Here is a 114,001-nt window from a genome sequence, read left to right on the forward strand (position 1 = left end):
GCTCCGGGTTCGGGCCCGTAGATGGTTCCGGCGTGGTGGCCGCGGATCGCTCCGGGTTCGGGCCCGTAGATGGTTCCGGCGTGGTGGCCGCGGATGGCTCCAGGGCGGTGGCCGTGGACGGCTCCGGGGTGGTGCGCGTCGGTGACTGCTGGGTGGTGCGCTGTGGTGTGTCGGTCGTCATCGCGATCCCTCCCCCTGCGAACGCGCCCCCGAATGCGCCCGCGGTGCTGGGCACGTTAGGCGCTTGCCGGGCGGGTGGGGCCAGGAGTCGCCCGATGTCACTCGAACGGGTGGGCGGGGGGTGATCGGGGAACCGGGCGTGCGCCCTTTTCCTGGTGGGCGTCGGCTGCGATGATCGGAGCGGCGAACTTGTTAACACGCGTTAACCGGAGGGTGTCATGAGTGAGGAACGGTTCGGGGAGTTCGTGCTGGTGCGGCGGCATGAGCAGGGGCATGTCGCGGAGCTCGTCCTCGACCGGCCCAAGGCCATGAACGCCGTCTCGACCGAGATGGCCCGGTCCGTCGCCGGGGCGTGCGCGGCGCTGGGGGCGGACCGGAGTGTGCGGGTGGTGGTGCTGACCTCGTCGCACGAGCGGGCGTTCTGCGTGGGCGCGGACCTGAAGGAGCGGAACTCGTTCAGCGACGCCGACCTGGTGCGTCAGCGGCCGGTGGCCCGTGCGGCGTACACCGGTGTGCTGGACCTGCCGGTGCCCACCGTCGCGGCCGTGCACGGCTTTGCCCTGGGTGGTGGCTTCGAGCTGGCGCTGTCCTGCGATGTGATCGTGGCGGACCGTACGGCCGTGGTGGGGCTGCCCGAGGTGTCCGTCGGCGTGATTCCCGGCGGCGGTGGCACCCAGCTGCTGCCCCGGCGGGTCGGTGCGGCCAGGGCGGCCGAGCTGATCTTCACGGCGCGGCGCGTGGAGGCCGCCGAGGCCCGGGAGCTGGGCCTGGTGGACCAGTTGGTGGAGGAGGGCAGGGACAGGGAGGAGGCCCTGGCCCTGGCCGCCCGCATGGCAGCCAACTCCCCGGTGGGCCTGCGCGCGGCCAAGCGTGCCCTCCGTCTCGGCCACGGCCTGGACCTGCCCGCCGGTCTCGAGGTCGAGGACGCGGCCTGGCGCTCGGTCGCGTTCTCGGGCGACCGGGCGGAGGGCGTGGCCGCCTTCAACGAGAAGCGAAAGCCCCAGTGGCCCGGCGAGTGACCCCCGGCTTCGTCCCTCCGCGGGCACCGGGCCCGACCCGGTCCTGCGCCGACCGCCCATAAGACCCTTTCGCTCCCCTTGAGTCCCTTTTCTTCCAGAACCTCCCTAGCCTGGAGGGATGGGTGAGGACAGCCGGCTGGCGGCCGTGGTGGCGCTGGCTCAGGGCATGGCCGCCGCGCAGAACGCGCGGGAGGCCTGGAGGGCGGCGGCCGGCGGGGCACGCAGGGCGCTCGGCGGGAGCTTCGCCGCGCTGTCGGTGTGGGAGCGGGACCTCGGACGGCTGCGGGTCCTGGTGAACGTGGGCGTGCTGGCCGAGGGGGAGGAGGAGTTCCCGGAGGACGAGTCCTATCCGGTGCATCAGTTCGCCGAGATCACCGAGTTCCTGCACGAGCGGTGGGCCGGTGGCGGTGAGCCGGACGCCTGGGTGGAGACGGCCGAGGGGGCGGCGGCGGGGCGGCCCGGGTACTGCCACCAGAGGGTGGCCGCCCTGCGGCGCCGGGGCCGCGGGTGCTGTGTCGTCGCCCCGATCGTGCTGCACGGGCGCGCCTGGGGCGAGCTGTATGTGGCCCGGCCGGTCGGCGCGCCCGTCTTCGGGCGCAGCGACGCCGATTTCGCGACCGTTCTGGCGGCCGTCGTCGCGGCCGGGATCGCGCAGACCGAGCGCTTGGAGGAGGCCCGGCGGCTGGCGTTCACCGACGCGCTGACCGGGCTGGCCAATCGGCGGGCGGTGGACGCGCGGCTGGACGAGGCGATCGAGCGGCATCGCCGGGACGGGGCGGTCGTCAGTCTCGTGGTGTGCGATCTCAACGGGCTGAAGCGGGTGAACGACACGCTGGGGCATTCCGTCGGCGACCGGCTTCTGGAGCGGTTCGGGACCGTGCTGTCGCTGTGCGGCGCCACCCTGCCGGGGGCGCTCGCGGCTCGGCTCGGCGGGGACGAGTTCTGCCTGCTGGCGGTGGGGCCGACGGCGGACGAGGTCGTCAAGGCCGCTGACCAGGTGTGCCGGCGGGCCGTCGACCTGGGGCTCGGTGACGGGGTGGCCTGCGGTGTGGCGTCCACCGGCGATCCGATCGGGCCGGTGCGGTCGGCGCGGCGGCTGTTCCGGCTGGCCGACGCGGCTCAGTACCGGGCCAAGGCCGAGCGGTCCGCCCATCCGGTCGTCGCCGGGCGGGAGGGCCCGGACGATCCCGTCGTACGGCTCGCGGACGAGCCCGCGCGGGAGCGGGACGGGGAGCGGCGGCGGTTCCGGGGGCGGCATGCGCCCTAGCGGCACGCCCCGCACCGTGCCCCGAGAGTCCTGTGACCGGATCGGTAAGGGGTGAACAGCACCCCCAGGGGTGACATCATCGAATTCACTGCGTACGCTCCTGAATATGGATATGCACACTGTGGTGGTGGGGACGTCCGGCGTGACCGCGTCCGACGTGCTCGCCGTGGCGCGCGGCGGGGCCCGCATCGAGTTGTCGGCACAGGCGGTGGCGGCCCTCGCCGCGTCCCGGGAGATCGTGGACGCGCTGGCCGCCAAGCCGGACCCCGTGTACGGGGTGAGTACCGGCTTCGGCGCCCTGGCGACCCGGCACATCAGCCCCGAGCTGCGCGCTCAGCTGCAGCGCAACATCGTCCGCTCGCACGCCGCGGGGATGGGCCCCCGGGTGGAGCGCGAGGTCGTGCGCGCGCTGATGTTCCTGCGGCTGAAGACCGTCTGCTCCGGGCACACCGGCGTCCGTCCCGAGGTCGCCCAGGCCATGGCCGACGTGCTGAACGCCGGGATCACCCCGGTCGTGCACGAGTACGGCTCCCTCGGCTGCTCCGGCGACCTCGCCCCGCTCTCGCACTGCGCCCTGACGCTGATGGGCGAGGGGGACGCCGAAGGGCCCGACGGGACCGTGCGGCCCGCGGGCGAGCTGCTTGCCGAGCACGGCATCCGGCCCGTCGAGCTGCGCGAGAAGGAGGGCCTGGCCCTCCTCAACGGCACCGACGGCATGCTCGGCATGCTGGTCATGGCCCTCGCCGACCTGGAGACCCTGTACAAGTCCGCCGACGTCACCGCCGCCCTCAGCCTCGAGGCGCTGCTCGGCACCGACAAGGTGCTCGCCCCCGAACTGCACGCCATCCGCCCGCACCCGGGTCAGGCCGCCAGCGCCGCCAACATGCTGGCCGTACTGAAGGGTTCGGGGCTGACGGGACATCACCAGGACGACGCACCGCGGGTGCAGGACGCCTACTCCGTGCGCTGCGCCCCGCAGGTCGCGGGCGCCGGGCGGGACACCATGGCGCACGCCCGCACGGTCGCCGAGCGCGAACTCGCCTCCGCCGTCGACAATCCGGTGGTGCTGCCCGACGGCCGTGTGGAGTCCAACGGCAACTTCCACGGAGCCCCGGTCGCCTACGTGCTGGACTTCCTCGCCATCGCCGCGGCCGACCTCGCCTCCATCGCCGAGCGCCGCACCGACCGGCTGCTGGACAAGAACCGCAGCCACGGGCTGCCGCCGTTCCTCGCGGACGACGCCGGCGTCGACTCCGGGCTGATGATCGCCCAGTACACGCAGGCGGCGCTGGTGAGCGAGCTGAAGCGGCTCGCCGTACCGGCGTCGGCGGACTCCATCCCGTCCTCCGCGATGCAGGAGGACCACGTGTCCATGGGCTGGTCGGCGGCGCGCAAGCTGCGCACGGCCGTCGACAACCTCACCCGCGTCATCGCCGTCGAGTTGTACGCGGCCACCCGCGCCGTGGAGTTGCGCGAGGGTCTGACTCCCGCGCCCGCGACGCAGGCCGTCATCGACGCCGTACGGGAGGCGGGGGTGGGCGGTCCCGGACCGGACCGATACCTCGCGCCCGACCTCGCCGCCGCGGACGCCTTCGTCCGCGAGGGACGCCTGATCGCGGCCGTGGAGGCGGTCACCGGGCCGCTGCGGTGAGAGACGCAGCCGGGGCCTCGCGGATTCGTCCGTGAGGCCCCGGGTGTTTCGTGAGACCAGTGGCCCGCCCCCGGGGGCGTCACGGGCCGAGGCGCTCCCGGCGTACCGAGTAGGTGACGAAGCCCGCGCCGAGCGCCAGACAGGCCGTGCCGGCGAGGATGTACGGGGTGCTGTCGAAGCTGCCCGTGTCGGCGAGGCGGACCTCCTCGCCTGTGCCGTCCAGGGACGCGGACGCGGCTCGTGCCTGCTCGGTGACCTGCGGGGACGGGGTGGCCGTGGCCGACTCTCTCGCCGCGGAGTCCGAGGTCGCGTTCGCGGACGGGACGAACCACAGGGCGCACAGCAGGGTGCCCGCGGCGGTGGCGGTCAGCAACGGACGGACAGCGGATGACACGGAATATCGATCCCCTTGTGGCGCTGGCGAATTGGCCGTGTGGGGCGATGTTAGTGAAAGGCGCGGGTCACAGGAAAGTCACGGGAGCCGCCGGCCGTACGCTCCGGGCATGAGTACTGCAAAGACATCAGGGTTTGTACGGATTCGCGTGGAAGTCGTCCTCGAGGTCGGCGACGAGGAGGCGGTGACCGAGGCCGCGCTGCGCAGGATCGGCGAGGACGACGCCATGCCCGACGCGGAGCGGGCGCACGCCGAGAGCGCTGTGACGGAGGACACGGCGGAGGCCCTCGCCTATCTCGTGGACCCGTTCGACCTGGTCGGCGAGGTGCCGGGGGTGGAGCTCCAGCAGGCCTCCTGGAGCAGTGAGCGGATCGACTACGACCCTGACTCGCCCGAGTGGGACCTCGGCGAGGATGATGGGGACGAGGACGACGATCGTGACGAGGCCGCAGCGGACGATGCGGACGCCGAGGACGACTCGGACGACGAGCGGGCGGTTGGCTGACGCGGCTTGGGGAAATCGTGACCCCGGGCGGCAACCGCCGTCCGGGGTCACGGCGTCTCAAGCGGCGCACGGACCGACATCCTCCCCGTCCGCCGCCGTGGACGTGGTGAGCCCCACATCCACGGACCATGGGGAACGGGATCAAACGGTCGTAGCGTTGAAAGTTATTGCGGGGTCTTCTCGGATCCGGGCCAGCTCCGGGCGGGAGGGCCCGCGGGGGACCTGGGGAATCGGCAACGATGGAGAAGCGTGTGATGACGGACGGTAAGCGGCGCAGGGGTCTGATGGCCGCGTCCGCTCTGCTCGGCGGAGTGCTGGTGCTCTCGGCCTGCTCCGGCGGCGACGACAAGGGCTCCGGCGACGGGGGGAACGACGACACCTCGCAGGCCCAGGTCGACGAGGCCGCCGCGAAGAAGACCTCCGAGGCGCAGATCAAGATCACGCCGAAGGACGGCTCGACCAACGCCTCCATCAACAACGCCGCCGCCGTGACCGTGACCAAGGGCACGCTCACCGAGGTGAAGATGACCACCGCCGACGGCACCGCCGTCGCCGGCGAGATATCCGCCGACAAGAAGAGCTGGAAGCCCAACGCCCAGCTGGAGCGCGCCACCACCTACAAGCTGTCGGCCACCGCCGAGGACTCCGAGGGCCGCGCCGCCCACGAGAACGCCTCGTTCACCACGGTCTCCCCGGCCAACAGCTTCATCGGCACCTTCACCCCGGACGACGGCACCACCGTCGGCGTGGGCATGCCGGTGTCGATCAACTTCGACAAGGCGATCACCAACAAGGCCGCCGTCCAGAAGGGGATCACGGTCTCCACCACCAGCGGCCAGGAAGTCGCCTGCCACTGGTTCAACGCCAACCGCATGGACTGCCGCCCCGAGACCTACTGGCAGGAGGGCTCCACCGTCACCCTCAAGCTGGCGCTCGACGGCGTCGAGGGCGCCGAGGGGGTCTACGGCGTCCAGCAGAAGACGGTCACCTTCAAGATCGGCCGCAACCAGGTCTCGTACGTCGACGCCAAGACCAAGCAGATGAAGGTCACGCAGGACGGCAAGACCGTCCGGACCATCCCGATCTCCGCCGGCTCGCCCGAGAACAAGACCTACGAGGGCCAGATGGTGATCTCCGAGAAGTTCAAGGAGACCCGGATGAACGGCGCGACCGTCGGCTTCACCGACGACGACGGCGAGGGCGAGTACGACATCAAGGACGTGCCGCACGCCATGCGCCTGAGCACCTCCGGCACTTTCATCCACGGCAACTACTGGGGCGCCAAGTCCATCTTCGGCAGCGTCAACACCAGCCACGGCTGCGTGGGCCTGCAGGACGTCAAGGGGGCGAACGACCCGAACATGCCGGGCGCCTGGTTCTACGACAACTCGCTCATCGGTGACGTGGTCGTCGTGCAGAACACCGGCGACAAGACCATCGCCCCGGACAACGGCCTCAACGGCTGGAACATGAGCTGGGAGCAGTGGAAGGCGGGCTCGGCGGTCTGACGCCCTCGCCCTTCGCCTGCGGTTGATGCCGCCGTCCGCCCGTGCAGGGCGGGCGGCGGCATCGGCGTTCTCATGGGTCTCTTATGGCGGGCTTACCTCTTCATCACGCGCCGTCCCTAGCTTGCCGCCATGTTCTTCACCTACCTCAGACGTGAGTTGCGCCGCCGCAGAAAGGCGGCCCTCGTCGTCGCCTCCGGCCTCGCACTCGGCATCGCGCTGGTCATCGTCGTCAACTCGGTGTCCTCCGGCATGGGCAAGGCCCAGGAGAAGGTCCTGCAGTCGCTGTACGGGCTCGGCACGGACATGACCGTCACTAAGGCCGCGGATGCCACGCAGACGGCCCAGCGGCCACGCTTCCGCTTCGACGCCGAGGAGGACGGCTCCGAGAAGGAGCAGAGCAGCGACCGGGTCATGGTGCAGGGCTTCCAGACCCTGGCGAGCTCCACCGTGGGCAAGGTGGCCGGGCAGGAGGGGGTCGCCGACGCCGTCGGCGGGCTGAGCCTCCAAGTGCTCAAGGTCAGTGGCGAGTTCACACGGGGTCAGGTCCAGCAGGGCCAGGGCGGCGAGGGCGGTCAGGGCGGCCCGGGTGCGGCCCAGCCCTCGCCGCAGGACCGGGTCCAGGGCGGTGGCGCCGACTTCGACGTCAACAGCTACTCCGTCTACGGCACGGACGTCACCGAGCCCGCCCTCGGACCGCTGACCTCCTCCGAGATCACCAGCGGCCGCACGTTCAAGGCGAGCGAGACCAACGCGAAGGTGGCCGTCGCCGACTCCGCGTACGCCAAGGAGAAGAAGCTCGAGGTCGGCTCCACGGTCACCATCAAGGGCACGAAGTACGAGGTCGTCGGCATAGCCACCGCCTCCAGCGGCGACGCGGCCGCCAACCTCTACGTCCCGCTGAGGCAGGCCCAGACCCTCGCCGACGCCGAGGACAAGGTCACCACCATCTACGTCAAGGCGACCGACTCCCAGCAGATCGGCTCCGTCAAGTCGGCCATCCAGAAGAACATCTCCGGTACGACGGTGACGACCTCCGCGGACCTGGCGGACACGGTGTCCGGCTCCCTTTCCACGGCCTCCTCGCTGGCCTCGAACGTCGGCAGGTGGCTGTCCGTCGTGGTGCTGGTGGCGGCGTTCCTGGTGGCCGGGCTGCTGACCGCGTCGGCCGTGTCCCGCCGGGTGCGCGAGTTCGGCACGCTCAAGGCGCTGGGCTGGAAGTCGGTCCGGGTGACCCGGCAGGTGGTCGGTGAGGCGATGGTCAACGGGCTGCTCGGCGGAGCGTTGGGTATCGGGCTCGGGCTGGCGGGGGCGTATGCGGTGACGGCCATCAGCCCGACGCTGGAGGCGCAGTTGGGTGGTGGTGGCGGCACCGGTGGCCCGGGCGGGGGCGGACCCGGTGGGGGCGCGCTGATGGGACCGGGCCGGGAAGCCGCCGCGAAGACCCTCGAGGTGGCTCTCACCGCACCGGTGAGCCTCACGACCGTGGCGCTGGCGGTGGGCCTCGCGGTGACCGGCGGCCTGATCGCGGGCGCGTTCGGAGGCTGGCGCGCATCACGACTGCGCCCGGCGGACGCACTGCGCCGGGTCGAGTAACTGAACGCCGGCCGCGGCTGGGCGCAGCCAGGGAGTGCTGCTGGGGGACGGGTGGGCGGGACCGCAACGCCCCAAGGGGCGCGGGGCTGTATCGATGTGCGGCTCCGCCGCGTGGGCGCGACCAGCCAGCCCCCACCCACCCGCAGCCGACCACGACAGCCGCACCACCCCGAACCTTCTCAGGAGCCACCATGTACGAACTCAGAGGCGTCACCCGCCGCTACACCCGAGGCAAGGAAACCGTCGACGCCCTGGCCGGTGTGGACCTGACCATCCCCGACGGCGACCGCCTGGTCATCCAGGGCCCCACCGGCGGTGGCAAGTCCACCCTCCTCCAGATGCTCGGCGGCCTGGACCGGCCGACCTCCGGCGAAGTCGTCCTGGACGGCACCGACCTGGCGCAACTCCCCGAGGCCCGGCTGACCAGGGTCCGCAGCGAGAGCATCGGCTTCGTCTTCCAGTCCTTCAACCTCATCCCCACCCTCACCGCCCAGGAGAACGTGGAGACCGCCCTGGTCCCCCTCGGCGTCAAGGCCAAGGAACGACGCGAGAAGGCGGCCGAGGCCCTCGCCTCCGTCGGCCTGGGTGAACGCCGCACCCACCTCCCCGGCGAGATGTCCGGCGGCCAGCAGCAACGCGTCGCGATAGCCCGCGCCCTGGTGAAGGAACCGAAGGTGCTGCTCGCCGACGAACCCACCGGAAACCTCGACGAGTCGATGCGCGACGAGATCATGGAGCTGCTGATCCGCCGATGGAAGGAACTCGGCCTGACCTTCGTCATGGTCACCCACGACTCGGCGATCGCCAAGCGCGCCCCGCGCGTGGCGACGATTCGCAAGGGTCGCATCACGGTGCAGGAGAACCAGAGCGAGAAAGGCTCCAACCCGGCGGTCCTGTAACGGAGTTCCGTCGAACGCATCACAGCCGTCCGTCGACTTGACCACGTTGTCCACAGCCCTTGAGGCGCTTGATCACCCCTCGGCATACTGCGTGATCCGGGGGGTGCGCGCATGCGTACGAGACCACCCCCGGCCGGGTGACGGGGACTTCGCCCGGCGACTTCGCTAGGGGGATACGTGCGCAGACAAGTGAGAAGAGCATGCGCGGCCACGGTCGCCACGGCCGCGGCCGTGGCGCTCGCGGCGGGCATGACGGGCCCGGCGTCGGCCGACGACGCGGCCGCCGCGCCGGCCGACGGGCAGCGGACAGCCGCCGCCGAGAAGCTGGGCACCAAGCACCGCATCACACTGATCACCGGTGACCGCGTCGCCGTCGACGCCAAGGGCCGTGTCGTCGGCCTGGAGCGCGCCGAGGGCCGGGACGGCATACCGGTCCGGATCCGCAAGGTCGACGGCCATACGTACGTCATGCCGGCCGACGTGGACCGCCTGGTCGCGACCGGCAAGCTCGACCAGCGGCTCTTCGACGTCACGGAGCTCGGCAAGGCCACGACCCGCGGCGCCCACAAGCGGGGCCTGAAGGTCATCGTCGGGTACAAGGGCAGCGCGAAGTCCGCCAAGGCCGACGTCCGGGACGCGGGCACGCTGCGCCGCAGCCTGAAGTCGCTCAACGCGGACGCCGTGCAGACCCCCCACGAGGACGCGCACGAGCTGTGGGACGCGGTCACCAACGGCGACCGCACCGCCTCCGGCATCGCCCACGTGTGGCTGGACGGGGTCCGCAAGGCCAGCCTCGACACGTCCGTCGCGCAGATCGGCACGCCCAAGGCATGGGCCGCCGGCTACGACGGCAAGGGCGTCAAGATCGCCGTACTCGACACCGGCGTGGACGCGACGCACCCCGACCTGAAGAACCAGGTGCTCGCCGCCAAGAACTTCACCTCCGCGCCCGACGCCGGCGACAAGGTCGGCCACGGCACGCACGTCGCCTCGATCGCGGCCGGCACCGGTGCCAAGTCCGGCGGGAAGTACAAGGGGGTGGCGCCCGGCGCGAAGATCCTCAACGGCAAGGTGCTCGACGACTCCGGCTTCGGTGACGACTCCGGCATCCTCGCCGGCATGGAGTGGGCGGCCGCGCAGGGCGCCGACGTCGTCAACATGAGCCTGGGCGGTGGAGACACGCCCGAGGTCGACCCGCTGGAGGCGGCGGTCAACAAGCTGTCCGCCGACAAGGGCGTGCTGTTCGCCATCGCGGCCGGCAACTCCGGCCCCGAGTCGATCGGTTCGCCGGGCAGCGCGGACGCCGCCCTCACGGTCGGCGCCGTCGACGGCAAGGACCGGCTCGCCGACTTCTCCTCGACCGGCCCGCGCCTCGGCGACGGCGCCATCAAGCCGGACGTCACCGCGCCGGGTGTGGACATCACGGCCGCCTCCGCGAAGGGCAACGACATCGCGAAGGAGGTCGGCGAGAAGCCGGCCGGCTACATGACCATCTCCGGTACGTCGATGGCGACCCCGCATGTGGCGGGCGCCGCGGCGATCCTCAAGCAGCAGCACCCGAAGTGGACGTACACGGAGCTGAAGTCCGCGCTCACCGCGTCCACCAAGGGCGGCACGTACACGCCGTTCGAGCAGGGGTCGGGCCGGATCCAGGTCGACAAGGCGATCAAGCAGACGGTGATCGCCGATCCGGTCTCCCTGAGCTTCGGCGTCCAGCAGTGGCCGCACATCGACGACAAGCCGGTCACCAAGCAGCTGACCTACCGCAACCTCGGCACGAAGGACGTCACCCTGAAGCTGACGTCGGCCGCCACCGACCCGAAGGGCAAGCCCGCCCCGTCCGGCTTCTTCACCCTGGGCGCGAAGACGCTGAAGGTCCCGGCCGGCGGCAAGGCCGCGGTCGACCTCACGGTGAACACGAAGCTCGGCGGCACGCTCGACGGCGCGTACTCGGCGTACGTGATCGCGACGGGCGGAGGGCAGAGCGTACGCACCGCCGCCGCTGTGCAGCGGGAGGTGGAGTCGTACGACGTCACGCTGACGTTCCTCGGCCGTGACGGCAAGGCGTCCGGCAACTACACCGCGAGCCTGAGCGGCACATCGGGCCTGGCCACCGACAAGTGGTACCAGCCCTTCGAGGCCGACGGCACCGTCACCGTCCGTGTGCCCAAGGGCGGGTACGTCCTGGACGCCGGGATCTTCGTCGGCTCCGACCCGGAGAAGTACGAGGGCGCCGACTGGCTGGCCCAGCCGCGGCTCAGCGTCACCAAGGACACGACGGTCACCCTGGACGCCCGCAAGGCCAAGGCGGTGAACATCACCGTGCCGGACCCGGCGGCCAAGTCCGCGTTCGCCTCGGCCGACTACACCGTGGCGTCGAAGAACGCCACCTATACCTTCGGCTGGTTCCTGGAGTCGTACGACGACTTCCGTTCCGCCCATCTCGGCCCGCAGATCACCGACGGCTCGCTGAGCCAGCAGTGGGACGGCCACTGGACCAAGGGCGGCAAGGAGCAGTACGACACCACCACCGCTGCCAAGGTCAAGCAGCTCGCCACCGGCTACACCCGGCAGTACAAGGCGGGCGAGCTGGCCACCGTGAAGGTGAACCTCGGGGCCGCGGCGAGCGGCAAGAAGGGCGCGGTCAGCGCGCTGGGGTGGCTGCCCGGCAGCAGCGGCGCCTCCTCGATCGGCATCCCGCAGACCATGCCCGGCACCCGCACCCTGCACCTGTCCACCTCGGGCGGCGTGAAGTGGGACCTCGACTTCGAGCAGCAGGGCGGTGTCGACGAGGAGGGCTGGCCGCTCACGGAGGCGGTCTACCTGGTCGGCACGGAGAAGACCTTCAAGGCGGGCAAGACCTACAAGGAGACGGTGAACACGGCCGTCTTCGGTCCCCGGCTGAACGCCGAGTTCGGTCTCTTCCGCGACGGCAACAGCATCTACGGCCTGCTGCCGCTGTTCGCCGACGGCAAGGGCCACGCCGGCTCCTCGGAGTTCACGTCGGTCACCACCAGCCTCTACCGCAACGGCAAGAAGGTCGGCTCCAACACCGATCCCCTGTTCGGTGACGGTGAGTTCAAGGTGCCGTCCGGTGACGCCGCCTACCGGCTGACGACGTCGGTGAAGCGCAGCGTCAAGGTCGCCGCCGCCTCCACCCGCATCGACGCGAGCTGGACCTTCCGCTCCAAGAAGACCGGCGACGTCGCCCACCTGCCCGCCTCCACCGTCCGGTTCGACGCCACGACGGGCCTGGACAGCAAGGTCACGGCCGGTGCGAAGACCACCTTCCCGGTCACCGTGGAGGGCGCCGCCAAGGGCAAGAACCTCAAGTCCCTCGCGGTGTACGTCTCCTACGACTACGGCAAGACCTGGAAGAAGGTCACGGTCACCAAGGGCAAGATCACCGTGAAGAACCCGGCGAAGGGGAAGGCCATCTCCTTCCACGCCAAGATCGCCGACAAGAAGGGCAACAAGTCGACGATCTCGATCTACAACGCGTACTACGGGAAGTAGCGACCGGATCGTCGGCCGAACGGCCCGCCCGCTTTCGCGGGCGGGCCGTTGTCGTGACTCACAGGGCGGCGTCCGGCTGCCTCTCGTCCGCCCCCCAGCTCCCCAGCAACCGCAGTGCCTCGGCCGCCGGCGAGCCCGGTTCCGCGTGGTAGGTGACCAGGGCCTGGTCCGGGTCGTCGGGGAGGTGGAACGTCTCGAAGGAGAGGGTGAGGTCGCCCACGAGCGGGTGGCGCATGCGCTTGACGCCGTGGCCCTTCTCCTTGACGTCGTGGGTGGCCCACAGACGGCGGAATTCCTCGCTCTTCATGGAGAGTTCGCCGACCAGCGTCGACAGCTGCGGGTCGTCCGGGTAGCGGCCCGCGTCCATGCGCAGGAAGCTGACGACGTCGGAGGCCTTCTGGTCCCAGTCGACGTAGCGCTCGCGGTACTCCGGGTTCAGGAAGACCAGCCGGGCCCAGTTCCGCTCCTGTGGCCGGAGCTCGCCCCAGTCGCCGAAGAGGGCCGCCGCCATGCGGTTCCAGGCGAGGATGTCCGTGCGCCGACCCGTCACGTACGCCGGTACCGTCTCGATCGAGTCGAGCAGCTGCAGCAGCGACGCCCGCACCTGCTGCGGTCGCGCCGTCGGCTTCTTCTTGCGCCGGGTCGGCTTCACCAGGTGCATCAGATGCGCGTGCTCGGCGTCGGACAGCCGCAGCGCGCGGGCGATCGAGTCGAGGACCTCCGTGGAGACGTTCCGTCCGTTGCCCTGCTCCAGGCGCGTGTAGTACGCCACGGACATCCCGGCGAGCTGCGCCAGCTCCTCGCGGCGCAGACCCGGCACGCGGCGGTGCCGCCCGTACGACGGCAGGCCCACGTCCTCCGGCTTGAGCCGGGCCCGCCGGCTGCGCAGGAACTCGCTCAGCTCGGTGCGCTGGTCCAGCTGTCCATCCATGCTCTCCAGTATCCCGGGTCGTACGCCCATGAGCCTGACCCCGCCAGTGGTAGGCACGGCGGGCGTAGGAAGAGCCGTGGTCTGGGTGGCCTTCGTGCGGGGCGGCAGGCTGGGGGACATCCCACTTCCCCTGCGAGAATCCGGAGAACCCGGCATGACCACCGTTGCCGCATACGCCGCACCCGCCGCCAAGGCTCCGCTGGAGCGCACCACTATCGAACGGCGCGAGGTCGGGACGTACGACGTTCTGATCGACATCAAGTTCGCCGGAATTTGTCATTCCGATATTCATCAGGCGCGCGAGGGCTGGGGCGAGGCGATCTTCCCGATGGTGCCCGGCCACGAGATCGCCGGCGTCGTCTCCGAGGTCGGCCCCGGTGTCACCAAGTTCGCCGTCGGCGACCGCGTGGGCGTCGGCTGCATGGTCGACTCCTGCCGGGAGTGCGAGAACTGCCGGGCCGGTGAGGAGCAGTACTGCACCGGATCCGGCATGGTCGGCACGTACAACGCCGTCGGCAAGGACGGCGAGCCCACCTACGGCGGCTACTCGCAGAAGATCGTCGTCGACGAGAACTACGTCCTGCGCATCCCGGACGGGCTCTCGCTGGACGTGGCCGCGCCCCTGCTGTGCGCCGGCATCACCACCTACGCGCCGCTGAAGCACTGGAACGCCGGCCCGGGCAAGAAGGTCGCCGTCCTCGGCATGGGCGGTCTCGGTCACATGGCCGTCAAGCTCGCGCACGCCCTCGGCGCGGAGGTGACCGTGCTGTCGCAGTCCCTGCGCAAGAAGGACGACGGGCTGAAGCTGGGCGCCGACCACTACTACGCCACCAGCGACCCGGCCACCTTCGAGCAGCTCGCGGGCACCTTCGACCTGATCGTCTCCACGGTGTCGGCCCCGCTCGACTTCGGAGCCTACCTGGGGCTGCTGCGAACCGACGGCGCGCTGGTGAACGTCGGCGCCCCCGAGGAGCCGATCTCCCTCAACCTGTTCTCACTGATCGGCGGCCGCAAGACCCTCGCCGGCTCCATGATCGGCGGCATCCGCCAGACCCAGGAGATGCTCGACTTCTGCGCCGCGCACGGCATCGGCGCCGAGATCGAACTCATCGGCGCGGCCGAGATCAACGAGGCGTACGAGCGGGTCCTGAACAGCGACGTCCGCTACCGCTTCGTGATCGACACGGCCACGATCTGAGACCGCCGCCCGGCCCGCCGCCTCCTGGTCACATCTGCCTGCTGCGTTCCGTCATACACGGTGCCGCATCTGGTCGGCGGGCCCGAGGGCGAGGGCGGGCAGCCCCGACGCGCTCAGGCCCCGCCCTGCTCCACCGACGACGCGATGTCGTCCAGGTCCTTGCCGATCGCCTTGCGCACCGCGCCCGCGCCCAGTCCGCCGAGGAGTCTGGCCAGCAGGCCCTGGCGGCCGGTCGGCCTGCCCGTGAAGGTCATGCGGACCGTCGTCGCACCGGGGCCGTCCGCGCGCAGGTCCCATTCGGAGACGTAGTGCATACCGTGCGACTCGGCCTCCACCACGTACCGCTCGGCCGGTGCGCAGGCGGTCACCCACATCTCCTCGGTGGCCTCCTTGCCGAACATGCGGCGGGTCTCCCGCCAGCGGGTGCCGACGTCGAAGGGCCCCTGGGTGAGCACCTCGACCTTCGTGACGCCCTTGAGCCTCCGCTCCATGCCCCGGAGGTCCGTCAGGGCGTCCCACACCCGGTCCCGGGGCGCGGCGATCCGCCGCTCCACGCCGACGCTGCTGCTGGTCATGGAACCCATGAAAGCACCGGCCACTGACAACGGCCCGCGCGGCGCATCCCGCGCGGGGCGGTGTCAGTGCGGCAGCGTCGCCGGGCTGCCGCCGTTCGCCTCGTAGCCCGCCACCGCCAGGGCCCGGTACACCGCGAACTCCGCGGCCGGGTCGGGGGACAGGGTCCACGGGAGGGCGCCGACATGGCCGTCGATGTGTATCAGCTGGCTCATCGCCTCGGCCCAGCGCTCGCCGCGCACCAGGAAGAAGACCAGCAGGTGCCGCACGTGCGCCAGCATCGGGTCGTCGGGGCGGGCCGAGTGCACCGCGTGCAGCGCGCCGTGGACCGCCTTGGTGACGACCTCGCTCTGATAGAAGCCGCTGACCAGGTTCACCTCGGGCAGGTGCTCGAACACCGCGAAGAGCGGCATCGCGGCCAGCAGCGAACCCTGCGGCGCCCGCGCGGCCGCGGCCTCCGCGAACGAGTACGCCAGCTCCCGCGAGCCGTGCCACTTCTCGCACCAGTAGTGCAGCGCCGCCAGATGCGCGCCCATGTGGTTCGGCGCGCGGTCGAGGATCTTCAGCCACAGCTGCTCGAAGTCCTTGTGGGAGTAGGCGAGTCCGCGGGCCACCGACAGTTCGACGATGTACGGGACGGGATCGCCCGGTGCCAGCAGCGCCGCCTCACCGCACGCCGCCTTCGCCTCCTCCATGATGATCCGGAACTCGTCCGTGCCCGGCGCCGCCGTACGCCACGCCTGCTGCACCAGGAACTCGGCGTGCACCGCGGCTCCGCCCGCGTCCTTGGGGGCCTCGGCCCGCCACACGCGCAGCCACTGCCCGCCCGGCGCGTCGCTCACCCCGCCCGGCCGCTGCTGCAGCTCCAGCGAGGCGGCACCGGCGAAGGCCTGCACGCGCTGCCAGCGCAGCTCGCCCTCCGCCTCCGTGCCCGCCAGCAGCTGCTGGGCCGCGCGATGGTCCTGGGTGCGCTGCACCACGTCCAGGACGTCCAGCAGGTCCTGGTCGGGCCCGGGCAGGCGGATGTCCAGCTCCTCGGTGGGCATGAAGCCGTAGTTCGCCGGGTCCGCCGCGTCCGGATGGTCCGGCGTGACCAGCCCGACCGCGCCGCGCCCGCGCCGCAGGACGGGAACCAGCACGAAGCCCAGCATGACCAGCGCGATCAGGACCCACAGAATCTCCATGCCTCAAGCGAACCAGACCGCGCCGACAATTGGCCAACCTGGGTACCGGACCTGTGGAAAACCCGGCCCGGGGACCGATCCGGGCACACGCCCCGCCGGCGCACTACCCTCGGGCTCATGAGCGACAGGCACATCAGTCAGCACTTCGAGACGCTCGCGATCCACGCGGGCAACACCGCCGACCCCCTGACGGGCGCGGTCGTCCCGCCGATCTACCAGGTGTCCACCTACAAGCAGGACGGCGTCGGCGGCCTGCGCGGCGGCTACGAGTACAGCCGCAGCGCCAACCCGACCAGGACCGCGCTGGAGGAGAACCTCGCCGCCCTGGAGGGCGGTCGCCGCGGCCTCGCGTTCGCGTCCGGACTGGCGGCCGAGGACTGCCTGTTGCGTACGCTGCTCAGCCCCGGCGATCACGTGGTGATCCCGAACGACGCGTACGGCGGCACGTTCCGGCTCTTCGCCAAGGTCGTCGCCCGCTGGGGCGTGGAGTGGTCGGTGGCCGACACGAGCGACCCCGCCGCCGTACGGGCCGCCATCACACCGAAGACCAAGGTCGTCTGGGTGGAGACCCCGTCCAACCCGCTGCTCGGCATCACCGACATCGCCGCCGTCGCCCAGGTCGCCCGGGACGCGGGCGCCCGGCTCGTCGTCGACAACACCTTCGCCACCCCGTATCTGCAGCAGCCCCTGTCGCTCGGCGCGGACGTCGTCGTGCACTCCCTGACCAAGTACATGGGCGGCCACTCCGACGTCGTCGGCGGGGCCCTGATCACGGCGGACGCGGAGCTGGGCGAGGAGCTGGCCTTCCACCAGAACGCCATGGGCGCGGTCGCCGGGCCCTTCGACTCCTGGCTGGTGCTGCGCGGCACCAAGACTCTCTCGGTGCGCATGGACCGGCACAGCGAGAACGCCACCAAGGTCGCCGACATGCTCACCCGGCACCCGCGCGTGACGAGCGTGCTGTACCCGGGGCTGCCGGACCACCCCGGTCACGAGGTCGCCGCCAAGCAGATGCGGTCCTTCGGCGGCATGGTCTCCTTCCGCGTGGCGGGCGGCGAGGAAGCGGCCGTCGAGGTGTGCAACCGGGCCCGGATCTTCACGCTCGGCGAGTCCCTGGGCGGGGTCGAGTCCCTGATCGAGCACCCCGGCCGGATGACGCACGCGTCCGCGGCGGGCTCGGCGCTCGAGGTCCCCGCCGACCTGGTGCGGCTGTCTGTGGGCATCGAGAACGTCGACGACCTGCTCGAAGACCTCCAGCAGGCGCTCGGGAACTGAGGACACCCCCTAGCGTCCTCACCAGCCCGTCAGGGGTGGAGTCGTCTCCGACGGCGGCTCCACCCAGGGCTGTGCGGTCAGCGCCCACACCGTGAACGCCACGGTCGCCGCGAGCAGCAGCAGCCACATCACCCGGCGGGCGAACCTCCGGCGGCGCAGCATACGGGCTCCGCGCCGCACGGCCTCCGCGTGCAGCTCGGGCGGCACGGGAGGCGGCGTCCGCTGCTCCAGCAGCCGCCGCACGGTCGCCTCACGGCTCACCCGGCTCACGTCCGCCTCCGTGACCTCATGACGGCACCGCCTTGACGCCCCGGACCGCCGCGGCCGGCTCCGGCGGCGGGCGCAGGACGGCGGTGACCGCGCGGAGGCAGATGGCCCGCACCCGGTCCGTGGACAGACCGAGCAGGGCAGCCGTCTGTTCCTCGGCGACTCCCTCGTAGAGCCGCAGGACCAGGACGAGGCGCTCCTGCGGACCGAGCCGGGCCAGCGGGCCGGCCGGACGGGGCCGGGAGCGGAGCAGGCCGCCGTGCTGGTGCCACGCCCCGTGCGCGAAGCGGGTGGCCAGGTACTGGCGGGCGCGGTCGTAGGGGTCCTCGCCGCGTAGCCGGTCCCAGCAGGCGTACGTCTGTGCCAGCGCGTGGGTGAGCAGGCGCCGCGCACGCGGGTTGTGGTCCGGTGCCTCCGCCGTGAGCAGTGTGGCGGCGTGCAGCAGCCGCCCACCCGCACCCGCGACGAACGCCTCGAACTCGCGGGCCCGGCGGGCGTCCTCGGACACATGCCCGTGTCGCAACCGCGCCTCCCGCACAAGGGGACCCGGTCTCATATGAGGCCACCCCGACCCCGGGGTCAAGAGCCGGGCACCGGCGGATGACACGGGGAGGGGCCGAGGGCGGAAGCCCGGCGGCGAGAGGGGCCCGGTTTGTCAGGAACCCTGCTGCGTCTCCGCCGCCGGAACCCCCTGCATCGACATCCGGGCGGACAGGGCGCTGTTGAAGCGGGTGAGGAGGGTGCAGAAGGACTCGCGTTCCTCCGGGGTCCAGTCGTGGGTGAGTTCGGCCATCAGCTGGCGGCGGGAGGAGCGCACCTCCTCCAGGCGGGCCTGGCCGCGCGGGGACAGCTGCAGGACGACCGCACGCCCGTCCTCGGGATGCGAGGTGCGCTTGACCAGACCGGTGTCCACCAGCGGGGCGACCTGGCGGGTGACCGTGGAGGAGTCGATGCCCATGCTCGCGGCGAGCGCCTTGACGCCCATGGGGCCTTCGTTGTCGAGGCGGTTGAGCAGGAGGTAGGCGGCACGGTCCATGGAGTTGCGCACCTGGCCGACCCCGCCGAGCCGGGTCTGTTCGGCACGGCGGGCGAACAACGCCACCTCGTGTTGCAGCGTGTCGAGAAGACCGGTGTCACCGACGCTCGTCATGTCCATCGACATTTCAGGTGTTGTGGGCATGGCCGGGGGCTCACTTCGTGGAGGGCTGCTAATTGGGGGACAGGGTACGCGGCCGGACGGCGGGCCGTACCGGCGCTGCGCAAAGCGGCGTCCGCAGGCTGGTCACACCGGTCGCCGCCGTTCGTGAACTGCGATGCTGGAGTCATGAGCTACGGCACGGCTGACTCCTTGCGGACCGTCACTCTCGACGACGTGCGCGGCGCCCAGAAGATGCTCTCGGGTGTGGCACGGGTGACCGCGCTGGAGGGCAGCAGGCACCTGTCCCAGCTGGTGGGCGCCCCGGTGCATCTGAAGTGCGAGAACCTCCAGCGCACCGGCTCGTTCAAGCTGCGCGGCGCCTACGTCCGGATCGCCGGGCTGCTGCCCGAGGAGCGCGCCGCCGGTGTCGTCGCGGCCAGCGCCGGCAATCACGCGCAGGGCGTGGCGCTGGCGTCCTCGCTGCTCGGCGTGCGCTCCACGGTGTTCATGCCGAAGGGCGCCCCGCTGCCGAAGATCAGCGCCACCCGGGAGTACGGCGCCGAGGTGCGCCTGCACGGCCAGGTGGTCGACGAGACGCTCGCCGCCGCGAAGGAGTACGCCTACGAGACGGGCGCGGTGTTCATCCACCCCTTCGACCACCCCGACATCGTCGCGGGCCAGGGCACGGTGGGGCTGGAGATCCTGGAGCAGTGCCCGGAGGTGCGCACGATCGTCGTGGGCATCGGCGGGGGCGGGCTGGTCGCCGGGATCGCGGTGGCCGTGAAGGCACTGCGGCCGGACGTGCGGATCATCGGGGTGCAGGCGGAGGGCGCGGCGGCGTACCCGCCCTCGCTGGCGGCAGGACATCCGGTGTCGGTGCGCAATCCGTCGACGATGGCCGACGGCATCAAGGTGGGGCGGCCGGGGGATGTTCCCTTCGGCATCGTCGGCGAGCTGGTGGACGAGGTCCGCACGGTCAGCGAGGACGAGCTGTCCGCCGCTCTGCTGCTGTGTCTGGAGCGGGCCAAGCTGGTGGTGGAGCCGGCCGGGGCGATCCCGGTCGCGGCGCTGCTGAGCCGGCCCGGCGCCTTCGAGGGGCCGGGCGTGGCGGTGCTGTCCGGGGGGAACGTGGACCCGGTGCTGATGGAGCGCGTGCTGCGCCACGGTATGGCCGCGCAGGGCCGCTACCTGGCCGTTCGGCTGCGGCTGACGGACCGGCCCGGTGCGCTCGCGACGCTTCTCGGGGTGTTGTCAGTGGTCGACGCTAACGTCCTCGATGTGAGCCACGTACGGACCGATCCACGGCTCGGGCTCACGGAGGCGGAGGTCGAGCTGCACCTGGAGACGAAGGGTCCGGCGCACTGCACCGAGGTCAACCAGGCCCTGCGCGAGGCGGGCTACACGGTCATCGACTGAGGACAGCGGACCAGGCGTCACTCGTTCGAGTAAACGCATTGTGAGACGCGATACATCGCGTTACGGTGTGGGTCGTGCCGCCTCTCGCACCGCCTGTCGCGCCGCCGGAAAATCCGCGGCGGAGCGAACCGCACCTACCTAGGCTTTCCGAAGAATCCCCGACGACGTGGAGACTCATATGCCAGGCGCCATCTATGCCGAAGGTCTGGTGAAGACCTTCGGAGACGTAAGGGCACTGGACGGCGTCGACCTCGATGTCCCCGAGGGCACCGTCCTGGGCCTGCTCGGGCCGAACGGCGCGGGCAAGACCACCACGGTCCGCTGCCTGACCACCCTGCTGCGGCCCGACAGCGGCAAGGCCGTCGTCGCCGGAATCGACGTGCTGAAGCAGCCCGACGCCGTCCGGCGCTCCATCGGCCTGTCCGGCCAGTTCGCGGCGGTCGACGAGTATCTGACCGGCCGCGAGAACCTGCAGATGGTCGGCCAGCTCTACCAGATGAGGGCGAAGGCCGCCCGCGCCCGCGCGGACGAGCTGCTGGAGCAGTTCAACCTCGCCGACGCCGCCGACCGCCCCGCCAAGACCTACTCCGGAGGCATGCGCCGCCGGCTCGACCTCGCCGCGGCCCTGGTGGTCTCGCCGCCGGTGATGTTCATGGACGAACCCACGACCGGCCTCGACCCGCGCAACCGCCAGCAGCTGTGGGAAGTGATCAAGCAGCTCGTCTCCGGCGGCACGACCCTGCTGCTGACCACGCAGTACCTGGAGGAGGCCGACCACCTCGCGCACGACATCGCTGTCGTCGACCACGGCAAGGTCATCGCCCAGGGCACCTCCGACCAGCTCAAGGCCCGCACCGGCGGCGAGCGCGTCGAGGTGGTGGTGCACGAGCGCGAGCACATCGCGACCGCCGCCGAACTGCTCGACAAGTACAGCCTGCGCGGCGTCGGCAAGGGCGACACCACCGTCGAGGATCACATGCGCAAGATCACCACCCCGGTGTCCGGCGGCGCGAAGCTGCTCGCCGAGATCATCCGCGATCTCGACTCCCGCGGCATCGAGATCGACGACATCGGCCTGCGCCGCCCCACCCTCGACGACGTCTTCCTGTCCCTCACCGGCCACGTCGCCGAGGTCACGGACGAGGACAACGGCGAGCAGGGCCCGCAGGACGCCAGAGGACACGGACAACGTCACAAGAAGGAGACCGCGAAGTGAGTGCCGTCACCGACGCCGTCCGGGTCACGGCACCGGGCAATCCGATCACCCAGTCGATCCGGGACTCCCTGGTCGTCGCCAAGCGCAATCTGATCCGCATGGCCCGGATCCCCGAGATGCTCATCTTCGGGCTGATCCAGCCGGTCATGTTCGTGGTGCTGTTCACCTATGTCTTCGGCGGCTCGATCCAGGTCGGCTCGTCCAGCTCCACACAGGCCTACCGAGAGTTCCTGATGGCGGGCATCTTCGCCCAGACCGTCACGTTCGCCACCGCGGGCGCGGGCGCCGGCATCGCCGACGACATGCACAAGGGCCTCATCGACCGCTTCCGCTCCCTGCCCATGGCCCGCGGTGCGGTGCTGACCGGGCGCACCCTCGCCGATCTCGTCCAGACGGCGCTGACCCTGCTCGTCCTCGCGATCGTCGCCCTCCTGGTCGGCTGGCGCACCCATGAGAACGTCGGCAAGGTGCTCGCCGGCTTCGGGCTGCTCCTGCTGCTCGGATACGCGTTCTCGTGGATCGGCGCCCTCATCGGCCTGTCCGTACGCACTCCGGAAGCGGCGACCTCGGGTGGCCTGATCTGGCTGTTTCCGCTGACCTTCATCTCGAACGCGTTCGTCGACGCGAACCAGATGCCGACGTTCCTGCGCCACATCGCCGAGTGGAACCCGTTCAGCGCCACCGTGCAGGCGTGCCGCGAGCTGTTCGGCAACCTGCCACCGGGCTTCCAGACGTCCGACGCCTGGCCCATGCAGCACCCGGTGCTGGCCTCGCTGATCTGGTCGGTCGCGATCCTGGTGTTCTTCAGAACGCTCGCGGTGCGCAAGTACCGTTCCGCGACCGCATGACGAGACCCCCGGCACCGCCGCGCACAGGCGCGGCACGCCGGGGGTCCGACAGAGGACCTCGAGACCGGGTCAGCCGTTGTACGGCTCGGCCTTGAGGATCTTCACGGTCGCCTTCTTCCCGTTCGGCAGCTCGTACTCGGCGTCCTCGCCGACCTTGTGGCCGATCACGCCGGTGCCGAGCGGCGACTGCGGCGAGTACGTCTCGATCTCCGCGCTCGCGTACTCACGGGAGGCGAGCAGGAAGGTCAGCGTGTCGTCCTCGTCGCCGTCGAAGGCGATCGTCACGACCATGCCGGGCGCCACCGCGCCGTCGGCCGCCGGCGGCTCGCCGACCTGGGCGTTCTCGAGAAGCTGGGTGAGCTGGCGCACACGGAGCTCCTGCTTGCCCTGCTCCTCCTTGGCCGCGTGGTACCCGCCGTTCTCACGCAGGTCGCCCTCCTCGCGCGCGGCGGCGATCTTGGCGGCGATCTCCGTGCGCGCGGGACCAGTAAGGTACTCAAGCTCGTCCTTGAGCTTGTTGTACGCCTCCTGGGTCAGCCAGGTGACGTTCTCGCTGGTCTGGGTCACAGGTGCTCCTCGTAGGTACTGGGAATACAAAGCATCGCCCTACCCAGAAGGATGTTCCTCCACGGATGGGCGAAACCACGAGCCTAACAATTCAGTTCCCCAAGGGGGAGGACATAAGCCACCGGACTCTTGTCGTCGCAGGTCAGAGGATGCGTAATCCTCGCGACACTCGGCGGCGATCAGTCCGCGTGGCAGCCGAGCAGCTCGGCCGTGGTGCCGGGGGAGGTGGTGCGCAGGGTGACGACCTTGTCGATGCGGGTGGCGTCCCCGTCGAAGCGGAAGTCGGCCCGGCCCACCTCGGCGCCGTTCTCCGCCTGGGAGCGCACCGTGCAGTACCCGGCGACACCGGCGTCCTTGCGGACCTCCAGATGCACCCGCACCGCGTCCTCGCCGGCGTCGAAACTGATCAACTCGGCGCTGATCTCGTTCTGGGCGACGTAGTGATAGCCGAACCAGCCCACCAGGCCCAGCAGCAGCGTCCCGAGCACGGCGCCGACGACCTTGAGCGTGCGGTCGGCGCGCTCGTCCGAGGAACGGCCGTAACGGCCCTCGGGCAGTCGCGTACGCACCGTACTCATGATCGTCTCCTTCGGGACCGGGCTCCGGAATTATTCCGCCCCCGATTCGGTCACTATAGAAGCCGCCGAAGGCGCCCCCGACACAGGGCGCCCACCGACGAATGCGCCACCGCACATCGGGCGCCTACCGACTTGAGGATTGAGTCTTGACTGACCAGCTGCGACTGATGGCCGTGCACGCCCACCCGGACGACGAGTCCAGCAAGGGCGCGGCCACCATGGCGAAGTACGTGTCCGAGGGGGTGGACGTGCTGGTCGTGACCTGCACGGGCGGGGAGCGCGGCTCCATCCTCAACCCCAAGCTCCAGGGCGACGCCTACATCGAGGAGCACATCCACGAGGTACGCAAGAAGGAGATGGACGAGGCCCGCGAGATCCTCGGCGTCAAGCAGGAGTGGCTCGGCTTCGTCGACTCGGGGCTGCCCGAGGGCGACCCGCTGCCGCCGCTGCCGGAGGGCTGCTTCGCCCTGGAGGACGTCGACAAGGCGGCCGGGGAACTGGTGCGCAAGATCCGCTCCTTCCGCCCCCAGGTGATCACCACCTACGACGAGAACGGCGGCTACCCGCACCCCGACCACATCATGACCCACAAGATCACGATGGTGGCGTTCGAGGGCGCGGCCGACACCGCGAAGTACCCGGAGGACGAGTACGGCCCGGCGTTCCAGCCGCTGAAGCTGTACTACAACCAGGGCTTCAACCGCCCCCGCACCGAGGCGCTGCACCAGGCGCTGCTGGACCGCGGCCTGGAGTCGCCCTACGGGGACTGGCTCAAGCGCTGGGACGAGTTCGAGCGCAAGGAGCGCACGCTCACCACCTACGTCCCCTGCGCCGACTTCTTCGAGATCCGCGACAAGGCACTGATCGCGCACGCCACGCAGATCGACCCCGACGGCGGCTGGTTCCGCGTGCCGATGGAGATCCAGAAGGAGGTCTGGCCGACGGAGGAGTACGAGCTCGCGAAGTCGCTCGTCGATACCTCCCTCCCCGAGGACGACCTCTTCGCGGGCATCCGGGACAATGCCTGACATGAGCGCAAGCGCAAGCCTGGCACTGACCCACCTGGTCCCCCTCGCCAAGGAGATCGACGAGGACAAGGTCACCCCCGGCGTCCTCGGCTTCATCGTGTTCGCGGTGATGGCCCTGGCGGTGTGGGGCCTGATGAAGTCCATGAACCGCCACATGAACCGGGTCGACTTCCTCGAGGCCCCGGACCCCGGGGCGGGCGAGGACGACACCAGGGCGACGGCCTCGGGCGGGACCGACAAGAAGCAGAGCTGAGCCGCACGGCCGCGTAGCCCTCCGGCCCCGGAGGGCTGCACCGGCGACCCCGCGCGAGGCTTGTGCCCCCGCGAGAGGCCTACGCCTTCGACCCGGCGGCCACCCCCATCACCTCCCGGGCGTGGCGGCTCGGCACCATGCCCAGCCGCCAGGCCTGCCAGCCCGCCTCCAGGCTCACGCCCCGCTCCAGCAGCAGCTGGTACGCCTCCACATAGTCGTCGAGCTTCTCGTCCCGCGCGGGATGCCCGGCCCGGCCCAGCTGCGCCAGCTCCTCCTGCGCCACCGCCGTACCGACCTCCACACCGCCCGGCGCCGCGTACGGCAGCAGCGTGCAGCGCAGGAAACGCGCCCAGTCCTCACCGCGCCGGTCGCCGTAGGAGACGAACAGCGTCACCGCCTCGTCGCACAGCGCCAGCGCCTGCTGCGTACGGGCATTGCCCGCGTCTACCACCGCCAGCTCCAGGCACGTCCACGCCTCCCCGTGGGCCACACCGATGCGCCGGAAGTCGGCCCGGGCGTCCACGAGGAGCTGCCGCGCGAAGCCCGAGTTGCGCAGCGAACCCGTCTGCGCCGCACGCTGGTCGCGGGTGACCCGTGCCGAGTGGTGCCGGGCACAGGCCAGGCCGTACACGTCCCGCATCCGGGAGAACATCGTGCGCGAGCGCTCCAGCTCGCGCACCGCGCGGTCCAGGTCCCCGGTCTCCTCCAGCGCCTGGCCGAGGTAGTACAGCGTCCACGCCTCGCCGCGGGCGTCCTCGTTGTCGCGGTGCCGGGCCGCCGCGCCCCGCAGCTCCTCCACCGCCTCCGAGGCATCCCCGTCCACCAGCCGGGCCCGGGCCAGCTGGGTCAGCGCCCACGCCTCGCCACGGGCGTCGCGGGTACGGCCGTACAGATCGAGCGCCGTCCGCAGCTCCGACTCGGCGCGCGGCACGTCGCCCATCCGCAGATGCAGCTGGCCCAGCTGGAAATGCGCCCACGCCTGACCGTGCAGCGACTCGCCCGCACGATGCAGCACCAGCGACTCGGTGAGCAGGTCCAGCGCCTCGCCCAGCCGGGCCCGGTCGCGCTCCACCGCCGCCAGCGCGTGCATCGTCCACGCCCGGTCCGTGGCCAGCTCGGGCGCGGCCTGCAGATCCAGCGCCTCGCGCAGCTTCGCCGACGCCTCCGCCAGATTCCCCTGGTGGTGCAGGGTGATCCCGAGCGAGGTCAGCGCGCGGGCCGCACCCGCGTCGTGGTGCGCCTCCCGGTACAGGTCCACCACCGACGTCAGCGTCGTGCGCGCCTTGTCCAGCTCACCCAGCTGGCGCGCCGCGATACCCGTGCGCCACTGCACCGACCGCACCAGCAGCCCCTCGTCCACCGCCTGCGCCAGCTCGCTGATCTCACCCAGCCGGTACAGGTCACCGCGCAGCAGGCAGTAGTCGCACAGCGCGCCGAGCAGATTGAGCACCGCCCCCTGGTCCACGCCCTCCGCGTGCCGCAGCGCCGCCGTGATGAAGCTCGACTCGTCGTCCAGCCAGCGCAGCGCCTCGTCCAGCGAGGTGAAGCCGTGCACGCCGAACCGGTCCGAACGCGTCGACACATTGCCGTCCACCAGCCGCAGCACCGAGTCGGCCAGCTCCGCGTAGTTCACGATCAGCCGCTCCTGCGCCGCCGTGCGCTCCGCCTGCTCCTCCTCGTCGAGCAGCCGGGCCAGCGCGAACGCCCGCACCAGGTCGTGCAGGCGGTAGCGGCCCTGCCGCACCGGCGCGAGCAGGCCCGCCCGCGACAGCGCCGCCAGATGCCGGGTCGCCTCCGCCTCGTCGGTCGCGAGCAGCGCCGCCGCGGCGGCCGCGCCCAGCGAGGCACGGCCCGCCAGCGCCAGCCGGCGCAGCAGCCGCCGTACCGTCTCCGACTGGTCGGTGTAGCGCAGCCACAGCGCCCGCTCCACCGGCTCGACCGGACCGTAGGCCGCGAGATCCGAGGCCAGGGCACGCGGGGAGCGCGGGCCCAGCGACGAGCCCGCGATCCGCAGCGCCAGCGGCAGCCCGCCGCACAACTCCCGGATCCGCTCCGCCGCGTCGGCGTCGTACGGCCCCGAGGAGTCCTCGGCGGCAGCGGCCAGCAGCTCCTCCGCGCCCGCCGCGTCCAGCGGCTCCACCGGCAGCTGGTACACCCGCGCCGGAAGATCGTCGGGCAGGCCGAGCGGCGCACGGGAGGTCACCAGCAGCAGACTGTCCGACCGCTCGGGCAGCAGCGTGCGCACCTGCTGCGGATCACAGGCGTCGTCGAGGACGATCGTCACCGGCATCCCCGTCAGATGCTGGTGGTACAGCTCGCTCAGCCGCCTGACCTGCTGGTCGGCGGAGGACCGCTCACGGAACAGCAACTGCTCGCGGGGCGCGCCGAGCCGGTTCAGCAGATGCAGCAGCGCGTCCCGGGTGGACAGCGGTGACTCGCCGGTGCTGTCACCGCGCAGATCGACCACGCAGGCGCCACGGAAGTAGTCCTTCAGCTCGTGCGTGGCGCGCAACGCCAGCGTCGTACGGCCGCTGCCGGGCGCCCCGTGCAGCACGACCACCGTCGGCTGCGTCTCCGTGGTCGCGCGGGCCGCCTGCACCCACTGCCGGATCCGCGCCACCTCCTCCCGCCGGCCCGCGAACGGGCCCACCGGCTCGGGCAGTTGCCCGAACGACTGCTCCAGCACACTGCGCCCGCGTGCCGCCGCGCTCTTGTCCGCGCCGCGCAGCCGCGGCCCCGCCTTCTTGGGGCTCGTGGACGCGGCCAGCACCCGCTGCTGGTCCAGGAACGGACGGATCCCCCGCACCTCCAGCGCCGTCAGCCACTGCAGCCGCAGCTGCTCAGGCCCGCCCGGCTGGTTCACCGCCCCCGCCCGGCGATGAGCGGCCGGCACATGCGCGCCCGCCACCTTCACCACGGTCGCCGCGGCACCGGCCACCCCGACCATCACCCCGGCGCCCAGCGCCGTCCCCGCGTCCGTGCCCAGCGCCATGTCCGCGACCACCGCGCTCACCCCGGCGACCCCCGCCACCAGCAGCGGCGTCCCGGCACCCTCCCGGGCGTACCGCTGCCGGAAGGTGAGCTGCCCGGCCTCCGCCTCGTCCAGAGCGCGGACGTACGCCTCGTACTCCTCGGCCGCGGTCTCCGCCATCGCGTCCAGCGCGCCGCGCGCCCGGGAGAGCAGCACCTTGCCGTCCGTACGCCCGCCCGACCGGCGCACCTCCTCCTCCACGGCCCGCGCCAACAGCCGCTCGGCATCAGCCCGATGACCGTCCCTCATGTCACGTCCCCCTCCGGCGGCAACTCCTTTGCCTACGAGTGTCCTTCGGACACGGCCGAGGCGCGAGGGGGCGACGATCATCCGTTGCGCGCCGGTTGCGCGGGCGGGTGCGGCAACGGACACGGCGCGAGCATGACAGGCTGGTGAGGGCGATCGGGCGATCCGGGACGCGCGTGCGTAAAGATGGGGGTATGCCGAACCGACTCGCGCAGGCCACGTCCCCCTATCTCCTCCAGCACGCGGACAACCCGGTCGACTGGTGGCCGTGGGAGCGCGCCGCCTTCGAGGAGGCCCGGCGGCGCGACGTCCCGGTCTTCCTGAGCGTCGGCTACAGCGCGTGCCACTGGTGTCACGTCATGGCGCACGAGTCCTTCGAGGACCAGGCCACCGCCGACTACCTCAACGCGCACTTCGTGTGTGTGAAGGTCGATCGGGAGGAGCGGCCCGATGTGGATGCTGTGTACATGGAGGCGGTGCAGGCCGCGACCGGGCAGGGTGGGTGGCCCATGTCCGTGTTCATGACGCCGGACGCGGAGCCGTTCTACTTCGGGACGTACTTTCCGCCGGCGCCGCGGCACGGGATGCCGTCCTTCCTGCAGGTGCTCCAGGGTGTGCACCAGGCGTGGGCGGAGCGGCGGGACGAGGTCGCCGATGTGGCCGGGAAGATCGTGCGGGATCTGGCCGGGCGGGAGCTGGCCTACGGTGACGCGCAGGTGCCCGGGGAGCAGGAGCTCGCGCAGGCGCTGCTCGGGCTGACCCGGGAGTACGACCCGCAGCGCGGCGGTTTCGGCGGGGCGCCGAAGTTCCCGCCGTCCATGGTGATCGAGTTCCTGCTGCGGCACCATGCGCGCACCGGTGCCGAGGGTGCGTTGCAGATGGCGCAGGACACCTGTGAGCGGATGGCGCGCGGCGGGATCTACGACCAGCTCGGGGGCGGGTTCGCCCGGTACTCGGTGGACCGGGACTGGGTCGTGCCCCATTTCGAGAAGATGCTGTACGACAACGCGCTCCTGTGCCGGGTGTACGCCCATCTGTGGCGCAGCACCGGCTCCGAGCTCGCCCGTCGGGTCGCGCTGGAGACCGCCGACTTCATGGTGCGCGAGCTGCGCACGGCCGAGGGCGGGTTCGCCTCCGCGCTGGACGCCGACAGTGACGACGGGACCGGGCGGCATGTCGAGGGTGCGTACTACGTGTGGACTCCCGCGCAGCTGAGGCAGGCGCTGGGGGAGGACGACGCCGAGCTCGCCGCGCGGTACTTCGGCGTCACCGAGGAGGGCACGTTCGAGGAGGGCGCCTCGGTGCTGCAACTGCCGCAGCAGGACGAGGTGTTCGACGCGCAGCGGGTCGAACGCGTCCGGGAGCGGCTGCTGGCCGCGCGGGCGGAGCGGTCGGCACCCGGCCGGGACGACAAGGTCGTCGCCGCCTGGAACGGGCTCGCGATCGCCGCGCTCGCGGAGACGGGCGCGTACTTCGAGCGTCCGGATCTGGTCGAGGCCGCCGTCGCCGCCGCCGATCTGCTGGTGCGGCTCCACATGGACGAGCTGGCGCGGATCGCGCGTACCAGCAAGGACGGCCGGGTCGGCGCGCACGCGGGCGTGCTGGAGGACTACGCCGACGTCGCCGAGGGGTTCCTGGCGCTGGCGTCGGTGACGGGTGAGGGGGTGTGGCTGGAGTTCGCCGGGCTGCTGCTGGACCATGTGCTGGCCCGCTTCACCGACCCGGAGTCGGGTGCGCTGTACGACACGGCCGCGGACGCCGAGCGGCTCATCCGGCGTCCTCAGGATCCGACCGACAACGCCGCCCCGTCCGGCTGGACCGCGGCCGCGGGTGCCCTGCTGAGCTATGCCGCCCACACCGGCTCGGAACCTCATCGCACCGCCGCCGAGCGGGCGCTGGGTGTGGTGAAGGCGCTCGGGCCGCGGGTGCCGCGGTTCATCGGGTGGGGTCTTGCAGTCGCCGAGGCGGTGCTGGACGGGCCGCGCGAGGTGGCGGTGGTGGGCCCGGCGCTCGACGACAAGGCCACGGTGGCCCTGCACCGTACGGCGCTGCTGGGTGCCGCTCCGGGTGCCGTGGTCGCCTTGGGGACTCCGGAGAGTGACGAGTTCCCGCTGCTCGCCGACCGTCCGTTGGTGGGCGGTGAACCGGCCGCCTATGTCTGCCGTAACTTCACATGTGACGCGCCGACGACCGATCCTGATCGGCTGCGGGTCGCGCTGGGCGGCTGAGAAGAGTTCGAGCAGCGGTCGTACCAGGCGTTTCGTGCTGCCCGGGTGTGGCGGAGCCGATGGCTTGATCCGGTCAACTCCGGGCTCTTTCGCACCCGTTCGCAACAGGCTCTTTAACGAAATGGACCCCGCCATTCACAACTTCCCCTTAATCTCTCCACGGTGATGTGACGGATGCACTGCGCACCGCCCGACTGCGGGTGACGCACCGTCACGTCCGGGGGAATTCGGGGATCTGGGGGGATCTTTTTGCTCACGTCTGTCTTCATTGCTGTCGTCTCGCTGGCCCTTTTCGGGATGGCGGCTTTCACCCTGTGGTGGCAGATGCACGCCTGGCGTACGCCGGAGGTGCTGGCCTCCACACGGTTCAGCAGCCCGGACGGCGGCGAGCATCTGTCGTTCTCCCTGCTGCTGCCGGCCCGGCACGAGCAGGCCGTGCTCGACCACACCATCCAGCGGCTGCTGGAGTCGAGCCACACCGACTTCGAGATCATCGTGATCGTCGGCCACGACGACCCGGAGACCACCGCGGTCGCCGAGTCGGCGGCCGCCCGCGACCCGCGGGTGCGCGTCGTCGTCGACACCCACGACAAGAAGAACAAGCCGAAGGCCATGAACACGGCCCTGCCGTACTGCCGCGGCGATGTGGTCGGGGTGTTCGACGCCGAGGACCAGGTCCACCCGGAGCTGCTCGCGCACGTCGACCACGCCTTCCGCTCCACGGGCGCGGACGTCGTGCAGGGCGGGGTGCAGCTGATCAACTTCCACTCCAGCTGGTACAGCCTGCGCAACTGCCTGGAGTACTTCTTCTGGTTCCGCTCCCGGCTCCATCTGCACGCGCAGAAGGGCTTCATCCCGCTCGGCGGCAACACCGTCTTCGTCCGCACCGACGTGCTGCGCGCGGCCGACGGCTGGGACCCGGACTGCCTCGCCGAGGACTGCGACCTCGGTGTCCGCCTGTCCAGCATCGGCAAGAAGGTCGTCGTCGCCTACGACTCCGACATGGTCACCCGCGAGGAGACCCCCGGCTCGCTGATCTCGCTGCTGAAGCAGCGCACCCGCTGGAACCAGGGTTTCCTCCAGGTGTACCGGAAGAAGGACTGGAAGCAACTGCCCACGTTCGGGCAGCGGATGCTGGCCCGCTACACCCTCGTCACGCCGTTCCTGCAGGCGTTCAGCGGCGTGATCATCCCGCTGAACGTGGCGATCGCGCTGTTCCTCGACGTGCCCGTCGGCATCGCCTTCATCACCTTCCTGCCGGCCGTCACCGCCCTGGTCACCTTCGTCTTCGAGATCGTCGGGCTGCACGACTTCGGCAAGCAGTACGGGCTGCGGGTGCGCTTCGCGCACTACCTCAAGCTCGTCGTGGGCGGCCCCTTCTACCAGCTGCTCCTCGCCGGTGCCGCGATCCGCGCCGTGTGGCGCGAGCAACGCGGGCGCAGCGACTGGGAGCTGACCACGCATGTCGGCGCCCATCTGGACGCGGCCGACGTGACGACCCGAGAGGACGTTCCCGCGTGACCTCCACCCTTCCCGCGGTGACCGCTCCGAAGGTCCCCGCGCAGCGCCGGCCCGCGCCTCCGGCCGGTTCGGCCGGCCGTACGACACCGCCGCGCCGGCTCCGCTCCTCCCGACCCGACCTGCTCCTGTGCGGCGCCCTGCTCGTGGCGATCCTCCTCGTCCAGGGCTGGAACATCGCCGACTACCCGACCCTCAGCGACGACGAGGGCACCTATCTCGCCCAGGCGTGGGCCGTCCAGGAGGGCAAGGGCCTCGCCCACTACACCTACTGGTACGACCACCCGCCGCTCGGCTGGGTCCAGCTCGCCGTCCTCACCTGGATCCCGGCGATGCTCAGCCCCGAGTCGATGACCGTCGGCACCATGCGCGCGGTGATGCTGCTGATCAGCGGCATCAGCGCGGTCCTCGTCTACGTCCTGGGCCGCCGCCTGGCCCTGCCCCGCTGGGCCGCCGGGCTCGGCATGGCGCTGTTCGGGCTCTCCCCGCTGTCGGTGGTGCTCCAGCGCGAGATCTTCCTCGACAACCTCGCGGTGATGTGGACGCTGCTCGCCTTCACCCTCGCCGCGTCCCCGAGCCGTCATCTGTGGCACCACTTCGGCGCGGGCATGGCCGCCGCCACGGCCGTGCTCACCAAGGAGACGATGCTCGTCGTCCTGCCCGCCCTGTTCGTCACCGCCTGGCGGCACAGCCACAAGGACACCCGCAAGTTCGCGCTGACCGGCGCCGTCACGGCCTGCGCGCTGATCGGCTTCTCCTACCCCCTGTTCGCCCTGCTGAAGGGGGAGCTGCTGCCGGGCAGCGGCCACGTGTCCCTGTGGGACGGCGTCAAGTACCAGATGACCAGGCCCGGTTCCGGTTTCATCCTGGACCAGGGCTCCGGCTCCTGGGGTGTGCTCCAGTCGTGGCTGTACTACGACCGCATCCTGCCGCTCGGCGGCCTCGCCGGCGCCCTGCTGCTGCTCGCCACCTGGCGCTGGTCCGTCACCGCCCGCGCGCTCGCCGGCCCGGCCCTCGCGGTCGCGATCCTCGCGGCGCTCGCCCTGCGCCCCAACGGCTACCTGCCCGCGATGTACGTCATCCAGGCGCTGCCCTTCCTCGCGCTGGTCCTCGCCGGCGGCACCGCGAGCGTCGCCCACGCCGTGCTGCGCCGGGGCCGCTCCGCCACCGAGAAGCGGGCGGCGATCCGCGCCCGCCACGCACTCGCCGCCGTCCTCGCGCTCGCCGCCTGCGCCTACGTCGTCCCCCGCTGGTACGACGGTGCCCGCACCGCCGTCACCACCGACGCCAACGCCCCGTACGAGGCCGCGTCGCGGTGGATGGCCGACGAGGTGCCGGACCCGGCCGGAACGCGCGTCCTGGTGGACGACGCGATGTGGCTGGACCTGGTGCACGCCGGGTACCGGCCGGGGCTCGGCGTCATCTGGTTCTACAAGGCGGACCTCGACCCGGCGGTGACCAGGACGATGCCGGACGGCTGGCGGGACATCGACTACGTGGTGGCCTCGCCGACGGTGCGGCGCGACGCCAAGGACCTGCCCAACGTGAAGGCCGCCATCGAGCACTCCGAGCCGGTCGCCGTGTTCGGCAAGGGCGAGGACCGTATCGAGATCCGCAAGGTCGAGACCGCCGGAGGCGACCGATGAGCCAGGAGTCCATCGTCCCCGGCGAGCTGGGCGATCCGGTCCTCGAACCGGTCGAGGTCCCGGAGCCGGGTGCCGTCACCGTCGTCGTCCCGACCTTCAACGAGTCGGCCAACGTACGGCAGTTGCTGCACCAGATCACCGAGTCCGTCCCGGCCCGGCTGCCCTGCAAGGTCGTCTTCGTGGACGACTCGACCGACGACACCCCCGAGGTCATCCGCGAGGCCGCGCAGGACTGCCCCTTCCCCGTGACCGTCATCCACCGGGAGGAGGCAACCGGCGGGCTCGGCGGCGCGGTCGTCGAGGGCATCAGGGCGGCCACCTCGGACTGGGTGGTCGTCATGGACGGCGACTGCCAGCATCCGCCCTCCCTGGTGCCGGAGCTGGTCGCCACCGGCGAGCGCGCGAACGCCGGGCTCGTCGTCGCCTCCCGCTACATCAAGGGCGGCAGCCGCGCCGGACTCGCCGGCAGCTACCGGGTGGCCGTCTCGCGCGGGGCGACCTGGCTGACCAAGTCGCTCTTCCCACGCCGGCTGCACGGCATCAGCGACCCGATGAGCGGCTTCTTCGCCATCCGCCGCACCACGGTCACCGCCGACGAGCTCAGGCCCCTCGGCTACAAGATCCTCCTCGAACTCGCCGTCCGCAGCCGCCCCCGCACGGTCACCGAGGTGCCGTTCGTCTTCCAGGACCGGTTCGCCGGGGAGTCCAAGTCGACGGCCAGGGAGGGCCTGCGCTTCCTGCGCCACCTCGCCGGGCTGCGCACCGAGTCGCCGCTGGCCCGCATGGTCGTCTTCGGGCTGATCGGACTCACCGGCTTCGTGCCGAATCTGGCCGCGCTGTGGGCGTTCACCGAGGCGGGACTGCACTACCTGCCCGCCGAGATCGTCGCCAACCAGTTCGGCGTCGCCTGGAACTTCCTGCTCATCGACGGGCTGCTGTTCCGCGAGCGGCGCCGGCACCGGCACTGGGCCGACCGCACGGCGCGGTTCGCGCTGCTCGCCAACGCCGACCTGGTGCTGCGGCTGCCCCTGATCGCGCTGCTGGTCGGCCAGTTCGGCATGACCGCCCTGCCGGCCACCGCCCTGGCCCTCGTCATCACGTTCGTCCTGCGCTTCGTGGGGACCGAGGCGCTGGTGTATCTCCCGCGCAGGAGCCGTACAGCGAGCCGCGAAGAGAGCCGCGACGAGAGCCAGGACGAGAGCCGCGACGAGAACGGTCCAGAGAGCCGCACAGCTAGGAGCACCGTATGAGAACAGCCCTGAGATCCGGACGTGGTACGGCACTCCTGGCCGTCGGCGCCCTCACCACCGGCCTCCTCCTCACCTCCCCGCAGCCCGCCTCCGCCGCCAACCTGATCAAGAACCCCGGCTTCGAGACGGCCGGCACCGGTGACATGCCGTACTGCTGGGAGAAGTCCGGCTGGGGCGACAACGACTTCACCTTCACCACCACCGCCGACGCCCACACCGGCGGCAAGGCGATGAAGGTCGAGCTGACCCGCCGTGTCGACGGCGACCGCAAGGCGCTGATCACCGAGTCCGCCGAGTGCGCCCCGGTGGTGACGCCGGGCAAGCAGTACGACCTGTCCCTCTGGTACAAGTCGACGACCCCCGACACGGCGATCACCCTCTTCCGGCACGACACCACCGCCGGCTGGCAGTACTGGACCGACCTCAAGACCCTGGACATGCGGGCCGCCTGGACCGAGGCCACCGTCCGCACCCCCGAGGTCCCGGCCGGCACCGACCGCATCTCCTGGGGCGTCTCCGTCTACGGCACCGGCTCGGCCACCACCGACGACTACACGATGGAGCAGGTCGCCGAGCCGGTCCCCGAGCCCGAGTGCACCGGGACGGCCGCGGAGTGCGCCGACGGCACGTGGGAGGTGCTGCCCACCCAGAACCCGGTCCGCTCCATGCACTCGGTCGTCCTGCCGGGCGGCAAGGTGCTGCTGATCGCCGGCTCGGGCAACGACCCGGAGATGTTCGAGGCGGGCACCTTCACCTCGGCGGTGTACGACCCCGAGAAGGGCACGTACAAGACGATCCCGACGCCGAAGGACATGTTCTGCGCGGGCCACGTGCAGCTCAAGGACGGCCGGGTGCTCGTCATGAGCGGCAACAAGGGCTATCCGTCCGCCGACGGCACGATCGGCTACCAGGGCTACAAGGACTCGTACATCTTCGACCCGGAGACCGAGTCGTACGTCAGGACCAACGACATGAACGACGGCCACTGGTACCCGTCGGCGACCATCCTCGGCAACGGTGACGTGATCAGCTTCGGCGGTCTGCGCGAGGACTCCACCGGCTCGGTGACGGCCGAGCGGTGGTCGGACGCCGAGCAGCAGTGGCTGCCGACGTGGAAGGTCAACCAGACCTGGTCGTACTGGGGCCTGTACCCGTCGATGATCCTGATGCAGGACGGCCGCCTCTTCTACTCGGGCAGCCATGTCTTCGGCAACAACATCCCCGGCACGGGCTCGGCGATCTACGACTACGACGCCAACACCATCACCCAGGTGCCCGGCCTCCAGCGCAAGGACGAGCGGGACCAGTCGGCGAGCGTGCTGCTGCCCCCGGCGCAGGACCAGAAGGTCCTCACGCTCGGCGGCGGCAACATCGACTCCAACCCGGACGCCAACCGCCTGACCGACATCATCGACCTCAAGCAGCCCGATCCCACGTACGTCGCCGGCCCGCCGATCCCGCAGGGCACCGTCGACCTGGGCAACGGCCCCGTCCCGCAGACCGGTGACCAGGGCAAGATGTACCTCTCCGCCGTGCTGCTGCCCGACGGCAAGGTCCTGGAGACCGGCGGCGCCCTCCACAACCGCGCCAACCCGGTGTTCGAGACGTCGATCTTCGATCCGCAGTCGGAGACCTTCGACCCGGTGGCCGTCGACCCCGAGGCGCGCGGCTACCACTCCTCGGCGTTCCTGCTGCCCGACGGCCGCGTGATGACGACCGGCGACAACCCGGGCAACGGCTCCTGGAACCACGACGTGTCGGTCTACAGCCCGCCGTACCTCTTCAAGGGCGAGCGGCCGACGATCACCTCGGTGATCGACACCGAGTGGACCTACGGCGACACCCAGCGCATCACCGTCGACCGGCCCATCGCCAAGGCCGAGCTGATCCGCCCGGCCGCGGTCACCCACTCCTCCGACCCGAACCAGCGGTTCGTGGACCTGCCGCTCTCCGTCGACGGCGACAACGTCGACCTGAACGTCACCAGCAACCCCAACCTGGCCCCGCCCGGCTGGTACATGCTGTTCGCGGTCGACGCCAACGGGGTTCCGTCGGTGGCCAAGTGGGTGCACCTGCAAGGACCGCAGGCGCTGACCGCCAAGGACGCCTCGGCGCACGTCCACGACTTCGCGGAGGCCCCGCAGGGCAAGGTCACGGGGCCCGGCAAGAAGCGCACGTCCCAAAAGGTCTCGCCGACCGTCTCCGGCTGCGACCGCCACTACGGCTCGGCCAACGTGTGCGTGCCGACAGCCTTCCCGGCCGAGGTCGAGCCGACCACGACGGCCCGCTGCACCTGGCTCGAGGAACACGACTACGGCCGCCTGAAGGTCAACGGCAAGGACGATCCCCTGAAGCTGGACAGAGACAGGGACGGCGTGGCGTGCGGTAAGGGGGATGTACGCAAGAAGAGTTAACGGTCTTCCCCGAAGCTGGTGAGGGCGCGTTCCACGATGGCTTCGAGCTGCTCGTGGTGCGCGCCCTTCCAGTACGCCCGCCCGCACTCGGCGCACTGCGCGAACACGTCGTACGTCCGGTGCGTCCCGCCCTTCAGCTGATCGGCGACCTCGTCCTTCGTAGCCTGCCGCAGCAGTCCGTTGCACGCGGTGCACCGCGTCCACGGCCGCAACTCGGGGCGGAACCGGTCGAGCACGTACCGCAGTTGCTCCTCAGGCCGCGTGCTGTACACGAACGCCCCCGCCCACAGCTCCCGGCGCCGCAGCAGCCCCCGGTCCCGGCTGAGCATCACCCGCCGCTCGGCCGCCGATCGCGCGGCGAGCGCCGGATCGCCGATGTCGGTCGCCTCGTACGCCGTGTCCACCCCGAGCAGCCGCAGCCGCCGGGCCAGCGTGCCCAGATGCACGTCGAGCAGGAACCGCAGCGGAGCGCCCGGGACCCGCTGCGGGTGGGTGACGGTGCGTACGGTCACCGACTCGCCCGCGGCCGGTACATGGGACACCGGCACCTCGCGGCCGTCCACGAGCAGCGCACCGACCTCCGTCAGCGGCACGCCGAGGGACTCGATGACGTGGCCGAGGCTGGAGACGCCGTCGGTGGCGGTCTTCAGCGAGCCGGCGGGCCGTGCCTGCGGCACGAAGAGCAGCAGCTCGGGAGCGAACGCGACGTGGATCTCGGGACCGTTCACCCGGTCAAGGATGTCATGGGGAGCGGTGCGGCAGATCCTTGAACGTGGCCAGCGTACGGTCGATCAGGTCGGGCAGGTTCTCGCGGCAGCCGCCCTCGCCCCAATAGATCATGGCCTCCAGCAGGGCCCCCATCAGCCCCATCGAGTAGACCCGCACCTCCAGATCCTGTTCCTGCCGTCCCGTCCGCTGGGCGATGGCCCGGCACAGCAGACGGCCCGTGACGGACATGCTCTCCATCATTCGCGAGCGCACCTGCGGAACCTCGACGGCCAGCCGGGCCCGCAGCACCATCTCGTCCCGCTCGTAGTCGGGGTTGTCGGCGAGGGCCATCGCCAGCGCCTGCCGGATGGCCCACCGCACCGACTCCAGTACCGGCTCGCCGGCCGGGCGCTCCCGCATCAGGTCCTCGATGAGCGGGTCGTACTCGTCCGTGAGGACGATGTCCTCCTTGGTGGGGAAGTAGCGGAAGACGGTGCTCGGCGAGACCTCGGCGCGGTCGGCGATCTGCTCGACGGTGGTGGCGTCGTACCCCTGTTCCTTGATCAGGGCGTAGGTGGCCGCCCTGATCGCCATGCGCGTCTTGATCTTCTTCCGTTCGCGCAGGCCCAGGTGGGGGGCGGCGCCGCGAACAGGGGTTCGTGCCATGGTCATGCCGTCATTGTCCGTCATGGGCCTTCGCCGGGGCCATGACCGGGGAGGAGTCCGTGCCGGCCGCGGCATCGTCCTGTCCGGCGGGCCGCGGGTTCGGCAGGAACAGGGCGGCCACGGCGGCCGTCACCAGCGCCGCCGCACCGCACACGACCAGCACGAGCGACATGCCGTCCAGATACGCCGCGTCGGCGGACGCGGCGAGCGCGGGCAGGTCCAGCTGTCCGGCGACGGCGTGGGCCCCGCTGAGCGACTCACGGGCGGCCTCGGCGGCGGGCGCGGGCAGGCCGGTGGTGTCGACGCGGTCGGCGTAGGTGTCGGCGACGAGGCTGCCGAGCAGGGCGATCCCGATGGCCCCGCCCACCTGGCGCAGTGTCATCAGCAGCCCGGAGCCGCTGCCGGCCTCGGCGGCGTCGATGCCGCCGAGCGCCGCGTCCATCGCCGGCACCATGGCGAAGGCGAAGCCGAGGCCCGCGATCGTCAGCCACAGCGCGGTGAAGCCGTAGCCGTCGCCCGGGTCGGTGCGCGAGCCGAGCAGCGCGGCGAAGCACAGCACCACCAGGCCCGCGGCGACCACCGGCCGCGGCCCCAGCCGACGCACGAGCGGCGTGCTGGCCCGCGCCGCGACCAGCAGGCCGCCCATCATCGGCAGCAGCCGCAGCCCGGTGCCGAAGGCGTCATGGCCGCCGATCTCCTGCAGATAGGTGGGCAGCAGGAACAGCAGACCGGAGAACACGAAGGTGCCGAGCGTCGCGGCCAGCGTGTTGAACAGGAACACGCGCCGCCCGAGCAGGGCCAGGTCGAGCATCGGCCGTACGGCCTGCCGTTCGCGCACCACCAGCGCGGCCAGCAGCAGCGCGGCCGACGCGAACGCGCCCAGCACCCAGCCGCTGGTCCAGCCGCGCCCGGGTCCCTCGATGATGCCGAAGACCAGGGCGCCGAGCCCGAGCGCGCTGTACGCGGTGGACAGGACGTCGACCCTCGGGGAGGAGGGGTCCCGTGACTCGGGCAGCAGGAACAGGCAGGCGGCGATGCCGAGGGCGGCCATCGGGAGGTTGATCAGGAAGATCGAGCCCCACCAGTAGTGGTCGAGCAGCAGTCCGCCGACGAGCGGGCCGAGCGGCATGCCCGCGGCCATGGAGGCGGTGACGGCGGCGACGGCCTTCCCGCGTTCCTCCTCGCCGAACATCGACGGCAGCACGGACAGCCCGAGCGGGATCACCAGCGCGGCCCCGAGCCCCATCACCGAGCGGGCCGCGATGACGAGTTCCGGGGTGTCCGTCAGGGCTCCGGCCAGGGACCCGGCGAGGAACACCCCCAGCCCGGCCACCAGCATCCGGCGCCGTCCGAAGCGGTCGCCGAGGAGACCGGCGGGGAGCATCAGCGCGGCGAACACCACGATGTACGCGTCCACGATCCACTGGAGCTCGTCGGTGCTCGCCTCCAGCTGCGCGGCCATGGTCGGCAGAGCCACGTTGAGGACCGTCAGATCGAAGCCGAGCGTGAGCATGCTCGCGACAAGGGCACCGAGCGCCCACCAGCGTCGGGGGTCGGGGGGTGCGGCGTGCTGTGAATCGACAGTGGCCATGAACTGAGAGTAACTCTCAAAAAGTAGGGGCTGTCAACGACCGCCACGCAAACGCGACGGCATGGGCGCATGAAAAAGGCCGCGGCATCGCTGCCGCGGCCGAACCTGCTCAGGGGCCTACGCGTGCTGGTACGCCACCAGCGAGATCCCCACGTAGTGGGCGATGAAGGCGGCCAGGGTGAAGGAGTGGAACACCTCGTGGAAGCCGAACCAGCGCGGTGACGGGTTGGGCTTCTTGATGCCGTAGATCACCCCGCCCGCGCTGTAGAGCAGGCCGCCGACGATCACCAGGACCAGGACGGCGATGCCGCCGGTGCGCATGAAGTCGGGCAGGTAGAAGACGGCCGCCCAGCCCATGGCGATGTAGCACGGTGTGTAGAGCCAGCGCGGGGCGCCGACCCAGAAGACGCGGAACGCGATCCCGGCGGCGGCCGCCGCCCAGATGCCCCACAGCAGCCACTGACCCTTGGAGTCGGGCAGCAGCAGGATGGTCAGCGGGGTGTAGGTGCCGGCGATGATCAGGAAGATGTTGGCGTGATCGAGGCGGCGCAGGACGCCGTCCATGCGCGGGCTCCAGTTGCCCCGGTGGTACAGCGCGCTGACCCCGAACAGCAGGGAGGCCGTCAGCGCGTAGACCCCGCAGGCGATGCGGCCCCGGGTGGAGTCGGCGAGGGCGGTGAGGACCAGGCCGGCGATCACCACGGCGGGGAACATGCCGAGGTGCAGCCAGCCCCGGAGCTTGGGTTTGACCGGATGCGGCAGGTGGGTCGCGACCGGACCGCGGCCGTCGGCCGGCGAGTCCGTGGGCGCGTCGGGGACGAACGCTGTCATGGTCCGCATGGTACCTACGGAACCGTAAGTTGCGGATCAGTGTGACGAATTGGGCACTGGTAAGTGGCCATCCTCTCACGAGGCCCTTCGGGTGATCACGCAAAGGAACGGTCAGGTGAACCCAACGTGCACGTAAAGCGGCACGAAAAACCGTGGCCATCGTCACGTTGCTCACCTGTGCGGCCCTCTGGACAGATGGGCGCGTTCGTCGGATGATCAAATGAGTGCGGTCGGCACCGGATGAGCGCCCAAGATCTCACCGTCAAGCATCCGGGTCGCAGCCCCCACGGGGCCTCCAAACAAAAAACCCCTCATTTAGGAGCAATCGTGGCGCGCGACATCGCGGCTCCCAGCGTCCCCACCACCCACCAGGGACTGATCTCCTGGGTCAACGAGATCGCAGACCTGACGCAGCCGGACAACGTGGTCTGGTGCGACGGCTCAGAGGCCGAGTACGAGCGCCTGTGCGAGGAGCTCGTCGCCAAGGGCACCTTCCGGAAACTGGACCCGATCAAGCGCCCGAACTCCTACTACGCGGCCTCCGACCCCACCGACGTCGCGCGCGTCGAGGACCGGACCTTCATCTGCTCCGCCAAGGAGGAGGACGCCGGCCCGACCAACCACTGGAAGGACCCCGCCGAGATGCGGGAGATCTTCGCCGGTGACAAGGGCCTGTTCCGCGGCTCCATGCGGGGCCGCACGATGTACGTGGTGCCCTTCTGCATGGGCCCGCTGGGCTCGCCGCTGTCCGCGATCGGCGTCGAGATCACCGACTCCGCGTACGTGGCCGTCGCCATGCGCACCATGACCCGGATGGGCCGCCCGGTCCTCGACGAGCTCGGCACCGACGGCTTCTTCGTCAAGGCCGTGCACTCCCTCGGCGCCCCGCTGGAGCCCGGCCAGGAGGACGTGCCGTGGCCCTGCAACCAGACCAAGTACATCTCGCACTTCCCCGAGGACCGCGAGATCTGGTCCTACGGCTCCGGCTACGGCGGCAACGCCCTGCTCGGCAAGAAGTGCTACGCCCTGCGCATCGCCTCCGTCATGGCCCGCGACGAGGGCTGGCTGGCCGAGCACATGCTCATCCTGAAGCTGACCCCGCCGCGCGGTGAGTCCAAGTACGTCGCCGCCGCCTTCCCGAGCGCCTGCGGCAAGACCAACCTCGCCATGCTGGAGCCGACCGTCCCCGGCTGGACGGTCGAGACGATCGGCGACGACATCGCGTGGATGCGCTTCGGCGAGGACGGCCGCCTGTACGCGATCAACCCCGAGGCGGGCTTCTTCGGCGTCGCTCCCGGCACCGGCGAGCACACCAACGCCAACGCGATGAAGACGCTGTGGGGCAACGCCGTCTTCACCAACGTCGCCCTCACCGACGACAACGACGTGTGGTGGGAGGGCATGACCGAGGAGCCGCCCGCCCACCTCACCGACTGGAAGGGCAACGACTGGACCCCGGAGTCGGAGACCCCGGCGGCCCACCCGAACGCCCGCTTCACCGTCCCCGCCGCCCAGTGCCCGATCATCGCGCCCGAGTGGGAGGACCCCAAGGGCGTGCCGATCTCGGCGATCCTCTTCGGCGGGCGCCGCGCCACCGCCGTACCGCTGGTGACCGAGTCCTTCGACTGGAACCACGGCGTCTTCCTCGGCGCCAACGTGGCCTCCGAGAAGACCGCCGCCGCCGAGGGCAAGGTCGGCGAGCTGCGCCGCGACCCGTTCGCCATGCTGCCGTTCTGCGGCTACAACATGGGCGACTACATGGCCCACTGGGTCGACGTGGCCAAGGACAAGGACCAGTCCAAGCTGCCGAAGATCTACTACGTCAACTGGTTCCGCAAGAACGACGAGGGCAAGTTCGTCTGGCCCGGCTTCGGTGAGAACAGCCGCGTCCTGAAGTGGATCGTGGAGCGCCTGGAGGGCAAGGCCGAGGGCGTCGAGACCCCGATCGGCGTGCTGCCGACGAAGGACGCGCTGGACACCGAGGGCCTGGAGCTGTCCGAGTCCGACCTGGAGTTCCTGCTCACCGTCGACAAGGAGGTGTGGCGCGAGGAGGCCGCCCTGGTCCCCGAGCACCTGAACACCTTCGGTGACCACACCCCGAAGGAGCTGTGGGACCAGTACCGCGCGCTCGTCGAGCGCCTGGGCTGAGCACGGCCCACTGAAGACTCCGCGGCCGGTCCGGATGCCCTGACCAGCGATCGTCACAGGCCGGCCGCGGGCCTGACCGGCGGGGCCCCGCACAACGGCGTGCGGGGTTCCGGGCCCGTCACCGCTCCCCGTCCGCCCCGACGGGACCCGGCGGCGACAGGCCCACCCCCGCCCACTTCGGCACGGCCCGCCCGCGGGCTCTCACGAACGTGCCGATGAGCGCCCCGGCCGGCGGACACCGCCGGCCGGGGCGCTCGGCTTTCCACCGGGCCCGGTCAGATCACCCGGAACAGGTCGGCGGCGCTGTGCACGTCGGTCAGGTCGTCGACGGTGCGCAGGTTGTCGCACAGCGACTCCAGGACCGAACCGGCCCCGGTGGCGTCCGGGGTGGCGACGGCGACGCCGAAGAGGCGGAAGCCCAGGCGGTGCTTGGCCTCGTTCCAGCCGCGCACCCACGTCTCCGTGACCTCGCACGCGTCGTCGGTGATCAGCACGATGTCGCCGCGCCCGCGCGCCGTGTCCTCGAACTCCTCCTCCAGCAGTGCGGCGGCCGTGCCGAGCGGCCGCTGGAAGTCGGTGCCGCCGCCGAGGAAGGTCTCCGCGAAGTCGAGGACGTCGGCGATGTCCGCGGGCCGGTCGCCCGGGAAGCGGAACACCCGGATCTTGTCGGCGGCGGAGAACAGGATCCCGACGAAGTCCCGTCCCGCGTGCCGGGCCTGGTCGAGCAGGGCCAGGGCGCACGCCTTGGACCAGGCCTCGCGGGTGATCCCGCCGGGGCCCTCCGCGTACATGGAGTGCGAGGTGTCCACGCACGCGATGACGGCACCCCGGCCGGTGCTCTGCTCGCCCCGGGTGTCGTACAGCATCAGCTCCCCCGCGGCGTAGCGCGCGGCGAACACCGCACGCAGCTCCGGTATGCCGAGGACCGCCAGCTCGGAGGGGATGACGCGCGACAGGTCGTCGCCGAGGGTGACGCCGACGAGCTCCCCCGTCGCGTTCTCCACCTTGCGGGCGCGCTCACCTGCGGCCATCTGCCGGAAGCGCCCGATCAGGTCGGCCCACCGCGCGAGCCGGCCGCCGCGCAGCCGCTCGGCGAGCCGGGCGCGCTCGTCGAACGGCATCCGCTCCAGCCGTCCCGCACCGACGCCCCACGCGCGCATCAGCGCGGCCTCCTGACGGACGGCCTCGGCCGCCGTCGCCGTCGCGTTCCGGGCGGCGGCACGGATGCCGGGGAGCGCCGCCGCGAGGGCCTGCGCGGCGGCGCCGGCCTCCTGCCGGGCAGCGGCCTCGGCGGCTTCGGCGGCTTCGGCGGCCTCGATCGCCCGGCGTACGGCATCGGCGGCCGGGGCCGGGACAGCGCCGTCCGCGCCGGCCTCCTCGGCCGCCTCGCGGAGCGCCTCACCGACACGGGCCGCCGCTGCCGCGGCCTCCTGCCGGGCCCCATCCGCCTGCTCCGCCCGGTCCCGGGCCTCCCGGGTGCGCTCCAGCAGCCCGCGCAGGGCCGGGGCCTGCGCGAGTACGGCCATGGCGGCGGCGTAGGCGTCGCCGGCCGTCTCCCGGTGCAGCTCGGCGAATCCGGCCGAGTGCGTCAGCGCGGCGACGACCTGGTGGTTGACCAGGTGGGACGGTGCCATCTCCGCGCGGTCGCGCAGACGCGGGGCGGCCTGACAGGCGGCCAGGAACACGTCCGTCAGGAGGTCGGCGGTGTGGTCGTGCCGCCGGCCCAGATCCGCGGCCAGGTCACGCAGCGCGGCCGACTGCTCGTACACATCACGCCACGCGACCCGGTCGAACGGGCCCGCCACCACGGCCGCGGTGTGCCGTGGGGCAGGAGCGGCGGACCGGGCCAGCCACGTCCCGGACCGGTGTGCCAGCTCGTCCAGCGCACTGCCGGCCTCACCCATCGCGCCGCCTCACAGCTGCCCCTGCACCATGCTCGCGTCCATCCCGAGGGCCTCGGTGAGGACACGGGCGCGCACGGCCCGCTGGCGTCCGGTGACCCGGTCGATCGCGGCGGTGGAGCGGCCGGCGTTCGCCGCCTCCTCGCGCAGTCGCTCCAGCCGCTTGCCCGCCATGGCGAGCTTGTTGTGGGCGTTCTTGATGACCCACTCGCTCAGTGCCTCGCGGGACTGCCCGGCCATGGCGTCGAGCTGGGCCTCCAGCTCCTCGATCACATCGGCCAGATCGAGCGCCTCCTTGGCGTCCGGGTTGACCAGGTGCAGCACCTCCCGCTCGACGATCGGGCGTTGGGCGGGGGAGTCCCACAGCACATGGGTCAGCACCGACAGATCGGTCTCGGCGACCCCCGTGCGTCCGTCGAGGTACGCGGACGCCTGGAGCAGCCCCACCGCCTGCCGCCAGCGGCGGTCGGAGGCGACGAGTTCCTTGCGGCGCAGGGCGGCCCGCAGGGTCACCACCGCGTCCACGATCGCGTCCGGGACGTCCACGGCCGGTACGGCCTCGGCGACGGCGTGCTGCAGCGCGGCCAGCTCGACGGTGGTCGGCGGCGCCGGTGCCGCGGGGCGGCCGACGGCGGAGCGGACCAGGGCGGCGAAGTTCGAGGGGTCCTCCAGATAGCCGACCTCGATCCGCACCAGCAGGCGGTCGTAGATCGCGGCGGAGTCCTCCCCGTCGGGCAGTTCGTTGCTCGCCGTGATGGCCCCGATCAGGGGGCAGCGGATCGGGGCGCCTCCGTTCTCGGGGTGGTAGATCCGCTCGTTGAGGAAGCCCAGCGTCTCGTTGAGCGCGGCCGTCGAGCACTTGAAGATCTCGTCGATGAACGCGACATGCGCGGTCGTGGCGCGCCCCTCGTACACCTGCCGGTACTCGCCCCGGGCCAGCGCGGCGACGTCGATGGGGCCGAACATCCGCGTCGGCGCGGTGAACTTCGACAGCAGGATCTCCCAGTACGACGCCCCCTCGATCCGGCCCGTGAGCTCCCGCGCCAGCTCCGACTTCGCCGTGCCGGGCGGACCGAGCACCAGCGAGTGCTGCCCGGCCAGCAGGGTCACCACCAGCGTCCGCACGACGTCCGCCCGCTCGTAGAAGCGCTCCGACAGCTCGTCGCAGATCGCCCGCAGCCTGAGCGCCGTGTCCCGCCCGTCGTCCATGCCCGCCTCTCCCCTTCCGCGTCCGGACCCCCGCCCGACTACAGGTCGCCCTCGAGGACGGTCCGGGTGATCAGGGGGCGGTCCCACAGGGCGAGGATCTCGTTCGCGAGGTCCAGCAGCGGCACCGGATGCTGTTCGCCCCGGACGTCGATCGAAGCCGCCGACAGGCTCCGGGGCACGGCCCCCGCGTCGAGCAGCACCCGCCACTCCTCGGGGCCGAGGCGCAGGTACTCCAGCGCCTTCAGCCCGGCGATCTCCAGTGGGTCGGCGAGCGTACCCGGGCAGGCGTCGAGGGTCCGCAGCCGGGGAAGACCGGCGGCCGGGGTGAGACTGACCGGCTCGCGGCTCCCCTCGCCGATGCCGAGCACCTCCAGATCGGGGTGGGCGGCGGCGGCCACGCTGTCCAGGGCGCCGCGAACCACGTGCGCCACCATGGGCGGGCGGTTGCGGGTGCGGGATGCGTACCAGTCGTTGCGGCGGTTCACCACCATGTCGGTGAGGGACTCGGCGCGCAGGTGCGCACCGACCTCCTCCTCGTGACTGATCATGATGATCTGCCCGAGGTGGCCGCGGGGGCCCGGCGTCAGGTCGAGCGCCACCCGGTCGCCGCCGCCGTTGTCCCCGAAGGCGATCCAGCCCGGCGAGCCGGCCAGGTCCTGCACGGCGTCGTCCGGCCCCGTGACGGCCACGTCCTTCGCCGCGTACTGCCAGGGACAGGGGCGGGAGCGCGCGTCCGCCACGTACAGCCCGTCCAGCGGAAAGAGCTCGCAACCGACCGCGTCCCTCACGCGTTCCTGCGCCGCGTAGTCGCCGCTCCAGTCCTGCCACCGGGCCCGGGTGACGCGGTAGAGCGCCTTGAGCTCGTCGGGCAGTGTGACACCGAGGCGTGCTTCCGCTCCGGCGATCTCCGCCTCGGTGGCCCCGACGGCGTCGGGCAGCCGCTCACGCAGGGTCCGCTCCAGCAACGCGGCGTCCGCCGACGGCGCGGGCCCCGCACCCGGCACGGTCTCGGGAAGACGCCGCCAGGGCTCGGGGACGGCGCCCTCGACGAGAACCAGGGCCCCTATGTAGGGACTGGTGATGCCGTACTCGACGGCGGGCCCGCCCTCGACGACATGCAGCAGCGTCTTCCCGCCGGGCCCCGTCTCACAGATGAACGACACGTTGTCCAAGCCATCGGCCCTGAGCGCCTGGTGCACCCCCTCGATCGCGCTGAACTCGTCCCGCCAGCCGGGCACGCTCCAGCCCCCGAGCCCGACCTGCCCCGTTACCCAACTCCCCGGCGCGGCAAGCCGTTCCCCCTGCGACCCCCGCACGATCCGCAGCAACGACTCCCAGACTGCGAAGTCATGGATGGCCCCCACAATCCCTCCCCCTCAGATCAACCAACTGGAGCCGATCGTAGGCGGACGGTACGACAACCCCCCAAGGGGCGCGGGGCTGTATCGATGTGCGGCTCCGCCGCGTGGGCGCGACCAGCCCCGGATCAGGGAAAGCCGCCCGACGACAGGCCACCCACGACGAGTAGGCGCCCCGGCCCAAGCCAACGCAGTGCTGTGGCACCCGGTCCGCGCGTCGCTGCGGGTGCACGCGGACCGGGGCCGTCAGAGGGAGCCCGAAGGGCTCAGTGGGACGCGAGCGCCCGCGGCTCCAGCGCCGCGGCATGCGCGTCCATCCGCTCGGCGGCCAGAATGGCGGCCGCCGTGTCGGCGCGGGAGGCGGCGACGACGAGCGCACGGCCCGCGAGGGTGTGCGCCCGCTCGTGCAGGGCCGCGGCGTCCGCCTCGCCCCCGGTGGTGCGCACCGACGCGCGGGCCGGCGTACGTCCTCCCCGCAGCCGGGTCACCTGTGCGGCGAGCCGCTCGGCCGCCGTGTCCAGGTCGGCCGAGGGTGCCGTCGCGCGCAGCTCGTCGGTGACGGCGAGCAGAGCGGCGAGGTGGCCCGCGAGCTGGATGTCCAGCTCCTCCTCGCGGGAACGGTGGGGGAAGTCGTGGGGGGTGCCGGCCATCGTGCGGTGGACCGACTTGGTGCGGATCGGTTCGTACATGGATGGCCTCCTGTGAGCTGTCAGGAAGCCATCCTAGCTTAGAATCGGTCTAAAGTTGAGCCGTCCATAAAATCGGGCCTCAGGGCTGGCCGTAGCCGTCCAGGAAGCGCCCGATACGGCCCACGGCGTCCCGCAGGTCCGCGACCGTGGGCAAGGTCACGACGCGGAAGTGATCCGGTTCCGGCCAGTTGAAGCCGGTGCCCTGCACCACCATGATCTTCTCGCGCCGGAGCAGGTCCAGGACCATCTGCCGGTCGTCCCTGATCTTGAAGACGTTCGGGTCCAGCCGCGGGAAGAGGTACAGCGCCCCCTTCGGCTTCACGCAGCTCACCCCCGGGATCTGGGTCAGCAGCTCGTACGCCACGTCCCGCTGCTCGCGCAGCCGCCCGCCCGGCAGCACCAGGTCGTTGATCGTCTGGCGTCCGCTGAGCGCGGCGACCACTCCGTGCTGGCCCGGCATGTTCGCGCACAGCCGCATGTTCGCCAGGATCGTCAGGCCCTCGATGTAGGAGTCCGCGTGGGCGCGCGGGCCGGAGATCGACATCCAGCCCACCCGGTAGCCGGCCACCCGGTACGCCTTCGACATGCCGTTGAAGGTGAGCGTGAGCAGATCGGGGGCGACGGCGGCGGTGGGGGTGTGGACGGCGTCGTCGTAGAGGATCTTGTCGTAGATCTCGTCCGAGCAGACCAGCAGGTTGTGACGGCGGGCGATGTCCGTCAGCCCCTTGACGACGGCCTCGTCGTAGACCGCGCCGGTGGGGTTGTTCGGGTTGATGATGACGAGCGCCTTGGTGCGGTCGGTGATCTTGCGCTCGACGTCGGCGAGGTCGGGCATCCAGTCGGACTGCTCGTCGCAGCGGTAGTGCACCGCAGTGCCGCCGGACAGGGAGACGGCCGCCGTCCACAGCGGGTAGTCCGGCGCCGGCACCAGCACCTCGTCGCCGTCGTCCAGCAGGCCCTGCATGGCCATCACGATCAGCTCGGAGACGCCGTTGCCGATGAAGACGTGCTCGACGTCGGTCTCGATGCCGAGCGTCTGGTTGTGCATCACGACCGCCCGGCGCGCCGCCAGCAGGCCCTTCGCGTCGCCGTAGCCGTGGGCCGACGACACGTTGCGGAGGATGTCCTCCAGGATCTCGGGCGGGCACTCGAAGCCGAACGCCGCCGGGTTGCCGGTGTTGAGCTTGAGGATCCGATGCCCGGCCGCCTCGAGCCGCATCGCCTCCTCGAGCACCGGGCCCCGGATCTCGTAACAGACGTTGGCGAGCTTGGTCGACTGGATCACCTGCATGCAGGGAGCTTACGGTCCCGAATCGCCCCTTGGGCCGTGTCTTCCGCCACGTGAGACGAGCGGTTCGGGCGCATATGTCCGCTCGCTGTCCCAGGGGCCCCTCGCGTCCCTACAATGTGCCGCCATGCCCAGGCACCCCCGCTACGCCGATCAGGGGAACGACGCTTCGGAACCCGTTGATCCCCCGAACGTGTACCTCCCGCAGCCGCCACCGCCCCCGGCCTACGACGCGTACGCCGACCCGGCGGCGGCGCACGGGTGGCAGAACGCGTACGACGAGACGGCCGAACTGCCGCCCGTGGCGGAGGGCGGCGCTGCTTCCGGGGCCGAACCCGCCCCGCACCGGCCCGGGGGTGGCGAGCACCGTTCGCACCGCGCTCCCGGCCGTCGCGCCCGGCGTTCCGGGGCCCGTCCCTCCCGCCGGGTCGCGATGACCGGCGGCGCGCTGGGTGCCGTGACCGTGGCGGCGCTGGTCGCCGGGTTCGCGTTCTCCGGGTCGTCCTCGGACGGCACCGGTGAGAAGGGGAAGCGCACGGGACCGGCGGCGGAGCCGGACACCGGTGAGTCCGCGCCGCCGGCCGCCACGGACGGTCCGACGGCCGGTGCGGGCCCCGGCACCCCGGCTCCCGGTGACGACGCCACGTCCGGTGCGGCGTCGTCCGCGCCCTCCGCCGGCGCCTCCACCACCTCCGCACCGACCCTCCCCACGGCGACCGCCCCCTCTGCCGGTGACCCGGGCCAGGCTGGTCCGGGCAACTCCGGTGACCGGCCGGGGCGGGGTCACGGCGCGACGAAGCGGCCCAAGTAGGAGCGCTGCCAGGCCGGGTGGGTCGGTACCGCCCGTCGGAAACGAACCCTTGTCCCCTCGCCGTCGCCATGATGACAATGCGCATGACAATTCTGTGGGCGGCCGGAGGATTCCGGTCGCCTCCGTCGCAAGAGGGGACCCCCACATGAGAAAACCTCTCGTCGTCGCGCTGTGCGCGCTGGCGATGGCCGGTGCCGGCGCGACGCCCGCGGTCGCCGCCGAGCCTTCCCCCACGGGCCCGGACATGAGCACGACCACGACCACGGGCACCACCGGCACGGTGATGGACACCGTCGACGACGTCCTCGGCACCCTGTCCGGCCTCACCGCGCCGAAGGCCGGCGCCGTGAACTTCGCCGGGACCGTCGCGCTCAGCAACTGCTCCGGCTCCGTCGTCCGCATGCCCGGCTCGGCGGACGACGACCCCGCGCTCGTCCTCACCAACGGCCACTGCCTGGAGAGCGGCTTCCCCGCGCCCGGCCAGGTCCTGGTCGACCGCGCGTCCAGCCGCACCTTCTCCCTGCTGAGCGCCTCCGGCTCCCGGGTCGCCACGCTGCGCGCCGACCGGCTCGTCTACGCGACGATGACCGACACGGACGCGGCGATCTACCGGCTGCGCACCACCTACGCGCAGATCAAGAGCGCGTACGGCATCGACGCGCTCGCCCTCGACGCGAACCGCCCGGCGGCCGGGACCTCCATCAGCGTGGTCTCCGGCTACTGGAGGAGGATCTACAACTGCTCGATCGACGGCTTCGCGTACCGCATGAAGGAGGGCGACTGGACCTGGAAGGACTCGGTGCGCTACACCCCCGAGTGCAACACCATCGGCGGCACCTCCGGCTCCCCGGTCGTCGACACCGCCACCGGCAAGGTCGTCGCCGTCAACAACACCGGCAACGAGGACGGCGAGCGCTGCACGGTCAACAACCCGTGCGAGATCGACGAGAACGGCACCGTCACCGTCCGCCAGGGCATCAACTACGCCCAGCAGACCTACCTGTTCCCCGCCTGCTTCGGCGTGGACAGCAAGCTCGACCTGAGCGCGAGCGGCTGCCTGATCCCCAAGCCGTGACCCGCACCTGACGGGCGGGCGGTCACCGGGGAGTCCGGCGCACCGCCCGCCCCGCCAGGACGTCGGTGCGCCGCCCGTCCTCGATCACGAACCGCCCGTCCACCAGCACGTACGGGATGCCCGTCGGCAGCGCCCTCGGCTCCTCGAAGGTCGAGCCCGCCGCCACCGTCTCCGGATCGAACAGCACCAGGTCGGCCCTGTACCCCTCGCGGACCAGCCCGCGGTCCGGCAGCCGCAGCCGCGCGGCCGGACGGGCGGTCAGATGAGCGACACACTCCTCCAGCGACAGCACCCCCAACTCCCGTACGTAGTGCCCGAGATACCGCGGGAACGTGCCGTAGGCGCGCGGATGGGGCTTCGCGCCCTGGAGGATGCCGTCCGAGCCGCCGGTGTGCACCCGGTGGCGCATGATCGCGCGCACGTTCTCCTCGTGGCCGACATGCTGCAGGATCGTCGGCGCCAGCCGGTCCCTCAGCAGCAGTTCACGCGCGACAGCCCAGGGACTCTCGCCGCGCACCCGCGCCGACTCCAGCACCGTACGGCCGACGTACTCGCCCAGCGCGGGGTCCCCGACCCCCGAGATCTCGATCGTCTCCCACTCCACGGGCACCCCGTGGCAGCCGTCCGAGCCGGTCACCTCCAGGTGATGCCGGATCCGCTCGGCCGTCTCCTCGTCCGCGAGCCGCTTCAGGACCGCCTCAGGGCCGCCCTCGCTCGCCCAGCTCGGCAGCAGCGCGACGAGGGTGGTGCAGCCCGGCGTGTACGGGTACGTGTCGAGGCTGATGTCGGCCCCGGCGTCCAGTGCCTCGTCCAGCAGCGCCAGCAGCTCGGGCGCCCGGCCCTTGTTCACGCCGAAGTTCATCGTCGCGTGCGCCAGGTGCAGCGGGCAGCCCGCCTCCCGGGTGAGCGCCACCATCTCCTCGTACGCCTCCAGCGCCCCGGCGCCGTACGAACGGTGGTGCGGGCAGTAGTAGCCGCCGTACGACGCCACCACCCGGCACAGCTCGGTGAGTTCGGCGTCCCCGGCGTACATGCCCGGTGTGTACGTCAGCCCCGACGACAGGCCCACCGCGCCCTGCTCCATGCCCTCGGCGACCAACTGCCGCATGCGGTCCATCTCTTCGGGCGTCGCCGCCCGGTCCTCCCAGCCGACGGCCAGCGCACGCACGGTGCCCTGCGGGATCAGATAGGCCGCGTTCACCGCGATCCCGCGATCGAGCCGGTCCAGATACTCGCCGACCGACCGCCAGTCGAAGTCGACGTCGTCACCGGGGCCGTTCCACCCGGCGATGGCCCGGCGCACCTCGCCGAGCGTGCGGTCGTCGACCGGCGCGTACGACAGCCCGTCCTGCCCGAGCACCTCGAGCGTCACGCCCTGCGCGGCCTTGGCACTGTGGTCGGGGTCGCGCAGCAGCGCCAGATCGCTGTGGGCGTGCATGTCGATGAACCCCGGGGACAGGACCAGCCCCTCGGCGTCCAGCTCACGGCGGGCCTTCGGCCGCTGGCAGCCCGCTGCCGCCGCCTCCTTCACGATGCACACGATCCGGCCGGCGTCGACGACCACGTCCGCCCGGTACGACGCCTCCCCGGACCCGTCCACGACGTCCGCGTCCCGTATGACGAGCTCTTCCACGACGGCCTCCTAGAAGAACGTACGGATGTAGTCGACCACCGTGCCGTCCGCCTCCGCCACGGGGATCAGCACCCATTTGTCGAACGACGTGCACGGGTGGGACAGCCCCAGGCCCACCCAGTCGCCCACCTGGAGATCGGCCTCCCCGGTGGTGCGCAGCCAGGCGTGCTGGTCGGACAGGGCGGTCACCGTGATCCCGGCCGCCGGGCGCTCGGCCCCGTCCCGGCGGACCACCTGGGCGAACGGCAGATCGAGGTCGTACGCCGCGTCCCGCTTGCCCGCGTTGAGGAACGCCTGCTCGGGGGAGGGACGGGAGACCACCTGGGCCCACAGCCGGAAGGCGGGCTCCAGGGCCCCCTCCTCCGGGACCCGGTTGAACGGGGTCAGCTTGCGGTAGTGCCCGTCGTCGTGCGAGACGTACGCGCCCGAGCGCAGCAACTTCAGCACGGGCGCCGACAGTTCGGGGATCTCCGCGAAGACGTCGGCGACCGCGTCGAACCAGGCGCTGCCGCCCGCGCTCACCACGATCTCGTCCAGCCCGGCGAACCGCCCGGCCTTGTCGAACTCCACGGCCAGCGCGACCAGCCTGCGCAGCCAGGCGTGCACCCGCTCCGGATCGGCCCCCGGCACCTCGCCCTCGTATCCGGCGACCCCGACCAGCCGCAGCCCGCGCGCACCGGCCACGGCGTCGGCGACGGCGGCGCACTCGGCCTCCGTCCGCACCCCGGTCCGGGCGCCCTCACCGGCGGCGAGCTCGATCACGACGTCCACGGGGCGCCGGGCGCCCCGGAGCGCGGCGTCCATCAGCTCGACGCCGCGCACCGAGTCGACGTAGCAGACGCAGCGGAAGTCGTCGTCGGCGTCCAGCTGCGCCGAGAGCCAGCGCAGGGCGGCGCCGTCGACCAGCTCGTTGGCGAGGAAGACGCGCTGGACGCCGAAGGCCCGCGCGACGCGAACCTGGTGCGGAACGGCCAGCGTGATGCCCCACGCGCCGTGCTCGATCTGCCGCTGGAACAGCTGCGGGGCCATGGAGGTCTTGCCGTGCGGGGCGAAGGCGAGGCCGTGCCGGGCCGCGTACGTCTCCATCAGCTTCAGGTTGTGCTCCAGGCGCTCGGCGGACAGGGCGAGCACGGGGGTGGTGAAGCCGTCGGTGAAGAGATTCAGGCGCCGGGCGGCCAGCTCCCCCACGGTGAGGGCCTCGGCGTCCGGCGGGAGGCCCCTGAAACGGTGGTCGACGCGTTCGTCGGCGAGGCGGGCGAGGGCGTCGGAGCCGGTGCCGGAGACCATGGGAAACCTCCCGATCAGGGTCGTTGCATTCTTTGCAACGTTCATTGCGTATATCGCTCACCGCTGTCTAACATCTCGGCCACGCGGGGTCAACGGACACCGCATCCCCCGCAGGCGACAAGGAGCCCCGCCATCGTGACCGTCACCGGACCCTCCCACGACCCCGGCGTCGTGGACGTCGTCGCGCTCGGCGAGTCCATGGTGACGTTCCTGCCGTCCACCCCGGGCCGCCTCGCCGACGTGCCGTCCTTCGACCGTGCGATCGGCGGCGCGGAGTCCAACACCGCGTGCATGCTGGCGGCGGCGGGCCACTCCGTGCGGTGGATCAGCCGGGTCGGCGCGGACCCCTTCGGCGATCACCTGGTCGAGACGATCGCCGGACACGGCGTCGACGTGTCGTCCGTGGACCGCGACCCCGGCCGCCCGACCGGCATCTACTTCCGCACGGCGGGCGACCGCGCGACGGACGCGCACGAGGTGGCGTACTACCGCGCGGGCTCGGCGGCCTCCGCGATGACCCCGGAGAACGTGGACATGGACGCGGCACTGACCGGCCGGGTCCTGCACCTGTCGGGCATCACGGCGGCCCTGTCGGACGGCTGCCTGCACCTGCTCCGCGAGCTGACCGCCCCCCGCCCTGGCCGCCCGCTGATCTCCTTCGACGTGAACCACAGGGCGGGCCTGTGGCGGAACGCAGCGGGCCCCCACGTCCTGCTCGACCTGGCCCGCCGGGCCGACATCGTCTTCGTGGGCGAGGACGAGGCGGAGGAGGCCTGGGGCCTCACGGGCGGCCCGACGGCAATCAGGCAAGCCCTGCCGGAGCCGCAGACGCTGGTGGTCAAGCAGGGAGCGAAGGGGGCGACCGCGTTCAGCGAGCCGACGCCATCCCGCGGGCGACGACACGACGACCTTCCGCCACCCGTCCCTCCCGTCCAGCCCGCGGGCAGTCGTGCCGCTGAGGCGATGGGGGTCCCCCCGCTCGACCGAAGCCGAGAGCGGGGGAGGGCGGGCGCGGACGGTGCCCCGTCAGCGCCGGGCTGCGCGACCGACACCCGGCCCGCGGCAGCACAGGGCACCTTCGTCCCAGCGCTCACCGTCAACGTCGTAGCAACAGTCGGCGCCGGAGACGCCTTCGCCGCCGGGTTTCTCTCCGCCGGCCTGCGTGCGCTGCCCGTGAGGGAACGCTTGCGGTACGGACACCTCTTCGCCGCCGCCGCCCTCACCACCCCCGGCGACCTCGCCCCGCCCCCCTCCACCGCCCTCGCCGGCCGCCTCGCCGCCCTCGACGACGCCGCGTGGGGGAGACTGCGACTCGGCCCCGGCTGGACGACCGCCATGGAACGGGCCGACGAGGAGGTACGCACCCCATGAGCCAGACCGTAGACCGCGCGCTCAGCATCCTGCCGCTGCTCGCCGAGGGCCCCGCCGATCTCGGCCAGGTCGCCGACCGCCTCGGCGTGCACAAGTCCACGGCCCTGCGCCTCCTGCGCACGCTCCACGAACACGGCCTGGTCTACCGCCAGTCCGACCAGCGCTACCGCCTCGGCGCCCGCCTCTTCGCCCTCGCCCAGGAGGCGATGGAGAACCTCGACGTCCGCGAGATCGCCCACCCCCACCTCGTACGCCTCAACGAGCAGTGCGGGCACACCGTGCACCTCGCCGTGTACGAGGAGAACGAGGTCCTCTACATCGACAAGGTGGAGAGCCGCTACCCGGTGCGCATGTACTCCCGGATCGGCAAGCCCGTCGCGATCACCGTCGCCGCCGTCGCCAAACTCCTCCTCGCCGATCTGCCCGAACACGAGCGCCGCGCCCTCGCGGAGAAGCTCGACTACCCCCTGTACACGGCCCGTTCGACACCGAACGCCGACGCCTTCCTCAAGGAACTGGCCAAGGTGCGCGAACAGGGCTGGGCCACCGACCTCGGCGGCCACGAGGAGTCCATCAACTGCGTCGCCGCGCCCATCCGCGGCGCGGACGGCCGGGTGGTCGCCGCCATGTCGGTCTCCGCACCGAACGTCGTCGTGACCGCCGACGAACTCCTCACCCTGCTCCCGCTGGTGCGCCGTACCGCGGACGCGATCAGCGGCGAGTACTCCGGCAGAACGCCCGTGCACCACCCCGAGAAGGACACGCCATGACCGAGAAGATCGCGCTCACCCCGAAGACCCACACGACCCCGCCGGCGAAGTTCTCGCACGGCGTGCGCAAGGGCAACATCCTCCAGGTCGCCGGTCAGGTCGGTTTCCTCCCGGCGGAGGAGGGCAAGGCGCCGACGCCCGCCGGTCCCACCCTGCGCGAGCAGACCCTCCAGACCCTCGCCAACGTCAAGGCGATCCTCGAAGAGGGCGGCGCGAGCTGGGACGACGTGATGATGATCCGCGTCTACCTCACCGACGTGGACCACTTCGCGGAGATGAACGAGATCTACAACGCGTACTTCGAGGAGCAGGGCCTCACCCAGCCCCCCGCGGCCCGCACGACCGTCTACGTCGGTCTCCCCGCCGGCCTCCTCATCGAGATCGACGCCCTCGCCGTCCTCGGCTGACCCACCTCACCCCCCCGCACGCACACCATCGGGCACGGCGCCCTGCACCCCTTGGGCGCCGTGCCGCGATCCCCCCTGCTCGAAAACACCATGCCCTTACGCAGAGGACCCCCGTATGTCCTACTCGTCCCTCCCGCTCGCCGCCTCCGCCCCCGCCGAGACACCGCCCCACACCGGCGGCCTGCTCCTCCTCATCGACGGCACCGCCGGTCTGCTGACCGTCGCCGCCATCGGCATAGCCCTGCTGCTCTTCCTCATCATCAAGGTCCGCCTCCAGCCCTTCGTCGCGCTGCTCGGCGTCTCCATAGCCGTCGGCCTGATGGCGGGCCTGTCGGTCACCGAACTCTTCGGCACCGTCCAGCGGTCCGACGCCGTCTCCACCATCGAGTCCGGCATGGGCGGCATCCTCGGCCATGTCGCGATCATCATCGGCCTGGGCACCATGCTCGGCGCGATCCTCGAAGTCAGCGGCGGCGCCGAGGTACTGGCCTCCCGCCTGCTCGGTCTCTTCGGTGAGAAGCGCGCCCCGCTCGCCATGGGCCTGACCGGCCTGATCTTCGGCGTCCCGGTCTTCTTCGACGTCGGCATCTTCGTCCTCGCGCCCATCGTCTACGCCGCCGCCAAGCGTTCCGGCAAGTCGATCCTGCTGTACTGCCTGCCGCTGCTCGCCGGCCTGTCCGTCACCCACGCCTTCCTGCCCCCGCACCCCGGCCCGGTGGCCGCCGCCGGGCTGCTCCACGTGGACCTCGGCTGGGTCATCCTCATGGGCATCGTCTGCGGCATCCCCGCCGTCGTCGCCGCGTGGGTCTACTCGGCCTGGATCGGCAAGCGCATCTTCGTCGCCGTACCGCAGGACATGGTGGAGGCCGCGGCCGACGCCAAGCAGGCCGTCGTCGACGAGCAGCGGGCGTCCGGCGTCGAGCCGCGCGAGACACCGGTGCCGCTCGGCACGGTCCTCGGCATCATCGGTACGCCGCTGGTGCTGATCCTCGCCGCGACCTTCTCCTCGATCGCCCTGGACCCCTCCACCCTGCGCTCGGTGATCGAGTTCTTCGGCCACCCCTTCGTGGCGCTCACCATCGCCCTGTTCCTCGCCTACTACCTGCTCGGCATCCGGCGCGGCTGGTCGCGCAGGTCGCTGGAGACCGTCTCGACGTCCTCGCTGAAGCCGGTCGGCAACATCCTCCTCGTCGTCGGCGCGGGCGGTGTCTTCGGTGCCGTCCTCAAGGCCAGCGGGGTCGCGCAGGCGCTGTCCGACACCTTCAACGACGTCGGCCTGCCGGTGATCGTGCTGTCGTATCTGATCTCCGTGGTGCTGCGGGTCGCGCAGGGCTCGGCGACGGTGGCGATCGTGACCACGGCGGGCATCGTGGCGCCGCTGCTGGCCGAGGGCGACCACTCGCAGGCGTTCGTCGCGCTGGTCATCATGGCCATCTCGGCGGGCTCCATCTTCGCCTCGCACGTCAACGACGGCGGCTTCTGGATGGTGGCCAAGTACTTCGGCATCAGCGAGCGGGACACCCTCAAGACGTGGACCGTGCTGGAGAGTGTGCTGTCGGTGGCGGGTTTCGTGGTCGCCGCGGCACTGAGCATCTTCGTATAACGATCATGGGGCTGGCTGTGCCCGGCACAGGTTTGTCGACCATACTGCTCCGCTGTGGAGCAGCGCATAGGTTCGAGCAGCCAGCCCCTGGAAGGCGCCGGATTCGACCCGGCCTTCATCCCCGGGCTCACCTCACCCGCGTCCGAACGGGAGGAGGACGCCAAGGCGGAGGAGCCGGAGGAGACGGCCGAGTCGCCGGTCGAGGAGGACACGGCCCCTGAGGCGGACGCGGACCCCGAGGCCGAGGAACCGGCCCCCGACGGCCCCGTCTTCGAGGCGTCCGACCGCCGCGCGAGAATCCTCGCCGACCACCGGGGCGTACGGCTCCGACTGGACGACCAGGAGTGCGAGTTCCGCTGGGACGAGATCGGCGCGGTGGAGACGGAGACCGCCCGCTTCGGCAAGCGGTACACGGTCACCGTCCATACGCCCGACCGCCGTTGGTACCCCATCGAGATCGAGGCCCCCTCCCGCAGCCGATTTGCGGAGTGGGACACCGAGCTCGACAAGGTCCTGGACGCGTACTTCGACGAGGGCGGCGCGGAAGAGACGGAAGCCGACGCCGGCGCCGACCGGAAGGCCGACGCCGACGCCGAATAGCGGATCGGCCGCTCAGTGGTACGCGTGCACCACCGCATGCCCCTTGCCGCGGCCGATCATCCACTTGTTGACCGGCGTGGTCACCACGAACGCCACGGCGAACCCGCCGAGGAGCGCGTACCAGAACAGCCCGTCGGTCAGCCCGGACTCCATCGCGCCGGGAGTGAGGGCGATGATGGCGTTGTCGACCAGTTCCATCACGGCGATGGAGACGGTGTCGGCGGCGAGCGCGATCCGGATCGCGGCCTTGAGGTCCACGCCGGCGCGGATGACCGCGAACAGGGTGAACGAGTAGCCGAACAGGAACGCGAGCGCGATCGCGAGGGCCATGGTCGGCACGTCGCCCCACAGGAGGGCGGTGCCGATGACCATGCCGAGGATCTCGCCGATGGCGCACCCGACCAGGCAGTGCAGCGTCGCCTTCACCGCCGTGGCCCAGGAGGCGCCGCCGTGCGCGTGCCCGTGCGCCTCGTGCGCGTGCTCGCTGTGATCCATGATGTTCGGGTTCCCTTTCCGTCCGTGTCCTATGGGGGCCCGGTGGGTCTTACCGCGCGGCCTTGAAGCCGCGCAGCCGCAGGCTGTTGCCGACGACGAAGACCGACGAGAAGGCCATCGCGGCCCCGGCGATCATCGGGTTGAGCAGGCCCGCCGCGGCGAGCGGCAGCGCCGCCACGTTGTAGGCGAAGGCCCAGAACAGGTTCGACTTGATCGTGCCGAGCGTCCTGCGCGCCAGCCGGATCGCGTCCGCGGCCACCCGCAGGTCGCCCCGGACGAGGGTGAGGTCGCCGGCCTCGATCGCCGCGTCCGTCCCGGTGCCCATCGCGAGGCCCAGGTCGGCCTGGGCGAGCGCCGCCGCGTCGTTGACGCCGTCACCGACCATGGCGACCGAACGTCCCTCGCCCTGCAGCCGCTTGACGACCTCGACCTTCTCCTCGGGCATCACCCCGGCGATCACCTCGTCGATGCCGACCTGCGCGGCGACCGCCTCGGCGACGGCCTTGTTGTCCCCGGTGAGCAGGATCGGCGTCAGGCCCAGCGCCCGCAGCCGCGTGACGGCCTCGGCGCTGGTGTCCTTCACCGCGTCGGCCACCTCCAGCACCGCCCGGGCCTCGCCGTCCCAGGCGACCGCGATCGCCGTACGGCCCGCCGCCTCGGCCTCGGTCTTGGCTCGCGCCAGCTCGGCGGGCAGCGCCATGGCCCACTCCCCGAGGAGTTCCTCCCGGCCGACGAGCACGGCGTGTCCCCCGACGACGCCCTGGACGCCCAGACCGGGCACGTTGGCGAAGTCCTCCGGGGCGGGCAGCGCGCCGACCCGCTCGGCGGCACCCGTCGCGACCGCCCGCGCGATCGGGTGCTCGGAGGCGTGCTCCAGGGCGCCCGCGAGCCGCAGCACCTCACTCTCGTCGGTGCCCTCGGCGGTGTGCACGGCGAGCAGGGTCATCCGGCCGGTGGTGACGGTGCCGGTCTTGTCCAGGACGATCGTGTCGACGCGGCGGGTGCTCTCCAGGACCTCGGGGCCCTTGATGAGGATGCCGAGCTGGGCGCCGCGCCCGGTGCCGACCATCAGGGCGGTCGGTGTGGCGAGCCCGAGGGCGCACGGGCAGGCGATGATCAGGACGGCGACGGCGGCGGTGAACGCGGCCGTCAGCTCCGCTCCGTTGCCGAGCCAGAAGCCGAGGGTGCCGAGCGCGAGGGCGATGACGACCGGCACGAACACCCCGGAGATCCGGTCCGCCAGCCGCTGGGCCGCCGCCTTGCCGTTCTGCGCGTCCTCCACCAGCCGCGCCATGCGGGCGAGCTGCGTGTCGGCGCCGATCCGTGTCGCCTGGACGACCAGACGGCCGCCGGCGTTCACGGTCGCACCCGTCACAGCGTCCCCGGCACCGACCTCGACGGGCACGGACTCGCCGGTGAGCATGGAGGCGTCGACGGCGGAGCTGCCCTCGACGACGGTGCCGTCGGTGGCGATCTTCTCGCCGGGCCGGACCAGGAACCGGTCGCCGACGCGCAACGCGTCGACCGGTATCCGCTCCTCGCGGCCCTCGCGCAGCACGGTGACGTCCTTGGCGCCCAGTTCCAGCAGCGCCCGCAGCGCGGCACCCGCCCTGCGCTTGGACCGGGCCTCGAAGTAGCGGCCGGCCAGGATGAAGGCGGTGACCCCGGCGGCGGCCTCCAGGTAGATGTTCCCGGCGCCGTCCCCTCGCTCGATGGTCAGCTCGAAGGGGTGGGTCATGCCGGGCGTCCCCGCGGTGCCGAGGAACAGCGCCCACAGCGACCACAGGAACGCCGCCGACACCCCGACCGAGATCAGCGTGTCCATGGTCGCCGCACCGTGCCGGGCGTTGGTGAACGCGGCCCGGTGGAAGGGCCAGGCGGCGTAGGTGACGACCGGGGCGGCGAGGGTGAGGGACAGCCACTGCCAGTACTCGAACTGCCAGGCCGGCACCATCGCCAGTACGATCACCGGCACGGCGAGAACCACGGCGGTGATCAGCCGCTGCCGCAGCGGCAGCAGCTCGTCGGCCTCCTCGCGCGGGGCCGCCTGTTCGGTCCGCACGGGCTCGGGCTCGCGCGCCGAGTACCCGGTGGCCTCGACCGTGGCGATGAGGTCCGCCACGGCGACGTCCCCACCGAAGCTGACCTTGGCCTTCTCGGTGGCGTAGTTGACGGTGGCGGTGACCCCCTCCATCCGGTTGAGCTTCTTCTCGATCCGGGCGGCGCACGAGGCGCAGGTCATGCCGCCGATCGCGAGTTCGACCTCTGTCTGTTCGGGGACGGTGGTGGCCATCGCTGCTCCTCGCGCAGGTCGGGTGGGGAGTGAGAGGTGGGAAGGGTGCCCCGGGGGCTCAGGCCGCCCGGCCGGTGAGCTCGTAGCCGGCGTCGTCGACGACCCGGGCGAGCAGCGCGTCGTCGGGCTCGCCGGAGGTGGTGACGGCGACCTGGCCGGTCTCGAGGTCGACGTCCACCGCCAGGACGCCGTCGAGGGCGCCGATCTCCTTGGTGAGCGTGGCCTTGCAGTGTCCGCAGGTCATCCCGGAGACGGCGTAGACGGTGGTGCGGCTCTCAGGGGTGGTGGTGCAGCAGGACATGTGTTCCTCCCGGATGTGAAGCTCTGCGTGCGTGAGGTACCCCCAGGGGGTACCCCTGACTTACGCAGTCATGTATACCCCCCAGGGGTATGCCGCGCAAGTGGTGGACAAGCAGAGGGCCTCCCCCTCGGTGAGGGGGAGGCCCGGAAAGGTCTGCGTGCGATCGGGGTGAGCGCTACCGGCAGTACTGCTGCTCCTTGCCGATCGACCGGTACATGCAGTCGGCGTTCTCCAGCAGCTGGAGCACCGCGTCGCGGTTGCGGGAGGTCTCCCGCTCGATCACCTCGTCGGGCGGGTAGAAGCCGCCGTTCCAGGAGGACGTCGGATACATCTCGAACGTGTAGCCGAAGATCTTGTGGGCGCCCCACAGGTAGTCGTCGATCGACCCGTCCGTGATGTACAGGTCGCTGGACTGCTGCGGGGTGTACCCGTTGCTCGCGGCCATCTTCTCCCCGACCGTCTTGAACGCGGCGTGGTCGTCGGCCGTCATGCCGGTCGTGGTGTCGGAGTAGGTGTAGCCGAACGGCCACAGCACCAGCTCGCTGTACGTGTGGAAGTCGATGCCCGCCTTGATCTGCTGCACCCCGCCCACGACCCGGCTGCGCACGAAGTTCGCGACCACCTTCACCTCGGGAGCCGACTCGGGCGCCGAACCCCGGTAGGTGTCCGAGGACTTGGAGCCCGAGGAGCCGCCGCAGCAGCCCCAGCGGTAGTCCCAGTTGCGGTTCAGGTCCGTGCCGACGTACGACGAACCGGAGTTGGGCTGGCGGTTCTTGCGCCACGAGCGGTAGGAGCCGGTGGCGATGTCGTACTCGCCGCCGTCCGGGTTGAGATCGGGGATGATCCAGATCTCCCGCCCGTTCACCATGTTCGTGATCCGGGAGTCGCTGCCGTAGCCCGCGCCGAGCTCGCGCAGCAGGTACAGCGCCATCTCCACGGTCAGGTGCTCACGGGCGTGCTGGTGGTGGGTGAACAGGACCTCCGGCTCGTTCTCGTCCGTCGCCACGTTGTCACTGATCTTGACGGCGACGATGTCCCGGCCCTGGTGGGACTTCCCGATCACCCGCTTGCTCATGATGCCGGGGTACGCCGACAGCCGCTGGTCGATCTCGGCGTTCATCTCGGCGTAGTTGTGGTAGCGGGAGTCGGCCGAGGGGAAGTCGAACAGCCGCAGCCCGTCGGCGGGGGAGGAGCGGTCGGGGACCGCGCCGAGCGGCGTGACCTCGTAGCCCTGCTGACGCAGCGTGCGTATCTGGTCGGGGCGGCCGGAGACGACGACCGTCTCCTCGTCGGCCTCGTCGACGGTGACTCCGGAGCGCTGAATGGCCGTACGCGTCACGGGGGTTGTGTGCTGGTGGATCTCGTACTGGCGGACGTCGTCGGCCGAGGGGGTTGGGGCGGCCGCGCTGTCGGCGCCGGCCTCGGTCGCCGTGAGCGACACGGGGGCCGCGAGGGCGAGGGCGAGCAGGGTGGCGAGCGCGGCGGAGCGTCTGCCGCGAGGGCGAAGTCGCATGAAGTCTCCTTGTGGGAGGTGGGGGTTGTTCAGTGCGACGTGCGTGGTGCGGTGCGGTCATCGTCGATGGATGACATGATCAGGTCAAGCCAATCAGCCGGCTGGAGCGAGGGCGGGCGCGTACGGTCGTACGACCGAAGCACATCCCGTGAAGATCCCCGCATGCCCTCTTGTCCCACCGCCCCCCATCGGCTTACTTGACCTCCATGGCGGACACCACGGGAAACACCCAGGACACCGGCGCACCCGACGACGGCGGCTCCCGGCCGCGCAAGTCCAGCTGGAGATACATCGGCCCAGGAATCGTCGTCGCCGCGACCGGCGTCGGCGCCGGCGATCTGGTCGCCACGCTCATCGCGGGCAGCAACTTCGGCTACACCCTCCTGTGGGCCGCCGTCATCGGCTGCGTCGTGAAGATCTCCCTCGCCGAGGCGGCCGGGCGCTGGCACCTGTCCACCGGCCGCACCCTCTTCGACGGCTGGGCGAGCCTCGGCCGCTGGACGACGTACTTCTTCGGCATCTACGTCGTCGTGTGGGGCTTCGTCTACGGCGCGGCGGCGATGTCGTCCAGCGCCCTGCCCCTCCAGGCGCTGTTCCCGGACGTCATGGACCTCGAATGGTGGGGCATCGCCTGCGCGTTGGTGGGCCTGGTCTTCGTCTGGTTCAACCAGTACGCGGTGTTCGAGAAGGTCATGACGGTCCTGGTGGGCGTCATGTTCGTCGTCACCGTCTACCTGGCGATCCGCGTCACCCCGAACCTGGGCGACGCCTTCGCCGGCCTGCTGCCCGTCCTGCCCGACGAGAAGGACTCGATCCTCAACACCCTCGGCCTGATCGGCGGCGTCGGCGGCACCATCACGCTCGCCGCGTACGGCTACTGGGTCAACGCCAAGGGCTGGACGAACACCGGCTGGATGAAGGTCATGCGCCTGGACAACCGGGTCGCCTACATCACCACCGGCGTCTTCGTCGTCGCCATGCTCTTCGTCGGTGCCGAGCTGCTGCACTCCGCGGGCATCGCGATCGCGAGCGGCGACAAGGGCCTGCTCCAGCTGAGCGACATCCTGGAGGACCGCTACGGCACGGCGACGGCCAAGTTCTTCCTGATCGGCTTCTTCGCCACGTCCTTCACCTCGCTGATCGGCGTGTGGCACGGAGTGAGCCTGATGTTCACCGACTTCGTGACCCGGGGCCGCAAGAAGGCGCAGGCGTCGAAGGGCGAGGACATCGCGTCGGGCGCCCGCGAGAAGTCCTGGCCCTTCCGCGCCTACCTCCTGTGGCTGACCTTCCCGCCGATGATCCTCCTCTTCGAGGGCCAGCCCTTCCGCCTGGTCATCATCTACGGCGTCCTGGGCGCCGCGTTCATGCCCTTCCTGGCCCTCACCCTGATCTGGCTCCTCAACTCCAGCCGCACCCCCGGCGAATGGCGCAACGGCCCCCTGAGCAACGCGATGCTCGCCATTTCGGGCCTGCTGTTCCTGGTCCTGTGCGTCAAGCAGATCTGGGACCAGCCGTGGTCGGAGTTCTTCTAGCGGTCACAGCAGCTCGTCCCACTCGGGGCTGAGGGCGATCTCCCGCAGTTCCTTCATGCTCAGCGCGGGGGCGTCCCGCGTGGCGTCCTCGTGCTGGGCCCCGGTGTTGAAGGCACTGACCACGACCCGCAGGCCGTCGGTCCGCAGGGTGTCGGCGGTCCACATGACGACACCCGCGCCGCCCTTCTCGCCGGGCCCCTGCCCGGTGGTGACCTTCGTCCCGTCGGGCAGGGTCTCGGCGGAACCGAAGAGCTCCCCGGCGAGATCGGACGACCCGGGCTGCACATTGATCTGGACGAAGCTCGCTCCCTCGCCGTCGTCCACGACCACATAGGCGTACTCCGCCTCCTGGCCGCCCTGGGAGACCACCCGGACGTCCCCGGGGAGCAGCGAGACGAGCTTCTTGCGCACGGCGGTGCCGTCGACGCCGGGCGGGGGCGTGCTCATCGGCTGCGAACGTGACGGCTTCCCGGCCGGCTCGGGGATGGCGTCGATCGCGTCCCGCCACTGAGGTGCCGTGGCCACCGCCTCCAACTGCTCCAGCGACAGGGGCGGTTCGGGGCGGCTGACGGGAGCGTCCTTCTGGGCAGCCGCGTTCCACTCGCTCACGCTGACGTGCTGCCCTGCGGGCGTGACCAGCTCGGCGTTCCACCACTTGGTGTCCACCCGCCGGTCCGGATACTCGTACCCCTGGAACAGCATCAGCCGGGAGCCGTCCGCCAGCGTGGTGGTGCCGCAGCTGTCGTACCCGACGAACGCCTTGTCCGGGCAGCGCGTGGCCTCGCGCGCCTGTGCACTGCCCGGCTCGACACGACCGAGCCCGACGGCCACCGCGGCGGCCCCGTCCCCGTCGTCGAACACCACCCTGACGGACGGAGGGAGTTGCGCGTCCGTACCCCGCGCCTGCTCGTCTCTGATGTCACCCTCGGGAAGAAGTCCCTCGAGCGTACGCAGGAGCTGGTCCCCGGTGACGGCCCTCGGGGCGTCGGTCGCGGTCGCGGTGGTGGCCGACGGGGTGGCGGTCGTCGTGCCGGAGGCGACCGAGGCCCGGCCGTCCCCGCCCGGCACCAGCAGCGTCCCGCCGACACCGACGGCCGCGATCCCGGCCACGCCCCCGAGCACGACGATCCGGCGCCGCGTCCGCATTCGCCGGCCCCGGGACTCTCCCGCGGCCGTGAGGGCGCCCCGGTCGGCCTCGAAGGAGCCGCCGGTGTCGTGCAGGGCGGCGGAGAGCCGCTCCTCGAAGGGGTCGTGGTGCTGGTCGACGGGCATGGTGAACCACCGCTTCCGTGAGGTGAGACAGGAAAAGGGAGAACAGGCGGCGGGACGTCAGGATCTGGCGTACTCGCCGAGATCCTCGCCTAGCAGCTCCCGCAGCCTGGCCAGCGCCCGGACGCACCGCGTCCGCACCGCGGCCGAGCTGACGTTCATGACATCGGCGGTCTCCTCGACCGACCGGTCCTCCCAGTACCGCAGCACGATCACCGCCCGGTCCTTGGCCGGCAGCCGCGCCAGCGCGTCCAGCAGGGTGAGCCGCAGCGACGGATCGCCGTCACCGCCGCCCGGCAGGTCCGGGAACACGGCGGTCGACCGCTCCGTACTGCTCCGCCGCCGCTGATGCGCGAGAAAGGCCCGGGTGAGCACGGTCTGGGCGTACCCGGCGGGGTTCCCGACCCGCGCGATCCGCCCCCAGCGGACGTACACCCGCCCCAGGGTCTCCTGGACGAGATCCTCCGCGAGGTGCGTGTCCCCGGCCGTCAGCAGACACGCGGACCGGTACAGATGCCCGGCCCGCGCCGAGGCGAACTCGGAGTAGTCCGCCATGCGCCCCTGCCCCATTCAGCTGTCCCCCCCGCCGGCCCCGAACCGCTCTCACCTCATTGATGCGGTGGGGCGGGGGAAATGTTTCACGCGGTCGCGAACACGCCCCGCGCGGCTGTGCCGTCCGGCCAGGTCCAGCCGGCGACGACATGGGCGCAGGACGCCCGCTCGTGCTCCGCCGCGCGCAGGACGCGGTTGACCCGGACGTGGCTGCCGCCGGCGGGGGCGTCGCCGTGCACGGTGACGGTCGGGTCGGGGGTGTCGCTCTCGCTCTGGTGCTGCGGTACCGCCTCGCCGCGCAGGAGGGCGAGCAACTGTGCCGTCACCACCGGGTCGTGGACACCGTCGTAGATCCACCGGGTGCCGAGCACCCCGTGCTCCGCGGTGCCGAGCAGCGCCTCGCCGGGGGCGCCCTCCAGGGCCGCGCCCCGGTAGGCCAGCGGCACGAGATACGCCACCGGCTCCCGGCCGGCGGTGTCCACCACGACCATGAACTCGATCCCGACCTCGCCCTCCGGATCGTCCAGCCGGAACCCGCCGGCCCTGACCAGCTCCGGCTTCTCCGCGTCGCCGGCGTACCAGCTCTGCTTCGGCAGCCAGCCGGTGAGCAGCTCCAGCTTGGTGGGCGTCATGGTGGTGCGGTGAATGAAGGACATGCACGTCTCCCTCACGTTGTCAGTGGCTGCTGTCAGGATGACCGCGTCTTGACCACACGGCCGCACCTGGAGCCTCGCATGAGCTGGGATGTCCTTCTTCTCCGTCTGCCCGACGACATCGCCTCGATGGGCGACCTTCCCGGCGACTTCACCCCGGCCCCGCTCGGCCCGCGGCAGGATGTGCTGGCCGCCCTGCGGCGGTCCGTGCCCGAGGTCGACCTGACGGACCCCGCCTGGGGCGAGCTCACCGGCCCCGGCTGGTCCATGGAGCTCAGCATCGGCACGGACGACCCCGTGATCAGCCTCATGCTGCACATACGCGGGGGCGGCGACGACGTGCTCGTCCCGGTCTTCCGCTTCGCGGAGGCACTGCACTGCAAGGTGCTCGACCTGGCCGCGGGCGACCTGATCACCCCGGAGGACACCACAGGCTGGCACGCCTTCCAGGCGTACCGGGACCGCGTGATCGGACAGGGCTGACGCCATGGGAATGATCGGTGCATACGCGCGGCTCACCCGAGCCGAGTTCGAGCGCGCGCTCCGTGACCCGGACTGGGCGTACACGTTCGTCCATGAGCTGCTCGACGCGGAGCTGGAGGAGACGCCCCCGACGGACGAGGCACGCTGCCACGACATCGACAAGGCGTGGCACGCCCTGGACTTCCTGCTCCAGCACCTCGGCTTCCCCGTCGACATCGTCTTCGGCGAGGAGGAGATGCCCGGCGCGCAGGAGTGGAGCTACGGGCCGCCCCGCTGCCTCACCCCGGAACAGGTCCGCGCCGCCGCCGACGCCCTCACGGCCACGCCTCCCGGCAGGCTGGTCGAGGGCGTCACCCCGGCCGACCTCGCACGGGCCGACATCTACCCCACCATCGTCTGGGAGCGCGGCGAACCCCTGGACTACGTGACCGCCCACTACGAGGGGCTGGTGACGTTCCTCCGGGCGGCGGCCCGCGACGGACACGCCGTGGTGGTCTGGATCAGCTGAGCGGCGACGCGGCCGCCCCTGCCCGCGTCGGCACGGGCAGGGGCGGCGGTGGCGGTCGAGGCCGGCCGGGGTGCTACGGAAGTGCGTGGACGTGCGGGCCCACCGCGTTGGACCAGGCGTTGCCCGCTGTGGCGTCCCAGTTGGTGGACCAGGTCATCGCGCCGCGCAGGCTCGGGTAGGTCCTCGACGGCTTGAAGCTGCCGCAGTTGGTGCCCCGGGTCAGGCAGTCCAGGGCGGCGTTCACCACGGAGGGCGCGACGTAGCCGCTGCCCGCGCCCCTCGTGGAGGCCGGCAGGCCGAGGCCCACCTGGGACGGGTCGAGGCCGCCCTCCAGCTGGATGCAGGCCAGTGCGGTCAGGAAGTCCACCGAGCCCTGGCTGTAGACCTTGCCGTCGCAGCCCAGCATGGAACCGCTGTTGTAGTACTGCATGTTGACGACGGTGAGGATGTCCTTCACGTTCAGCGCGGTCTGGAAGTACGAGTTGGACGTCGACTGCATGTCGATGGTCTGCGGTGCCATCGTGAGGATCATCGACGCTCCCGCCTTCGCGGACAGCGCCCGCAGCGCCTGCGTCATGTACGTCGCGTTGAGGCCGTTCTCCAGGTCGATGTCGACGCCGTCGAAGCCGTACTCCTGCATCAGGGAGTACACCGAGTTCGCGAAGTTCGTCGCGGAGGCCGAGTCGTTCACCGAGACGGTGCCCTTCTCGCCGCCCACCGAGATGATGACCTTCTTGCCCGCGGCCTGCTTGGCCCGGATGTCCGCCTTGAACTGGTCCACGGTGTAGCCGTTCAGGCCCGCGGAGTCCAGGTTGAAGGTGACCGCGCCCGGTGTCCCCGTCGCGTCCGCGAAGGCGACCGCGATGATGTCGTACTGGGCCGGGACGTCCGAGATCCTCTGGACCGTCGCGCCGTTGTTGAAGTTCTGCCAGTAGCCCGTCACCGCGTGCCGGGGCAGCTGGCCGCTCCCGCCGCCGTCGCTCTCCTTCGTCCGCGCCGTCACCGCCGCCGACTTCGCCGACTCACCCGCCGCGTTGGTCGCCGCGACCTGGAAGGAGTAGGACGTCGAGGCCGCGAGCCCGGTCACCGTCGCCGACGTACCGGTCACCGCCGTCACCTTGGTGCCGTCCCGGTAGACGGTGTACCCCGTCGCGCCCGACACCGCGTTCCACGCCAGGGACACCGACGTCGAGGTCGTACCGGAGACGCTGAGGCCGCCCGGCGTGCCCGGGACCGTCGGCTCCGGCTCACCGCCGCCGCCCCCGTCGGGGCCGAACACCGACAGGTCGTCGGCGTAGTACGCCTGCTGGCCGTACCAGCCGTGGGTGTAGACCGTCACCGAGGTGGTGGAGGAGCCGGTGGTGAAGCTCGTCGACAGCTGCTTCCAGCTGCTGGAGTCCGGCGTCCAGGTCGACACGTCCGTCGTGCCCGTGCCGGTCACGCCCAGGTACGCGTACCCGCCCTGCACCCAGCCGCTGAGCCGGTACGTCGAGTTGGGCCTCACCGCCACGGTCTGGCTGCACCGGGCGTTGTCCTGCCCGGACGGCGTGGCCTTCAGCGCGGACGTGCCGCCGTGCACGGGGGAGGAGACGGTCGTGCCGCTGTTCGCCGAGCAGGTCCAGTTGCCCAGACCCGCCTCGAATCCGGCGTTCTTCGCGTTGTTGACGTCGGCCGCGGCCGCCGGGCCGGCGCCCGCGCCCGCGAAGGAGAGGGCGAGGGCGGAGACGACGGCTGCGGCCCAGACGCGTCTGCGTCCGGTCGTGCCTGGTGCGCGGTCCACTGGGGCCTCCGGTGGGGGAGAAGAGGAGGAAGAAGACGAGGAAGAAGAGGGGGGAAGGGGGACGGTGGCCACCGCTGGAGGTACAAGGTGGTCCAGACCAATCGGCTTGTCAATAGGTCCGGACCAACCAACCCTCCGGCCCAAGCGCCCTCCGTGCCCGTCGACTTACTCCCGCGCGTCCCTCCACCCGTCCAGCAGCATCCCCACCGCACACCCCGCCAGCAGCACCCCCGTCGACATCCAGAACCCCAGCGACCCGAGCCCCGCCCGGTCCCCGTGCAGCGCCAGCGTCAGCACCTGCGCCGCCGCCGGCACCGCGCACGCCGCCACCGTGTGCCGCCACGGCATCCCCCGCCACGGCTCCGGATGCACCCGCGCCGCCGCCCAGGTCGCCAGCACCACGCACACCAGATTCGGCAGATGGACCAGCCCCAGCGCCGCCCCGAACGACCCCACCCCCTCGGGCCCCACCAGGTGCTCGTACACGAGCGTCGCCTGCACGGCCTCCGTCACGACCAGCACGATCACCCCGACCGCCCAGGCCCGTACCAGCGCCGGCGCGGGCTTCCCCGGCGCCTCCACGGCCACGGCTACCGCACCCCCGCCCACACGACGGCGATCACTACCGCACCTCCACCGACTCGACGATCCGCTCCAGATCGGCGCCCGAAAGCTTCCCCCTCTGCGCGTCGACGCGCACCGCGAACGTCTCCTCCGAGGAATCCAGCCCCGTGAGGATCACGCCCTCCACCACCGCGCCCTTCGCCGGCCCGTCCCCCTCGCCGGTCGCCTCGAAGGTGAAGTCGATCCGCCGGGCGTCGTCCGTGCCCGCCAGCTCCACTTCCTCCGTGCCCTCGACCTTCGCGCCCAGCTGGATGCCCGCCTCCGCCGCGATCGCCGCCTGCTCCGCCGAGTTCGCCTCCGTGAAACCCCGCTGCACGGTGATCAGCGCCACGGTCCGTCCGTCCTCGCTCAGCTCGGCGGCAGCCGCGTTGTACTCGCTGCGCTCACCCGCGCCCTGCTCCTCGAAGCCGTCCGGATACGCCACCGACACGCTCGGCGTCTCCAGCGTCCGCCACCCCTCGGGCCTCGCACCCGACGAGGACGACCCGGACCCGCAGCCGGTCACCACCACCAGCGCGAGCAGTCCGGCCGCCGCGCACATACGGCGGAACATCGACGATGAGGGCATGAGGGCTCCTTGTCCGGTCAGTTCGCACAGTAGCTGTAGGGAACATAGGAGCGGCGGTCCCCGCGGGGCGCACCGAGGAACTGCGCGTCCGTCAGCGTCTCCGCCTTCTGCTCCGTGCTGATGGACAGCCCGAGGCTGAGCCCCAGGTTCAGCTCGAAGCCGTACTCGGCCGCGTTCACCTCTCCCGTGTACGTCATCCGGCTGGACTGCCCCTTGTCGAACACCAGCCGCCCGAAGGGGTCGCCGGCGCCGGGGCGCGAGGTCGGCGTGAGCCCGTCCGTGCCGAACATGTACCGGAACGGCGCCGCCACCTGCTCGTTCGTACCGTCCAGCCACCGCTCGGCGATCCCCCTGTCCCGGTCACCGGCCGAGCCCGGGTCGAACGACACCGAGGTGGTGACGATCTCGATGCCGGTGGTGCTGTCGGTGCCCTTCACCCCGGCGCCGCCACCCCGCCTGTCCGCGCCGTCCCGGCCGTTGTCGCCGCTCACCTTGGCGCCGTCCTTCTGGCCGCCCCGCTCGACGGTACGGGTCAGGTCGATCCGCATGAGCTTGCCGCTCGCCTTGTCGTAGGTGACCGTGACGGTGCCGGTCTGCGTGGTGTTGGCCGCGTACTCCCCGCTGAGCGGGCCCGCCTCGTAACCGGCCTTCGTGCCGTACTCGATGGACGAGGAGTACGTGTACGACTTGGTGTTCCGGTGGGCGTTGTCGGTCCAGGTGACCTCGGGGGCGTACTTGAACGTGCCGCCGAGCGCGGCGCTCAGCCTCCGCTCGTCGCCCGCGGAGAGCTGGAGCCCGGCCGCCGCCGACGCCTCCAGGCCCACCTTGCCGTAGGTGATCCGCCGGTCCCCGCCGAGGTTCTTCTCGATCCGCTCCCGGGTCTCCTCCTCGTCCTTCAGCGGCCCGGTGCCGAACAGGTACAGGACGCTGTCGCCGAGGCTCGCCTCCGCGCCGCCGGGCATCGTCCGCCGCATCTCGTACATCTGCAGCGTCTCGACGTCCTCCCGGAACCGCTCCGCCTCCTCCGGGCTCTCGAACACCCAGGTGTCGCCGTTGGTGACCTTGATGCCGAGGCCCAGCTCGACCTTGTCCGCGCCGAACCGGCCGACCTTCATCCCGGGCTTGAAGTCCTTCTTCGCGGCCACGGACGCGGCGTCGGTGAACGTCAGGTACACCAGCTGGTCACGGTCGTCGACCGTACCGTCGCCGTTGACGTCGGTGCGCGCCCTCAGCCGCTGCTCCTGGAAGCCGTACTCCCGGCCGATCTCCCAGAAGAGGATCTTGGCCTTGGAGCCCGCTTTGTCGGTGAGGGACGACACCTGGCACAGGGTCGGCTCGAAATCGCCGTCGGCGAGCGGCCCGTCGCCCCCGCCGTCGCCTCCGGCGCAGTTCCCGCCGCCGGTGAGCCGGCAGACCAGGGCCGCGATCTCGTCGTGGATCAGCTGCCCGACGCCGGTCGCGGACACCGCCAGCACGATCGCGACGCTGACCACGATCATCCCGAGGTACTCGGTGCCGGTGGCCCCGCGGTCACCCCAACTCGCCCTCGGCGGACGGCTCATCCGGCCCCACCCCCTCTCCCGTGTCCTCGGTGGACCGCGAGCGTAAGGAGGGGGACGGGTGGGAAGCGTGGGCCCCGGGGCCCAAAGCGGGGCCCAGCGTCAAGCCGGTGCAGCGTGCGGAACCCTCAGGGGTCCGAACCGGACCGGCAAGATGCTCAACCTGCCCCGTTTTGACGCACCTTGTGCAACGCCAGTTGCTGTTCAGCTACACAAACGCTGTTCTCCGGTCACAGAGCCGTGGATACAGTGCTGAGGTAGTCACGCAGCGAAGTCATCAGGGTGCACCGGAGTAACACCCGGCGCGCCGAGGGGCATGGGGAGAACGGGGAGCTGCGCGTGCCAACTGCCATTGCCGTGACCAGCGCCGACATGGTGCTGCCGCCGCAGGACGACCGGACGCTGCCTGCCGTGGTGCTCAAGGACATCGACACCCGCCCGCTCGAACAGGCACTGACCGACCTCCAGTTGCTCCTCGAGCAGCACGGCCACGTCATCGTCGTCTGCTCCCGGGCCACACCCACCGCCGTCCAGCGGCGGCTGCACACCCTGCGCTCCCTGCTGGAGAGCGACCGGATCGCGCTGTTCACCCCCGACCTCCCGCCGCTCGGGCTGGCCGCCCTGGTGCGCCAGTTGCGTCAGCTCGCCTCCTGCGACCTCGGCCCCGGCGTGCTCGCCTCGGCCGGCCGGCTGCTCGTCCACTACATCCACTCCGGGGCCCTGCTCGGCTCCGTCGCCCGGCTCGACCGCGTCCCCGTCGACCTGAAACAGCACGCCCGCTCCTGGGTGCCCGGCAGCCAGTTCGCCGTCCTCGCCCACCCGCAGCCGCAGCTCGTCCGCCTCGGCCCCGAGGCCACGCTGGACGGACCCGAGTTCGGCACCTGGATGCTGGTCGCCAAGGGCCAGCTCCAGTCCGACTGGGTCACCGCCACCCTCGCACCGTCCTGGAAGGTGCAGGGCCTGCGCGAGACCCCGCTGCCCGCCGAGTCCCCCGGCTGGTGGGGCACCGGCAAGCTGATCGAGTTCTGCACCTACCTGCCCGACCTGTCCGTCCTCTACCAACTGGTCACGTCCGTACGGCGCGGCGCCTGCCACTGGTGCGGCATCGACGTCATCGGCGACCGCTGCGTCTTCTGCTCCGCCACACCACCCGTCCCCGAGGGCCGCCCCCTCGCCCAGCGCACCTGAGCTCTCCCTCGCGACACCGCCCGATTCCGCTCGACCGATATCCCCAATGAGGTTGTACGGTTCATGAACTCCCGTCAGCGCCGCGGCGTGATACTCCTGATCCTGTCGGTCCTGTGCGCCCTCGGCGCCTTCGCCGGCGTGCTCTCCGTCATCGGCGACGTGAAGTCCAAGGTCGGCCCCGAGGTCACCGCGTACCGGCTGAAATCCGATATCGCGCCCTACACCGCGCTCAGCACGGGCCAGTTCGAGAAGATCGAGATGCCCGAGCGGTGGCTGTCGAAGAACGCGGTCACCGACCTCGGCGACATCGAGGGCAAGATCGCGGTCACCACGCTCCAGCAGGGCTCCCTGCTGCAGAGCGACATGATCGTGGATCAGCCCGCCCTGCAGCCCGGGCAGCAAGAGGTCGCCATCATGGTCGATGCGGCGACCGGCGTCGCCGGCAAGATCACGCCGGGCTCGACGGTCAACGTCTACGCCACCTTCGAGGGAGAGCGTGAGGGTGACCCCGCTCAGTCCAAGATCATCGTAACCAATGCCAAGGTCCTCGACGTCGGCAGGCTCACCGCCCTCGAACCCGACGAGAACGACCGCGGCCGGCAGCCCACCGACGCCGTCCCGATCACCTTCGCGCTGTCCACCATCGACGCCCAGCGCATCACCTACGCCGAGTCGTTCGCCCAGCGGGTCAGGCTCGCGCTGGTCGCTCCCGGCAGCGACACCACGGTGCCCGACTCGCAGCGGACGTACGAACTCGCGAAGGACAAGTGAGAGGCCCGCATGCCCACCAGGATCCTCCCTGCAGTCGGCGACGCGGACGCGGTCCGGTCCATCACCACACTGCTCAGCCAGCTCCCGGACGCCGAGCCGGTGGCCCCGGTGGTCGACTCCACCCAGCTCATCGACACCCTCGCGCGCCTGGCCGCCGAGTCCGTCGACGAGCTGCCCGAGGTCGTGGTGGTGCACGAGCGGATCGGCCCCGTCCCCGCACTGGAGCTGATCCGCGAGGTCGCCCTGCGCTTTCCCGCCGTCGGCGTCATCCTCGTCACCTCCGACGCGAGCCCCGGCCTCTTCCAGGCCGCCATGGACTACGGCGCCAGGGGTCTCGTGGCCCTGCCCCTGAGCTATGAGGAACTCGCCAGCCGCGTCCAGGCGGTCGCCCAGTGGTCCGTCGGCGTACGACGTCACCTGGGCACCGGCGGCGACGTCTTCACCGGCGTCGGCGGCACCGTCGTCACGGTCAGCGGCGCCAAGGGCGGCGTCGGCGCCACCCTCACCGCCATCCAGCTCGCCCTCGCCGCCCAGGCGTCCGGGCGCAGCACCGCGCTGGTCGACATGGACCTCCAGACCGGCGACATCGCCTCCTTCCTCGACGTCCAGTTCCGCCGCTCGGTCGTCGACCTCGCCGCGATCACCGACATCTCCCCGCGCGTCCTCGCCGACGCCGTCTTCCGCCACGACACCGGCGTCGCCCTGCTCCTCGCCCCCGCCGAGGGCGAACGCGGCGAGGACGTCACCGACCGGGCCACCCGCCAGATCGTCAGCGCCCTGCGCTCCCGCTACGAGGTCGTCGTCATCGACTGCGGCGCCCAGCTCGGCGGCGCCGGCGCGGCGGCCGTGGAGATGGCCGACACGGCCCTGCTGGTCACCACCCCCGACGTGGTCGCCGTACGCGGCGCCAAGCGGACGGTGCGGATGTGGGACCGGCTGCAGATCCGCAAGGCGGAGGAGACCACGATCATCGTCAACCGTCACTCCCGGGCGACCGAGATCCAGCCCCCGCTGATCCAGAAGATCACCGGCACGGCGGTGGCCGCGACGACGATCCCCGCGCACTTCAAGGAACTCCAGGGCGTCGTGGACGCCGGGCGCGTGCACGAACTGGAGGCCAAGAGCACCGTGAAGCAGGCCCTGTGGGGGCTGGCCGGTGAACTCGGGCTGGTCAAGACCGTCGAGGGCAAGGGCGGGCGCGTGCGCGGCGACCGGGGCGCGGTCAGCTTCCGGCGGCGCAAGGACGGGAAGGAGGCAGGGGCATGAGAAGGCGAAGAGCGTTAACCGCCGGTGACCGCGGCCAGGTCACCATCGAGTTCCTCGGCATGACACCGACCATCCTGGTGACGCTGGTGGTGCTGTGGCAGCTCGTGCTCGTGGGATACACGTTCACCCTCGCGGGGAATGCTGCCGACGAGGCGGTACGCGCGGGCACGGCCTCGGAAGGACAAGCGGCGTGCGAGGAGGCGGGGCTCAAACACCTCCCCGGCGCGTGGGAGGGGGGCGCCACCGTGCAGTGCACCGCGAACGGCGAGTTCGTCACCGCCAACGTGAGCCTCGACGTCCCGATCCTCTTCCCCGGCGCGATCGCCCTCCCGTTCACGGTGGACGGTCACGCCGGAGCCGTACAGGAGGAGGACTGAGATGCCGTACGAGGCGAAAGCCCGCGACCGTGGCCAAGCCGCCCTCGAGTACCTCGGCTTCATCCCCATCCTGATCATCGTCGCCATGGCCGCCGTACAGCTCGGCCTGATCGCCTACACCGCCCAGCAGGCCGGAACCGCCGCCCGCGCCGGGGCGCGCAGCGCCTCGCTCGACCAGGGCGCCGGACAGGCCTGCACCGCCGCAGTCAGCGGCTGGCTCGCCGACGGCACGGACTGCGCCGAGGCGGAGGGGGGCGACGAGGTCACCGTCACGGCGACCGTCCAGATCCCGTCGATCGTGCCGGGCTGGGACTTCGACCCGGCGGTCAAGACCGCCACCATGCCGATCGACCACTGACCACACCGACACCCCACGAGTCGAGGGACGAGGAGCACGGGACTCATGAGCCTGCGGGCACGCATCAACTCCCCCGAGGAGAACGGCAGCCGGGGCGAGGACGGCCACCTGGTCGCCTCCTACCGCGCCAAGCTCCTGGAGGAGATCGACCTCGCGGAGATGAGTTCGCTGGCCGCGGCCGAGCGCCGGGCCCGCCTGGAGCGCGTCCTCGGCCACATCATCAGTCGCGAGGGCCCGGTCCTGTCGACCGTCGAACGCTCCCAGCTGATCCGCAGGGTCGTCGACGAGGCCCTCGGCCTCGGCATCCTGGAGCCGCTGCTGGAGGACGCCTCCATCACCGAGATCATGGTCAACGGCCCCGACGCGATCTTCGTGGAGCGCGGCGGCCGGGTGGAGCAGCTTCCCCTGCGGTTCGCCTCCAACGAGCAGCTGATGCAGACCATCGAACGCATCGTCTCCACCGTCAACCGCCGCGTGGACGAGTCGAACCCGATGGTCGACGCCCGCCTCCCCTCCGGCGAGCGCGTCAACGTCATCATCCCGCCGCTCTCCCTGACCGGCGCCACCCTCACCATCCGCCGCTTCCCGCGCTCCTTCACCCTCCAGGAGCTGATCGGACTCGGCTCGCTCGACGAGCACATGCTGTATCTCCTCGCGGGCCTGGTCCAGGCACGCTTCAACGTGATCGTCTCCGGCGCCACCGGCACCGGGAAGACGACCCTCCTCAACGCCCTCTCCGGACTGATCCCCGAGGGCGAACGCATCATCACCATCGAGGACTCGGCCGAACTCCAGCTCCAGCAGCCGCACGTCATCCGCCTGGAGTCCCGCCCGCCCAACGTCGAGGGCAAGGGCCGCATCACCATCCGCGACCTGGTGCGCAACTCCCTGCGCATGCGCCCCGACCGCATCGTCGTCGGTGAGGTCCGCGGCGGCGAGTCCCTGGACATGCTCCAGGCCATGTCGACCGGCCACGACGGCTCGCTCGCCACGGTCCACGCCAACAGCGCCGAGGACGCGCTGATGCGTCTGCAGACGCTGGCCTCCATGTCCGACGTGGAGATCCCCTTCGTGGCGCTCCACGACCAGATCAACAGCGCCGTCGACGTCATCGTCCAGCTCACCCGCTTCGCCGACGGCGCCCGCCGCATCACCGAGATCGCCCTGCTGGAGAGCCACGGCGGAGAGCCGTACCGGCTGGCCACCGCCGCCCGCTTCAACGCCCAGCCGATGGCCGCCGACGGCCGCATCTACGGCGCCTTCGAGTACTTCCCGCTCCCGCGCCGCACCGCCGACCGCCTCTACATGGCGAGCCAGCCCATTCCCCAGGCCTTCGGCGTCGCCCACTCCGCCGACCAGCTCGCCACCCGAGAAGCCAGGTAGGACCACTCCCCATGGATCTGCAGAACCTGATCACGCTGACCACCGGCATCACCCTGCTGACCTGCGTCCTCGCGGTCGTCGGCGTGCACTCGTACGCGATGGGCAGGGCACAGCGGCAGGCGCTGGTGGACCGTCTCACGGCCACCGGCCAGATCCCGGTCCTCGGCCGCCGCCGCCACTTCCTCGCCCTGGACCGGCGCCTGCGCCGCACCAAGCTCGGCCGCACACTGGAACTGCGTCTGGCGGCGACGGGCCTGGACATCACCCCGGGCGAGTTCTTCGTCTACATGCTCGCCACGATCGCCGGCCTGTGGCTCATCGGCCAGGCGACCCTGGCCCCCTTCTTCGGCCCGCTGGCCGGCCTGCTGGGCATCTGGGTGGCGATCCAGTTCCTCAACTGGCAGCGCCAGAAACGCATCGAGAAGTTCATCAACCAACTCCCCGAGCTGGCCCGCATCCTGGCGAACGCCACCCAGGCGGGCCTGGCCCTGCGCACGGCCATCGGCATGGCGGCGGAGGAACTGGAGGCCCCGGCGGGCGAGGAACTGGCGAAGGTCGCCAACCAGCTGGCGGTGGGCGCGTCGATGGACGACGCCCTCGGAGAGCTCGCCGACCGCCTCCCCTCCCGCGAACTGGTCGTCCTGGTCACGACGCTGGTGCTGTCCAACCGGGCGGGCGGCCAGCTGGTCAGCGCCCTGCGGAACCTCACCGACACGCTGGAGGAACGCAAGGAGACGCGCAGGGAGGTCCGGACCCAGCTGTCCCAGGTGAACATGACCTCGTACGCGGTGCCGGTCCTGGGCGTCGGCTCGCTCTTCCTGATGAACGGCGTGAAGGACGGCGCCCTGGAACGCATGACGGGCTCCCCGGCCGGCCAGGCCGCGGTGATCATCGCCTTCGGTCTCTACGCCGTCGGCTTCGTCCTCATCCGCCGCCTGTCCCGCATCGACGTCTGAGGAGGGAGTCGTCATGGGTCTGCTGCTCGCGCTTCTCATGGGCCTCGGCGTCTGGGGCATCTTCGCCGGCATCCGCATGTACCGCGCCGAGGCGAAACTGCCCGGCGACCTCGTCCTCGCCCTGGAGGTCGGCTCCACCCGCACCGGCGCGGTGGACTCCCTCGTCGACCGCCTCGGCATGCGCTATGCGCCCGCCGTGCTGCGCATCATGGGCCCCAAGCAGGTCGCCAAGTACCGCCGCAAGATCGACCTGGCGGGCAACCCGGGCGGCCTGACGATCGACCGCTACGCGGCCCGCCGCGCGGTCTACGGCGTCCTGGGCGGCCTGGGCTTCCTGGTCTTCCTGATGCGCGGCCAGCTCTTCGTGGCCCTGCTGCTCCTGGCCTTCGGCGCGTTCTGGACGGAGGTCGGCATCTGGTCGGCGATCCGCATCCGCAAGGACGTCATCGAACGCACGCTGCCGGACTTCCTGGACGTCCTGGCGGTGGTGGTCAGCGCGGGCCTGGGCTTCCGTCAGGCCCTGGACCGGGTGGCGTCGAAGTACGAGGGCCCCTGGGCGGACGAACTGCGCATCACGCTGCGCCAGATGGACCTGGGCATGAGCCGCCGCCAGGCCTTCGCGGAGCTGCGGCGACGCAACGACTCGGAGCAGGTCGCGATGTTCGTCACGGCACTGCAGCAGGGCGAGGAACTGGGCGCGCCGATCGTCGACACCCTGGTGGCCCTCGCCAAGGACATGCGCCGCACGGACGCTCAGAACGCCCGCAGGAAGGCGGCCCGGGCGGTCCCCAAGGCCACCATGATGATCACCACGTTCATGGTCCCGGCCACGATGATCCTGCTGGGCGCCGGCCTGATCCTGGGCTCGGGCACGGACTTCGGCTCGATCACGGGGGAGTAGGACGGGGGAGGGGTGACATGACGACGAGGGAAGAGAAGGGCTCGGGCACGGGGGCGGGTCTGCTGCGCCGACGTGTCAGAACACCCGAGATCACCACACCCCCGGCGGGCACGGTCCTGCCACCCCACGCCCGCACGGGCGCCCCGGACATCCCGGTGACGACGGTGACGCCCGCGCTGCCGCCGGGGTGGGAGCCGGTGGGGGGTGTCAAGGACCGGGCGGGGGAGAACGGACAGAAGCAGGAAGACGCTTACCGGAGCCGGGAACGGTCGGCCGCCGACGGCGAGCACGCCCCACAGGGGCCACCCGCACCCGACCACGAAAGCCGCACGCGTGGTGCTGGTGGGAACGAACACCCGGCCCAAGACCGGGCACACGCCCCACTCCCCGCACCCGACGTGGACATCCAGGTCAACGCCCTGCAAGCCCTGTGCCGCCAGACCTTCGGCTTCCGCCTGGCGATGATCGCGCTCGCGGCCCCCGCCGCCCTCCTCAACGCCAACCCGGGCTGGGGCACCCACCTCGTAGCCATCGCCGTGGTCCTCACCTTCATGGCGTCCTACGTCCTCTTCCGGGACTGGGAACGCTTCGGCCCCCTCCTCCTGCGCCACCCCACCCTCCTCGCCGCAGACACCCTCTTCGGCGCCCTCCTCCTCATCTCCGCAGGCCCCGACACGACCCTCGCGTACGTCAGCGTCTGCACCCCCCTCCTCGCGGGCCTGGTCTACGGCTGGCGAGGCGCCGCCGTCTTCGCCTCCCTCCAGTCCCTGATCCTCCTCCTCGTCTACGCCACGGTGGAGGACACGGCCGCAGGCCCGGCGGAGACGCTCCTGCTCCCGGGCCTCTGCGTGGTCGCGGGCGCGGTCGGCTCCAGCCTCCGCAACCTCATGCTCCACTTCGGCGAGGCAACCCGCGCCCTCACCACGGTCCAGGCCCGCCTGGCGGTGACGGAGGCGGTCAGCGCGGAACGCGCCCGCCTGGCCAGGGAGATGCACGACTCGGTCGCGAAAACCCTGCACGGCGTAGCCCTGGCCGCGGACGGCCTGGCCACCACAGCGGGCTCACCCGACATGGACCCGGCGGTGGTCCGGCAACAAGCCGACCTGGTCGCCCGCTCGGCCCGCCGCGCCGCCGCGGAATCCCGCGAACTCCTGGCCGACCTGCGGCGAGAGTCCGACCCGGCCCAGGGCACGGACGTCCTGGTGGAACTGGCGGCCCGTACCCGCGACTTCGCCACCCGCACGGGCCTCCCGGTCACCTACCACCCCACGGGCCACCACACCGTCCCCCCGGTCCCACCGGCCGTGGCCCGCCAACTCCTCACCATCGCCTCGGAGGCGATGGAGAACGCCCACCGCCACGCGGCACCGACCAAGGTCGAGGTCCGCGCCGGCGTCCACGGCGACCTGCTCCGCATCAGCGTCTACGACAACGGCCGCGGCCTCCCGCCCGGCACCGATCTCGAACAACTCCGCCGGGCGGGCCACTTCGGCCTCCTCGGCATGGTCGAACGGGCCGCCTCGGTGGGCGCCCGCATCCGCATCGGCCGCGGCTCGCATCCGTGCGGCACGGAGGTCCGCCTGGACCTCCCGCTGGGAGCGCTTACGACCCAGCCCTCAGCCTCAGCCTCGGCATCAGCATCAGCATCAGCATCAACGTCAGCCTCGGCCGAGGCTCCGCCGCCCCGGCACCCGCACCGGCAGTCCCGGTGAACCCGATGAAGACGTCCCCCACGCCCGCAGAGGAGGCCGCCCCCATGCAGCCACCGCCGAACCCCTTTGAGAACGTCCCGCCCCCCGCCCCCCTTCGCGTCGTCGTGGCCGACGACAACCCGGTGGTCCGCGCCGGCCTGACCGCCCTGCTCTCCGGCCGTGAGGACATCACGGTCGTGGCGGAGGCAGCGGACGGACGGCAGGCCTACGAGGCGGCCCACGAACACCGCCCGGACGTGGTCCTGCTGGACGTCCGCATGCCGGGCGTGGACGGCCTCTCGGCCCTCCCGTACCTGGTGGACATAGCCCCCGTGATGATGCTGACGTACAGCCGCGAGTCGGAGATCGTCCAGGAGGCCCTGCGCAGGGGAGCGGGCGGCTACCTGGTCCACGGCGAGTTCACCGCCGACCAGTTGGTGTCGGCGGTACGGGACATCAAGGAGGGCAGGCCCCACTTCACCCCGACAGCGGCCGGAGCATTGCTGGCGCAACTGCGCGAGGGGCCGCGCGGACCCGGCCGCCTCCCGGACGACGTGGGCCGCTCTCCGGCTGCGCACGAAGCGAGTTCGCCCGTTATCGGCCTTCCTCATATCCCGCCCCCGCCCATTTCTTCAGAAAACCTTTCGCAAGTGCAACCGGATATGGCACAGTCGTCGTCTGGGTGGACAGGCGGCCGCCCGGCCGTTCCTGACAGGTCGAGGTTCCAACTGAGCACCAGGGAGGCGGAGATCATGGACCTCATCGCGTCCGGCATGAACAACCAGCAGATCGCCGCCACCTGCTTCATCAGCGAGAAGACGGTCAAGAACCACATCAACCGCATCTTCGCCAAGCTCCACAGCACCAGCCGCTCGGAAGCGGCGGCCAAGTGGCTGGGCACGGCACCGGGCCCGGGCCGAGGGGTGGGCTGACGACCATGCAGAAGAAGACCTGGGCCTCGGATTGGGCCCGCGATTGGGCCCTGGGACCCTCTGGCGCACGGGGTGTCCGGCCCTACGTTGCTCGTGTCGAAAGCGGCACCGCGAAGAAGACGACGGCAGCCGCAACCGCGTCAGCCGGAGGGGAACACCATGAGCAACTGGATCAACACGACGGTCGCATACCTCCAGTCCCGCGCCGCCCGCAACGACAAGGGCCAGACCGCGGTGGAGTACCTGGGCATCATCGCGGTGGTCGTGGCGATCGTGCTGGCGATTACGGGGACGGACATCGGCGAGACGATCTTCGAGGCGATTACGGACAAGATCGACGAGATCACCGGTTGATCCGACGTATTCGCCACGGCGACGCAGGGCAGGCATTCCCCATCTACATCACTGTGGTGGGGGGCCTGCTCTTCCTCGCGTTCGCATACTTCGCGGTCGGCCAGGCCGCGGCAAATCGGAACGATGCGCAGACCGCCGCAGATGCGGCAGCTCTGGCGGCGGCCCAGGACAGGCGGGACCAGCTCGCCGGTGAGTGGCAGCAGAACCTCCTCGACCCGACCAAGTGGCAGGGGATTTTCGACGGTGAGGGAGTGAATCTCGACCCGTCGTGCTGGCGGGCGGACCAGCTCGCAGCGCAGAACGACGCGACCGTCACATGTGCACCAGCGGGGCCGCTGGCGTACACGGTCGAGGCGACCACCGAAGAGCCAGTCGGCGATTCCATCGTCCCCGGTACGGAGAACAAGTACTCCAAGGAATCCGCCACTGCTGTGATCGAGCCGCGCTGCGAGTTCGACCTCCAAGGATGGGAGGCGGGGGGCGACACATTGCCTCTCCTCACCTGCAAGGGCGAGCCGTGGAAGCTGGACCCCAAGGGCCCGAAGGATCTGCTGCCGAAACCCGAGGACCTGTTCGACGTCCACCTGGCCGACTGAAAAGCGAACGACGAGTGATGAAGGAAGCAGAGGCATGAGCATGCGGTTCACTACGAAGGCCCGCAGGGGGATGGTCGTGCTGACCGCTGTGGCCGGATTGACCCTCGGCGTGGCCGGCTGCGGTGGAGGCGGAGACGACGACAAGAAGCCCGACACGTCGTCCTCCGCTTCCAACGACGCCGGATCCAACGAGAGTCCTCAGGAGGGGCAGGACGACGTTCTGGCTGAGCTCAAGGGCGAGGACGGCTTGATCCTCAAGATCACGTCTGCTGCTCGGGACGCTGGTGGCTTTGTCACGGTGAGCGGTGAGATCAAGAACGACGGATCCCAGACCGTGCGCGTACCGATCGAGACGCGCGGAGATGAAACCGAGATTATCCGGCACGGAGAGTCACTGGGTGGCGCGACGCTCGTCGACTCCGCCAACAAGAAGCGCTACTACGTTCTGCGGGATACGGACGGCCGTCCTCTGACGACCACCGACATGCCGCGCATCAAGTCGGGCGCGTCGATCCCTGTCTTCATGCAGTTCCCCTCGCCGCCGACGAACGCATCCGAAGTCACCTTCCAACTTCCGACGTTCGCCAGCGCCACGATCCAGATCTCCGGGTGAGGCCGAGCATGACTCACACCCGCCTGACCGTCATCGGAGCTGTGGCCACCCTCCTCATCACCAGTGCGGGAGTAGCCCACGCCGACGACGCCCCCAGCGTCCCCCCAGGCACCGAAGCCACGGCCTCGGCCCCCGTGGAAGTGGACCCCAACGACCCGGACCTCAAGCTCCCCGACGGCGCCACCCTCGCCGAAGCCAAAGTCCTCGACATCAAGCAAGTCGTGGAGGACCAGAGCGGTGACGAACGGCGCGAGGACACCAACTCGGACGTGAAGTTCGCGCTCCAGGCGGAGGTGCTGTTCCCGAAGGACAGCGCGAAACTCAGTGCACAGGCGAAGTCCCGCATCGCGTCGATCGCGGAGGAGATCAAGACCCAGAACGCGACGAAGATCCGGGTCTTCGGCTTCACGGACAACCTGGGTTCCTCCGCCCACGGAGACGTGCTGTCCCGCAAGCGGGCGAACGCCGTACAGAGCGTCCTGGATCAGGAACTGAACGACTCCGGCATCACCTACGAGGTACGTGGCTACGGCGAGCAGTACCCGATCGCCGACAACTCGACAGAGGCCGGCCGGAAGAAGAACCGCCGGGTGGAGGTGTCCTTCCCCCGCGCAGAGAACTGACCGCCGGGCCGCTCGCTTCTTCCCTCGCCTGCCGACCCCGTGCGCCGGCGAATGGCCCGTGCACGGGGCCGGGACGGGACCGGGCGGACGTATCCGCAGTCACTCCGGTTCCACGGATGGCAGCTCGCCGGATTCCCCGTTCCCTCCCGTGTGACCGCGCCAGGCCGCGAGGGCGATTCGTGCGGTGAAGGTGTTGGGGTGGTAGTCGCCCAGCAGGCGCTGGCGGTCGGCCACCACTTGCTCGAGCAGATGGATGGCTTCGTCGTTTCGTCCTGCCTGCCGGTAGGAGGAGGCGAGGTTGGCGCGTGCGGTGAGGGTCTCGGGATGCTTGTCTCCCAGGAGCCGTTCGCGGTCTGCCAGCACCTGCTCCTGGATCTCGATGGCTTCCTCGGTTCGTCCTGCCTGCCAGTAGGAGGTGGCGACGTTGGCGCGTGCGGTGAGGGTTTCGGGGTGGTGGTTGCCCAGGAGCCGTTCACGGTCCGCCAGCACCTGCTCATGGATTTCGATGGCTTCGTCGGTTCGGCCCGCCTGCCAGTAGCAGGCGGCCAGGTTGCCCCGTGCGATGAGGGTCTCATAGTGCTGGTCGCCCAGCAGCCGTTCGCGGTCCGCCACCACTTGCTCATAGATTTCGATGGCTTCGTCGGTGCGTGCCGCCTGCCAGTAGGAGGCGGCGAGGTTGGCGCGTGCGGTGAGGGTTTCGGGGTGGTGGTTGCCCAGCAGGCGTTCGCGGTCTGCCAGCACCCGCTCCTCGATGGCGATGGCTGCGCTGGTGCGGCCCCCCTGCCAGTGGGAGGTGGCGAGGTTGGCGCGTGTGGTGTGGGTGTTGGGGTGGTCGTCGCCCAGCAGCCGCTCACTGTCGGCGGTCATGTTCTCCCAGTAGGCGGTGGAGGCGTCGATCAGGCCCGCGTCGAGGAGGCTTCTGCCGGCACGGAAGAGGACCGGGTGTCCCTCGGGGTGCCAGAGGTGGTCGAGCGCGTGCTCGGCCAGGGCCTCGGAGTTGGCACGCAGAGCGGTGGCGAGGTCCGTGTGGGGCTGGTCGACCACGGGCCAGGCGTGGAGAAGCGCGTCGGCGGCGGCCTTTGCCAGCAGGGGGAGATCGGGGTGCGGGATGTTCTCGCGTACGGCGCGCGCCGTGAGGGCGTGGATGCGGACTGCTCGGGGCTCGTCGCGGGTGTCGCAGGTGAGGAGTGCGTAACGGTGGAGGAGGCGCAGGGCCGTATGGGCCTCGTTGGCCGTGGTCTGCGGAGAGGTGGCGGTGCCGGCGGTCCGGGCAGTGCGGTGGGTGGAGAGGTAGTCGAGCAGGGGTGGGGTGGCCCAGAGGGCATGGGGATGGCCGCTGGGGTCGAGGTGGGCGGAGAGGCGGAGCACCAGGAGCGCCAGGCCGGTGGGGTCGGCTGACCGGACCGCGTCCAGGGTGAGCAGGAGGGTGGTCGTGATCTGCCGCCCGTAGCCCTCCGTGTCGGCGGTCTCCGGCAGGAGCTGCTCGAGGCGAGTCCGCCGGTTGGTGAGGAGTCTCAGGTACGCGCCGCAGGTGAGCTCTTCGTTGATCATGTAGGCGGCGGCATGGCTCAGCGCCAGCGGTAGTCGGCCGAGGGCCTCGACGAGGGACGGGACGTGACCGTCGAGGAGGTGGCCCGTGTCGTCGTCGGTCAGGCGGGCGCGGAGGTAGGCGGTGGCTTCGTCGGGGGTGTAGACGTCGATGTCGACGCGGGTGCGGCCGTTGCCGGTCAGGCGGGCGTCCTTCAGCCGGGTCGTGGCCAGGACCCAGCCGGTGCCGGTGCGGCTGACGGGCCACCAGCGGTTGAGCGCGGTGGGGTGAGCGATGTCGTCCAGGACCACCAGCCATCGCCGTCGCGTGGTGGCGAGCCATTCCAGCAAGGTCCGGGCGTCGGCCTCCGGGTCCTGTCCGCTCACGCCGGGCAGCCGGAGGCGGGCGGCGGCCTGCGCGTACTGGGTGATGACCTGCTGGCTCTCGGTCGCCGTCGCCCACACCACCAGGTCGACGCCTTGCTTCATTGCGTCGACGGCGTAGGCGGCGGCCAGTTGGGTCTTCCCGACTCCGCCGCCGCCGGACAGGACCTGCGTCAGCACCACCGACCCGCCACCCGCCCGTGCCCCGTCGACCTGCTCGCGCAGGAGCCGACGCGGCTGGAAGGCGGACGCCAGGGGCGGCACCGGTCCCACCTCCACCGGCCACATCGCTTCGGCCCCTCCGGCTGCCGCTCCGCTCCCGGCGGTCAGTTCCTCCGTGGCGGTGGTCGTACCAGGGTGTCCGTGCCGGTCGACGAGGTCGGCGAAGCCGGGAAGGCTCAGGGCCTCGTGGACGGGAACGGCATGCAGACGACGCCAGCCCATCGCCCGGTCGTCCTCGACCGCCACCCCGACGAGCCGGCCGTGACAGAAGATCGCCGAACCCGAGGCACCCGCCCACGGCCGTGTCCCGTCACCCCGGGGCGCCGGCCACACGGGGCAGTCCAGCACCCACCCCGACGACCCGGTGGACACCACCGGCAGGTCCCCGCGCAGATACTCGACCTGTGCCTCGTTCCCGTCGTCCGCCGCGAACGCGGGGAAACCCGCTCCTTCGAACGGCACCGGGGTGACGCCGCCGAGCCGCCCCCACCGCACCGGACCTCCGGGGCTCGGCACCGGCTCGTCGAGCCACAACAGAGCGACGTCCAAGGCGTCGTCTGCCGGGATGCCGTGCTCGACGTCCGGCCAGCAGACCTGGGCGCGTCTGTGCACGAGATCCCCGTAACGGGGATGACCCACGCGGGCCGACACCCGCGCCGCCCACCGGCGCCCTTGGAGCACGACGTGCAGCGCCGTCAGAACCAGCCGCGGCCCTACCAGGTAGCCGGACCCCGCCCCGCTCGGACCGCCCGTGCGCACCAGGACCAGCCGCCGCGGATCCACCTCACGACTCCCACGGCCGTGACGCCGCGCCCTCCGCGGGGCCGGCGTCCGGGCCGGGCTCCGTCGAACCACCCTCCTCGCCGTCCAGCCCTCCGGCGGTGCGGCGGATCCGGGCCCGCTCCCCGCCCAGTGCCTCGTCACGCACCTGAAGCGTCAGCGTCAGCACCTGCCGCCGCGTACTGCCCAGTCCGCCACCGGCGTCCGCTCCGACCTTGGCGCCGAGGGCACCGACCTCGACCTTCACCGCGCCGTTGCCGTCCCGCCGGAACTCCACCTCCAGTGACAGCTCCGCCTGCTCCACCTCGAACCGGAACTGCTCCCCGGCCCCCTCGGCCTGCGCCGCATACAACTCCTGCCGCAACTCCGCCAGCGCCTTGGACAGCGGGATTCCCTCACCCATCGTTCCGTGCCCCCTCAACTCAGCGAGGTCCACAGCATGGCGCAACTGCCCTGTCCCGTGGGCCGATACGACCCAAACCCCACCTCATGGACCGCCAACACCGGATGTCCACAGATGGAGGGAAGTCAAAGCCACCCGTGATTCCTGGAGCCGACGTACGGACCGATACCGGCTGCCCGCCTCCTACGGAATGATCAGCGGGTTTTCTCCTGGCCCTGGCCCTGGCGGCTGCGGCCGGCCTCTTCTCCGCCGGCATCGTCGGCTTCATGCCGTCAGCCTGCCGTCGATCACGACGTAGAACGACGTACAGGCGACTTTGGGCTCCCCATTGGGCCCACGGGCCCATGTCGTCCCGGCGCTCCCTCCCTACGCTCGCCACGAGACGTGTGCCGGAAGCGAACGGGGCGCACTCGTCGGGGACTTGAGGGGGAGTGGGCATGGCGTCGGTCGGGGGAGTCGGCGGGGGCGGTGGCATAGCCGCGGGCGGGTCGGCCTTGCCGCCGTCGGGGCCCTCCGGACGCCGCGCCGCCGTACCGAGGCCGCTCTCCCTCGCCCTGGTCCTCGTCCACACCCTCTTCGTGGTCACCGTCATCGGCGGACTCGGCCTGTTGCTCACGGCGAGCTCGTACGACGCGGTCGACGGCGGTGTCCTCGCCCTGATCGCGTACGCCGCCGCCCCCGGCACCCTCGGCTGGTGGCTGGCCCGCCGTACGCGGCAGGGCGGCGGTCAGCGAACGTGGGGCGCGCTCATCGCCGTACAGGCGTGGCTGATCCTCGGCTCGATCTCCAACCTCGCGGGGGGTTCGACACGGGGCGCCACCCAGCTGCTCCTGCCCGTCCTGATCCTCTGGTTCCTCACCCGGCGCGAGAGCCGCGCCTGGTACCGCCTCCCGGAAGGCGACCGTGCGGCGCGCCGCCCCTTCTCCCTCGCCCGCATGATCCGCTGGCGCCGGGACGAGGGGCAGACGGCGGTGGAGTACGCGGGCCTGATCGCGGTCGTCGCCGCGATCATCACCGCGCTGGTCGTCAGCGGACTCGGCACGCAGATCTTCACCGGCATCCAGTCCCAGATCTGCCGGGTCACCGGCACGGCGTGCCCCGCACCCCAGGGCGGCGACGGCCAGGTGAACGCCGGGGACGAGCCGGGGGACGGACCCGGGGACGGAACAGCTGACGACGGCGGCGGCCAGCCGGACGGCACCGCAGGCGACGACGGCGACACCGGCACCGGCGACGGGGGCGACACCGGAACCGGAACCGGCACCGGCACCGGCGAAGACGGCGACACCGGCTCCGGCGACGACTCCGACCCCGACGTCGCCGACCCGGTAGCCGCCGCGGACGAGATCGACGAGCCCCCGTACGAGGACCCCACCACGGACGAAGGGGAAGACGGCGACGACACAGAGAGCGAAGAGGGCGAAGAGGGCGACGGGGGCGACGACGAAGGCTGCTTCTCCGGCTTCGGCGCCTTCTTCGGCTGCGCAGGCGACCAGCTCAAGCAAGTAGGTGAGGGCCTCTTCGTCGACGGCATCTGGGGCGACCTCACCGGCATGTGGGACACGATCACCAACCCGGTCGAGACCTGGAACGGCCTGATGGACTACGGCAGTTCGCTCGGTGAGGAGTGGTGGAACAACACCGCCGACGCCCGCCAGAAGTGGGACGACGGCGACTACTTCGGCGCGATCCTGGACTGGGGCGGCGCCTCCCTCGACACCGGTGGCACGGTCCTGTTCGACATGTTCATCGGCGACGACGTCGTGGACCAGTGGAACAGCGGCAACGAGACGCGAGCGGTCACCACCGTCCTGTGGAACGTCGGCTCCCTCTTCATCCCCGGCTACGGCGAAGCCAAGATCGTCGAGAAGCTCGGGACCCTCGGCCGGCTGAGCCGCATCGCCGACGACGCGGCCGAGGCGGCACAGGACGCACGGCGCGCCGCCGAGGCCGGCGACCTGGACGCGCTGGAGGACGCGGCCCGCCGCGCCGACGAGGCCGCCGACGAGGCGGAGGACGCGGCCCGCAGGACCGGCTGCACCATCTCCGCCCCGCCCCGCAGGGTCCCGTACGGCGACGACGCACCCACGGCCCCCGCCCCCGGAATGCACCCGGGCGCGACGGAGGTCCTCGCCGCCGCCCCGACCCGCACCCCGTACGTCGTCCTCGCCGAGGGCGGCTGCGACGAGGAGGCCCAGGAGCAGGCGCGCGAGGCCCGCGAACACGAGCGCCAGGCCTACCTCGAGCGCAAGCGCGCCGAGGAGCCGCAGCGCGCCCGGGAGGCGCTGGAGAACAAGAAGCAGTGGCCGGACCCCGAGCGCAACGACACCAGCGACCCGCGCAACTACAACCCGCCCGACTGGGCGGAGGACCTGCGGAGCCGTACGTACGGCGACGCCGACAACGGCGACGGCTTCTGGGCGAGCCGCGACCGCAACCCCAAGCCGGGCTGGAAGAACGAGTCCTGGCTGCGCTACCAGGAACAGGTCACCGGCACGCAGCGCGGCTACGAGTACGTCGTCCCGCACACCGACCCGGACGTGCCGGACGTCGAGTTCGACGGCTGGGACTCCTCCCGCCAGACCTACCTGGAGGCCAAGAACGGCTACGACAGTTTCCTGACCGCCGACCGCACCGAACTCACCCCCTCCGGCCGGGAGCGCCTGCTCACCGAGGCCCGCCGCCAGACCGAGGCCGCCCGGGGCAAGCCCGTCGAGTGGCACTTCTCCAACGAGGAGGTCGCCGATGCGGCCCGGGACGCCTTCGAGGACGCGGGCCTGGACATCGAGGTCGTCCACACCGCGCCCAAACCGGTCGCCGGCGACAGGAAACCCGAGGCGTTCGACTGACGGGGCGGGGCCTGCGGACCCGGGCGTCCTAAGGTGACGTAAGAGCTCCTACGACGAGACGGAAGAGGCAGAACGGACATGCGACGAGTGGTGCGGGGCTTCTGGGGCCCCCGGCAGGAGTCGACGGAGGCGCTCGCCGCGCGCTGGAGCACGACGTTGACGCGCTTCGCCGAGCTGCTCCCGGCCGCCGTGCGGAGGAAGGCGGACGACGGCGCATGGACCTGGCGCACCACCGAGTCCGTGCCCCTCCAGCCCGACGAGAAGTCCCTCCTGGACGCCCTGCGCGCAGCCCAGTCGGCCGACGACTGGTCGGCCGCCGACGGCACCTCGCTCCGGCTGCTCGCCGCCGACCCGGCCCCCGGCTGGAAGCTGGAGATCGCCGTCCTGGCCGGCGGCACCCCGCAGTACCTGCTCCAGTCCCTGGTGGCCACGATCGTCGCCCCGGACGACGCCCGCCTCCCCGACGCCGACCTCCTCGCCGCCGTGGCCGAGACCTGGCACCCGGACTACGGAGACGTCAGCGACCGCGCCGTGACGGCGGCCCTGAAGAAGGAAGCGGGCTTCAAGATCGGCACACCGTCGATCGGCTGGGTGGGTTACCTGTCCCCGACACGAGCGAGCCGCGTCCCCGCGACCCTGGCCCCCACGGTCCGCCAACTCCCCGCAGCCGACGGCCCTCTCGGCGCCCTTCTGTCCGTCACACACCCGGGAGACACGGACGCGGTGGTCGGCGCGTACGTGTCCCTGAAGGCGTCCGGCGCCCTGGACCCCTTGCCCCAGCCCATGAACAGGCCCACCCTGTGACCGTCCTCGCCGGGGAGCCCTTCGACAAGGCGAAGGCCCTGTCGGCCCTGGACACGGCGCTGAGCGCCCCCGTCCCCGCCTCGGGCCCGACGACGTCGGAGGGCGACCCGGTGACAGGCGAATGGGCCGGCACCCGGGGCGAGGGCTTCCTGCTCCTGCCCCTCTGGGAAGGCGCATGGCTGACGGGCGTGTACGGCGAGGACTGGACCGCGGCGGAGGAGGAGGCGGAGTCCCACCTGACCGCCCTGACGACGGAACTCGACCAGCGCTGGGGCCCCCACCGCACCGTCAGCATGCGCGTCCCCCTCTTCCGTCACCACACGGGCGCCCCTCTCCCCGAGCCGTTCCGCACCCTGGCCGCGATGGACTGCTACGGCGACCTGAGAGTCTGGGGCCCCGTGCACCCGCCCCGCCCCTCGGACACGCCCCACCGCTGGCTGTCCCTCTCCCTCAACCAGTCCGACGGCGACGCCCCCATGACCCTGACGGGATTGATCACCACTCACCCGATCGAGGAACTCCCCGACGAGGAGTAAGGCGAACGCGCCGAACGCGCCGAACGCGCCGAACGCGCTGAACGCGCTGAACGCGCTGAACGCGCTGAACGCGCTGAACGCGCCGAGCGCCCGGAACGCGACTCACACGACGGCCTCCACCCGCGCCCCCACCCTCAGCCCCCACCCCTCCATCACCCCGGCCTCGGCCTCCACCACGTGCCGGGCCCGCACCCTCGGCAGGCCCAGCCGCCCCGGCCGCATGGTCCGCACGGCGATCACCCGAAGCCGCCGGTCGAGATAGGCGACATCGATCGGCATCCGCATCCGAAAGGTGTGCACGCTGTTGGCAGGGGTGAGCAGCAACGCCCCCTCGACCGACTCCCGCCCCAACAGCCCTCTGGTCCGGGCGCGATAGGACGAAGCGATCTCGAGCGGTACCCGAACCTCACCGCCCTCCGACCCGACGACCAACACCCCGGACCCGTCCCGCCAACGCCCCACAGCCCCCTCCTTCACCGCAAACCCTCGAACACCAACGCCCACCCTGCCGCCTCCACCGTGTTACGCAACCGTTACTGCTCAACTGCCGCTCGATGGGCCCGTTTTAGCCCCATACACCCCGCGAGTGACACCGTTCACGCTGGTATCCGTACGCCACGCTGGATAGCTTGGATTCGCTCAAGAGAAGCCTCGCCCCACCGGGAGCCGACCGTGAACCGCCGCCCCACCTTGCTCGCAGCGCTCGCGCTGACCGCCACCGCGGCCCTGACGCTGTCCGCATGCGGAAGCGACGACGACAGCTCCACCAAGGACAGCGACAAGATCGCGGGCGCGGACACGGGCAGCGAGAAGTCGTCCTCGCCGAGCCCGAGCGCGTCGGACTCGACCGGGCGTCCGAAGATCACGTTCCCGTCCGACGCGAAGAACGTCTTCGAGTACGAGAAGACCGGCGACCCGGCGAAGGACGCGGCGCTGGCCGACAGCACGCTGAGCGTCAACTCCGTCGACGAGGCGATCTTCAAGGGCACGACGGACACCAAGGCGCTGGGCTTCTACAACACGGAGAAGGCCCTGAGTGGCTCCATCACATATGTGTTGGGGTACATCAAGAAGAATCACACATGGGTGGGCGAGACCCGGTACTTCGACTACAAGGTGAACCTCACTGGAGACAGTGATGCGTATGTCACCTACTGCTCCGACGAGAGCAAGTCCTTCATCAAGGAGAAGAAGACCGGGAAGGTCAAGAACACGCCGACCACGAAGGACAGCTACGTCCTCTACAACACCAAGCTCAAGAAGAACGCTGACGGCGTCTGGCAGACGACGGACGTCGCGTCGAACCGGGGGAGCAAGGCGTGTCAGCCGTAGCAAAGTCTGTCAGGAGCGCGACTCTCGTCGCACTTGTCTGTGTTCCGGTGTTCGCAGCACCCGCGTACGCCGGCGGGCGTGGCGAGGGCGGTACTCGCAGCGGGACGGAGCAGAGCGCCCAAGCCGACGACAAAGGGAATCTGTCGGTGACCGTCGGTGGTGTGGTATTCGACCGTTCGAAGAATGGCAGCGGCGACGGCGCGGGTGCGCTGACCTCGACCACCTCCTGGGCGCCGCCGCCCTGCTGGTACGCCCCCAAGTACACCCCCGAGCAGCTGCAGAAGTACCTGGAACCCATCTGGGAAGCCGGTTCGACCGGATACGAGTGGGACGCCGAGCAGCGGGAGAAGTACAACGCGAACGACGAGAAGAAGGCGTTCAACAAGCACAAGTCCGGCGAGGGCTACTGGTGGGACTCGTATGTCAACGAGAGCTACCCCCCGGGTTGGGACACCTGTGACGACGGCCCCTTCTGGGTGGACGAGGGCGACGCCCCTCCCGCCGACATCGAGAACGCCGTGACCCCGGAGATCCTCGCCGAACTCGCCTACTCAGAGATCCGCGTCCCCGGCACCGAGGTCACCCTGGCCCCCGCGGAGGCGACCAAGGTCAACCTCCCGACCTGGGCATGGCTGGACGGCGCCGAGTTCAAGCCGGTCTCCGTCACCGCATCCGTACCGGCGATCGGTATCGAGGCCACGGCGACGGCGGAGCCGGTCTCTCTGAAGATCGAGCCGGGAACCGCAGACGCCGAGCTCTACCCGGCCTCGGGTGTCTGCGAGATCAACGACGGCCGCATCGGCGAGCCCTACGCCAAGGGCAAGGCGGACCAGACGCCCCCGTGCGGGGTGAAGTACCTGCGTTCCTCGGGCGACGACACCTTCCCGCTCCAGGCCACGGTCACCTGGAAGATCGCGTGGACCGGCACCGGCGGTGCGGGCGGAGACCTCCCCGACGGCGAGTTCGGAGCCACTCAGGACGTCGTGGTCCAGGAGATCCAGGCGATCAACCGCTGAGCGCGCGCCCTTCCTGCTTGCAATGCGCCGGCGTCGGGCGTCACGGATGAGCGGCCGTGTCGTTCAACCCATCGGTGCTGTGGTTGCTGGTGGAGGGGTGTGCGGATGGCGCAGCGGTTGGCGGTCGACGGGGACGAGCTCGGGCGGTTCATGAAGTCCTTGCGGAAGTCGTCCAGTTCGCTGGACGGCGTCCGCAAGGCGCTCGCGGACGTGACCGTCACCGGGCTCGGTACCGATGATCTCGACTCCGCCTGCCAGGACTTCCAGGAGGACTGGAAGTACGGGGCCGAGGAGATCGGGAAGCAGACCGAGGATCTTGCGGAGATCATCGGGAAGAGCAGGGACAGTTACCTCGAGGTCGACAAGGCGCTGGAGGAGGCGCTGAGGCAGGCCGGGGGCGGGAAGTGACCCTCGCTCCGGGGGACGAGCGGACCGGTGCCGCGCTCGACCCGCGCTCGCGGGCGGATCTGGGCAAGCCGCAGGGTTTGCAGTCGGCGCCGCGGATCCCGAATCCCGCGTATCCCCATCTCGGGTTCAATCCTGTGCCGGGGGATACGGAGACCGTTCGCGGGCTGCACAAGAAGCTGGGTGCTTGCGCGACGGTGCTCGAGGACGCGCACGATCTGGTGACCAAGCTGCTGGACGGCAGCTGCTGGAAGGGGGATGCGGCTGTCGCGTTCCGCGAGCAGCTGGACGGTGGGCCGTTGCCGCTGAACTTGAGGAACGCGGCGCGTTCGCTGCGCAAGGCCGGGCGGCAGTTGAGCCGTTGGGAAGGGGAGCTGGAGGACCTTCAGCGGCGGGCCAAGAAGTTGGAGAAGGACGCCGAGGAGGCGAAGGCCGCGGTCGAACGGGCCAAGGGGCGGGCCGCGAAGACGGAGGGGGAGCGGACTCGTGCCGAGTCGGACGTCGAGGAGGCGCGGGCCGAGCTCGAGAAGGTGATCGGCAGGGCGAGGCGGCTGGCGGAGGAGCACGAGCGGCAGGCGCAGCATCGTGCGAAGAAGATCCGCGAGGCCACCAAGAAACTGGCCCCGCAGGAACCAGGCTGGTTCGACGAGTCCCTCGCCTGGCTGACCGACAACCTGCCGGACATCCTCAGCTTCACGGCTGGGCTGATCGCCGTCACAGCTCTGCTTCTCTCCGGCCCGCTGGGGTGGAGCCTGGCGACCGTGGCGATGCTCATGCTCACATCTTCAGCGATCAGCCTGACGGCCTTCGGCCTCAGACTGACCGATCCTGAGGTGCGGACGTCCTTGTGGGATGGACTCCGAAGCGGTGAGCTGGACGCCGATTTCTGGAGCAACGCGGTCTCAGTAGGCGCCGACTTTGTGGGATCGATGCCAGGCCTCGGAGCAGTCGTCAAAGGTGGATACACCGGAGTCCGTGCTGCCCTGAGCAGTGCTACAGCAGTTCGCCTTGGAGACAAAGCAGCTCTTGTCGGGGCGAAAACTATGGATGAGGCAAAGACGGTGGCTGACCTTGGGAATTCTCTAGTGGCCCGCGCGGTACGGAGCAGCAGTAATCCGGAAAAGGCAGCCAAGGTCCTGGAGGGGTCAGCCGGAGTGGTCGGCGTCGGCACCGCGGGATTCGGCCTTCACAACAAGTTGGTGGACGCAGATGACGACGGAGTCAAGGACGGAACTGTCGCTGGCATTGACGGCACACGTCTCATCCTTGACTCCGGTGCTATCTACGACCTCGCTCGTCATGCCTTCTGACCTATCCAGGAAGAAAGGAAGGCCGTGAACGCTGTCGACTACTCCATCGCGTGGGAACATCCGCCCACTCGCAGGGCATGGGCAACGCACGTCATCTTGAACGTCATTGGGTTGGTCGCTTGGGCAGGAGGCTGGGTGATCCTGCTAGGAGTGTCGCTTCAGACTCCGGACTGGGTCGTGTGGCTCTTCATGCCCTACTTCGTCTATGGCCCGTATCGAGTGGTGGTCCAGCTGCGATATTTTCCGGCAGCCCTCAAGATGTTCCAGGTCCTTCGTGAGTACCCATGGCAAGTACTAACCGGCGTACCTCGGGGTATCGATGAGCATCCGGAGGCGGAAGACGGTGGGATCTGGATTGAGTTTCCGGACCCGACCGGGCGCTCCGCAAAGGGTATTCCGCTGACGTTTGTGAAGCACCATCGCTCGTACTGGTGGTTGCGGCGCATTGGGGGACCACGGACGAAGCACGAGTTGAAACGGCAACTCGATTGCCTGTGGTTCGCCGGGGACCCCCGATTTCTCGGTGTCGTGGCTGTGCCCTCGGGGGACGGGAGCACCCCCAGGCGTTTGCACTTCCTCTATCGGCCGTCTGCCTTCGACGAGCGTGCGGCGCGCAGACACTGGGAGGACGCGGACCCCGCTGACCTCGACCGAGCGCGTCGTGCGGGTGCGCGCCATGTCAACGACGCGCCGTCAGCTCTCCCCCGTACCAGTGGTCGCGAGGGAGGATGAACATGAACACCCCCACGATCCTCCTCGATCCCTCGACTGCGGATCCTCACGCGGAGCTGTGGTTCGTCGAGCCTCCCGGCTTCGTCCCCCTCCCCTTGGACACGTTGCTCCCCGACGGCTGGTCCGGGTCCGGCGACAGTTTGAGAGAGGCAGCCGCACCGTTTCTCGACGCTGCGCCCGACGACACAGCCCGTCGGCAATTCGTGGCTGCCTTCTGCACCGGTCAACAACTCCTGGCCGCCCTCCGCGAAACCGGAACCGTTCACTGTTCCATCGGTCTGCACCGGGACGACCTGGGGCAGGGGTCCCCGGGGCGAGGGGATGAGGTGCTGCTCTTCTCGCTCTTCACGGTCTCCTGGAGGGATACCGCTGTCGCTCCGAGGGGCGTGACCGCCGCGCGTGTTGTGACGGGAGGGGCCGGGCACGAGCAGGTCGAGTTCGCGGAGCTGCCCGCTGGGCCCGCCGGGTTCGGTGAGACCACGTCCACGCCCGCCGCCGGCAGCGGGCTGCCCCAGCAGCGGCTGCTCCAGGTGCACGCATATCTGCCTCACCCGGACTGCAGGCGGCTCGCCGTGCTCACGCTGACCACCACCGCGCCCGCCCGGCGAGCGGAGTACCGGGCGATTCTGCGGCTCATCGCGGAGAGCGTCAGCTTTGAGAGCCCGTTGGGGGAAAGCGCGAGCGGTGGGTCGTAACCGTAGGGGGTATCCGGCCCTGTCCTTCGGGTAGGGACACCTCCATGACCACACTCGGTGTCGTCCTGCGTCCTCAGCTTGCTCCTGAGCGGATTCGTTCCGTTGTTGACGTGGCCGATCGGGGTGGGCTCGAGGAAGTGTGGTTGTGGGAGGACTGTTTTCGGGAGGGCGGGATCTCCGGTGCCGCCGCCGCGCTGGCGTGGAGCGAGCGTGTGCGGGTCGGGGTCGGACTGCTGCCCGTGCCCTTGCGGAACGTGGCTGTCACCGCCATGGAGGCCGCCACCCTGCACCGGATGTTCCCCGGCCGCGTGATCGTCGGCCTCGGGCACGGTGTGCAGGACTGGATGGCACAGGTCGGCGCCCGGGTCGAATCGCCGGTGACGCTCCTGCGGGAGCATCTCGTCGCGCTGCGGCGGCTGCTGCGCGGCGAGCGGGTCAGCAGTGAGGGACGGTATGTGACGCTTCGTGACGTCGCCCTCGACTGGCCGCCCGGCACCGGCGTCGAGGTGCTCGCCGGCGCCACCGGGCCGCGGACCCTGCGGCTCAGCGGCGAGGCCGCCGACGGCACCATCCTCACCGCCTCCACCTCACCGGACGGAGTGCGACGTGCGCGGCGGCTCATCGAGGAAGGGCGGCGTGCCGCGGGCCGTGACACCGGCGGCCACAAGGTCGTCGTCTATCTGCTCGCCGCCACCGGGCCGGGCGCCGCCGAACGGTTGCGGGCCGAGCTGGAGGACGAAGGTGTCGGGTCCGAGGCCGGGCTCGGCGTCGCCGGGGACGCGGCTGCCGTCTCCGAGGCGGTACGGCGGCTGGCCGACGCCGGGGCCGATTCCGTGATCCTCCAGCCCACGGGCGACGAGCCGGACCCCGAAGGCTTCGTGCGGTTCGTCGCGGAGGACGTGGTCCCGTATGTCACGGAGGACGTGGTCCCGTATGTCGCGGAGGACGTGGTCCCGCATGTCGCCGAGGACGGGCACAAACGACCCGCGCCGGCGAGGCGCACAGGTGACGCACGCCAGTGAAGCGCACAAGGATGCGCGCCCTTAATGACAGGCGACACGCAGACGCGAACAGGTATGAAGGAGGCATGATCACCCGAGCCGACAGCGACCGCTCCTTCGAGGATCTCCTCGCCGAAGGCGTCTCCGTGCCCATCGAAGGGTGGGACTTCTCCTGGTTCGAGGGGCGGGCCACCGAGGCGCGGCCCTCTTGGGGGTACGCCACCGCCATGGCTGAGCGGCTCGCGCACGCCACTGCCGCCCTCGACGTTCAGACCGGCGGCGGTGAGGTGCTGCAGTTCGCCCTCACTCGTGCCGCCCCGCAACGGCCAACCCTCGTCGTCGCCACCGAGGGGTGGCCGCCCAACGCCGGCAAGGCCACCGCCCTCCTCCGGCCGTACGGGGCGGCCGTCGTCGCGTCCCCTGAGGACGCACCGCTGCCCTTCGCCGACGGCGCCTTCGATCTCGTCGTCAGCCGGCACCCCGTCCAGGCGCACTGGTCGGAGATCGCGCGGGTGCTCGAGCCCGGTGGCCGGTACTTCGCCCAGCACGTCGGACCCGCCAGCGTCTTCGAGCTCGTCGAGCACTTCCTCGGGCCGCAGCCGGAGGAGGTGCGCGGAGCGCGGCATCCGGATGTCGAGCGGCGGGAGGCCGAGGCGGCGGGGCTTGAGGTCGTCGATCTGCGGGCCGAGCGGCTGCGGATGGAGTTCTACGACATCGCCGCCGTCGTGCATTTCCTGCGCAAGGTGATCTGGATGGTGCCGGACTTCAGCGTGGAGAAGTACCGGCCGCAGTTGCGCGAGCTGCACGAACGGATCCAGTCCGAGGGGGCGTTCGTCGCGCACAGCAGCCGGCATCTCTTCGACGTACGCAAGCCCGAGAGCGCCTAGAGCCGTAGGCGTAGACGTAGACGTAGACGTAGACGTAGACGTAGCCCTACGCGTGCGGTCCCGTCCTCACCTCGCCGACCACCAGCTCCGGCCTCGCCTCCAGCACCGCCCCGACCAGCTCCACCTGCTCGCCCAGCTCCCGTTCCTGCCGCGCCGTCAGCCGTCCCAGCGGCTCGACCGTAACCGTCGTGCGACGGCCGCTGCGCCTCTGGTGCCATACGCCCGCCACCACTCCGTCCACCAGCAGCACCGGGAAGTTCCCGGCCTGCCCGCCCGCCAGGGCGCGCTGGTACGCCTTCCCCGGGAACAGGCGCTCGCGCGGCTGGGCCGCGACGGCGTACGCGTCGAAGTAGGGCAGGAGGCGCAGGCCCCGGGCGGGGGCCGCCGGGAACTCCGTGTCCCCCGACGCCACCCACCAGCCCCGCGCGCCCTCGAACTCGACCTCCTCGATCCCACCCCTCACCGCCGACTCCCGGAAGACCTCCGACGCCCATCCCGTCGGCGCGGCCAGCCACTTCGCGAAGTGCTGCGGTGTCGCCGGTCCGTAGGCGCGCAGATAACGGCGTACGAAGGCGGGCAGGGCCTCGTCCGTCCGCGTCGCGCCCTCGGCGGCGGCCGGTGCGCGGGTGTACGTCACCTTCCGCCCGCGGTCGGGGCCGAAGCACAGCACGCCGGCCCAGCCCGCCCGGTGCAGCACCTGACGCCAGCGGGGCCACAGGTCCTGGAACGCCGGCATCACCAGGTCACCGGCCCACACGCCGGTGCGGGCCACAACCTCCTCGCCGAGCTCGTCGATCGTCAGGCACGCGTCGGTGAGCGCCTCGCCGATCGCGGCCACGACCTGCTCCTCCTGCTCCTCGGTGAGCCGGACATCGGGCGGGAACGGGCCGGCGCCCCTCGGCACCGCGCTCAGGGCCGTACACCACAGGGGCAGTTCGTGCGCCGGGAGGAGATGGACGGTCCCGCGCGGGCCGAACGTCTTCACCAGGGAGCGGTCCTCCCACAGCGCGGCCCGTACGTCGGCCCGTGTCGCCCCGGCCGTCCGCAGCCCCACCGACAGCTCGGCCGCGGACAGGACCTGGGCGTGGGCGCCGAGCATCGTGGCGACCACCTCGGCGAGCGGTACGTCCGCCGGCGCGGGGGTGGCCAAGAACTGCCGTTCGATCCTCCGTGCGCTCGTCTCGGGCCATGCGATCTTCGGGATCGTCGTCATGGGTTCGACGGTAGGAGAGATGGAGGACAGTTTCCGTCCTAGATCCGATCCGGACCCATCGGGGCTCCATCATCTCCGTCCTCTTCATCCCTTCTGTCCCATCTACATCGAACGTCCCCAGAGTTTCCGCATCGTTATGGCTCTGGGCTCGCCTTTCCTGCCCGGGTTCGCGTAGGTTCGGACCAAGGTAATTCGCGCCAGCAAAGCTGCGCAGGGTGGTACCGCGCAGTGGAGGGGGCTGCGCGGTGCCCGGCCGGGTCAAGCGCGCGCACCACGCCCCGGTCACCCGTCGGAGGGACGGCCAGAAGGGTTGTCGCGAGGGCGCCTCACGCCGCCACGTTCTTCACACGGCTCCCTCAACCCCCGAGTTTTCGCGGATTTCCGTCGGGTTTCGGTCACGAGAGGGCCCTGAACGACGGCTTCCGGGGGCATCGCGGCGTCGCGGATCGGTTCCGGAGAGTAGTTGTGGCACGCCGATGCGCGCAGCATCCCTTACGAAGGGTTATGGTGGAAACCCCCCCTCGGGCCGGTCCGTCTCCCCCCCACGGACCGGCCCGTTTTTTGTGCCCTCGGGCTCCGCCCGCTGGCTAGAGTCCGGGGCATGTCGAACGAGCATCCGACACCGCCCCCTCCCCACTCCGGCCCCTACGGCCCGTCCGTCCCCCACGGTCAGCCCGCGTACGGTCAGCCGCCCGCGTACGGTCAGCCGCCCGGCCCCTACGGCCCCCCGGCCGCCGGCCCCTACCCTCAGGCGCACCCGCACCCACACGCCCAGCTCCACGGGCACCCGCACCCGCACGCCCACCCGTGGCCCGGCGCCCCGTCGCCCTACACCCCCGCCCCACCCCTGACCATGCCCGGCCCCGTCCGCGCCGCCCAGGTGGTGATCTTCGCGACGCTCGGGCTGGGGGTGCTGCTCACCGTCCTGGTCGCCGTCGGCGCCGGTGCCCAGGCGTCGGGGCGCTTCTTCAGTACGTATCTGATGACGCTGGTGCTGTTCGTCCTGGCGTTCCGGTATCCGAAGGCGGGCAACGGCGTCCGGGTCGCGTCGATCGTGCTGGCCTCCGTGCAGATCCTGTTCGCGCTCAGTGCGACGGCGCGAGGTGTCCCGCTGGGGATCGTGCCGCTCGGCAGCGCGATCGCCGTCGTCGTCCTGCTCAGCCAGGGCTCGGCCGGCGCGTGGTTCAAGCGGCCCCGGGCACACGACGTACCGCCGCACTACGCCTGACAGCCGCCGCAACTCCTGACATACGCCCCCCACCCCGGACGTTGGGGACCCCCGCCCCCGCGGGGGTAGGCTCTGCCTCCGGGGACCGCCATACGGACAGGGTCCGCCGGCGCCCGGCACCGGGTCGCAGGCCGCCGAACCGCGGCCGAGGCCACGCCTGTCCGATCCGTACGGAGGGGCTGACGATCACGTGAACCTGCGCGACAAGCTGCGCGGCCTGCTGGTCAGGCTGTACGCGCGCCGGGTGGAAGGCCACCTGGACCACGCTCAGGTGCCCAAGCACATCGGCGTCATCATGGACGGCAACCGTCGCTGGGCCAAGGCCGCCGGTTCCACCACCGCCCAGGGGCACCGGGCCGGGGCGGACAAGATCGAGGAGTTCCTCGGCTGGTGCAGCGAGACGGACGTCGAGGTCGTCACCCTGTGGCTGCTGTCGACGGACAACTTCGACCGGCCCAAGGAGGAGCTGGTCCCGCTCCTCGGGATCATCGAGGACGTCGTGCGCACCCTCGCCGCCGACGGGCGCTGGCGGGTGCACCACGTCGGCACGCTCGACCTGCTGCCCGCCGGAATGCAGCGGACCCTCAAGGAGGCCGAGGAGGCCACCGCCCACGTCGCCGGGATAACGGTCAACGTGGCCATCGGGTACGGCGGGCGGCAGGAGATCGCCGACGCCGTGCGGTCCATGCTGCTGGACGCCCATGAGAAGGGCACGTCGATGGAGGCGCTCGCCGAGGCCGTCGACGTCGACATGATCGGGCGTCACCTCTACACCCGCGCCCAGCCCGACCCGGACCTGGTGATCCGCACCAGCGGCGAGCAGCGGCTGTCCGGATTCATGCTCTGGCAGACCGCGCACTCGGAGTACTACTTCTGCGAGGTCTTCTGGCCGGCCTTCCGCAAGGTCGACTTCCTGCGCGCCCTGCGCGACTACGCGGCCCGCCACCGCCGTTACGGCGGCTGACGAGGCCCCCGGGGACGAGGGCCCGGCCCTTCACGTTCTGCGCAGACCTCGCACGTCACACGGAGTTCACCGGCGCGCCGTCATATGCCGTGGCATGGCAGCGCTTGTTCGAGGGCATAAGCCAGACAGGTCGACACCCGAACCACGGGTGTCGGATCTCAGCGGGCGGCGCGGGTGCCGTCCGCCCGGGAGGCCCTTTTGCACCAGCCCGACCGTGCGGTCACGGCACGGAAGAAGCAGCGGAGGGCCGGTTCTCGGCCCCTGCGTGCGCAGGGCGGCCGACGACCGGCCTGGTTTGTCTCACTCTCCCGGCCCAGCCTCCGCTCCGTCGCTCCCCGACCTCATCCGAGGGGGTACGTCCTTCCGTGGTGACCAGCACAAAGCGCCACAAGCCAGACCGGCGCACCTATGTCCTCGACACCAGCGTCCTGCTGGCCGACCCGAACGCCCTGAGCCGCTTCGACGAGCACGAGGTCGTGCTCCCCATCGTCGTGGTGACGGAACTGGAGGCCAAGCGGCACCATCCCGAACTCGGCTACTTCGCCCGTCAGGCCCTGCGCCTGCTCGACGACTACCGGGTGCGGCACGGCCGTCTTGACGCCCCCATCCCCATCGGGGACCTCGGCGGCACCGTGCGTGTCGAGCTCAACCACTCGGACCCCAGCGTGCTGCCCAGTGGCTACCGCCTGGGGGACAACGACTCCCGCATCCTCGCGGTCGCCCGCAATCTGCAGGCCGAGGGGTTCGACGTCACCGTCGTGTCGAAGGACCTCCCGCTGCGGATCAAGGCGTCCTCCGTCGGCCTGCTCGCCGAGGAGTACCGCGCGGAGCTCGCCATCACGGACGCCTCCGGCTGGACCGGAATGTCCGAAGTGACCCTGCCCGGCGAGCAGGTGGACATCCTCTTCGAGGAGGGGCACGTCTACGTCCCCGAGGCCGCGCACCTTCCCGTGCACACCGGTCTGACCATCCAGTCGGAGCGCGGCAAGGCGCTCGGCCGGGTCACCGCCGAGGGCAACGTGCGCCTGGTGCGCGGCGACCGGGACGCGTTCGGCATCAAGGGCCGCAGCGCCGAGCAGCGGATCGCGCTGGACCTGCTGCTCGACCCGGACGTCGGCATCGTGTCGATGGGCGGCCGGGCCGGCACCGGCAAGTCGGCGCTGGCGCTGTGCGCGGGCCTGGAGGCGGTGCTGGAGCGGCGTCAGCACCAGAAGGTGATGGTCTTCCGGCCGCTGTACGCGGTCGGCGGGCAGGAGCTCGGCTATCTGCCCGGCAGCGAGGCCGAGAAGATGAGCCCCTGGGCGCAGGCCGTCTTCGACACCCTGTCGGCGGTCACCAGCCGTGAGGTCATCGAGGAGGTCACCGCCCGCGGCATGCTGGAGGTGCTGCCGCTGACGCACATCCGGGGCCGTTCGCTGCACGACGCGTTCGTCATCGTGGACGAGGCCCAGTCGCTGGAGCGGAACGTTCTGCTGACCGTTCTGTCCCGGATCGGCGCCAATTCACGGGTCGTTCTGACCCATGACGTCGCGCAGCGGGACAATCTCAGGGTCGGTCGCTATGACGGTGTCGTCGCGGTCGTCGAGAAGCTGAAGGGACATCCGCTTTTCGCCCATGTGACCCTGACTCGCTCCGAGAGGTCCCAGATCGCGGCCCTTGTGACCGAAATGCTCGAGGACGGGCAGGTCTGACCCGCACCTCCTGACACACACCAACAAGGGCTGGTTACGCAGTAGTTGGCGCCGTCCGGGAAAGACGTAGAGCCTAGCCGGGCGGCGTCGGCGCGTGTGCGGCTTTCCGACAATCCCCTGGACCAAACGGCATGTGAGCTTTCACACGCAACGCAGAATTGCCTTGCCCCGTCCGGTTACGGCAGAGTCTCACTCCTGTCAGGCCCCGCATACGACACAGCTGTACCCCCAGCGGTACAGCGCCACAGAACACACAGCTTCAACTCCATAGCGTCGTCGTATGCCGCCCGAGCACCACGCGGCACTCCCCTCGCGGGAGTTGCCCACCGGGCCCGTGCCTCCCGTGACCCGCAGTTGGGGAGGCCAGTGCCAGGGGCACGATTGCGTCCGCGAGGGTCACCGAAGCGGGCGATGCTGGAAGGAAACCGTGTGAGCCGGATCTCGGTCCGGGGATTCGCAGTGGCCTCGGCCACGGCGGTCACCGCTGTCGGAAGCGTTGTCGGCGTTGCCTCGGGCAGCACCGCGCAGAACAACGACGCCGAAGCGACGGCAACAGGCGCCACCACGCTGCTCGCGGACATCCCCGCGGGCCAGCAGGCCCAGGTGCAGACCGCGTCCCTGACGCAGCAGGCCGAAACCATGGCCATCGCCGCGGACACGAGCGCGAAGAAGGAAGCCGAGGAGGCCGCCCGCAAGGCAGCCGCCGAGACCGCGGTCGCCAAGAAGGAGGCCGCCGAGAAGGCAGCCAAGGCGGCCAAGGAGCGCGAAGAGGCGCAGGCCGCCGCGAGCCGCTCCAAGGACGCGTCCGACTTCGCGGTCCAGAGCTCCTACTCCATCTCCCAGATCCAGGCCATGGCACGCCAGATGGTGCCGGCCGGACAGTGGCAGTGCTTCAGCAACATCGTGGACCACGAGTCCAGCTGGAACTACAAGGCCGTCAACCCCTCCTCGGGCGCCTACGGTCTCTTCCAGGCCCTGCCGGGCTCCAAGATGTCGTCGGTCGGCTCCGACTGGCAGACCAACCCGGCCACCCAGATCAAGTGGGGCCTGAACTACATGAACGAGCGCTACGGCAGCCCCTGCGAGGCGTGGTCGTTCTGGCAGGCCAACCGCTGGTACTAGAGCCTTAGGAGCGCCGCGGCCCGGCCCGCCGCTCCACCCCGGCACAGCCCCACACCGTTCCACGGTGCGGGGCTTTCACCATGTACGGTCTGACCGACGACTCCAGGGGGAGTGGTGGGGAGAAACGGGGGAAAGGGACGGATCATGTCGCGAGTGCCAGGGTGGCTGGGCCGGGTCGGAGCCCGACTGACCGAGGTCGGCAAGCGGTTGGAGCAGCGCCGCGCCGAAGTGGAGCGGGAGGACCGGGACGACCGGGACGCCGGGTCGGGCCAGGAGCCGGCGCCGCGGAGCGTTCCGGCCACGGACCAGGTGCCCCCGCCCCCCGACTACGCCCCCGCCGTCAGGCCCCGGCCGGATCCCGCGCAGGCCGTGCCCTGGGGGGTGCGGGTCGCGGCCGAGGCCGGCTGGCGGCTGCTGGTGCTGGCCGGCACGCTCTGGGTGCTGATGCGGGTCATCAGCGCCGTCCAGCTGGTGGTGCTGGCCTTCGTCGCCGCGCTGCTGATGACGGCGCTGCTCCAGCCGACGGTGACGCGGCTGCGGCGCATAGGGGTGCCGCGCGGTCCGGCGACGGCGCTGACGGCGCTGTTCGGCTTCGTCGTCATGGGCCTGATCGGCTGGTTCGTGACCTGGCAGGTCATGGAGAACATCGACAACCTCTCCGACCAGATCCAGGACGGCATCGACGAGCTGCGCAACTGGCTGCTCAACAGCCCGTTCCACGTCACCGACAAACAGATCAACGAGATCGCCAGGAACCTGCGCGAGGCGGTCGGCGCCAACACCGAGCAGATCACCTCGGCCGGCCTGGAGGGCGTCACGGTCGTCGTGGAGGCGCTCACCGGCATCCTGCTGGCGGTGTTCTCCACCCTGTTCCTGCTCTACGACGGCAAGCGGATCTGGCAGTGGACGCTCAAGCTCGTCCCCGCCGCGGCCCGTCCGGGCGTCGCCGGTGCCGGTCCGGCCGCGTGGCGCACGCTGACCGCGTACGTGCGCGGCACGGTGATCGTGGCGCTGATCGACGCGATCTTCATCGGCATCGGCATCTACTTCCTCGATGTGCCGATGGCGGTGCCGCTCGCCGTCTTCATCTTCCTGTTCTCCTTCATCCCGCTGGTCGGTGCGGTGGTCTCGGGCGCGCTGGCCGTGGTCGTCGCGCTCGTCACGCAGGGCGTGTTCACCGGTGTGATGACGCTCGCCGTGGTGCTGGCGGTGCAGCAGATCGAGGGCCACGTCCTGCAGCCGTTCATCCTGGGCCGCGCGGTGCGGGTGCATCCGCTGGCCGTGGTGCTGGCCGTGGCCACGGGCGGCATGGTGGCCGGCATCGGCGGCGCGGTCGTCGCCGTACCTCTGGTGGCGGTCACCAACACCGTCGCCGGCTATCTGCGCGCCTACTCGCAGGAGGCGGCCGTACGCCACTCCCCGAAGCCGCACGGCGCGACGGCGATGTCGGCGGCGCCGGCGCCCGCGCCCCCGGCGGCGCAGCCGCCGCCCGAGCAGCCGAAGGAGCCGTAGAGCCGCAGCGACAAGCGACGGGCCCGTCCACCGGCTGTGGTGGACGGGCCCGTCGTCGATGCGGGGCGTACGGGGTTACTCCGCGAGGGCCGCCTCGGCGTCCAGGGTCGCGGCGACCGCCTGGATCACCGCGGCGATCTTGAACGCCTCCTGGATGACCTCACGCTCCAGGCCGGCCTTGCGCAGCACCTGCTCGTGCGAGTCGAGGCACATGCCGCAGCCGTTGATCGCGGAGACCGCGAAGGACCAGAACTCGAAGTCGACCTTGTCGACGCCCGGGTTGCCGATGACGTTCATCCGCAGACCGGCGCGCAGGTTGCCGTACTCGTGGTCCGACAGCAGGTGACGGGTGCGGTAGAAGACGTTGTTCATCGCCATCACCGCGGCGGCGGCCTTGGCGGCCTGGTACGCCTCCGGCGACAGGTTCGCCTTCGCCTCCGGCTCCAGCTCGCGCAGCACGACGGCCGAGCGCGAGGCGATCGCCGTCGACAGCACCGTGCCCCACAGCTGCTGGGCCGGCAGGTCGGAGTTGCCGATGACCGAGCCCAGGTTGAGCTTCAGGTCCTTGGCGTAGTCCGGTATGCGGGACTTCAGCGAGTCGAGGGACATGCCTCACTCACCAGCCAGCAGCTTGACCGGGTCCAGGGTCTCGTCGCCCTTGGTCCAGTTGCACGGGCACAGCTCGTCGGTCTGCAGGGCGTCCAGGACCCGCAGGACCTCCTTCGGGTTCCGGCCGACGGAGCCCGCGGTCACCATCGAGAACTGGATCTCGTTGTTCTGGTCGACGATGAAGACGGCGCGCTTGGCGAAACCGTCCTCGCCCTCGATGCCGAGGTCGCGCATCAGCTCGTGCTTGGAGTCGGCCATCATCGGGAAGGGCAGGTCACGCAGGTCGTCGTGGTCCTTGCGCCAGGCGTGGTGGACGAACTCGGAGTCACCGGAGAAGCCGAGGATCTGGGCGTCGCGGTCGGCGAACTCGTCGTTCAGCTTGCCGAAGGCCGCGATCTCGGTCGGGCACACGAAGGTGAAGTCCTTGGGCCAGGCGAACACGATCTTCCACTTGCCCTCGTAGGTCTTGTGGTTGATCGTCTCGAACTCCTTGCCCTTCTCCAGCGAGACGCAGGCGGTCAGTTCGAACTCGGGGAACTTGTCACCGACAGTGAGCACACGCTCTCCTTGCAGCGAAGAAACACCCGGGTCGCGGGTGTTTCCCATGGGTTGGACTGTGCCGATGCTGGCACAGGGTGCATTGATTAATGAAATAGCTACACTCGGTCGAGTTGATCGGAGGTGGCTATCAGTGACAGTCGGTAACGCGGGTCACAGGCGCAGGCAGCCGAGCCTTGCGCAGCTGAGGGCGTTCGCGGCGGTGGCGGAGCATCTGCACTTCCGGGACGCCGCCGCGGCGATCGGGATGAGCCAGCCCGCGCTGTCGGGGGCCGTCTCCGCACTGGAGGAGACACTCGGTGTCACCCTCCTCGAGCGTACGACGCGCAAGGTGCTGCTCTCGCCCGCCGGTGAGCGGCTGGCCGTGCGGACCAAGGCGGTGCTGGAGGAGGTCGGGGCGCTCATGGAGGAGGCCGAGGCGGTGCGGGCGCCGTTCACCGGGGTGCTGCGGCTCGGGGTGATCCCGACGGTCGCCCCGTATCTGCTGCCGACCGTGCTGCGGCTGGTCCACGAGCGCTATCCGCACCTCGACCTCCAGGTGCACGAGGAGCAGACCGCGAGCCTGCTCGACGGGCTGACCAGCGGCCGGCTCGACCTGCTGCTGCTCGCGGTGCCGCTCGGGGTGCCGGGTGTGAGTGAACTGCCGCTGTTCGACGAGGACTTCGTGCTCGTCACGCCGCTGGACCACTGGCTCGGCGGGCGGGAGGGCATTCCGCGCGAGGCGCTGCGCGAGCTGAATCTGCTGCTGCTGGACGAGGGGCACTGTCTGCGGGACCAGGCGCTGGACATCTGCCGGGAGGCGGGGCGTGCGGACGTTCCGGCCACCACGACGGCGGCCGGGTTGTCCACGCTGGTGCAGCTGGTCGCGGGTGGGCTCGGGGTGACGCTGCTGCCCCGGACCGCCGTCAAGGTCGAGACGACCCGCTCCAGTCAGCTCCTCACCGGGTACTTCGCCGAGCCGGCCCCGACCCGTCGGATCGCCCTCGCGATGCGGGCGGGGGCGGCGCGTGCGGCGGAGTACGAGGAGCTGGCGGCGGCGCTGCGGGATGCGATGCGCGAGCTCCCGGTGCGGATCGTGAGCTGATTCCGCCCCCGCCGCCCTACCCATTCCCGTCCCCTGGGGGCTGCGCCCCCAGACCCCCCGCTTCGGCCCTGAACGGGCCTCGTCCTCAAACGCCGGACGGGCTGAGTGCGGGCGGGCGGGAACCTACTCCGTGCGCAATCCGTCCGGGCGCATCATGCGGAGCAGCGGCGGCAGGCTCAGCAGAGTCACCGCCAGGACCACCCCCGCACCGATCCCCGTCATCGACAGCACACTCGGCCAGTCCACCCGCACCGACGTCGCCGTCATCCGCAGCAGCACCGCACCCAGCGTCATCCCCACGGCCGACGCCAGCAGCAGCCCCAGCCCGATCGGGATGGCCGTCTGCCACAGCACCGACAGGCTCAGCGTGCGCCGCCGCGTGCCGAAGGCGACCAGCGACGACAGCAGCTTGCGCCGCTCACGCAGCTGCTCCAGTTGCGACACCAGCAGGCTCGCCCCGATCAGCACCAGCACCGCCGTCGCGCCGACGAACAGCCCCGTGCGGATGGAGTCGAAGCGGTTGGAGCGCTCGGTGGCCTGCCAGTTCATCGGCTCGGCCGTGGGGTCGATGCCCGCCGCCGTGTTGCGCACGTACTCGCGGGCGTACGGCACCGAGTCGTCGACCGCGAGATACAGCTCCCCGCTGACGGCCCCGGCCACCTCCGGTGTCATCGCGCCCGGCGTCATCAGGAAGCCGCCCCGCCTGGAGCCGGTCGGATCCTCGACGGACCGGGCTTTCTTCAGCCCCGCCGGGACGGTCCAGGAGACGTCCGCGCCCTGGGTGCCGGCCGGGCCGGACGTCTCGAGGTACAGCTTCCGGCCCGGCTTGCTCAGGGCCGGCGTATCGGTGTCGTACTCACCGCCGGAGACCGCGAACGCGTCGCCGTCCCGGCACGAGGGCAGCTCCGCCACCTCCCGCAGCGTCGCGCAGTCGGCGACGGTCAGCTGGGCGGTGCGCTCGGGACCCTTCTTCCAGGAGGCGTCCCCGAGGTAGCCCTCGGACAGCGGGTACACCTTCCGTACGCCCTTGGTGTCCTCGAACTCGGCGACGGCGTCGGAGAGTTCCACACCGTCCGGGACCCGCACCTGCATCTGGGCCCGCGACACGTCGTATCCCGTCACCTTGGTGTAGTCGCCCTCCACCCCGGCGAACAGCATCTGCAACGCGATCGCCCCGGCGACGGCCACCGCGATGCCGTTGACCATGCGGGCCGCGGTACCGCTGCTCAACTGCAGCCTCCGTACCGCCAGCTGCCAGGCGACCCCTCCCGCGCCGAGCCGGGCGACGACCGCCTCGACGATCCACGGGAGCAGTGCGGTGATGCCGATCAGCAGCAGCAGGACACCGCCGACGACCAGGTACTGGTTGAAATCGCCGTCGTCGCGGCCCTGCCCGACCATCGGGTAGAGCATCGCCACACCGGCGAGCGGCAGCAGCAGCCGCCACCACAGCCGGCGCCGCGCGGGCCGGGCGGTGCGCACCACACCCAGCGGCTCGATGACCACGCCGCGCAGCGCGATCAGCGTCACCAGGATCGCCGCCGCGGGTACGGCCACCGCGACCAGCAGCGCGAGCAGCGGGGAGGGGTTCAGGTAGCTGGGGAACACGCTGATGTCGAACACCTCGAAGGAGGCGGCGACCTCGCGCCCGATCAGGAAGAAGACCGTGCCGAGGACCAGCCCCAGCAGGGCGCCCGCGAGTGCCTCGCCGGCGGCGATGCGCCGGGTGCTCGCGCCGTCCGAACCGACCAGCCGCAGCGCGGCGAGCCTGCGGTCGCGCCGCTCGCCGCCGAAGCGGACGGCCGCCGCGATGAACACCGCCACCGGCGTCAGCAGCACGACGAACACGACCAGCACCAGCAGCACCAGCACCGGGTCGGTCGGCTCGGGCCGCATCTCGGGCGGCCCGAACTCGTCGATCCGCGCGACCGTCGAGCCGTTGATCCGCTCCGCGAGCCCCTCGGCGCCCGCGTAGTAGGCGAGTTCCTGCGAGCCGATGAGCCCCTGCTCGTCGATCGTCCCCACGATGTCGTAGGGCAGCCGCTCCCGCAGCAGCTTGCCGCCGTCCGACTCCAGCAGCTCCTTCAGCGCGGGGGAGACCACCATGTCACCCGGCGCCGGGAACTCGTCGAGCCCCGGCGGCAACGGCGCCTTCGCGCCCTCCGGCTCCATCAGCCGGCCGCGCACGTCCCGGTCCCGGAACTCGGTGTCGATGTCCGCGATGACCAGGGTGTCGTCGGCCTTGGCCTTGGCCTCCTGGCTGTAGGTGTAGTCGAGGCGGGCCTCCTCGCGCCGGTGCCGTTCGGAGAGCGCGTTCGGGATGGCGGTGGTGAGCAGCAGCAGTGCCACTCCGAGGCCGACGCCGACGGCCGTGAGCACCGCCCGGATCCAGCCCTCCCGTCCGCCCGCGAAGGCGAACCGGGTGCCCATGGCCAGATCCCGGGCCCAGTCCCGCGCACTCATACGACGCGCTCCATGTCCCGCGACTTCCCGTCCCGTACGACGATCTCGCGGTCCGAGTACGCGGCCACCCGCGCCTCGTGCGTGACCAGCACGACGGCCGCGTTGGTGGAACGGGCCGCGTCCGTGAGCAGCTCCATCACGCGTTCGCCGTTGAGGGAGTCGAGCGCGCCGGTCGGCTCGTCCGCGAACAGCACCCGCGGACCGGTGACCAGCGCCCGCGCGACGGCGACGCGCTGTCCCTGACCGCCGGAGACCTCGCCGGGCCGCTTCTTGCGGACGTCGTCGACCTCCAGCCGCTCCAGCCAGGTCAGCGCGGCCCGCTCGGCCTCCTTGCGCGGGGTGCCGTTCAGCCGCAGCGGCAGAGCGACGTTCTCCACGCAGGTCAGCTCCGGGACCAGCTGCCCGAACTGGAAGACGAAGCCGAACTCCGAGCGCCTCAGCGCGCTGCGCTCGGCGTCGCTCATCGCGGTCAGCTCGCGCCCGTTGTAGAGGATCGACCCGGAGTCGGGGGTGACGATCCCGGCGAGGCAGTGCAGCAGGGTCGACTTGCCGGACCCGGAGGGGCCCATCACGGCGACGACCTCACCGGGGTGGATGGAGAAGGCGGCGCCGTCCAGCGCGGTGGTCGGGCCGTAGGCCTTGCGCAGCTCGTCGGCGGCGAGCAGGGTGCCGGCGGGGAAGGAGGTCATCGGGTCACCGCCTCACGGAGCTTGTCGAGGCGTGCCGCGGTCAGCTCCAGCCAGCGCAGGTCGGCCTCCAGGTGGAACAGGGCGTGGTCGCAGATCAGCTGGTCCGCGAGGTCCCCCTTGCGCTTGCGGTCGGTGAGGATCCGCATGCTGCGCAGATGCTCCGAGCGCTGCGTGTCGAGGATGTCGGCCGCGTCCCGGCTGGTGAGCAGCGCGAGGACGACCTTCGTGTACAGCGTCGACTGAAGGTACGGCTCCGGCTTCTCCGGGGTCGCGAGCCAGCGCTCGACATCGGTGATGCCGGCCTCGGTGATCGCGTACCGCTTGCGTTCGGGGCCGTCGCCGGCCTCGATGCCGTCGACTTCGACGAGCCCGTTCTTCAGCAGGCGGGACATCGTCGAGTAGACCTGGCCGTAGTGCAGCGGCCGGTCGTGACCGAACTTCTCGTCGAAGGCCCGCTTCAGGTCGTAGCCGTGGCGCGGGCCGGACTCCAGGAGCCCCAGGAGGGTGTGACCGATGGACATGCCGAGGACTCTACACACGGTGTATACGCCCCATGTATACGC

At 71.0% G+C, this 114,001-nt stretch carries 102 protein-coding genes and 1 pseudogene; 61 read left to right on the forward strand and 42 right to left on the reverse strand.

All coding sequences use genetic code 11. The annotated features are described in order from the left end of the window. Positions 1-181: pseudogene (locus AB0412_RS22815) on the reverse strand (Toxic cation resistance protein); the annotation flags it as partial. A 217-nt stretch (positions 182-398) separates the two neighbouring features. Between AB0412_RS22815 and AB0412_RS22820 the strand changes: the two are divergent. The 3 genes from AB0412_RS22820 (at position 399) to hutH (ending at position 4,117) form a co-directional block, all read left to right on the forward strand. Beyond that, a complete protein-coding gene (locus AB0412_RS22820) occupies positions 399-1,199 on the forward strand; it encodes an enoyl-CoA hydratase-related protein (protein WP_366404398.1) in 801 nt (266 codons plus the stop codon). A gap of 118 nt (positions 1,200-1,317) precedes the next feature. Further along, positions 1,318-2,466: a GGDEF domain-containing protein gene (locus AB0412_RS22825; RefSeq protein WP_366404399.1), complete on the forward strand. Its 1,149-nt coding sequence runs from the start codon at positions 1,318-1,320 to the stop codon at positions 2,464-2,466. A gap of 112 nt (positions 2,467-2,578) precedes the next feature. Next, complete coding sequence (hutH, locus tag AB0412_RS22830; protein WP_366404531.1) at positions 2,579-4,117, forward strand: histidine ammonia-lyase; 1,539 nt, start codon at positions 2,579-2,581, stop codon at positions 4,115-4,117. Positions 4,118-4,196: 79 nt separating this feature from the next. On the opposite strand, the gene AB0412_RS22835 is transcribed toward hutH, so the two are convergent. After that, complete coding sequence (locus AB0412_RS22835; RefSeq protein WP_366404400.1) at positions 4,197-4,511, reverse strand: LPXTG cell wall anchor domain-containing protein; 315 nt, start codon at positions 4,509-4,511, stop codon at positions 4,197-4,199. Positions 4,512-4,620: 109 nt separating this feature from the next. On the opposite strand from AB0412_RS22835, the gene AB0412_RS22840 reads away from it, so the two are divergent. The 5 genes from AB0412_RS22840 to AB0412_RS22860 all read left to right on the forward strand — a co-directional run bounded on the left by AB0412_RS22840 (position 4,621) and on the right by AB0412_RS22860 (position 12,532). Next, complete coding sequence (locus AB0412_RS22840) at positions 4,621-5,016, forward strand: hypothetical protein (RefSeq protein ID WP_366404401.1); 396 nt, start codon at positions 4,621-4,623, stop codon at positions 5,014-5,016. Between the two features lie 254 nt (positions 5,017-5,270). Further along, positions 5,271-6,524: an Ig-like domain-containing protein gene (locus AB0412_RS22845; RefSeq protein WP_366404402.1), complete on the forward strand. Its 1,254-nt coding sequence runs from the start codon at positions 5,271-5,273 to the stop codon at positions 6,522-6,524. 129 nt (positions 6,525-6,653) lie between these two features. Next, positions 6,654-8,117: an ABC transporter permease gene (locus tag AB0412_RS22850; protein ID WP_366404403.1), complete on the forward strand. Its 1,464-nt coding sequence runs from the start codon at positions 6,654-6,656 to the stop codon at positions 8,115-8,117. A 191-nt stretch (positions 8,118-8,308) separates the two neighbouring features. Beyond that, entirely contained in the window at positions 8,309-9,016 is a 708-nt protein-coding gene (locus tag AB0412_RS22855) for an ABC transporter ATP-binding protein (protein ID WP_366404404.1), read from the forward strand. 177 nt (positions 9,017-9,193) lie between these two features. Then, positions 9,194-12,532, forward strand: coding sequence for a S8 family serine peptidase (locus AB0412_RS22860; protein ID WP_366404405.1), 3,339 nt, complete (start codon positions 9,194-9,196; stop codon positions 12,530-12,532). A 58-nt stretch (positions 12,533-12,590) separates the two neighbouring features. Here AB0412_RS22860 and AB0412_RS22865 read toward each other — a convergent pair whose 3' ends face one another. After that, on the reverse strand, positions 12,591-13,463 hold the full coding sequence (locus AB0412_RS22865) for a helix-turn-helix transcriptional regulator (RefSeq protein WP_366404406.1): 873 nt from the start codon (positions 13,461-13,463) through the stop codon (positions 12,591-12,593). Between the two features lie 154 nt (positions 13,464-13,617). On the opposite strand from AB0412_RS22865, the gene AB0412_RS22870 reads away from it, so the two are divergent. Beyond that, positions 13,618-14,661, forward strand: a complete 1,044-nt coding sequence (locus tag AB0412_RS22870) for an NAD(P)-dependent alcohol dehydrogenase (protein WP_366404407.1) — start codon at positions 13,618-13,620, stop codon at positions 14,659-14,661. A 113-nt stretch (positions 14,662-14,774) separates the two neighbouring features. Here the strand turns inward: AB0412_RS22870 and AB0412_RS22875 are convergent, their stop codons facing one another. Together AB0412_RS22875 and AB0412_RS22880 are read right to left on the reverse strand one after the other, a co-directional pair. After that, on the reverse strand, positions 14,775-15,236 hold the full coding sequence (locus AB0412_RS22875) for an SRPBCC family protein (RefSeq protein WP_366404408.1): 462 nt from the start codon (positions 15,234-15,236) through the stop codon (positions 14,775-14,777). Between the two features lie 63 nt (positions 15,237-15,299). Further along, complete coding sequence (locus AB0412_RS22880; protein WP_366404409.1) at positions 15,300-16,418, reverse strand: hypothetical protein; 1,119 nt, start codon at positions 16,416-16,418, stop codon at positions 15,300-15,302. A 117-nt stretch (positions 16,419-16,535) separates the two neighbouring features. On the opposite strand from AB0412_RS22880, the gene AB0412_RS22885 reads away from it, so the two are divergent. Continuing rightward, positions 16,536-17,693 carry a cystathionine gamma-synthase gene (locus AB0412_RS22885; protein WP_366404410.1) on the forward strand — a complete coding sequence of 386 codons (1,158 nt, stop codon included), beginning with the start codon at positions 16,536-16,538 and terminating at the stop codon, positions 17,691-17,693. An 18-nt stretch (positions 17,694-17,711) separates the two neighbouring features. Here the strand turns inward: AB0412_RS22885 and AB0412_RS22890 are convergent, their stop codons facing one another. The 3 genes from AB0412_RS22890 to AB0412_RS22900 all read right to left on the reverse strand — a co-directional run bounded on the left by AB0412_RS22890 (position 17,712) and on the right by AB0412_RS22900 (position 19,122). Beyond that, a complete protein-coding gene (locus AB0412_RS22890; protein ID WP_366404411.1) occupies positions 17,712-17,963 on the reverse strand; it encodes a hypothetical protein in 252 nt (83 codons plus the stop codon). Between the two features lie 16 nt (positions 17,964-17,979). Further along, on the reverse strand, positions 17,980-18,483 hold the full coding sequence (locus AB0412_RS22895) for a sigma factor-like helix-turn-helix DNA-binding protein (RefSeq protein WP_366404412.1): 504 nt from the start codon (positions 18,481-18,483) through the stop codon (positions 17,980-17,982). Between the two features lie 132 nt (positions 18,484-18,615). After that, positions 18,616-19,122 carry a MarR family transcriptional regulator gene (locus AB0412_RS22900; protein ID WP_366404413.1) on the reverse strand — a complete coding sequence of 169 codons (507 nt, stop codon included), beginning with the start codon at positions 19,120-19,122 and terminating at the stop codon, positions 18,616-18,618. A 162-nt stretch (positions 19,123-19,284) separates the two neighbouring features. Between AB0412_RS22900 and ilvA the strand changes: the two genes are divergently transcribed. From ilvA to AB0412_RS22915, 3 genes are all read left to right on the forward strand, one after another. Continuing rightward, the gene (gene ilvA, locus AB0412_RS22905) at positions 19,285-20,514 is read left to right on the forward strand and encodes a threonine ammonia-lyase (RefSeq protein ID WP_366404414.1); all 1,230 of its coding nucleotides are present in this window, start codon (positions 19,285-19,287) and stop codon (positions 20,512-20,514) included. Positions 20,515-20,692: 178 nt separating this feature from the next. Further along, positions 20,693-21,730: an ATP-binding cassette domain-containing protein gene (locus AB0412_RS22910; RefSeq protein ID WP_366404415.1), complete on the forward strand. Its 1,038-nt coding sequence runs from the start codon at positions 20,693-20,695 to the stop codon at positions 21,728-21,730. After that, complete coding sequence (locus AB0412_RS22915; protein WP_366404416.1) at positions 21,727-22,578, forward strand: ABC transporter permease; 852 nt, start codon at positions 21,727-21,729, stop codon at positions 22,576-22,578. The genes AB0412_RS22910 and AB0412_RS22915 overlap by 4 nt, the downstream gene beginning before the upstream one ends. 69 nt (positions 22,579-22,647) lie before the next feature. On the opposite strand, the gene greA is transcribed toward AB0412_RS22915, so the two are convergent. Together greA and AB0412_RS22925 are read right to left on the reverse strand one after the other, a co-directional pair. Beyond that, a complete protein-coding gene (greA, locus tag AB0412_RS22920; protein WP_366404417.1) occupies positions 22,648-23,145 on the reverse strand; it encodes a transcription elongation factor GreA in 498 nt (165 codons plus the stop codon). A gap of 179 nt (positions 23,146-23,324) precedes the next feature. Next, the gene (locus AB0412_RS22925; RefSeq protein ID WP_366404418.1) at positions 23,325-23,723 is read right to left on the reverse strand and encodes a DUF4307 domain-containing protein; all 399 of its coding nucleotides are present in this window, start codon (positions 23,721-23,723) and stop codon (positions 23,325-23,327) included. 146 nt (positions 23,724-23,869) lie between these two features. On the opposite strand from AB0412_RS22925, the gene mca reads away from it, so the two are divergent. Next, the gene (mca, locus tag AB0412_RS22930) at positions 23,870-24,751 is read left to right on the forward strand and encodes a mycothiol conjugate amidase Mca (RefSeq protein ID WP_366404419.1); all 882 of its coding nucleotides are present in this window, start codon (positions 23,870-23,872) and stop codon (positions 24,749-24,751) included. Further along, entirely contained in the window at positions 24,744-25,004 is a 261-nt protein-coding gene (locus tag AB0412_RS22935; RefSeq protein WP_366404420.1) for a hypothetical protein, read from the forward strand. The genes mca and AB0412_RS22935 overlap by 8 nt, the downstream gene beginning before the upstream one ends. A gap of 79 nt (positions 25,005-25,083) precedes the next feature. Here the strand turns inward: AB0412_RS22935 and AB0412_RS22940 are convergent, their stop codons facing one another. After that, entirely contained in the window at positions 25,084-28,284 is a 3,201-nt protein-coding gene (locus AB0412_RS22940; protein WP_366404421.1) for a tetratricopeptide repeat protein, read from the reverse strand. Positions 28,285-28,475: 191 nt separating this feature from the next. Here AB0412_RS22940 and AB0412_RS22945 point away from each other — a divergent pair, with 191 nt between their 5' ends. From AB0412_RS22945 to AB0412_RS22965, 5 genes are all read left to right on the forward strand, one after another. After that, positions 28,476-30,509: a thioredoxin domain-containing protein gene (locus tag AB0412_RS22945; protein WP_366404422.1), complete on the forward strand. Its 2,034-nt coding sequence runs from the start codon at positions 28,476-28,478 to the stop codon at positions 30,507-30,509. 249 nt (positions 30,510-30,758) lie between these two features. Then, entirely contained in the window at positions 30,759-32,030 is a 1,272-nt protein-coding gene (locus AB0412_RS22950; RefSeq protein ID WP_366404423.1) for a glycosyltransferase, read from the forward strand. Then, positions 32,027-33,673, forward strand: a complete 1,647-nt coding sequence (locus AB0412_RS22955; protein WP_366404424.1) for a phospholipid carrier-dependent glycosyltransferase — start codon at positions 32,027-32,029, stop codon at positions 33,671-33,673. The genes AB0412_RS22950 and AB0412_RS22955 overlap by 4 nt, the downstream gene beginning before the upstream one ends. Beyond that, a complete protein-coding gene (locus AB0412_RS22960) occupies positions 33,670-34,923 on the forward strand; it encodes a glycosyltransferase family 2 protein (protein WP_366404425.1) in 1,254 nt (417 codons plus the stop codon). Before AB0412_RS22955 ends, AB0412_RS22960 begins: the two co-directional genes overlap by 4 nt. Then, a complete protein-coding gene (locus tag AB0412_RS22965; protein ID WP_366404426.1) occupies positions 34,920-37,337 on the forward strand; it encodes a galactose oxidase-like domain-containing protein in 2,418 nt (805 codons plus the stop codon). The genes AB0412_RS22960 and AB0412_RS22965 overlap by 4 nt, the downstream gene beginning before the upstream one ends. Here the strand turns inward: AB0412_RS22965 and AB0412_RS22970 are convergent. The 4 genes from AB0412_RS22970 to AB0412_RS22985 all read right to left on the reverse strand — a co-directional run bounded on the left by AB0412_RS22970 (position 37,334) and on the right by AB0412_RS22985 (position 41,133). Then, complete coding sequence (locus tag AB0412_RS22970; RefSeq protein ID WP_366404427.1) at positions 37,334-38,065, reverse strand: Mut7-C RNAse domain-containing protein; 732 nt, start codon at positions 38,063-38,065, stop codon at positions 37,334-37,336. The genes AB0412_RS22965 and AB0412_RS22970 overlap by 4 nt on opposite strands. Before the next feature lie 13 nt (positions 38,066-38,078). Further along, positions 38,079-38,717, reverse strand: a complete 639-nt coding sequence (locus tag AB0412_RS22975; RefSeq protein ID WP_366404428.1) for a TetR family transcriptional regulator — start codon at positions 38,715-38,717, stop codon at positions 38,079-38,081. A 4-nt stretch (positions 38,718-38,721) separates the two neighbouring features. After that, positions 38,722-40,302, reverse strand: a complete 1,581-nt coding sequence (locus AB0412_RS22980) for an MFS transporter (protein WP_366404429.1) — start codon at positions 40,300-40,302, stop codon at positions 38,722-38,724. A gap of 117 nt (positions 40,303-40,419) precedes the next feature. Beyond that, positions 40,420-41,133: a hemolysin III family protein gene (locus AB0412_RS22985; protein WP_366404430.1), complete on the reverse strand. Its 714-nt coding sequence runs from the start codon at positions 41,131-41,133 to the stop codon at positions 40,420-40,422. A 327-nt stretch (positions 41,134-41,460) separates the two neighbouring features. Between AB0412_RS22985 and AB0412_RS22990 the strand changes: the two genes are divergently transcribed. Next, positions 41,461-43,281 (forward strand): phosphoenolpyruvate carboxykinase (GTP), encoded by a 1,821-nt coding sequence (locus AB0412_RS22990; protein WP_366404431.1) that lies wholly within the window; start codon positions 41,461-41,463, stop codon positions 43,279-43,281. Between the two features lie 275 nt (positions 43,282-43,556). Here AB0412_RS22990 and AB0412_RS22995 read toward each other — a convergent pair whose 3' ends face one another. From AB0412_RS22995 to AB0412_RS23015, 5 genes are all read right to left on the reverse strand, one after another. Beyond that, entirely contained in the window at positions 43,557-45,185 is a 1,629-nt protein-coding gene (locus tag AB0412_RS22995) for a VWA domain-containing protein (RefSeq protein WP_366404432.1), read from the reverse strand. A 9-nt stretch (positions 45,186-45,194) separates the two neighbouring features. Then, complete coding sequence (locus tag AB0412_RS23000) at positions 45,195-46,391, reverse strand: AAA family ATPase (RefSeq protein WP_366404433.1); 1,197 nt, start codon at positions 46,389-46,391, stop codon at positions 45,195-45,197. Positions 46,392-46,429: 38 nt separating this feature from the next. After that, a complete protein-coding gene (locus AB0412_RS23005) occupies positions 46,430-47,755 on the reverse strand; it encodes an SMI1/KNR4 family protein (RefSeq protein WP_366404434.1) in 1,326 nt (441 codons plus the stop codon). A 260-nt stretch (positions 47,756-48,015) separates the two neighbouring features. After that, on the reverse strand, positions 48,016-48,438 hold the full coding sequence (locus AB0412_RS23010; protein ID WP_366404435.1) for a hypothetical protein: 423 nt from the start codon (positions 48,436-48,438) through the stop codon (positions 48,016-48,018). A gap of 79 nt (positions 48,439-48,517) precedes the next feature. Continuing rightward, on the reverse strand, positions 48,518-49,729 hold the full coding sequence (locus AB0412_RS23015; RefSeq protein ID WP_366404436.1) for a pyridoxal phosphate-dependent aminotransferase: 1,212 nt from the start codon (positions 49,727-49,729) through the stop codon (positions 48,518-48,520). Between the two features lie 124 nt (positions 49,730-49,853). Between AB0412_RS23015 and AB0412_RS23020 the strand changes: the two genes are divergently transcribed. Continuing rightward, positions 49,854-50,537, forward strand: a complete 684-nt coding sequence (locus AB0412_RS23020; RefSeq protein ID WP_366404437.1) for a hypothetical protein — start codon at positions 49,854-49,856, stop codon at positions 50,535-50,537. A 145-nt stretch (positions 50,538-50,682) separates the two neighbouring features. Next, positions 50,683-51,612 carry a serine protease gene (locus tag AB0412_RS23025; RefSeq protein WP_366404438.1) on the forward strand — a complete coding sequence of 310 codons (930 nt, stop codon included), beginning with the start codon at positions 50,683-50,685 and terminating at the stop codon, positions 51,610-51,612. 22 nt (positions 51,613-51,634) lie between these two features. On the opposite strand, the gene AB0412_RS23030 is transcribed toward AB0412_RS23025, so the two are convergent. Together AB0412_RS23030 and AB0412_RS23035 are read right to left on the reverse strand one after the other, a co-directional pair. Beyond that, positions 51,635-53,245 (reverse strand): D-aminoacylase, encoded by a 1,611-nt coding sequence (locus AB0412_RS23030; RefSeq protein WP_366404439.1) that lies wholly within the window; start codon positions 53,243-53,245, stop codon positions 51,635-51,637. Between the two features lie 9 nt (positions 53,246-53,254). Beyond that, a complete protein-coding gene (locus AB0412_RS23035) occupies positions 53,255-54,532 on the reverse strand; it encodes an amino acid deaminase (RefSeq protein WP_366404440.1) in 1,278 nt (425 codons plus the stop codon). Between the two features lie 135 nt (positions 54,533-54,667). Here AB0412_RS23035 and AB0412_RS23040 point away from each other — a divergent pair, with 135 nt between their 5' ends. From AB0412_RS23040 to AB0412_RS23060, 5 genes are all read left to right on the forward strand, one after another. Next, complete coding sequence (locus tag AB0412_RS23040; protein WP_366404441.1) at positions 54,668-55,903, forward strand: sugar kinase; 1,236 nt, start codon at positions 54,668-54,670, stop codon at positions 55,901-55,903. Further along, positions 55,900-56,673, forward strand: coding sequence for an IclR family transcriptional regulator (locus tag AB0412_RS23045; protein WP_366404442.1), 774 nt, complete (start codon positions 55,900-55,902; stop codon positions 56,671-56,673). The genes AB0412_RS23040 and AB0412_RS23045 overlap by 4 nt, the downstream gene beginning before the upstream one ends. Then, on the forward strand, positions 56,670-57,080 hold the full coding sequence (locus AB0412_RS23050; RefSeq protein WP_260824588.1) for a RidA family protein: 411 nt from the start codon (positions 56,670-56,672) through the stop codon (positions 57,078-57,080). The genes AB0412_RS23045 and AB0412_RS23050 overlap by 4 nt, the downstream gene beginning before the upstream one ends. Positions 57,081-57,195: 115 nt before the next feature. Further along, positions 57,196-58,683 carry a gluconate:H+ symporter gene (locus AB0412_RS23055; protein ID WP_366404443.1) on the forward strand — a complete coding sequence of 496 codons (1,488 nt, stop codon included), beginning with the start codon at positions 57,196-57,198 and terminating at the stop codon, positions 58,681-58,683. A 54-nt stretch (positions 58,684-58,737) separates the two neighbouring features. After that, a complete protein-coding gene (locus AB0412_RS23060; protein ID WP_366404444.1) occupies positions 58,738-59,283 on the forward strand; it encodes a hypothetical protein in 546 nt (181 codons plus the stop codon). 12 nt (positions 59,284-59,295) lie between these two features. Here AB0412_RS23060 and AB0412_RS23065 read toward each other — a convergent pair whose 3' ends face one another. From AB0412_RS23065 to AB0412_RS23080, 4 genes are all read right to left on the reverse strand, one after another. Further along, positions 59,296-59,778: a DUF4396 domain-containing protein gene (locus AB0412_RS23065; protein WP_366404445.1), complete on the reverse strand. Its 483-nt coding sequence runs from the start codon at positions 59,776-59,778 to the stop codon at positions 59,296-59,298. Positions 59,779-59,827: 49 nt separating this feature from the next. Beyond that, positions 59,828-62,071: a heavy metal translocating P-type ATPase gene (locus tag AB0412_RS23070; protein ID WP_366404446.1), complete on the reverse strand. Its 2,244-nt coding sequence runs from the start codon at positions 62,069-62,071 to the stop codon at positions 59,828-59,830. A gap of 58 nt (positions 62,072-62,129) precedes the next feature. Then, a complete protein-coding gene (locus AB0412_RS23075) occupies positions 62,130-62,372 on the reverse strand; it encodes a heavy-metal-associated domain-containing protein (protein WP_366404447.1) in 243 nt (80 codons plus the stop codon). A 175-nt stretch (positions 62,373-62,547) separates the two neighbouring features. Next, a complete protein-coding gene (locus AB0412_RS23080) occupies positions 62,548-63,885 on the reverse strand; it encodes a M14 family metallopeptidase (protein WP_366404448.1) in 1,338 nt (445 codons plus the stop codon). A 206-nt stretch (positions 63,886-64,091) separates the two neighbouring features. On the opposite strand from AB0412_RS23080, the gene AB0412_RS23085 reads away from it, so the two are divergent. Next, the gene (locus tag AB0412_RS23085) at positions 64,092-65,417 is read left to right on the forward strand and encodes an Nramp family divalent metal transporter (RefSeq protein ID WP_366404449.1); all 1,326 of its coding nucleotides are present in this window, start codon (positions 64,092-64,094) and stop codon (positions 65,415-65,417) included. A gap of 3 nt (positions 65,418-65,420) precedes the next feature. On the opposite strand, the gene AB0412_RS23090 is transcribed toward AB0412_RS23085, so the two are convergent. From AB0412_RS23090 to AB0412_RS23100, 3 genes are all read right to left on the reverse strand, one after another. Beyond that, complete coding sequence (locus tag AB0412_RS23090) at positions 65,421-66,689, reverse strand: hypothetical protein (protein ID WP_366404450.1); 1,269 nt, start codon at positions 66,687-66,689, stop codon at positions 65,421-65,423. Between the two features lie 57 nt (positions 66,690-66,746). Beyond that, positions 66,747-67,256: a SigE family RNA polymerase sigma factor gene (locus tag AB0412_RS23095; protein ID WP_366404451.1), complete on the reverse strand. Its 510-nt coding sequence runs from the start codon at positions 67,254-67,256 to the stop codon at positions 66,747-66,749. Positions 67,257-67,324: 68 nt separating this feature from the next. Then, the gene (locus AB0412_RS23100; RefSeq protein WP_366404452.1) at positions 67,325-67,894 is read right to left on the reverse strand and encodes a 1,4-alpha-glucan branching protein; all 570 of its coding nucleotides are present in this window, start codon (positions 67,892-67,894) and stop codon (positions 67,325-67,327) included. A 78-nt stretch (positions 67,895-67,972) separates the two neighbouring features. Here AB0412_RS23100 and AB0412_RS23105 point away from each other — a divergent pair, with 78 nt between their 5' ends. Beyond that, positions 67,973-68,374, forward strand: a complete 402-nt coding sequence (locus AB0412_RS23105; protein ID WP_366404453.1) for a hypothetical protein — start codon at positions 67,973-67,975, stop codon at positions 68,372-68,374. A gap of 10 nt (positions 68,375-68,384) precedes the next feature. Continuing rightward, positions 68,385-68,882 (forward strand): YfbM family protein, encoded by a 498-nt coding sequence (locus AB0412_RS23110; RefSeq protein ID WP_366404454.1) that lies wholly within the window; start codon positions 68,385-68,387, stop codon positions 68,880-68,882. Positions 68,883-68,955: 73 nt separating this feature from the next. Here the strand turns inward: AB0412_RS23110 and AB0412_RS23115 are convergent, their stop codons facing one another. The 4 genes from AB0412_RS23115 to AB0412_RS23130 form a co-directional block, all read right to left on the reverse strand. Beyond that, positions 68,956-70,662 (reverse strand): glycoside hydrolase family 18 protein, encoded by a 1,707-nt coding sequence (locus tag AB0412_RS23115; protein ID WP_366404455.1) that lies wholly within the window; start codon positions 70,660-70,662, stop codon positions 68,956-68,958. A 165-nt stretch (positions 70,663-70,827) separates the two neighbouring features. After that, positions 70,828-71,250 carry a hypothetical protein gene (locus tag AB0412_RS23120; RefSeq protein ID WP_366404456.1) on the reverse strand — a complete coding sequence of 141 codons (423 nt, stop codon included), beginning with the start codon at positions 71,248-71,250 and terminating at the stop codon, positions 70,828-70,830. 34 nt (positions 71,251-71,284) lie between these two features. Next, positions 71,285-71,854, reverse strand: a complete 570-nt coding sequence (locus AB0412_RS23125; protein ID WP_366404457.1) for a hypothetical protein — start codon at positions 71,852-71,854, stop codon at positions 71,285-71,287. Between the two features lie 17 nt (positions 71,855-71,871). Then, complete coding sequence (locus AB0412_RS23130) at positions 71,872-73,416, reverse strand: hypothetical protein (RefSeq protein ID WP_366404458.1); 1,545 nt, start codon at positions 73,414-73,416, stop codon at positions 71,872-71,874. A gap of 354 nt (positions 73,417-73,770) precedes the next feature. Here AB0412_RS23130 and AB0412_RS23135 point away from each other — a divergent pair, with 354 nt between their 5' ends. From AB0412_RS23135 to AB0412_RS23200, 14 genes are all read left to right on the forward strand, one after another. After that, a complete protein-coding gene (locus AB0412_RS23135; protein WP_366404532.1) occupies positions 73,771-74,601 on the forward strand; it encodes a hypothetical protein in 831 nt (276 codons plus the stop codon). A 63-nt stretch (positions 74,602-74,664) separates the two neighbouring features. Continuing rightward, on the forward strand, positions 74,665-75,372 hold the full coding sequence (cpaB, locus tag AB0412_RS23140) for a Flp pilus assembly protein CpaB (protein ID WP_366404459.1): 708 nt from the start codon (positions 74,665-74,667) through the stop codon (positions 75,370-75,372). Positions 75,373-75,381: 9 nt separating this feature from the next. Next, positions 75,382-76,638 carry an AAA family ATPase gene (locus AB0412_RS23145; protein WP_366404460.1) on the forward strand — a complete coding sequence of 419 codons (1,257 nt, stop codon included), beginning with the start codon at positions 75,382-75,384 and terminating at the stop codon, positions 76,636-76,638. After that, positions 76,635-77,015 carry a pilus assembly protein gene (locus AB0412_RS23150; RefSeq protein WP_366404461.1) on the forward strand — a complete coding sequence of 127 codons (381 nt, stop codon included), beginning with the start codon at positions 76,635-76,637 and terminating at the stop codon, positions 77,013-77,015. The genes AB0412_RS23145 and AB0412_RS23150 overlap by 4 nt, the downstream gene beginning before the upstream one ends. A 1-nt stretch (position 77,016) precedes the next feature. Beyond that, positions 77,017-77,373: a TadE/TadG family type IV pilus assembly protein gene (locus AB0412_RS23155; protein WP_366404463.1), complete on the forward strand. Its 357-nt coding sequence runs from the start codon at positions 77,017-77,019 to the stop codon at positions 77,371-77,373. 45 nt (positions 77,374-77,418) lie between these two features. Next, complete coding sequence (locus tag AB0412_RS23160) at positions 77,419-78,756, forward strand: CpaF family protein (RefSeq protein ID WP_366404464.1); 1,338 nt, start codon at positions 77,419-77,421, stop codon at positions 78,754-78,756. A gap of 11 nt (positions 78,757-78,767) precedes the next feature. Next, on the forward strand, positions 78,768-79,712 hold the full coding sequence (locus AB0412_RS23165) for a type II secretion system F family protein (protein WP_366404465.1): 945 nt from the start codon (positions 78,768-78,770) through the stop codon (positions 79,710-79,712). Positions 79,713-79,725: 13 nt separating this feature from the next. Beyond that, positions 79,726-80,613, forward strand: a complete 888-nt coding sequence (locus AB0412_RS23170) for a DUF5936 domain-containing protein (RefSeq protein ID WP_366404466.1) — start codon at positions 79,726-79,728, stop codon at positions 80,611-80,613. Positions 80,614-80,630: 17 nt separating this feature from the next. Beyond that, positions 80,631-82,325: a histidine kinase gene (locus AB0412_RS23175; RefSeq protein WP_366404467.1), complete on the forward strand. Its 1,695-nt coding sequence runs from the start codon at positions 80,631-80,633 to the stop codon at positions 82,323-82,325. Between the two features lie 44 nt (positions 82,326-82,369). Further along, positions 82,370-83,236: a response regulator transcription factor gene (locus AB0412_RS23180; RefSeq protein ID WP_366404468.1), complete on the forward strand. Its 867-nt coding sequence runs from the start codon at positions 82,370-82,372 to the stop codon at positions 83,234-83,236. Between the two features lie 159 nt (positions 83,237-83,395). Next, complete coding sequence (locus tag AB0412_RS23185) at positions 83,396-83,590, forward strand: hypothetical protein (protein WP_366404469.1); 195 nt, start codon at positions 83,396-83,398, stop codon at positions 83,588-83,590. Next, positions 83,587-84,186: a pilus assembly protein TadG-related protein gene (locus tag AB0412_RS23190; RefSeq protein ID WP_366404470.1), complete on the forward strand. Its 600-nt coding sequence runs from the start codon at positions 83,587-83,589 to the stop codon at positions 84,184-84,186. The genes AB0412_RS23185 and AB0412_RS23190 overlap by 4 nt, the downstream gene beginning before the upstream one ends. A 34-nt stretch (positions 84,187-84,220) precedes the next feature. Continuing rightward, the gene (locus tag AB0412_RS23195) at positions 84,221-84,799 is read left to right on the forward strand and encodes a hypothetical protein (protein ID WP_366404471.1); all 579 of its coding nucleotides are present in this window, start codon (positions 84,221-84,223) and stop codon (positions 84,797-84,799) included. Between the two features lie 8 nt (positions 84,800-84,807). Then, positions 84,808-85,422, forward strand: coding sequence for an OmpA family protein (locus AB0412_RS23200; protein ID WP_366404472.1), 615 nt, complete (start codon positions 84,808-84,810; stop codon positions 85,420-85,422). Positions 85,423-85,521: 99 nt separating this feature from the next. Here the strand turns inward: AB0412_RS23200 and fxsT are convergent, their stop codons facing one another. Next, on the reverse strand, positions 85,522-88,338 hold the full coding sequence (gene fxsT / locus AB0412_RS23205; protein ID WP_366404473.1) for an FxSxx-COOH system tetratricopeptide repeat protein: 2,817 nt from the start codon (positions 88,336-88,338) through the stop codon (positions 85,522-85,524). A 1-nt stretch (position 88,339) separates the two neighbouring features. After that, complete coding sequence (locus AB0412_RS23210) at positions 88,340-88,738, reverse strand: trypco2 family protein (protein ID WP_366404474.1); 399 nt, start codon at positions 88,736-88,738, stop codon at positions 88,340-88,342. 437 nt (positions 88,739-89,175) lie between these two features. Between AB0412_RS23210 and AB0412_RS23215 the strand changes: the two genes are divergently transcribed. The 3 genes from AB0412_RS23215 to AB0412_RS23225 all read left to right on the forward strand — a co-directional run bounded on the left by AB0412_RS23215 (position 89,176) and on the right by AB0412_RS23225 (position 92,927). Beyond that, positions 89,176-91,587: a Tox-REase-5 domain-containing protein gene (locus tag AB0412_RS23215; protein ID WP_366404475.1), complete on the forward strand. Its 2,412-nt coding sequence runs from the start codon at positions 89,176-89,178 to the stop codon at positions 91,585-91,587. Positions 91,588-91,665: 78 nt separating this feature from the next. Continuing rightward, entirely contained in the window at positions 91,666-92,391 is a 726-nt protein-coding gene (locus tag AB0412_RS23220; RefSeq protein WP_366404476.1) for a hypothetical protein, read from the forward strand. Next, positions 92,388-92,927: a hypothetical protein gene (locus AB0412_RS23225; RefSeq protein ID WP_366404477.1), complete on the forward strand. Its 540-nt coding sequence runs from the start codon at positions 92,388-92,390 to the stop codon at positions 92,925-92,927. The genes AB0412_RS23220 and AB0412_RS23225 overlap by 4 nt, the downstream gene beginning before the upstream one ends. A 102-nt stretch (positions 92,928-93,029) precedes the next feature. Here the strand turns inward: AB0412_RS23225 and AB0412_RS23230 are convergent, their stop codons facing one another. Then, positions 93,030-93,389, reverse strand: a complete 360-nt coding sequence (locus AB0412_RS23230; protein WP_366404478.1) for a DUF192 domain-containing protein — start codon at positions 93,387-93,389, stop codon at positions 93,030-93,032. 210 nt (positions 93,390-93,599) lie between these two features. On the opposite strand from AB0412_RS23230, the gene AB0412_RS23235 reads away from it, so the two are divergent. The 7 genes from AB0412_RS23235 to AB0412_RS23265 all read left to right on the forward strand — a co-directional run bounded on the left by AB0412_RS23235 (position 93,600) and on the right by AB0412_RS23265 (position 100,305). Next, entirely contained in the window at positions 93,600-94,259 is a 660-nt protein-coding gene (locus AB0412_RS23235) for a hypothetical protein (protein ID WP_366404479.1), read from the forward strand. Between the two features lie 47 nt (positions 94,260-94,306). Next, a complete protein-coding gene (locus tag AB0412_RS23240; RefSeq protein WP_366404480.1) occupies positions 94,307-95,275 on the forward strand; it encodes a hypothetical protein in 969 nt (322 codons plus the stop codon). A 105-nt stretch (positions 95,276-95,380) separates the two neighbouring features. Next, complete coding sequence (locus AB0412_RS23245; RefSeq protein WP_366404481.1) at positions 95,381-95,683, forward strand: hypothetical protein; 303 nt, start codon at positions 95,381-95,383, stop codon at positions 95,681-95,683. Continuing rightward, a complete protein-coding gene (locus AB0412_RS23250) occupies positions 95,680-96,990 on the forward strand; it encodes a hypothetical protein (protein ID WP_366404482.1) in 1,311 nt (436 codons plus the stop codon). The genes AB0412_RS23245 and AB0412_RS23250 overlap by 4 nt, the downstream gene beginning before the upstream one ends. 734 nt (positions 96,991-97,724) lie before the next feature. Further along, positions 97,725-98,417, forward strand: a complete 693-nt coding sequence (locus AB0412_RS23255; protein WP_366404483.1) for a hypothetical protein — start codon at positions 97,725-97,727, stop codon at positions 98,415-98,417. Between the two features lie 44 nt (positions 98,418-98,461). Then, a complete protein-coding gene (locus AB0412_RS23260; protein ID WP_366404484.1) occupies positions 98,462-99,439 on the forward strand; it encodes an LLM class flavin-dependent oxidoreductase in 978 nt (325 codons plus the stop codon). Between the two features lie 65 nt (positions 99,440-99,504). Further along, on the forward strand, positions 99,505-100,305 hold the full coding sequence (locus tag AB0412_RS23265; RefSeq protein WP_366404485.1) for a class I SAM-dependent methyltransferase: 801 nt from the start codon (positions 99,505-99,507) through the stop codon (positions 100,303-100,305). 46 nt (positions 100,306-100,351) lie between these two features. On the opposite strand, the gene AB0412_RS23270 is transcribed toward AB0412_RS23265, so the two are convergent. Continuing rightward, entirely contained in the window at positions 100,352-101,518 is a 1,167-nt protein-coding gene (locus tag AB0412_RS23270) for a winged helix DNA-binding domain-containing protein (RefSeq protein ID WP_366404486.1), read from the reverse strand. A 601-nt stretch (positions 101,519-102,119) separates the two neighbouring features. Between AB0412_RS23270 and AB0412_RS23275 the strand changes: the two genes are divergently transcribed. The 5 genes from AB0412_RS23275 to AB0412_RS23295 all read left to right on the forward strand — a co-directional run bounded on the left by AB0412_RS23275 (position 102,120) and on the right by AB0412_RS23295 (position 108,035). Further along, positions 102,120-102,746, forward strand: coding sequence for a hypothetical protein (locus tag AB0412_RS23275; RefSeq protein ID WP_366404487.1), 627 nt, complete (start codon positions 102,120-102,122; stop codon positions 102,744-102,746). 190 nt (positions 102,747-102,936) lie between these two features. Further along, positions 102,937-103,710: an isoprenyl transferase gene (locus tag AB0412_RS23280; RefSeq protein WP_366404488.1), complete on the forward strand. Its 774-nt coding sequence runs from the start codon at positions 102,937-102,939 to the stop codon at positions 103,708-103,710. 365 nt (positions 103,711-104,075) lie between these two features. Next, positions 104,076-105,401 carry a PhoH family protein gene (locus AB0412_RS23285; RefSeq protein ID WP_366404489.1) on the forward strand — a complete coding sequence of 442 codons (1,326 nt, stop codon included), beginning with the start codon at positions 104,076-104,078 and terminating at the stop codon, positions 105,399-105,401. A gap of 429 nt (positions 105,402-105,830) precedes the next feature. Continuing rightward, positions 105,831-106,523 (forward strand): transglycosylase SLT domain-containing protein, encoded by a 693-nt coding sequence (locus AB0412_RS23290; RefSeq protein WP_366404490.1) that lies wholly within the window; start codon positions 105,831-105,833, stop codon positions 106,521-106,523. Between the two features lie 144 nt (positions 106,524-106,667). Continuing rightward, positions 106,668-108,035 (forward strand): AI-2E family transporter, encoded by a 1,368-nt coding sequence (locus AB0412_RS23295; RefSeq protein WP_366404491.1) that lies wholly within the window; start codon positions 106,668-106,670, stop codon positions 108,033-108,035. A 75-nt stretch (positions 108,036-108,110) separates the two neighbouring features. Here the strand turns inward: AB0412_RS23295 and AB0412_RS23300 are convergent, their stop codons facing one another. Further along, positions 108,111-108,644: an alkyl hydroperoxide reductase gene (locus AB0412_RS23300; RefSeq protein ID WP_366404492.1), complete on the reverse strand. Its 534-nt coding sequence runs from the start codon at positions 108,642-108,644 to the stop codon at positions 108,111-108,113. A gap of 3 nt (positions 108,645-108,647) precedes the next feature. Beyond that, positions 108,648-109,202: a peroxiredoxin gene (locus tag AB0412_RS23305; protein WP_366404493.1), complete on the reverse strand. Its 555-nt coding sequence runs from the start codon at positions 109,200-109,202 to the stop codon at positions 108,648-108,650. A 133-nt stretch (positions 109,203-109,335) separates the two neighbouring features. On the opposite strand from AB0412_RS23305, the gene AB0412_RS23310 reads away from it, so the two are divergent. Then, a complete protein-coding gene (locus AB0412_RS23310; protein ID WP_366404494.1) occupies positions 109,336-110,286 on the forward strand; it encodes a LysR substrate-binding domain-containing protein in 951 nt (316 codons plus the stop codon). A gap of 123 nt (positions 110,287-110,409) precedes the next feature. On the opposite strand, the gene AB0412_RS23315 is transcribed toward AB0412_RS23310, so the two are convergent. From AB0412_RS23315 to AB0412_RS23325, 3 genes are read right to left on the reverse strand one after another with little or no spacing between them, the layout of a single operon-like run. Further along, on the reverse strand, positions 110,410-112,749 hold the full coding sequence (locus tag AB0412_RS23315; protein WP_366404495.1) for an FtsX-like permease family protein: 2,340 nt from the start codon (positions 112,747-112,749) through the stop codon (positions 110,410-110,412). Beyond that, positions 112,746-113,438: an ABC transporter ATP-binding protein gene (locus tag AB0412_RS23320; protein ID WP_366404496.1), complete on the reverse strand. Its 693-nt coding sequence runs from the start codon at positions 113,436-113,438 to the stop codon at positions 112,746-112,748. Before AB0412_RS23320 ends, AB0412_RS23315 begins: the two co-directional genes overlap by 4 nt. Next, positions 113,435-113,959 (reverse strand): PadR family transcriptional regulator, encoded by a 525-nt coding sequence (locus AB0412_RS23325; RefSeq protein ID WP_260828236.1) that lies wholly within the window; start codon positions 113,957-113,959, stop codon positions 113,435-113,437. Before AB0412_RS23325 ends, AB0412_RS23320 begins: the two co-directional genes overlap by 4 nt. Positions 113,960-114,001: the final 42 nt, after the last annotated feature.

The sequence above is a fragment of the Streptomyces sp. NPDC052012 genome (genome assembly GCF_040689265.1).
Lineage (GTDB): Bacteria > Actinomycetota > Actinomycetes > Streptomycetales > Streptomycetaceae > Streptomyces.

Bases quoted from the DNA above. Each gene is read 5' to 3' on its own strand.
- AB0412_RS22850 (WP_366404403.1), top strand. From the start codon at position 6,654: ATGTTCTTCACCTACCTCAGACGTGAGTTGCGCCGCCGCAGAAAGGCG.
- AB0412_RS22840 (WP_366404401.1), top strand. From the start codon at position 4,621: ATGAGTACTGCAAAGACATCAGGGTTTGTACGGATTCGCGTGGAAGTC.
- AB0412_RS23055 (WP_366404443.1), top strand. From the start codon at position 57,196: ATGTCCTACTCGTCCCTCCCGCTCGCCGCCTCCGCCCCCGCCGAGACA.
- AB0412_RS22880 (WP_366404409.1), bottom strand. From the start codon at position 16,418: ATGGAGATTCTGTGGGTCCTGATCGCGCTGGTCATGCTGGGCTTCGTG.
- AB0412_RS23065 (WP_366404445.1), bottom strand. From the start codon at position 59,778: ATGGATCACAGCGAGCACGCGCACGAGGCGCACGGGCACGCGCACGGC.
- AB0412_RS23110 (WP_366404454.1), top strand. From the start codon at position 68,385: ATGATCGGTGCATACGCGCGGCTCACCCGAGCCGAGTTCGAGCGCGCG.
- AB0412_RS23145 (WP_366404460.1), top strand. From the start codon at position 75,382: ATGCCCACCAGGATCCTCCCTGCAGTCGGCGACGCGGACGCGGTCCGG.
- AB0412_RS22865 (WP_366404406.1), bottom strand. From the start codon at position 13,463: ATGGATGGACAGCTGGACCAGCGCACCGAGCTGAGCGAGTTCCTGCGC.
- AB0412_RS22855 (WP_366404404.1), top strand. From the start codon at position 8,309: ATGTACGAACTCAGAGGCGTCACCCGCCGCTACACCCGAGGCAAGGAA.
- AB0412_RS22900 (WP_366404413.1), bottom strand. From the start codon at position 19,122: ATGTCGATGGACATGACGAGCGTCGGTGACACCGGTCTTCTCGACACG.
- AB0412_RS23320 (WP_366404496.1), bottom strand. From the start codon at position 113,438: ATGACCTCCTTCCCCGCCGGCACCCTGCTCGCCGCCGACGAGCTGCGC.
- AB0412_RS22825 (WP_366404399.1), top strand. From the start codon at position 1,318: ATGGGTGAGGACAGCCGGCTGGCGGCCGTGGTGGCGCTGGCTCAGGGC.
- AB0412_RS23150 (WP_366404461.1), top strand. From the start codon at position 76,635: ATGAGAAGGCGAAGAGCGTTAACCGCCGGTGACCGCGGCCAGGTCACC.
- AB0412_RS23075 (WP_366404447.1), bottom strand. From the start codon at position 62,372: ATGTCCTGCTGCACCACCACCCCTGAGAGCCGCACCACCGTCTACGCC.
- AB0412_RS23180 (WP_366404468.1), top strand. From the start codon at position 82,370: ATGCAGCCACCGCCGAACCCCTTTGAGAACGTCCCGCCCCCCGCCCCC.
- AB0412_RS23175 (WP_366404467.1), top strand. From the start codon at position 80,631: ATGACGACGAGGGAAGAGAAGGGCTCGGGCACGGGGGCGGGTCTGCTG.
- AB0412_RS22925 (WP_366404418.1), bottom strand. From the start codon at position 23,723: ATGAGTACGGTGCGTACGCGACTGCCCGAGGGCCGTTACGGCCGTTCC.
- AB0412_RS23095 (WP_366404451.1), bottom strand. From the start codon at position 67,256: ATGGGGCAGGGGCGCATGGCGGACTACTCCGAGTTCGCCTCGGCGCGG.
- AB0412_RS23130 (WP_366404458.1), bottom strand. From the start codon at position 73,416: ATGAGCCGTCCGCCGAGGGCGAGTTGGGGTGACCGCGGGGCCACCGGC.
- AB0412_RS22870 (WP_366404407.1), top strand. From the start codon at position 13,618: ATGACCACCGTTGCCGCATACGCCGCACCCGCCGCCAAGGCTCCGCTG.
- AB0412_RS23185 (WP_366404469.1), top strand. From the start codon at position 83,396: ATGAGCAACTGGATCAACACGACGGTCGCATACCTCCAGTCCCGCGCC.
- AB0412_RS23295 (WP_366404491.1), top strand. From the start codon at position 106,668: ATGTCGCGAGTGCCAGGGTGGCTGGGCCGGGTCGGAGCCCGACTGACC.
- AB0412_RS23155 (WP_366404463.1), top strand. From the start codon at position 77,017: ATGCCGTACGAGGCGAAAGCCCGCGACCGTGGCCAAGCCGCCCTCGAG.
- AB0412_RS23100 (WP_366404452.1), bottom strand. From the start codon at position 67,894: ATGTCCTTCATTCACCGCACCACCATGACGCCCACCAAGCTGGAGCTG.
- AB0412_RS23015 (WP_366404436.1), bottom strand. From the start codon at position 49,729: ATGCAGGTGATCCAGTCGACCAAGCTCGCCAACGTCTGTTACGAGATC.
- AB0412_RS23210 (WP_366404474.1), bottom strand. From the start codon at position 88,738: ATGGGTGAGGGAATCCCGCTGTCCAAGGCGCTGGCGGAGTTGCGGCAG.
- AB0412_RS22995 (WP_366404432.1), bottom strand. From the start codon at position 45,185: ATGGGTGAGGCCGGCAGTGCGCTGGACGAGCTGGCACACCGGTCCGGG.
- AB0412_RS23220 (WP_366404476.1), top strand. From the start codon at position 91,666: ATGCGACGAGTGGTGCGGGGCTTCTGGGGCCCCCGGCAGGAGTCGACG.
- cpaB (WP_366404459.1), top strand. From the start codon at position 74,665: ATGAACTCCCGTCAGCGCCGCGGCGTGATACTCCTGATCCTGTCGGTC.
- AB0412_RS23035 (WP_366404440.1), bottom strand. From the start codon at position 54,532: ATGGTCTCCGGCACCGGCTCCGACGCCCTCGCCCGCCTCGCCGACGAA.
- AB0412_RS22910 (WP_366404415.1), top strand. From the start codon at position 20,693: ATGCCAGGCGCCATCTATGCCGAAGGTCTGGTGAAGACCTTCGGAGAC.
- AB0412_RS23300 (WP_366404492.1), bottom strand. From the start codon at position 108,644: ATGTCCCTCGACTCGCTGAAGTCCCGCATACCGGACTACGCCAAGGAC.
- AB0412_RS22975 (WP_366404428.1), bottom strand. From the start codon at position 38,717: ATGACCATGGCACGAACCCCTGTTCGCGGCGCCGCCCCCCACCTGGGC.
- AB0412_RS23315 (WP_366404495.1), bottom strand. From the start codon at position 112,749: ATGAGTGCGCGGGACTGGGCCCGGGATCTGGCCATGGGCACCCGGTTC.
- AB0412_RS23255 (WP_366404483.1), top strand. From the start codon at position 97,725: ATGAACACCCCCACGATCCTCCTCGATCCCTCGACTGCGGATCCTCAC.
- AB0412_RS23080 (WP_366404448.1), bottom strand. From the start codon at position 63,885: ATGCGACTTCGCCCTCGCGGCAGACGCTCCGCCGCGCTCGCCACCCTG.
- AB0412_RS23215 (WP_366404475.1), top strand. From the start codon at position 89,176: ATGGCGTCGGTCGGGGGAGTCGGCGGGGGCGGTGGCATAGCCGCGGGC.
- AB0412_RS22820 (WP_366404398.1), top strand. From the start codon at position 399: ATGAGTGAGGAACGGTTCGGGGAGTTCGTGCTGGTGCGGCGGCATGAG.
- AB0412_RS23070 (WP_366404446.1), bottom strand. From the start codon at position 62,071: ATGGCCACCACCGTCCCCGAACAGACAGAGGTCGAACTCGCGATCGGC.
- AB0412_RS22960 (WP_366404425.1), top strand. From the start codon at position 33,670: ATGAGCCAGGAGTCCATCGTCCCCGGCGAGCTGGGCGATCCGGTCCTC.
- ilvA (WP_366404414.1), top strand. From the start codon at position 19,285: ATGAGCTACGGCACGGCTGACTCCTTGCGGACCGTCACTCTCGACGAC.
- AB0412_RS23200 (WP_366404472.1), top strand. From the start codon at position 84,808: ATGACTCACACCCGCCTGACCGTCATCGGAGCTGTGGCCACCCTCCTC.
- AB0412_RS23050 (WP_260824588.1), top strand. From the start codon at position 56,670: ATGACCGAGAAGATCGCGCTCACCCCGAAGACCCACACGACCCCGCCG.
- AB0412_RS22965 (WP_366404426.1), top strand. From the start codon at position 34,920: ATGAGAACAGCCCTGAGATCCGGACGTGGTACGGCACTCCTGGCCGTC.
- AB0412_RS23195 (WP_366404471.1), top strand. From the start codon at position 84,221: ATGAGCATGCGGTTCACTACGAAGGCCCGCAGGGGGATGGTCGTGCTG.
- AB0412_RS23045 (WP_366404442.1), top strand. From the start codon at position 55,900: ATGAGCCAGACCGTAGACCGCGCGCTCAGCATCCTGCCGCTGCTCGCC.
- AB0412_RS23125 (WP_366404457.1), bottom strand. From the start codon at position 71,854: ATGCCCTCATCGTCGATGTTCCGCCGTATGTGCGCGGCGGCCGGACTG.
- AB0412_RS22985 (WP_366404430.1), bottom strand. From the start codon at position 41,133: ATGACAGCGTTCGTCCCCGACGCGCCCACGGACTCGCCGGCCGACGGC.
- hutH (WP_366404531.1), top strand. From the start codon at position 2,579: ATGCACACTGTGGTGGTGGGGACGTCCGGCGTGACCGCGTCCGACGTG.
- AB0412_RS23160 (WP_366404464.1), top strand. From the start codon at position 77,419: ATGAGCCTGCGGGCACGCATCAACTCCCCCGAGGAGAACGGCAGCCGG.
- AB0412_RS22945 (WP_366404422.1), top strand. From the start codon at position 28,476: ATGCCGAACCGACTCGCGCAGGCCACGTCCCCCTATCTCCTCCAGCAC.
- AB0412_RS22845 (WP_366404402.1), top strand. From the start codon at position 5,271: ATGACGGACGGTAAGCGGCGCAGGGGTCTGATGGCCGCGTCCGCTCTG.
- AB0412_RS23020 (WP_366404437.1), top strand. From the start codon at position 49,854: ATGCCCAGGCACCCCCGCTACGCCGATCAGGGGAACGACGCTTCGGAA.
- AB0412_RS22875 (WP_366404408.1), bottom strand. From the start codon at position 15,236: ATGACCAGCAGCAGCGTCGGCGTGGAGCGGCGGATCGCCGCGCCCCGG.
- AB0412_RS23010 (WP_366404435.1), bottom strand. From the start codon at position 48,438: ATGTACGAACCGATCCGCACCAAGTCGGTCCACCGCACGATGGCCGGC.
- AB0412_RS23275 (WP_366404487.1), top strand. From the start codon at position 102,120: ATGTCGAACGAGCATCCGACACCGCCCCCTCCCCACTCCGGCCCCTAC.
- AB0412_RS23325 (WP_260828236.1), bottom strand. From the start codon at position 113,959: ATGTCCATCGGTCACACCCTCCTGGGGCTCCTGGAGTCCGGCCCGCGC.
- AB0412_RS23090 (WP_366404450.1), bottom strand. From the start codon at position 66,689: ATGCCCGTCGACCAGCACCACGACCCCTTCGAGGAGCGGCTCTCCGCC.
- AB0412_RS23085 (WP_366404449.1), top strand. From the start codon at position 64,092: ATGGCGGACACCACGGGAAACACCCAGGACACCGGCGCACCCGACGAC.
- AB0412_RS23025 (WP_366404438.1), top strand. From the start codon at position 50,683: ATGAGAAAACCTCTCGTCGTCGCGCTGTGCGCGCTGGCGATGGCCGGT.
- AB0412_RS23000 (WP_366404433.1), bottom strand. From the start codon at position 46,391: ATGGACGACGGGCGGGACACGGCGCTCAGGCTGCGGGCGATCTGCGAC.
- AB0412_RS23170 (WP_366404466.1), top strand. From the start codon at position 79,726: ATGGGTCTGCTGCTCGCGCTTCTCATGGGCCTCGGCGTCTGGGGCATC.
- AB0412_RS23265 (WP_366404485.1), top strand. From the start codon at position 99,505: ATGATCACCCGAGCCGACAGCGACCGCTCCTTCGAGGATCTCCTCGCC.
- AB0412_RS23105 (WP_366404453.1), top strand. From the start codon at position 67,973: ATGAGCTGGGATGTCCTTCTTCTCCGTCTGCCCGACGACATCGCCTCG.
- AB0412_RS22940 (WP_366404421.1), bottom strand. From the start codon at position 28,284: ATGAGGGACGGTCATCGGGCTGATGCCGAGCGGCTGTTGGCGCGGGCC.
- AB0412_RS22980 (WP_366404429.1), bottom strand. From the start codon at position 40,302: ATGGCCACTGTCGATTCACAGCACGCCGCACCCCCCGACCCCCGACGC.
- AB0412_RS23260 (WP_366404484.1), top strand. From the start codon at position 98,462: ATGACCACACTCGGTGTCGTCCTGCGTCCTCAGCTTGCTCCTGAGCGG.
- AB0412_RS23245 (WP_366404481.1), top strand. From the start codon at position 95,381: ATGGCGCAGCGGTTGGCGGTCGACGGGGACGAGCTCGGGCGGTTCATG.
- AB0412_RS22935 (WP_366404420.1), top strand. From the start codon at position 24,744: ATGCCTGACATGAGCGCAAGCGCAAGCCTGGCACTGACCCACCTGGTC.
- AB0412_RS22885 (WP_366404410.1), top strand. From the start codon at position 16,536: ATGAGCGACAGGCACATCAGTCAGCACTTCGAGACGCTCGCGATCCAC.
- AB0412_RS23270 (WP_366404486.1), bottom strand. From the start codon at position 101,518: ATGACGACGATCCCGAAGATCGCATGGCCCGAGACGAGCGCACGGAGG.
- AB0412_RS23165 (WP_366404465.1), top strand. From the start codon at position 78,768: ATGGATCTGCAGAACCTGATCACGCTGACCACCGGCATCACCCTGCTG.